At 71.5% G+C, this 85,460-nt stretch carries 52 protein-coding genes and 2 pseudogenes (1 of these 54 running past the window's edge); 36 read left to right on the forward strand and 18 right to left on the reverse strand.

All coding sequences use genetic code 11. The features are described from left to right. The 3 genes from ACGFRF_RS25480 to ACGFRF_RS25490 all read right to left on the reverse strand — a co-directional run. Positions 1-156: the 5' portion of a LysR family transcriptional regulator gene (locus ACGFRF_RS25480; RefSeq protein WP_393743593.1), read on the reverse strand. Its footprint begins 750 nt before the window's first position; only the first 156 of its 906 coding nucleotides appear in the window; its start codon is at positions 154-156; the stop codon falls past the left edge of the window. A gap of 109 nt (positions 157-265) precedes the next feature. Continuing rightward, positions 266-646, reverse strand: coding sequence for a nuclear transport factor 2 family protein (locus ACGFRF_RS25485; RefSeq protein WP_393743595.1), 381 nt, complete (start codon positions 644-646; stop codon positions 266-268). Between the two features lie 247 nt (positions 647-893). After that, the gene (locus ACGFRF_RS25490) at positions 894-1,430 is read right to left on the reverse strand and encodes a prephenate dehydratase domain-containing protein (protein WP_393743597.1); all 537 of its coding nucleotides are present in this window, start codon (positions 1,428-1,430) and stop codon (positions 894-896) included. A gap of 798 nt (positions 1,431-2,228) precedes the next feature. Here ACGFRF_RS25490 and ACGFRF_RS25495 point away from each other — a divergent pair. The 11 genes from ACGFRF_RS25495 to ACGFRF_RS25545 all read left to right on the forward strand — a co-directional run bounded on the left by ACGFRF_RS25495 (position 2,229) and on the right by ACGFRF_RS25545 (position 22,145). Then, positions 2,229-3,542 carry an NAD(P)/FAD-dependent oxidoreductase gene (locus tag ACGFRF_RS25495; protein ID WP_393743599.1) on the forward strand — a complete coding sequence of 438 codons (1,314 nt, stop codon included), beginning with the start codon at positions 2,229-2,231 and terminating at the stop codon, positions 3,540-3,542. A gap of 62 nt (positions 3,543-3,604) precedes the next feature. Next, complete coding sequence (locus tag ACGFRF_RS25500) at positions 3,605-10,873, forward strand: amino acid adenylation domain-containing protein (RefSeq protein WP_393743601.1); 7,269 nt, start codon at positions 3,605-3,607, stop codon at positions 10,871-10,873. Between the two features lie 58 nt (positions 10,874-10,931). Then, positions 10,932-12,032 (forward strand): amidinotransferase, encoded by a 1,101-nt coding sequence (locus tag ACGFRF_RS25505; RefSeq protein WP_393743603.1) that lies wholly within the window; start codon positions 10,932-10,934, stop codon positions 12,030-12,032. Then, positions 12,032-13,867: a fatty acid desaturase family protein gene (locus ACGFRF_RS25510; protein ID WP_393743605.1), complete on the forward strand. Its 1,836-nt coding sequence runs from the start codon at positions 12,032-12,034 to the stop codon at positions 13,865-13,867. The genes ACGFRF_RS25505 and ACGFRF_RS25510 overlap by 1 nt, the downstream gene beginning before the upstream one ends. A 74-nt stretch (positions 13,868-13,941) precedes the next feature. Next, a complete protein-coding gene (locus tag ACGFRF_RS25515; RefSeq protein ID WP_393743607.1) occupies positions 13,942-15,126 on the forward strand; it encodes an FAD-dependent monooxygenase in 1,185 nt (394 codons plus the stop codon). Positions 15,127-15,223: 97 nt separating this feature from the next. After that, a complete protein-coding gene (locus ACGFRF_RS25520) occupies positions 15,224-16,489 on the forward strand; it encodes a beta-ketoacyl-[acyl-carrier-protein] synthase family protein (protein ID WP_393743609.1) in 1,266 nt (421 codons plus the stop codon). Between the two features lie 31 nt (positions 16,490-16,520). Next, positions 16,521-17,642 (forward strand): thiamine pyrophosphate-dependent enzyme, encoded by a 1,122-nt coding sequence (locus tag ACGFRF_RS25525; RefSeq protein ID WP_393743611.1) that lies wholly within the window; start codon positions 16,521-16,523, stop codon positions 17,640-17,642. Beyond that, positions 17,639-18,658 (forward strand): alpha-ketoacid dehydrogenase subunit beta, encoded by a 1,020-nt coding sequence (locus ACGFRF_RS25530; protein ID WP_393743613.1) that lies wholly within the window; start codon positions 17,639-17,641, stop codon positions 18,656-18,658. The genes ACGFRF_RS25525 and ACGFRF_RS25530 overlap by 4 nt, the downstream gene beginning before the upstream one ends. After that, the gene (locus ACGFRF_RS25535; protein ID WP_393743615.1) at positions 18,655-19,914 is read left to right on the forward strand and encodes a dihydrolipoamide acetyltransferase family protein; all 1,260 of its coding nucleotides are present in this window, start codon (positions 18,655-18,657) and stop codon (positions 19,912-19,914) included. The genes ACGFRF_RS25530 and ACGFRF_RS25535 overlap by 4 nt, the downstream gene beginning before the upstream one ends. A 230-nt stretch (positions 19,915-20,144) precedes the next feature. Next, on the forward strand, positions 20,145-21,608 hold the full coding sequence (locus ACGFRF_RS25540) for a catalase (RefSeq protein WP_393743617.1): 1,464 nt from the start codon (positions 20,145-20,147) through the stop codon (positions 21,606-21,608). A gap of 150 nt (positions 21,609-21,758) precedes the next feature. Further along, a complete protein-coding gene (locus tag ACGFRF_RS25545) occupies positions 21,759-22,145 on the forward strand; it encodes an ankyrin repeat domain-containing protein (RefSeq protein ID WP_393743619.1) in 387 nt (128 codons plus the stop codon). A 244-nt stretch (positions 22,146-22,389) separates the two neighbouring features. Here the strand turns inward: ACGFRF_RS25545 and ACGFRF_RS25550 are convergent, their stop codons facing one another. Beyond that, positions 22,390-23,361: a quinone oxidoreductase family protein gene (locus ACGFRF_RS25550; protein ID WP_393743620.1), complete on the reverse strand. Its 972-nt coding sequence runs from the start codon at positions 23,359-23,361 to the stop codon at positions 22,390-22,392. Between the two features lie 286 nt (positions 23,362-23,647). On the opposite strand from ACGFRF_RS25550, the gene ACGFRF_RS25555 reads away from it, so the two are divergent. From ACGFRF_RS25555 to budA, 12 genes are all read left to right on the forward strand, one after another. After that, positions 23,648-24,265 (forward strand): TetR/AcrR family transcriptional regulator, encoded by a 618-nt coding sequence (locus tag ACGFRF_RS25555; RefSeq protein ID WP_393743621.1) that lies wholly within the window; start codon positions 23,648-23,650, stop codon positions 24,263-24,265. Between the two features lie 236 nt (positions 24,266-24,501). Beyond that, a complete protein-coding gene (locus ACGFRF_RS25560; protein ID WP_393743622.1) occupies positions 24,502-24,861 on the forward strand; it encodes a hypothetical protein in 360 nt (119 codons plus the stop codon). Between the two features lie 309 nt (positions 24,862-25,170). After that, on the forward strand, positions 25,171-25,629 hold the full coding sequence (locus ACGFRF_RS25565; protein ID WP_393743624.1) for a MarR family winged helix-turn-helix transcriptional regulator: 459 nt from the start codon (positions 25,171-25,173) through the stop codon (positions 25,627-25,629). Positions 25,630-25,685: 56 nt separating this feature from the next. Next, positions 25,686-27,413, forward strand: a complete 1,728-nt coding sequence (locus ACGFRF_RS25570) for an MFS transporter (RefSeq protein ID WP_393743626.1) — start codon at positions 25,686-25,688, stop codon at positions 27,411-27,413. Between the two features lie 457 nt (positions 27,414-27,870). Next, a complete protein-coding gene (locus ACGFRF_RS25575; protein WP_393743628.1) occupies positions 27,871-30,132 on the forward strand; it encodes an ATP-binding protein in 2,262 nt (753 codons plus the stop codon). 677 nt (positions 30,133-30,809) lie between these two features. After that, positions 30,810-32,528 carry a dolichyl-phosphate-mannose--protein mannosyltransferase gene (locus ACGFRF_RS25580; protein ID WP_393743630.1) on the forward strand — a complete coding sequence of 573 codons (1,719 nt, stop codon included), beginning with the start codon at positions 30,810-30,812 and terminating at the stop codon, positions 32,526-32,528. A 236-nt stretch (positions 32,529-32,764) separates the two neighbouring features. Beyond that, complete coding sequence (tatA, locus tag ACGFRF_RS25585) at positions 32,765-33,010, forward strand: Sec-independent protein translocase subunit TatA (RefSeq protein WP_393743632.1); 246 nt, start codon at positions 32,765-32,767, stop codon at positions 33,008-33,010. 281 nt (positions 33,011-33,291) lie between these two features. Beyond that, positions 33,292-35,025 (forward strand): ubiquinone-dependent pyruvate dehydrogenase, encoded by a 1,734-nt coding sequence (gene poxB / locus ACGFRF_RS25590; RefSeq protein WP_393743634.1) that lies wholly within the window; start codon positions 33,292-33,294, stop codon positions 35,023-35,025. Between the two features lie 123 nt (positions 35,026-35,148). Beyond that, a complete protein-coding gene (locus tag ACGFRF_RS25595) occupies positions 35,149-35,703 on the forward strand; it encodes a MarR family winged helix-turn-helix transcriptional regulator (RefSeq protein WP_393743636.1) in 555 nt (184 codons plus the stop codon). A gap of 83 nt (positions 35,704-35,786) precedes the next feature. Next, positions 35,787-37,664, forward strand: a complete 1,878-nt coding sequence (locus tag ACGFRF_RS25600; RefSeq protein WP_393743638.1) for an MFS transporter — start codon at positions 35,787-35,789, stop codon at positions 37,662-37,664. Between the two features lie 566 nt (positions 37,665-38,230). Further along, positions 38,231-39,949 (forward strand): acetolactate synthase AlsS, encoded by a 1,719-nt coding sequence (gene alsS, locus ACGFRF_RS25605; RefSeq protein ID WP_393743640.1) that lies wholly within the window; start codon positions 38,231-38,233, stop codon positions 39,947-39,949. A 14-nt stretch (positions 39,950-39,963) separates the two neighbouring features. Beyond that, positions 39,964-40,752, forward strand: coding sequence for an acetolactate decarboxylase (gene budA, locus ACGFRF_RS25610; protein WP_393743642.1), 789 nt, complete (start codon positions 39,964-39,966; stop codon positions 40,750-40,752). Positions 40,753-40,788: 36 nt separating this feature from the next. Here the strand turns inward: budA and ACGFRF_RS25615 are convergent, their stop codons facing one another. Beyond that, on the reverse strand, positions 40,789-40,983 hold the full coding sequence (locus tag ACGFRF_RS25615; RefSeq protein ID WP_393743644.1) for a hypothetical protein: 195 nt from the start codon (positions 40,981-40,983) through the stop codon (positions 40,789-40,791). A 363-nt stretch (positions 40,984-41,346) separates the two neighbouring features. On the opposite strand from ACGFRF_RS25615, the gene ACGFRF_RS25620 reads away from it, so the two are divergent. Together ACGFRF_RS25620 and ACGFRF_RS25625 are read left to right on the forward strand one after the other, a co-directional pair. After that, positions 41,347-41,805, forward strand: coding sequence for a cupin domain-containing protein (locus ACGFRF_RS25620; RefSeq protein WP_393743646.1), 459 nt, complete (start codon positions 41,347-41,349; stop codon positions 41,803-41,805). Between the two features lie 148 nt (positions 41,806-41,953). Further along, a complete protein-coding gene (locus ACGFRF_RS25625) occupies positions 41,954-42,520 on the forward strand; it encodes a TetR/AcrR family transcriptional regulator (protein ID WP_393743648.1) in 567 nt (188 codons plus the stop codon). A gap of 352 nt (positions 42,521-42,872) precedes the next feature. Here the strand turns inward: ACGFRF_RS25625 and ACGFRF_RS25630 are convergent, their stop codons facing one another. Then, positions 42,873-45,383 (reverse strand): FtsX-like permease family protein, encoded by a 2,511-nt coding sequence (locus ACGFRF_RS25630; RefSeq protein ID WP_393743650.1) that lies wholly within the window; start codon positions 45,381-45,383, stop codon positions 42,873-42,875. A 180-nt stretch (positions 45,384-45,563) separates the two neighbouring features. Here ACGFRF_RS25630 and ACGFRF_RS25635 point away from each other — a divergent pair, with 180 nt between their 5' ends. Both ACGFRF_RS25635 and ACGFRF_RS25640 read left to right on the forward strand, forming a co-directional pair. Next, entirely contained in the window at positions 45,564-46,865 is a 1,302-nt protein-coding gene (locus tag ACGFRF_RS25635) for a histidine kinase (protein ID WP_393743652.1), read from the forward strand. After that, a complete protein-coding gene (locus ACGFRF_RS25640; protein ID WP_393743654.1) occupies positions 46,862-47,590 on the forward strand; it encodes a response regulator in 729 nt (242 codons plus the stop codon). The genes ACGFRF_RS25635 and ACGFRF_RS25640 overlap by 4 nt, the downstream gene beginning before the upstream one ends. Before the next feature lie 42 nt (positions 47,591-47,632). Here ACGFRF_RS25640 and ACGFRF_RS25645 read toward each other — a convergent pair whose 3' ends face one another. Both ACGFRF_RS25645 and ACGFRF_RS25650 read right to left on the reverse strand, forming a co-directional pair. Further along, positions 47,633-48,115: a hypothetical protein gene (locus tag ACGFRF_RS25645; protein ID WP_393743656.1), complete on the reverse strand. Its 483-nt coding sequence runs from the start codon at positions 48,113-48,115 to the stop codon at positions 47,633-47,635. Between the two features lie 223 nt (positions 48,116-48,338). Continuing rightward, positions 48,339-49,829: a pyridoxal phosphate-dependent decarboxylase family protein gene (locus ACGFRF_RS25650; RefSeq protein WP_393743658.1), complete on the reverse strand. Its 1,491-nt coding sequence runs from the start codon at positions 49,827-49,829 to the stop codon at positions 48,339-48,341. A 100-nt stretch (positions 49,830-49,929) separates the two neighbouring features. On the opposite strand from ACGFRF_RS25650, the gene ACGFRF_RS25655 reads away from it, so the two are divergent. Together ACGFRF_RS25655 and ACGFRF_RS25660 are read left to right on the forward strand one after the other, a co-directional pair. Next, on the forward strand, positions 49,930-50,487 hold the full coding sequence (locus ACGFRF_RS25655) for an Lrp/AsnC family transcriptional regulator (protein ID WP_393743660.1): 558 nt from the start codon (positions 49,930-49,932) through the stop codon (positions 50,485-50,487). 61 nt (positions 50,488-50,548) lie between these two features. Beyond that, positions 50,549-50,914: a response regulator gene (locus ACGFRF_RS25660; RefSeq protein ID WP_393743662.1), complete on the forward strand. Its 366-nt coding sequence runs from the start codon at positions 50,549-50,551 to the stop codon at positions 50,912-50,914. A gap of 184 nt (positions 50,915-51,098) precedes the next feature. On the opposite strand, the gene ACGFRF_RS25665 is transcribed toward ACGFRF_RS25660, so the two are convergent. Then, positions 51,099-51,758 carry a response regulator gene (locus ACGFRF_RS25665; RefSeq protein WP_393743664.1) on the reverse strand — a complete coding sequence of 220 codons (660 nt, stop codon included), beginning with the start codon at positions 51,756-51,758 and terminating at the stop codon, positions 51,099-51,101. Positions 51,759-52,043: 285 nt separating this feature from the next. Beyond that, the gene (locus ACGFRF_RS25670) at positions 52,044-55,064 is read right to left on the reverse strand and encodes a LuxR C-terminal-related transcriptional regulator (RefSeq protein WP_393743666.1); all 3,021 of its coding nucleotides are present in this window, start codon (positions 55,062-55,064) and stop codon (positions 52,044-52,046) included. A 646-nt stretch (positions 55,065-55,710) separates the two neighbouring features. Here ACGFRF_RS25670 and ACGFRF_RS25675 point away from each other — a divergent pair. The 5 genes from ACGFRF_RS25675 to ACGFRF_RS25695 all read left to right on the forward strand — a co-directional run bounded on the left by ACGFRF_RS25675 (position 55,711) and on the right by ACGFRF_RS25695 (position 59,415). Beyond that, positions 55,711-56,325, forward strand: a complete 615-nt coding sequence (locus tag ACGFRF_RS25675) for a hypothetical protein (RefSeq protein ID WP_393743668.1) — start codon at positions 55,711-55,713, stop codon at positions 56,323-56,325. A gap of 116 nt (positions 56,326-56,441) precedes the next feature. After that, complete coding sequence (locus tag ACGFRF_RS25680; protein WP_393743670.1) at positions 56,442-56,846, forward strand: SsgA family sporulation/cell division regulator; 405 nt, start codon at positions 56,442-56,444, stop codon at positions 56,844-56,846. 87 nt (positions 56,847-56,933) lie between these two features. Continuing rightward, a complete protein-coding gene (locus tag ACGFRF_RS25685) occupies positions 56,934-57,212 on the forward strand; it encodes a WhiB family transcriptional regulator (RefSeq protein ID WP_393743672.1) in 279 nt (92 codons plus the stop codon). A gap of 459 nt (positions 57,213-57,671) precedes the next feature. Then, on the forward strand, positions 57,672-58,118 hold the full coding sequence (locus ACGFRF_RS25690; RefSeq protein ID WP_393743674.1) for an acyl-CoA thioesterase: 447 nt from the start codon (positions 57,672-57,674) through the stop codon (positions 58,116-58,118). Positions 58,119-58,395: 277 nt separating this feature from the next. Next, positions 58,396-59,415: a M28 family peptidase gene (locus ACGFRF_RS25695; RefSeq protein ID WP_393743676.1), complete on the forward strand. Its 1,020-nt coding sequence runs from the start codon at positions 58,396-58,398 to the stop codon at positions 59,413-59,415. A 235-nt stretch (positions 59,416-59,650) separates the two neighbouring features. Here the strand turns inward: ACGFRF_RS25695 and ACGFRF_RS25700 are convergent, their stop codons facing one another. The 5 genes and pseudogenes from ACGFRF_RS25700 to mqnP all read right to left on the reverse strand — a co-directional run bounded on the left by ACGFRF_RS25700 (position 59,651) and on the right by mqnP (position 67,708). Then, the gene (locus tag ACGFRF_RS25700) at positions 59,651-60,073 is read right to left on the reverse strand and encodes a BBE domain-containing protein (protein ID WP_393743678.1); all 423 of its coding nucleotides are present in this window, start codon (positions 60,071-60,073) and stop codon (positions 59,651-59,653) included. Between the two features lie 499 nt (positions 60,074-60,572). After that, positions 60,573-61,229: pseudogene (locus ACGFRF_RS25705) on the reverse strand (FAD-binding oxidoreductase); the annotation flags it as partial. A 104-nt stretch (positions 61,230-61,333) separates the two neighbouring features. Then, positions 61,334-65,386 (reverse strand): ricin-type beta-trefoil lectin domain protein, encoded by a 4,053-nt coding sequence (locus ACGFRF_RS25710; protein WP_393743680.1) that lies wholly within the window; start codon positions 65,384-65,386, stop codon positions 61,334-61,336. 319 nt (positions 65,387-65,705) lie between these two features. Next, entirely contained in the window at positions 65,706-66,332 is a 627-nt protein-coding gene (locus ACGFRF_RS25715) for a DUF1345 domain-containing protein (RefSeq protein WP_393743682.1), read from the reverse strand. 467 nt (positions 66,333-66,799) lie between these two features. Next, positions 66,800-67,708 (reverse strand): menaquinone biosynthesis prenyltransferase MqnP, encoded by a 909-nt coding sequence (mqnP, locus tag ACGFRF_RS25720; protein WP_393743684.1) that lies wholly within the window; start codon positions 67,706-67,708, stop codon positions 66,800-66,802. Positions 67,709-68,109: 401 nt separating this feature from the next. Between mqnP and ACGFRF_RS25725 the strand changes: the two genes are divergently transcribed. Beyond that, on the forward strand, positions 68,110-69,519 hold the full coding sequence (locus ACGFRF_RS25725) for a DUF6461 domain-containing protein (protein ID WP_393743686.1): 1,410 nt from the start codon (positions 68,110-68,112) through the stop codon (positions 69,517-69,519). A 155-nt stretch (positions 69,520-69,674) separates the two neighbouring features. Then, positions 69,675-70,430, forward strand: a complete 756-nt coding sequence (locus ACGFRF_RS25730; protein WP_393743688.1) for a dienelactone hydrolase family protein — start codon at positions 69,675-69,677, stop codon at positions 70,428-70,430. 289 nt (positions 70,431-70,719) lie between these two features. Here the strand turns inward: ACGFRF_RS25730 and ACGFRF_RS25735 are convergent, their stop codons facing one another. The 3 genes and pseudogenes from ACGFRF_RS25735 to ACGFRF_RS25745 form a co-directional block, all read right to left on the reverse strand. Further along, positions 70,720-71,526 (reverse strand): mycofactocin-coupled SDR family oxidoreductase, encoded by an 807-nt coding sequence (locus ACGFRF_RS25735; protein ID WP_393743690.1) that lies wholly within the window; start codon positions 71,524-71,526, stop codon positions 70,720-70,722. Between the two features lie 882 nt (positions 71,527-72,408). Next, the gene (locus tag ACGFRF_RS25740) at positions 72,409-73,158 is read right to left on the reverse strand and encodes a type VII secretion system-associated protein (RefSeq protein WP_393743692.1); all 750 of its coding nucleotides are present in this window, start codon (positions 73,156-73,158) and stop codon (positions 72,409-72,411) included. A gap of 59 nt (positions 73,159-73,217) precedes the next feature. Continuing rightward, a pseudogene (locus ACGFRF_RS25745) lies at positions 73,218-85,460 on the reverse strand (hypothetical protein); the annotation flags it as partial.

An 85,460-nucleotide genomic window follows, 5' to 3' on the forward strand; every position in this document is an offset into this window, starting at 1 on the left:
CTTGCGGGTGAAGAGGGGCACGCCCGCCTCCCGCTCGAGCGCCCGGATCTGCTGTGTGACGGCGGGCTGGGTGTAGCCGAGGGACCGTGCGGCGGCGGTGAACGAACCGGTGGTGACCACCTCGTGGAAGGTGCGGAGGCGGCGGGAGTCCAACATGCGCCGATCATAAGCAGAAGTTTGTCAGCGGCGAGGAAGGTGTGTTCCGGCGGCACCCTCACACCCGGGGTTCGGGTGTGCGAAGCCGTCCGCGAGCCGGGCCGCTTGGTCAGGCCTGCAGAAGGGAGGCCGCGTAGCCGGGGTTGGTGTAGTCGCGCCAGGCCGCGATCCTGCCGTCGCGGAGTTCGTAGACGGCCATGTTCATCACCGGGGCGAGCTTTCCGCCGGGCAGCGAGAGCCCGTGGATCTGCTCGGCGATGACGACGTCGCCGTTGACCGCCTGGTGCACGGTCTCGAACTCGACCCGCTCGAAGTTGGCGAACACGCCCCTCCACAGAGCGACCACCGCGTCGCGTCCCTCGACCGGACTGTCGCCGTAGTTGTGGAAGACCACGTCATCGGCCAGGTACGGGCCGAGGGCGGCGGCGTCCTTGCTGTTGAAGGTGTTCACGAAGTCGCGGACGAGTGAGTCGTTGTCGGTGGCAGCCATGACATGACCTCCAGGGTCGAGGGTGGGTGGAAGAAGCCGCTGGGATCCGCCGATTCCGGCGAACTGTGCGTGATGACGGCGAGCCTAGGCCGGAATGTTTGGACCCGCAAGTCCAGAAAAAGGGACGTCACCCCCGACGGCCGAACCGGACACGGTGAGCCACCGAGGGCGCGAGACCGCCGTGCCTGTCGAGCGGTGACCTCACCTGTCGTGCAACTGCCGACCGGCGGTAAGGGTGCGGGCCTCGCTACCGGCGGGCTCCCCTGCGCTCCGGCACCTCGCTCGCGCGGGGGACATGAATGGAGTAACCCATGTCGACCGGGCCGAAGTCCTCCAGGATCACGAGCCCGTGGGCCTCCGCGGAGGGCCGAGTGGTGATGCACGCGTCGCTCTCTCCCCGGGCGCAGGCCTCGGCCGCGGCCGCGGTGCTGCTCGCCATCTCCACGCGGACATCCAGGCCGTCCAGCAGCCTGGCCGGTGCCGCGTGGGTGAGAACGGTCCTGATGCGTCCCCGCGCTGGCGCGCCCAGAACCAGGGCATGCGTCGGCAGCATGAAGCACTCACGCATGGTCAGCTGACGCAGGTTCTGGTAAACGATCACGTGCAGCTCCGGATAGGCGACGCATCCCAGCAGCACACTGTGCGCCGGCCGGTCGAGCACTGCCGCGGCCGCGTCCTCGAACGTGGCGTGCAGGACGACCTCTCCCCGTCCCGGGTGATGCGAATCGAGCCAGTGTCGCGCCGCGGCCTCGCAGTTGGTGCCGCTCGGGCCCAAGGTGTGCACTACCACGACGTCCGTCGTCGCCGGGTCCCGTCCGAGTAAAACATGTGTGTCTGTCGCTGTCCCGGTTCCGGGCATGCTTCGTACCCCTGTCCTGAAAGTGACCGACGAGGGACCGCCCCGCCGACGGACGTATGTGAGCAGGCAGCAGATAAGTGGGAGTTGTCCGGCTGGCGGTAGGTATCTGTCAGCCGTTTCGTCACCGCTCCATGGCAAGAGCGGAAAAGCCCGCCATGTGCGGTGCCGGAGGTGCGGCGGAAAGCGCTGGGAAGAGTTTCCTCCGACGACGGGCCCGCGCGTCAAGAGAGCTGATTCGGCCACATCCGGCGGCATCCGGTTTGCGCAACGCAAGTTTCTCCACAGACTCCCAGCACGCACATGTGAACTACGTCACACGAACTTTTCCAAGCGCTTCTTCGTACACCGGCCTTTCGGTGCGGCCGCGGGAGGTGATCGGCAAAGGTCACCATTGGAGCGCCGCACATAAACCCGACCAGGAGCTTTTCTCGGTAGATGAAGCAAGCCCCGAAAACGTGAACTGGGTCACACATGATGTCATTGCTCACCGAAGTCCTTCGACCTACTTTGTTGAACCGGTCCAGCCGGTGATCGACATCGATTCCGGACGGTCCCCGCTGCAAAGCCCTCGTGCGCATCCGCACCTGGCTCACTCATGCGGCCACTTACTTCACTAAGGCAGACGTGGGGATTCCTGTGATCGATTTACGCATCCAGACGTTCGACCGGCTCGTAGGGCTCACACCTCCGAAACATGTATTCCAACGACTTGACACGGCATGTGTGTTGGGCGGCAGCATCGCCGGTCTGCTGGCCGCTCGGGTGCTGGCCGGTCACGCCCGCAGGGTCCTGATCGTCGAACCGGACGAGGCCGGCGTGACGGGAAGGCCGCGCAACGGGGTGCCGCACGACCGTCAGCTGCACGGTTTCCTCCCGGGTGGCCAGGCTCTCGCGGAGCGGTGGCTGCCGGGACTCGCCCAGGAGGTCGTGGAACACGGCGGCCTCTGTGTCGATCCGGCACGTTTCCATGTACATGTCGATGGTGCGCCGCAGCGGCCCGCCGGCGGCGCCCCCATCCTCCAGTGCAGCCGCCCCCTCCTCGAAGCAGGCGTGCGCAGACGGGTCCTCGCCCTGCCCCAGGTCGAGTGGGTCCCCGCCCGCGCCACGGGCCTGGAATACCGCGGCGAGGAGGTGTGTGCCGTGCGCTGCGCGGCGGACGGCGGCGAGTACACGGTCGACACCGACTTCGTGGTGGACGCCATGGGGCGTGCCAGCAAGTTGTCCGACTGGGTGGCGGCCGCCGGCTTCGACCGGCCGGGACTTGAGCGCATGCCGATCGGCGTCCGCTACGCGACCGCCGTCTTCGAGCGCGTCCCCACCCCCGCGTTCCCGGACCCGGCCATCACGGTCGCCCAGTACCCGCTGCGGCCGGGACCGGCCGGCGTGGCGGCAGGACTGGTGCTCCCCATCGAGGAGGGGCAGTCGATGGTGGGGGTGGCCACCATGGGAGACCGGCCACCGATCACCTCGGTCGAGGAACTGCGGTCCGTCTGCGCCCACCTGCCCGCGCACTTCCAGGCAGCCGCCGGCGCTGCCGTCAGCCGTGACGTGGTGACGTTCCACCAAGCGGACAGCAGGCGACGCTCCTTCACCGGGCTCGGACGCTTCCCGGCCCGCCTGGTCGGCGTGGGCGACGCGGTGGCGTCCTTCAACGCGATCTACTCGCAGGGCATGTCGTCCGCGGCACTGCACGCCTCGTGCCTGTCCGAGTACCTGACCGGCGACCCCGACCTGAGCCGGTCCGCCGCCCGCTTCTTCGACCTCCAGGAGGTGGCGGTCGACGCCCTGTGGAGCGTGTCCGCAGGCGGAGACGCGGCGCGCGCCGACACCGCCGCCGAGGACGCCGAGGCGGAACCGGAGGCCCAGCGGCAACGGTGGGCCATGGCGCAGCTGATGCAGGCCTCCCGCACGGACGCGACCGTCGCCGAGGCGGTCGGTGCTGTCTCCGCGGTTCTCGCCCACCCGCTCACGCTGGCCGAACCCCGCCTCCTGGAGCGGGCGATCACCGTCAACCAGGCCGTGGCCGCCACGTCCTGACGTAGGAACTCCGCGCCCCGGCGTCGCCGGACGCCGTCGTCGAACTCGGTAATGGGGAGAACATGGCTCTTTCGCCGCGGCTGCCACTGACCACGTATCAGCGAGACGTGTGGGTGAGCGCCCTGCGCAACCCTGAGAGCGCACAGTTCAACGCTCTCGTCGACGTCACCATCACCGGCCCCGTCGACGTGCCGTTGCTGCGTGACTGCGTGGCCCGCTCGGTAGCGCGGCACGAGGCCCTGAACCTGAGGTTCGGTGACGACGGTGGCGTACCGCACCAGTGGGTGGAGCCGGGGCCGCCGCATGCCGGCGGGGTCGAGGTGGTCGACCTGCGCGCCGCGCGGGACCCGGCCGGCGAGGTGGCGGCGTGGAAGGCGCACGCCGCCCGGGTGCCGTTCGACCTGACCAGTGGTCTGCCACCCCGTCGGCTCGCCCTCGTGCGGGAGAGCGACAGGCTCCTGCACCTGCACATCGCCATCCATCACATCTGCACGGACGCCTGGAGCGAAACCCTCCTCTACCAGGAAATACTCGCCGACTACGACTCGGTGGTGCGGAGTGGACGGCATACCGAACCGCCGGGGACCGCCTACACCGACTTCCTGCCGGTCGAGGCGGAGTTCCGCGCCTCCCCGCAGTTCCGGCACACCGTCGCGGCGGTGGCCGCGACGGTCGAGGGCGCCGCACCCGCGCTCTTCCCGCGGCGGCCCTCCCGGCAGCCGCACGACACGCGTACCGCCGTGCACACGTTCCAGCTCGGACAGGACTTCGTGGACGCCGTGCGGGCGAAGGGCGTCACACCCACCGCGTACCTCGCGGCCGTGCTCGGCGTCCTGCTTTCACGGACCCACAGGTCGGACGACATCGTCCTGGGGCTCCCGCTGCTCAACCGCGCGGACACCACCGAGCTGCGCACCCACGGGCTGTTCTCCAGCGTTCTGCCCCTGCGCACCCGGCCCACCGCCGATCTGACCGTGCGGGATCTGGTCACCGAGGTCACCGCGCGGATCGGTGCCCTGCGTGACGCGGCCCGAGTGGGCCTGGGCGACGTCGTTCGGTCCCTCCCCCCGGAGCAGCGGTCCCGGCAGCTCTTCGACGTCACGTTCTCGTCGCTGCGGCTGCCCGCACAGGTACCCGTGGCGGAACTGGCCTACGAGATGCTGCCCGAGACACCCGTGCACGACCAGGACGCCCTGTCCGTGCTGGCCTACTCCGTCGTCGGACGCGAGGGCCTGAACGTCCACCTCCACCATGCGCTCGACGTGTTCGACGAGGACCTGCCGATACGGACGTTCGCGGCGGCCTACGAACACGCCCTGCGGGCCGGCCTCGCCGCCTTCGACCGTCCGGTCGGCGACCTCGCGCTCACCGACTGCCCGGCCGACTCCGTGCTCCTGGGCGAGGACCGCCCCTACGCCCGGGACGCCACGCTGCCCGAGCTGTTCGAACGCCAGGTCGCGCTGCACCCGCACCGCACGGCGCTGATCGACGCGGACGGCACGCGCACCAGTTACGAACAGCTCGCCCGGGCAGCCGATCGGATCGCCGCCGGTCTCCGGGAGCGCGGAGTGCGGTGCGGCGACCGGGTGGCGGTCGTGATGGAGCGCGGACGCGACCTGATGGCCGCCCTGTTCGGGGTGCTCAAGGCAGGCGCGGCCTATGTGCCGGTCGATCCCGGCTATCCGGCCGAGCGGATCGAGTTCATGGTGCGGGACAGCGCGGCGGCGGCCGTGATCACCGGTGCCCGACTCCCGGAGGCCACGGCCGGCCTGCCGCGGGCCGTGCCGGTGGCGGAACTCCTCACCGCCCGGGAACACCCGGCGGGGCACAGCGGCGCGCCCCTGCCGGAACGGCCGACGGGCCCCGCCTCCCCTCGGGACGGGGCAGGGCCGCGCGACCTGGCCTACGTCATCTACACATCCGGCTCCACCGGCACTCCCAAGGGCGTCATGGTCGAACACCACTCGGTGATCAACCGCCTGGCCTGGATGCAGACCCGCTACCCGATCGGCCCCGGGGACGTACTGCTCCAGAAGACCCCGGTCTCCTTCGACGTCTCGGTCTGGGAACTGTTCTGGTGGTCCATCGAGGGTGCCACGCTCGCCCTGCTCGCGCCCGGCGCCGAGAAGGATCCGCAGCAGGTCCTGACCGCGGTCTCGGAGAACGCGGTCACCGCCGTGCACTTCGTCCCGTCGATGTTCGGCTCCTTCCTCGACCTGCTGGAGTCGGACTTCCGGTCGCCCGGACTCATGGGCCGCGTCCGGCACGTGTTCTGCAGCGGCGAAGCCCTCCCGCCGGCTCAGGTGGAGCGTTTCAACCGTCACTTCGCCGCCGCCGACCGCCCGCCGCTGCTCACCAACCTCTACGGGCCCACCGAGGCGACGGTCGACGTCTGCGCGTACGACTGCCCGGACGGTCCCGTCCGCCGGGTGCCGATCGGCCGGCCGATCCACAACACCAGGCTCGCCGTCGTGGACGAGCGGCTGCGCCCTGTCCCCCCGGGCTTCCCCGGCGAACTCCTCATCGGCGGCGCCGGCGTCGCCCGGGGCTACCTGGACCGCCCGCGGCTCACGGCCGAGAAGTTCCTGCCCGACCCCGAGCACCCGGGCGAGCGGCTGTACCGCACCGGCGACCTGGCCCGGGTGCTCGCGGACGGAACTCTCGAGTACCTCGGCCGGCTGGACGGCCAGGTGAAGGTGCGCGGCAACCGTGTCGAACCCGGAGAGGTGGAGGACGCCCTGAGGAGGGTGCCGGGCGTGCGCGCCGCCGCCGTGATCGATCAGGAGCCACCGGGGCGGGGCAAAGTGCTGGTCGGCTACTACGTGGCGGCCGCGCCGATCCCCACCGCAACGCTGCGTGCCGCGCTGGGCGACGTCCTGCCCGAGTTCATGATCCCCGCCTTCTTCGAACGGGTGGACGTCATTCCGCTCACCCCCAACGGCAAGGCGGACCGCCGCGCGTTGCCCGCCCCCGGCCGCCCGACGGCGTCGGCGGCACGCCCGATGACCCCGGCCGAACGGACGCTCTCGCAGGTGTGGGCCGAGGTGCTGGGCGTCGAAGCCGTGGGCCCCGACGACGACTACTACGCCCTGGGCGGCGACTCGTTGCTGATGCTCCGCATCCGCGCGCTCGCAGGCCGTCGCGGCCTCCACTTCTCCCTGGACGACCTGATGAAGCACCGCACGGTGGGCGCCCTGGCCGCCCACGCCGGGAGCCGGCCGGTCCCCTCCGGCACCACGGTCGGGGACGAGCCGGTGCGGTCTCCCTTCGCCCTGGTGGCGGGCGTGGACCGGGCACGACTCAGCGACGCGGTCGACGCCTTCCCGGTCAGCCGGCTCCAGCTCGGGCTGATCTACCACAGCCGGCGCACCGAACGATCCGCCGTCTACAAGGACGTCTTCCGCTACACGCTGCGTATGCCGTGGCGGGAGGAGGTGTTCCGCGCGGCGTACGCGAGGCTGGTCGAGCGGCATCCCGTGCTGCGTTCCGGCTTCCGGCTCACCGGATACACCGAGCCGCTCCAGGTGGTGCGCGCGACGGCCGACGCACTGGACGTCGTGGACCTGCGGGGCCTGTCGGAAGAAGCCGCCGAGGCCGCCGTGAGCCGGCACGTCGAGGACCGGCGCCACCACGAGTACTCCTTCGAGGGGGACGCCCCCTGCCATCTGCTGCGGGCCCACGTACGGCCCGGGGGCGTGGTGCTGGTGCTCAGCTTCCACCACGCCCTCCTGGACGGCTCGAGCGTCGCCAACCTGGTCAGCGAACTGCTCCACGAATACGGCCGCTCGCTCGGCCTGCACTCCGTACCCCTGCCGGGTCAGGCCCCGCCGTCGCCGGCCCGCCACGCGTACGAGGAGCGCCGCGCCGTGCGCAGCGAGGAGTCGAAGGCGTTCTGGCAGACCGAGCTGAAAGGCCGTACGGCACCGTCCCTCAATGTCTTCGGACCGCACGAGCCGCGGCGGGACGGCGGGCGGCAGCCGGCCTCGCACCGGCTGACACTGTCCCGCGCGCTCGTCGAGGACCTGCGGCGACTGGCCCGTGAGCGGTCCATGCCCGTGAAGTCCCTGCTCCTCACCGCGCACTGCCTGACGCTCTCGTTGCTGGGCGGCAGCACCGACGTCACGACCGGACTGATCACGCACAGCCGTCCTGAGGAGACCGGGGCCGAGCGTATGGTCGGCCTGTTCCTCAACACGCTGCCCTTGCGGATGCAGACCGCGGCCACGTCCTGGTTCGGCCTGGTCCAGGAGGCGTTCCGCCGGGAACAGCGGATCCATCCCCACCGCCACTACCCCCTGAGCCTGATCCAGGAGGACCTGGGCGACGATCTGTTCGACACCGCCTTCAACTACGTCCGTTTCGAGCAGCTGTCGAAGACGCTCGAACTGCCCGGCATCGAGATGACCGACGTGCGGACCTTCGAGCAGACCAACTTCACCCTCCTGGTCAACGCCGTCACCGACCCGGTCGACGGATCGCTCTGGCTGCGGGTCGACAACGACGGCCAGAACGTCACCGATGATCAGGTGCGGGTCTACGGCGCGTACTGGACGCGCATCCTCGACCGGCTGGTGCACCGCCCCGACGAAGCCCCGGACCTGTCCTTCCTCACGGGCCGGGCCCGTCCCGTCACGCCCGGGGCGCCGCCGGCGACCGTCGTCGAACTCTTCGAGGCGCAAGCCGAGCGCACGCCCGGGGCCGTCGCGGTCACGATCGGCGAGGAGCACTGGACCTACGCGGACCTCGCCGCGGGCGCCGCGACCGTCGCGAGGAACGTGCGGGCGAGGGGCGTACGCCCCGGATCGGTCGTCGGGGTCGCCGCGGACCGTACCCCGCGGACCGTCGCGATCATGATCGGAGTCCTGCGGGCCGGAGCCGCGGTCATGCCCCTCGACACCGGCTACCCGCGCCGGCGCCTGGACCACATGGTGGAGCACGCCGAACCGGCGCTGATCATCGCCGCCGAGCGGTACGACAGCCTCTTCGACGGCCGATGGCCGCTCGTGCGGCCCGACGAGCTGACCGCAGGCGGCCCGGGGACCGCCCGCCGGGAGGACACCGATGAGCCCCTCCCGTGCGCGGACCCCGACGACCTGGCCGTCGTCCTGTACACGTCCGGCTCCACGGGGCGCCCCAAAGCCGTGGCCGTGCCCCACCGGACCCTCGGTACCGTCGTGTCCTGGCAGAACCGGGCACCCAGCGCCTGCACGGGAGTCACCCTCCAGTACGCGGCGCTCAGTTTCGACGTCTCGCTGCAGGAGATCTTCTCGACGCTCTGCGGCGGCGGCACCCTGTGCCTGGTGCCGGAGGAGGTACGCCGGGACATCCCCGCGCTGCTGCGCCTGATCGACCGGGAGGGCGTCGAACGGGTCTTCATGCCGTACGTCGCCCTCCAGCAACTCGCCGCCGCGGCGGTCGCGCTGGACATCACACCCAGCCGGCTGCGAGTGATCGTCTGTGGCGGCGAGCAACTGCGCGTGACCGACGAGATCAGGCAGCTGTGCCGGCGGCTGCCCGGCGCCGTACTGGAGAACCACTACGGCCCCACGGAGACCCACGTGGTGACCCGGCACACCCTGACCGGGCCTGCGGAGACCTACCCCGACCTGCCGCCGGTGGGCACTCCCGTCGAGGACGCCGACGTCCTCGTCCTCGACCCAGCCCTGCGTCCGCTGCCCTTGGGCGTGACGGGCGAGGTGTACATCGGCGGCCCCAGCGTCGCACTGGGCTACCTCGGACGCGAGGACCTCACCGGCGAGCGGTTCGTCCGGATCCCGGGACGTGCCGGGCGCTACTACCGCACGGGCGACCTCGCCTTCTGTCTGCCCGGCGGTGAGATCGTGTGCGTGGGACGGGCCGACACGCAGGTGAAGGTGCGCGGCTACCGGGTGGAGACCGCCGAGGTCGAGCTGGCGGTGCGCGAACTGGCCGCGGACCGCCACCCGGGCATCCGCGACGTCGCGGTGGTGGCCCGCAAGGGCCCGGGGGCCGAGACCGTCCTCGTGGCGTACCTGGTGGGCGACCCCGACTCCGTGGCGAGCGGTGCCCTCAGGAGCGCACTGCGCCGTACCCTCCCCGACTACATGATCCCGAGCCATGTCCAGTGGCTCGACGCCCTGCCGTCGACGCCGAGCGGCAAGCGGGACGACGCCGCGCTGCGCGCCCTGCCGCTCCAGGCCCCCGCCGCCCAGGACGCCACGCCGCCCCGAACGGAGCACGAGCGGGTCCTGGCGGAGATCCTCGCCGATCTGCTGCGGGTGCCGGAGATCGGCGTGCACGACAACTTCTTCGACCTGGGCGGCACATCGCTCACCGCCATGCGGCTGATGGTGACGGTCGAGGAACGGTTCCGGGTCAACGTGCCCCTGTCCGACCTGATCGCGGCGCCCACCGTGGCGGCGCTGGCGGACCGTCTCACCCACTCCTCCGCGGCGCCCGCACCGTTCGACGCCGTCGTGCCCATCAAGCCGTCGGGCAGCCGCGCCCCCCTCTTCCTCGTCCATCCCATGGGCGGGAACGTCCTGTGCTTCCTGCCCTTCGCCCGGCATCTGCCCGCCGAACAGCCGCTCTACGGACTCCAGTCCGCGGGCGCCGACCCGGGCACGGTGCCGCTGGGCAGCGTCGAGGAGATGGCCCGCAGCTACGTGGAAGCCATCAGGCGCGTCCAGCCCACGGGGCCGTACGCCATCGCCGGCTACTCCTTCGGCGGCTTCGTCGCCTTCGAGATGTCCCGGCAGTTGCGCGCGGCGGGGGCGGAGGTCAGCCGGACCCTCCTGTTCGACTCCGTCGCTCTGAACCCTGCCACCAGCGGACGACACGACGACGACGTCCTGCTGGGCTGGTTCTTCTGGGAACTCCTGTGGCCGGTGCGGGGCGGAACCTCGCCGCTGATGGACCTGCCGCCGGGTGCCACCACCACGGACGAGAAGTTCGACCACATCGCGGACCAGGCGGTACGGCTAGGAGTGCTGCCCTCCGACAGTTCGGGATCGCTGATCCGGCGCCTCTTCCGCGTCTACCGCGCCAACTGGTACGCGGCGGGCGCCTACCGGCCCGGCGACGTGACGCTCGACCTCACCCTGCTGCGTTCCGCGGAACCGCTGCCGGCCTTCCTGGAGTCCATGCACGGGCCCGCCGGCAGCCTGCACTACGAGCCCACCAACGGCTGGCACCGGATGACCGGCGGCCACGTGGAGGTGGTCCCAGTGGCCGGTGACCACCTCTCGATGATGGAAGAACCGCATGTCGCCCCCCTCGCCGCCACGGTCGCCGACCTGCTGGCCGCCCCCGGCACCCCCGGATCCGCGACGCGGCCTCCGCAGCAGGCCTGACCCTCTCCCTTCCCCCCCGCACCGTAGATCGGCGTGACCGCCAGAGAGTGAGTGCTCCGTGTTCACCAGTACGACGATGCCGCCCGCGCCGGACGTCACCCGCCCTGTCGTCAACTCCTTCACGGAATGGGATCCACTGGAAGAGGTGATCGTCGGCATCGTCGACGGAGCCGCCTTCCCCACCTGGCACGCGGCCCTCCCGCCCGTACTGCCCGAGAACCAGCACGAGACCTTCCGCCGTATGGCGGGCAAGCCCTTCCCCCCGGAACGGGTCGCCGCGGCCCGCGCCGAACTGGAGCAGTTCGCGCACATCCTGGAGGCCGAGGGCGTCACCGTGCGACGGCCCGAGCCGATACCCCAGCGACAGCCCTATCGGACGCTGCACTGGACGAGCACCGGAATGTACGCGGCGATGCCCCGCGACGCCCTGTTGGTGGTCGGGGACCAGATCATCGAATGCCCGATGGCCTGGCGGTCGCGCTACTACGAGTCGCTGGCCTACCGGCCGCTGCTCAAGGAGTACTTCCGCGGCGGCGCGCGCTGGGCCGCGGGCCCGAAGCCGGAACTGAGCGACGATCAGTTCGACCTGTGCTGGGAGGACTCCGGTGAGCAGCTCCCGCCCCGGCTCGTCGTCACGGAGTTCGAGCCGACCTTCGACGCCGCCGACTTCACCCGGCTGGGCCGGGACATCATCGCGCAGAAGAGTCACGTCACCAACGAGTTCGGCATCGAGTGGCTGCGCAGGCACCTGGGCGACGAATACCGCATCCACGTGCTGGAGTTCGCCGACACCCATCCGATGCACATCGACGCGACGCTCGTCCCGCTGGCACCGGGCAAACTGCTCATCCACCCCGACCGGGTTCCCGAGGTGCCGCGGCTGTTCAAGGGCTGGGACGTGATGCGGGCACCGCGCCCGGTGATCCCGGACAACCACCCCCTGTACATGACCAGCAAGTGGCTCAACATGAACATCCTCATGCTCGACGAGCAGCGCGTCGTCGTGGAGCGGCAGGACGAACCGATGATCGACGCGATGAAGCGATTCGGACTCACACCGATCCCGTGCGACTTCCGCAACTTCAACAGCTTCGGTGGCTCCTTCCACTGCGCCACGCTCGATGTCCGCCGTCAGGGAAGTCTGGAGTCCTACCTGTGATGCGCGACAAGATATGGGCGAAGTCCCCGTGGGACGCGCTGCTTCTCCTGTACAGCCTGCTGCAATCGGCCCTCACGGTGTGGCTGGCGATCTCGTGGGACACCACGCCGTTACCGTGGCGGGTCGCCGGCGGCGCGGCCGTCGCCGTCATGATCAGCTACAACATCATCGTCGTCTCGCACCTGTTCACCCATGTGCCGTGGTTCACCTCCGCCAGGCTCAACGCGGCCGTTTCGGTGCTGAACTCGGTCAACATCGGGCAGTCGGTGCAGGCGTACCACCTGACCCATGTGCGCAACCACCACCGGTTCAACAACGACGCCCCGGACGGGACCGGCACGACCCGGGACACCTCGTCGACCTACCGCGACGGCAAGGACGGAGAGCACCAGGCCCTGATCCCCTACGCGCTCGGCGGGGCCCTGCAGTCGCTGGGCAGCCGCGGCCGGGAAGCACTCGCGGTACGGCGGCTGTGGAAGGTCGGGCCCACCGAGACGGCGCTGCGGTCCCTGGTCTCCCGTCGGCCGCTGCGCGCCGTCCGCGAACTGCGGCAGGTACAGGCCGACCGCGCGGCACACGTGCTCTCCCTCGTGCTGTTCGCCGCCCTGTCATGGCAGTGGACCCTCATGTGCTACGTGCCGGCGTTCTTCTGCGCGCTCGCCATGGTGAACACGCAGAACTACTACCGCCACTACGGTGCCAACCCCTACGTCCGCGCGGCGGATTCGGTCAGCCACTACGGCCGGCTGTACAACCTGCTGACCTTCAACGACGGGTTCCACCAGGAGCACCTCTCAGCCCCGCCACCCACTGGTCGAAACTGCCCAGGGTCAAGGAGCGCAACATGTCACGGCTCAGCGCACAGCCGCGGATCGTCAGCCCGGTCCCGGCCATGCTCGGCTTCCTGCACCGAGGCAGGCCGCTGCTGCACCAAGGGGCGCAGGCCGGTGAGCGGAAGGGCGGGAGCCGTGCTGCCTGACCTGACCCCCGTGGTGGAGGGCCGCCGACTGCCCGCCGACCGGTTCCGCGTGCACGAGACCTCTCGCCTGGTGGACCGGGAAGCCGTCCTGGGCGTGCTCCGCGGTGAGCTGGCCGTGCATCGCGTGCGTGACTACCTGTCGGCGCAGGAGTGCCGGAGCATCCGGGAGAACTTCGCCGCCTCGCAGCAGGTCCGCCCGCGCCACGGTGAGGGCGAGGACGGTGTCGAGGCGTACATCGTCGGCGCGTCGCACATCGACAAGACCACCGACACCTATCTGGCCGACGCCGCGCGTTCCGCCGGCGCCGTCGCCGGCCTGTACGCGGGTACCGTCGACCCCTTCGCCCGGTTCCGGGCGCAGCTCACCGGCCTCGCGGGCATCGGCACCGTACGGGCCGCCGCCCACGCAGGACGGCCGGCCGGCGACTCGAAGGCCGTGCGGTGGAACAACACGGGTGAGTACCTGCTGCTGCCGCACGAGGACCTCGCCCAACTCGGCGACCCGCTCCAGCACGGCTTCGAGATCCAGGGTGTCCGACGGGTCATGGCCGTCAACGTCTACCCCGCGGTTCCCGCCGGAACCGGCCAGCTCCGGGTGTGGAACGTGGAACCCGACGAGGCCAGCCGCGACCGGCTGGGCCTCTCGCACAGCGGCTACCCCTACCCGCTTTCCGCGCTGGAGGGTCACGAGAGCCTGACCGTCGACGTCACCGACGGCGACCTCGTCCTCCTCGACGGCAACCTGGTGCACGCCGTGCTCGGCGGCGCGCACCCGGCCGGGCATGACCGACGCCGACTGCTGCTGACCTGCTTCACCGGACTCGGTGACAGCGGTGACTTCCTCTGGTGGACCTGAACGGCCCACCCCTGCCGTGCCCCGCGCGATCGCCGCGGGGCACGGCGCACCAACGAGCAGATGGGACAGCAACCATGCGCGTGGTCATCCTCGGAGCCGGCATCGCCGGCCTGTCCACCGCCGCCGCACTGCGCCGGGTCGGCATCGAGTCGGAGATCTGGGAACGGGCGAGCGAACTGCGGCCGGCCGGAACGGGCATCGGGATCGCGAACAACGCCACCACGGCACTGAGACACCTCGACATCGACTTCGGCCTCGGCAGCACCCGCGGCGCCCAGGTGCGGCAGATGCGGATCCTGAGCCCCCGCGGCCGGACGCTGCTGGAGACGCCCGTCGCCGCGATCCAGCGGGAGGTCGGCACCCCGGCGGTCACCGTGCACCGGGCTGACCTCCAGGAGGGTCTGCTCGAAGCGGTCGGGGACACACCGATCCGCCTGGGCGCCCGGGCGACCGGCTACCGGGCCGCGGGTGACGGCACCGGGGTGCAGGTCGACTTCGCCGACGGCCGCGTCGCCACGGGCGATCTGCTGATCGCGGCGGACGGCATCAACTCCGTGGTCCGCAGCCGCCTGCACGGTGGTGCGGGCCGCATCCGGTACGGGGGCTTCGTCGCGTGGCTGGCCACCGTCGACTACCGCGACCCGCTGATCACCCCCGGGTGGAACGCCCAGTTCTGGGGGCGTGGCCGCCGTTTCGGTCTGCACGACATCGGTCAGGGGCGGGTCTACTGGTGGGGCACGATGACCATGGACGAGGCCCGCGCCAACGCCTGGGACGGTGACAAGGACGAGATCGCCCGGGCGTTCCGGGGATGGGCACCGGTGATCCCCGAACTGATCGACATCACACCGTTCGAGCGGATCATCTCGGTTCCCGCGCGGGACCGGCCGTTCGACGAACGCTGGGGCGAGGGCCCGGTCACCCTGATCGGCGACGCCGCGCACCCCATGCTCACCAGCCTCAGCCAGGGCGGCAGCACCGCCATCGAGGAGGCCGTGGTGCTCGCCAGGGTCCTGGAGCACGCCACCGACCCCGTGCGCGGCCTGCGCGCGTGGGAGGTCATGCGCAGGGAGCGGACCCGGATGATGGTCGACGTCTCCTACCGGATGCGCACCTTCGAGCAGATGGACAACGGGTTCCAGGTGATGCTGCGCTCCCTGATGCTCAGATTCGGGTCGAACCGCCGGGTGGAAGACCTGTTCCGCGAGGCGATGATCATGCCGCCACTCCCCGCCTCCCCGGGCGAACGGACGGTCTGATGGCCCTCAGCACACGCCGCCCCCTCCCTGACGGGACGGCGGCCGACACCGCCGCACCGCCTCCCGCATCGCCACTGAAAGGCCGGGTGAACCCGCTGTGAACACCACCTCCGCCGCACCGGACGGACGCGTTCGCGTACTGGTCACGGGCATGGGCGTGGTCGCCCCCAACGGCATCGGTCAGCGGGAGTTCTGGGAGTCCCAGATCACCTCCCGCAGCGGCATACGGGAGGTGACCCGTTTCGACCCGGTCGGCCAGCGGGTGCGTATCGCAGGAGAGGTGGACCTGCCCGACGACCTGGCCCTCGGCCGAGCGGAGGGGGAACGGACCGACCGCTGCACCCAACTGGCCTCGGCCGCCGCGCTGCTCGCCCTGCGCGACGCCGGCCTGGAAGGCGCGGACCTGTCGGCAGCCGGCATCGTCTCGGGCACGGGTTGGGGATGCGTGCAGTCCCTGGAGGCCAGCCACCGCAATCTGCTGGAGGGCGGCCCCGAGGCCGTTCAGGCACGGTTCACACCGATGGCGATGAACAACAACACGCCCGCCTTCATCGCCATCCGCCACGGGTTCGGCGGACCCTGCACGGTGGCGACCAGCGCGTGCTGTTCCGGCGCGGACGCGCTGATCACCGCACACCAGATGATCACCTCGGGCGAGGCCGACCTGGTCGTCGCCGGGGGCGCCGAAGCACCAGTGACCCCCCATCTGCTGGCCGGGTTCGACCGGCTCGGCATCCTCTCCCGCGCCAACGACACCCCCCAGCAGGCGTGCCGGCCGTTCAGCGCCGAACGCACCGGCACCGTCCTGAGCGAGGGCGCCGCCTTCCTCGTCCTGGAATCGGCACCGCACGCCACCGCACGAGGCGCGCGGGCCCTGGCGGTCTTCGCCGGGTTCGGACGGTCCAGCGACGCTCACCACATGCTCCGTCTGCACCCGCGGGCCGCGGGTGCGGAACGGGCCCTCGTCCGGGCGCTGCGCTCCGCGGGGCTGCGCCCCGACGACGTCGACTACGTCAACGCCCACGCCACCGGGACCCCCGGCAACGATCAGCACGAGGCCCTCGCCCTCAGCAAGGTCTTCCAGGACCGTGGGACCCGGCCCGCCGTCGTCGGCACCAAGTCCCTGACCGGCCACGCCCTCGGCGCCGCCGGCGCACTGGAGGCCGTCGCTGCCGTCCAGTCCGTGGTCCACCACGTGATCCCGCCCACCGTCGGCACCGCCCCGATCGATCCCGGAATCGACGTGGACGTGGTCACGGGCGAGCCCCGGGAGAGCAAGGTGCGCGCCGCGCTGAGCAACTCCTTCGCCTTCGGCGGCCACAACGCCGTCCTCGCCTTCACCCAGCCCGGACACACGTCATGAACGGACGGACCGAGCGGAGGTCGGAACAAGCATGACGCCGAAGACCCTGACAGAGCCCCGCACCGGCCCCGTCGTCACCTCCCAGGCGGCGCCGGTCCGTCTCATCGACGCGGCGGGCAGACCGGTGGCCGCCCCCGACGACTACCCCGAGCCCACTCACGAACGTCTGCTGTCGGCCTACGCGCACATGGTCGCCGGACGGCGCCTCGACGCGCAGGCGACCGCCCTGGCCAAACAGGGACGTCTGGGCGTGTACCCCTCCAGTCTCGGACAGGAAGCGTGCCAGGTCGGCGCCGCGCTCGTCCTGCGGGAATCCGACTGGCTCTTCCCCACCTACCGCGACACGGTCGCCGTCATCTCACGCGGCGTCGATCCGGTGGAGGCCCTCACCCTGATGCGCGGCAGCCGTCACTGCGGCTACGACCCGGTCCGCCATCGGACGGCCCCCCAGTGCACCCCGTTGGCGACACACGCCCCGCACGCCGTGGGACTGGCCCACGGCATGCGCCTCCAGGGACGTGCGGACGTCGTCGCCCTGGTGCTCCTGGGCGACGGCGCGACCTGCGAGGGGGACTTCCACGAGGCGCTGAACCTCGCAGCGGTCCTGTCCGCCCCGGTGGTGTTCCTCATCCAGAACAACCGGTACGCCATCTCGACCGGCGCCGACCGGCTGAGCGCCACGAGCAGCCTCTCCGGCAAGGGCGTCGCCCACGGGGTCCCCTCCGTGGAGGTCGACGGCAACGATGTCGCAGCCGTGCTCTCCGTCCTCGACCGCGCGGTCGGCGCGGCCCGGGCGGGCCACGGGCCGTGCCTGGTGGAGGCACACACCTACCGAATGGCGCCGCACACCAACGCCGATGACCCGAGCCGTTACCGGGACAGCGCCGAGGAGGAACAGTGGCGGGAACAGGACCCGATCGCACGCCTCGACCGCTTCCTGCGCTCCCGCGCCGTGCTCACCGACGACCTCGCGCGGGAGCACCGGGACCGGGCCGACGAGCGGGCCGCGGACCTGCGGTCCCGGATCGCCGCGGAACTCCCCGTGGACCCGATGTCCGTGTTCGACCACGTCTACCGGCACCCTCCAGCGCCACTACAGGAGCAACGCGCGGCCCTGCGGGCCGAACTGGACGAGGGAGAGCCCCGCACATGACGAGCACCACCATGGCGCAGGCGCTGAACAGCGCCCTGCGCGACGCCCTGCGGCAGGACCGCCGTACCGTCGTCTTCGGAGAGGACGTGGGGCGACTGGGCGGCGTGTTCCGCGTGACCGACGGCCTCGCCCGTGACTTCGGCGACTCACGCTGCTTCGACACCCCGCCGGCCGAGGCCGGCATCGTGGGGCTGGCCGTGGGACTGGCGATGGCCGGGATGCGCCCGATCGCGGAGATCCAGTTCGACGCCTTCGCCTACCCGGCGTTCGAGCAGGTCGTCTCCCACGTCGCCAAGATGTGCTACCGCACCCAGGGTCGGGTGCCCATGCCCCTGGTCCTGCGCGTTCCCTACGCCGGCGGCATCGGCGGGGTGGAACACCACAGCGATTCCAGCGAGGCGTACTACGCGCACACCGCCGGCCTGAAGGTGGTCACCCCGTCCACCGCCGCCGACGCCTACGGTCTGCTCCGAGCGGCCATCGAGGACCCCGACCCGGTCGTCTTCCTCGAACCGAAGCGGCTCTACTGGGACCAGGCCGACATCGGATCACCTGCCGCCGTCACGCCCCTCGGCCGCGCCGCGGTCCTCCGCCCCGGCCGGGACGTCACCCTGGTGTCCTACGGCGCCACCGTGCCGGCGGCCCTGCGGGCGGCCGAGGAGGCGTCGGCCCAGGGGCTCGACGTGGAGGTCATCGACCTCCGGAGCATCGCCCCCCTCGACGACGCCACTGTCGTGGCCTCGGTCCGCCGCACGGGCCGTTGCGTCGTGGTCCACGAGGCCCAGGGCTTCTGCGGAGTCGGGGCGGAGATCGCCGCGCGGATCCAGGAGCGCTGCTTCCACGCCCTGCACGCCCCCGTGCTCAGGGTCACCGGGTTCGACGTCCCCTATCCTCCACCGCTCCTGGAGAGCTTCTACCTGCCGGACGCGGAACGCATCCTGCGCACGATGAGCCGCCTCCAGTTCGACGATCGTCCTGACCCCGCGTACGGGGCCGAGGCAGGGGTGTCCCGATGACCGAAGCTCTCGCGTCCGACGTCATGACCTTCTGCCTGCCGGACCTCGGCGAGGGGCTCACCACGGCGGAAGTGGTCGAGTGGAAGGTCGCCGTCGGTGACAGCGTCTGCGTCGACCAGAGCGTCGTGGAAGTGGAGACCGCCAAAGCGGTGGTCGACGTCCCCGTCCCCTTCGCCGGGGTCGTGCACCGGCTGCACGGTGCGCCGGGTGACTCCGTCACCGTCGGGGCCCCGCTGATCAGCGTTCACCCGGGTCCTTCCGCCGGCGACGGCCCGGAGGAACGCGGCACCGCGGGATCGGGATCGGGCAGCGTCCTGGTCGGTTACGGCACCGACCACGGCCCACGGACCCGGTCGGCGGTGAGCCCCGCCCGGCCCGGCACGGCACCGGATCGGCAGCCCCTGGTCATCTCACCGGTGGTGCGGCACCTGGCGGCCCGGCACGACGTGGACGTCGCCGCCCTGGTGCCGAGCGGCGCCGGTGGTGTCGTACTGCGCCGGGACGTCGAGGCGGCGATCCGGCGGGCCGCCTCACCGCAGGTCACGCGGGCCGCCACGGCGCCGCAGGTCACGCGTATTGCGCTGCGCGGCATACACAGGTCGATGGCGGACGCCGTCGCGCGCAGCCGACGGGAGATACCCGACGTCACGGTCTGGGTCGAGGCCGACGCCACCGCCCTCTTCGCGGCACGTGACCGGCTGCGCACGGCGCCGGGCGGCGCCGACGTGAGCGTCCTCGCCCTCTTCGCACGCATCTGCACGGCCGGGCTGCTCCGCTTCCCCGCCCTCAATTCCCGGTTCGACGCGGCGCGGAACGAAGTGCTGCGACCCGCCCATGTGAACCTCGGTTTCGCGGCACACACCGAACACGGTCTCCTCGTTCCCGTCGTCCACCACGCCGACCGCGCCCCGCTGCCTCAGCTGGCCGCCACCATGAGGCGGCTGACCGACGCCGCCCGGACCGGCCGCCTGACACCGGCAGACGCCACCGGCGGCACCTTCACCCTCAACAACTACGGGGTGTTCGGCGTCGACGGGGCGACTCCCGTGATCAACCATCCGGAAGCAGCCATGCTGGGCATCGGCCGCTGCGCGGACCGACCGCACGTGGTGGACGGACAGGTGACGGTGCGCATGACGACGCAGCTCTCCCTCACCTTCGATCACCGGGTCTGCGACGGCGGCACCGCCGCGGCCTTCCTGCGGTTCGTCGCGGACCACACGGAGGATCCGCTGCTCCTGCTGAACTGTCTGTGAGCGGTCGCCGCACGGCCCTGGTGCGCGACGGCGGTCGACGGGCCGCCGGCACGGCGAACACCGTCCCGAGCGGCCGGTTGGGAAGCACGTATGCCAGTAGGTCCACTTGACGTAGATATGTTGCAACATAGGATGTGTGTTGGTCCAAGCTGCAGGGCGGCTCGCGGGCTCGTCCGGCCTGGCGCCAGGCGTTGAACACATGTGAGGGACCACTCAACGAGGAGCGAGCTTTGCCCGAGAACAACCAGAGGCCGTTGACCACGGCTGCCGGTGCACCGGTTCCCGACAACCAGAACTCCCTGACGTCCGGTCCGCGTGGCCCGATGCTCCTGCAGGACGTGTGGTTCCTGGAGAAGCTCGCTCACTTCGACCGCGAGGTGATTCCGGAGCGCCGTATGCACGCCAAGGGCTCGGGCGCCTTCGGGACCTTCACGGTGACCCACGACATCACGCGGTACACGAGCGCGAAGATCTTCTCCGAAGTCGGCAAGAAGACCGCGCTGTTCGCCCGCTTCTCCACGGTCGCGGGCGAGCGCGGCGCGGCCGACGCCGAGCGTGACATCCGCGGCTTCGCCCTGAAGTTCTACACGGACGAAGGCAATTGGGACCTGGTCGGCAACAACACCCCGGTGTTCTTCTTCCGCGACCCGCTGAAGTTCCCCGACCTCAACCACGCGGTGAAGCGCGACCCGCGCACCAACCTGCGCGACCCCGAGAACAACTGGGACTTCTGGACCAACCTCCCCGAATCCCTGCACCAGGTCACCATCGTGATGTCCGACCGGGGCATCCCCGCCTCCTACCGGCACATGCACGGCTTCGGCTCGCACACCTACAGCCTGGTCAATGCCGAGGGCGAACGGTTCTGGGTCAAGTTCCACCACCGTACCCAGCAGGGCATCAAGAACCTCACCGACGCGGAGGCCGAGGCCCTCATCGGCAAGGACCGCGAGTCGCACCAGCGTGACCTCTTCGAGGCGATCGAGGCCGGCGACTTCCCGAAGTGGAAGCTGTTCATCCAGGTCATGCCGGAGGCCGACGCGGAGAGCTACCGCTTCCACCCCTTCGACCTCACCAAGGTCTGGTCGAAGAAGGACTACCCGCTGATCGAGGTCGGCGAGTGGGAACTCGACCGCAACCCCGACAACTACTTCGCGGACGTCGAGCAGGCCGCCTTCAGCCCGGCGAACGTGGTTCCGGGCATCGGCTTCTCCCCCGACAGGATGCTGCAGGGCCGCCTCTTCTCCTACGGTGACGCCCAGCGCTACCGCCTCGGTGTGAACCACCACCAGATCCCCGTCAACGCCCCGAAGAACCCGGTGAACTCCTACCACCGCGACGGCGGCATGCGCGTCGACGGCAACCAGGGAGCCACCCCCGGCATCGAGCCCAACTCCTACGGACGCTGGCAGGAACAGCCCGCCTACCGCGAGCCGAGCCAGGCCGTGGGCGCCGTCGCCGACCGGTTCGACTTCCGTGCCGACGACGACAACTACTTCGAGCAGCCCGGCAATCTGTTCCGCCTGATGAGCCCCGAGCAGCGGCAGGCCCTCTTCGAGAACACGGCCCGTGCGATCGACGGCGCCTCCCGGCGGACCGTCGAACGGCACATCGCCAACTGCACCCAGGCCGACCCGGCCTACGGCGAAGGCGTCCGCAAGGCCGTCGAGGCCCTGGCCGCCGGCGACCTCTGACCCCTTCGCCCCCCCACGGCACACGCGAGACGCCCCCACCTGGCCCGGCGCGGGCACGGAACACGCCCACGCCGGGCCGGGACCCGCACACCGCGGACCGCCGCACGGACACGAGGAACAGCCGTGCCCGCACGATCCGGAGAAGGACACATGACCAGCGGTGGACTGACTCCTGAGCAGACGCGCCGCGTCATGGCCATCGCCATGGACCTGGCCCGGGAGGGCAGCACCGGACCCCTGGTGGACTTCGTGGAGCACGGGCTCCCGGTGGACACCGTGGACGCGGCCGGCAACACCCTTCTGATGCTCGCCGCCTACCACGGCCACGCCGACACCGTACGGGCCCTGATCGCGCTCGGTGCCGACCCGGACCTGCGCAACGCCCGTGACCAGTCGCCCATCGCCGGTGCCCTGTTCAAGGGCGCCGACGACGTCGTGCTGGTACTGCGGCAGGCCGGCGCGGACCTGAACTCCGGCACGCCGACCGCGCGGTCGGCCGCCGCCCTGTTCGGTCGCACCCACCTGCTGGCCGACTGATCCGCGAACGCGCCGGCCGCGGCGGCAGCCGTGCGGCGCGAGACCACGGAGGGCCGGCCTTCCGTCGGTCCTCCGTGCCGCACAGCGCGGCGGGGTCACGGCACGTGTCAGCCCGGAACGACGTCCCGGGCGCCGTCGTCCAGCGGCAACCGGTACGGCTTCGTCCGGCTCTCCCCAGGTGTGACCGGTAGGGGGCTGCGCACAGGGCGGCGGCCGGCAGGGGGCTGGGCCGAGGGCGGCCGGGTCACCGGCTGGGGTCGAGCAGCAGCTTGCCGGAGGTACGCCGCGACTCGATGTCCGTGTGTGCCTGAGCGGCCGCGCCCAGCGGGTAGCGCTCACTGATGTCGATCCGCAGCTTCCCCTCGCGGATCTTGCCGAAGAGATCTCCGGTGTGCCGGAGCAGCAGCTCCCGGTTGTGGATGTGGTCCGCGTACACCGCGTAGGTGATCCTGACGCTCCTGGGCAGGTCGAGCATGCGCACGGTGGGGATGTCGCCGATCAGCGGGCCGTAGTAGACCAGCGTGCCGACCCTCCGCAGGACCTCGAGCGAGGGCCGGAACGTGGTGGCACCCCCGCCGTCGAAGACCGCGTGCACGCCCTCGCCGTCCGTCAGGTTCTTGACCCGGTCCACGAAGTCGCCGCCGGAGGAGACGAGGACCTCGTCCGCACCCGCTGCCTTCGCGGCCGGCACCTTCTCCTCACGGGAGACCAGGCCGATCACCCGTACGCCGCGCAGTTTGAGCAGCTGGGTGACGATGCGACCCACACCTCCGGCGGCGGAGTGCACGAGGGCGGTCTCGCCCTCGGCCAGGGGCGCGGACTCCGTGACGAAGTGGTGTGCGGTGAGTCCCTGCATCATCGTCGCGGCGGCGATGTCGCTCGGGATGTCGTCCGGGACAGGGACGACCATGTCGGCGGGGACCGCGATCTTCTCGGCGTAGCTGCCGTAGACCGAGACCCAGGCCACCCGGTCGCCGATCGCGAAACCGCTGACGCCCTCGCCGACGGCGGTGACCCGGCCGGCGCCCTCGACACCAGGGACGAAGGGCAGGTCGCCGGGTACCGAGAATCCGGCACGGGTGCCGGTGTCCATGAAGTTGATACCGGCGAAGTCGATGTCCACCACCAGCTCACCCGGCTTGGGCTGGGGGTCGGGCCATTCCTTCAGCTGGAGCACTTCCGGCCCGCCCAGCTGTTCCACCGCCACAGCACGCATGGTGCACACCTCTTTCTGTCGGTACGGTCGCCGGTCGGCCGGCGAGTGCTTCGGAGGGTCCCTCGGATCGGAAGGGACTCTGTGTCTCGGGTTTGTCGGCGAAGAGGCTCGTGCCGCGTCTTCGGCGCAGCGGCCCGACTGCGTGACGACTGTGAGCGTAGGGCGCATTTTTTGGACCGGCAAGTCCAAGAAGTTCGGCGCCCCAGGGGCCGTAGAGACGGCTGAAGGGGCCGATGCGCAGGCCTTGGCCGGACCAGGTGCTCCATGAGACAGGTAGCCTGCAGGCATGGCACGGAATGGGGAGAGCCGGCTCACTGCGAAGGGCCGTGCTACCCGGCAGCGCATCATCGAGGGCGCGTCGGCACACCTGCGCAGCGAAGCCCCCGGGACCGTGACGCTGGACGACATCAGGGCGATCACGGGAACCAGCAAAGGACAGTTGTTCCACTACTTTCCCGGCGGCAAGGAGGAGATCCTGCTCGCCGTCGCCCAGTTCGAGGCTGATCGCGTCATCACCGACCAGCAGCCGCACATCGACCTCCTCGGTTCCTGGGAGGCCTGGTCTGGCTGGCGGGACGCCCTGGTGGCACGCTACCGGGCGCAGGGGGCGCACTGTCCGCTCGCCCACCTCATGGACCAGGTGGGCAGCACACCGGGCGCCGCCGAAGTGGCCGCGTCACTGCTCACCCGCTGGCAGCGGCTCATCCGCCAGGGGATCATCACGATGCAGGCCGACGGGCTCGTCGACCCGGCACTCGACGCGGACCGGGCCGCTGCAGCGTTCATCGCCGGGATCCAGGGCGGTGTCCAGATACTCAGGTCGACCGGCGACAGCGCACACCTCGAAGCAGTGCTGGACATCCTGATCGACCACCTCAGGGGTCGAGTTTCCGACAGGACGTGAGGCCTCCGGGCCGCTTCACGCCTGGTAGACCTGCACACCGGCGCCGATTCCCGGCCGGCCGGGTCTGGTGGGGCGGCACGTGCTCCCTTCGGCATACGTCATGTGAAGGTGTGGCTAGTTCCGCTCTCCCCAACGCATGGTTGAACGTGCAAGATTCTGCTGTCCCTGCATTTGAACCCAACGAGTGGTGGCGACGCCTTCTGAAACGTCGCCGCGACACAGGAAAGGTGGGTGGCATGTTCAGCCCCAGGGCGAGACTCCGCAGCGCAGCGGCTGCCGCGGCCATGGCCGCGGCCCTGATCGGCCTCAACACCGGAGCGGCGCACGCGACCGACTGGCCCCCTCTGAAGGAAGGCGCGTACCTCTACTCGGGTCCCACCGGAACGGGCACGGAGACCACCGTCGACCTGAACGACATCGGCACATGTCACACGTTGTCGGAGCCGGCCGCTTCGGTCACGATCGTTTCCGGCTCCGCGGCCCTCCTGCTCTACTCCGGGCCCGACTGCACCGCCCGGTGGCCCTATGGCACCGGCTCGCTGGCTCAGTGGGACCTTCCCTGGGAGATGCTGAGCTACCGGGTGGTCAGCCTGTAACGCACTCTCCCGTGGTCGCTGTGCCGCGGCTCCCCGCCCCGTCGGTGTGACCCACCAGGGCGGTGGCCGCCTGGCGGACACTGCGCCGGAGGCCACACGAGCTGCTGCCGCAGATTCGCCCGCACCTCGTCGAGCCTCGTCTCGGTGGGCCCCGCTCTGCTCCGCGCAGAGCGGGGCCTTCTCGTGTCAGCCGGCAGCAGGGGGACCGCCATCCGGCCCCGGGGCGCCACCTCGGCCGACATGTGCCGAGAACCCGCCACGTCCCGGCGCCCACTTGTTTCACAGTACACGTAACTGCATAATGCGGTTATGGATAAGCCGGACACGGAGACTGGTGAGCCTGTCGAGGGCCTGACCATCGCCTTGGAGCACATGCTCCGCCACATCCGCAAGAGTGCGACCGCCGGCGGTCTGAGCGCCGCGTCGTCGCTGGTCCTGAGCCGCCTGACCCGCGAGGGAGCCTGCCGGCTGACCGAACTGGCGCGGGCCGAGGGTGTGTCCCAGCCCAACATGACCCAGCTGGTCACCCGCATGGAAAAGGCGGGCCTGGTACGGCGCACCGCCGACGCGCGTGACGGCCGAGGTGTGCTGGTGGAGGTCACCGACACGGGCATCGAGGTGTTCCACCGACGGCGGGCGGAGCGCGCACACGCGCTGGACCTGCTCATCCACGAGCTCACGGAGCAGGAACAACAGGCGGTCCGCATCGCGCTCCCCGCCCTGTCCCGCGCCATCGAGGCTCGCACCGCCCGCGAGACCCGCTCCTGACGCGGCGCGTGCCCGTCCCCACGTTCCCGTACCTGTTTGCCGAGGTGGAGAGATACATGAGCGCACCACATTCCGAGGCGGCCAGTTCGTTCAGGCAGCCGAAGGCCGTCTGGGCCGTGGCCTTCGCCTGTGTGATCTCGTTCATGGGCATCGGCCTGGTCGACCCGATCCTGCCCGCCCTGGCCGAGAGCCTGCACGCGACGCCCAGTCAGGTCTCCCTGCTGTTCAGCAGCTACCTGATCGTGACGGCCGTCGCCATGCTGGTCGTGGGCTGGGTGTCCAGCCGCATCGGGGCCAAGCGCACCCTGCTGACCGGACTCGGCGTCATCGTCGTCTTCGCCGCCCTGGCCGGGGCCTCCGGCTCCATCAACGGCATCGTCGGCTTCCGGGCCGGCTGGGGACTGGGCAACGCCCTGTTCATCGCCACGTCGCTGGCCGTCATCGTCGCCTCCGCGAGTGGCGGCTTCGGCGGCGCGATCATCCTCTACGAGACCGCGCTCGGCCTCGGCATCGCCGTCGGCCCCCTGCTCGGCGGTGAGTTGGGCGCCATCAGCTGGCGTGGCCCGTTCTTCGGCGTGGCCGTCCTCATGGCCCTCGCGTTCGTCGCCACGCTCGCCTTCGTCCCGTCCCTGCCCAAACCGGCCCGCCCCTCCTCACCGCTCGCACCGCTCAAGGCGCTGCGCCACCGCGGTCTGCTGACCATGGGCATCATGGCGCTGCTGTACAACTGGGGCTTCTTCACCATGCTGGGCTACGCCCCGTACCCGATGGAGCTGAGCGCCCACCAGCTCGGGCTGGTCTTCACCGGCTGGGGACTGCTGGTCGCCGCCTTCAGCGTGTTCTTCGCCCCGCGCCTGCAAGCCCGTTACGGCACGGCTCTCGTGCTGTACGCCAACCTGCTCGGCCTGAGCATCGCGATGGCCGTCATCGCCGCCGGCGTCGACACGCCCGCCGTGGTGATCGTGGCCGTCATCGTCAGCGGCGCCTTCATCGGCATCAACAACACCCTCACCACCCAGGCGGTCATGCTCGTCTCTCCCGTCGAGCGCCCCGTCGCCTCCTCCGCCTACGGCTTCCTGCGCTTCATCGGCGGCGGCCTGGCCCCCTACGCCGCCGGAAAGCTCGCCGACGCCACCGACCTGAGCGTCCCCTTCTACGTCGGCGCCGCCACCTTCCTGCTCGCGATACCCGTCCTGGCCAGCGGCCACCGGCTGCTGCGCGAGGCGGAGGCGGACACCGGTGACGGCGAGCCGGTGGCGCCCTCGCTCACCCCGGTCGGCACTCCGGCCGCAAGCGACGCCCCGCCGGTCATCGTCGCCGTCGGCGCCCACGACCAGGCCCCGGCCGTCGTCGACGCCGCCGCCCGCCTCGCCCGGGACACGGGCAGCCCGCTCGAGGTCGTCCACGTCCAGCTGACGGCGGTGGTCGAGGAGCAGGCCGCCGACACCGAGACCCACGAGCAGGCCCGCGCGGCCGTCACCGCCCACCTGGACCGCCTCGCCGCCCGGGGCGTCACGGCCACCGGACAGATCCTGACCAGCGTCGGCGACCGCGCCGCCGCCGGGCGCGTCCTGGCCCGGCACGCCGCCGACGTCCACGCGCGGACCGTCGCTGTCGGCCGCTCGCCCCGCGGTCCCCTCGCCCAGTTCGCCGACGGCAGCTTCACCACCGCCCTCAGCCACAGCGCCCCCTGCACGGTGGTCCTCGTCGACCCCCACTCCGAGACCGCACCCCGGCACCTGACCGAGGCCGCACTGGCCGAACTGCGCAACAGCGCCTCCTGAAGCACACGGACGACGAACCGGCCGCCGGGGACCAGCCAGGCACCCCGCCGCCCCCGGCACAGGCCCCGGCCGCCGCGCGCGCCGTGCTGGGCCCGCGGCAGTGGTCCCAGCACGCTCGCCCCCGCGTACGGGACGGAACGGGTTTCCCGCACGCGGCTTCGCATGGCCGGTGACTGCGGCGCGCGCCTGCCCGTTGTCCGCGAACGAGCCGACACCTCCGCCTTCTCACTACGTATGCAGCTCACCGGTACCCCTGGCCCGTCGTTCTCTCGTGAAAGCGGACACCGGGCGGGCACGGAGCCGGTGTGGGCGACCGGGCGCGTCCGGCCGGGCGGTTCACGGCCCACCCGTCGAGACGGCCTTGTCGCCGACCCATCCGGCCCTGCTACTTTTGCGGTCGTCCGAGGCGCCGGCACCGACCCGCGGCCGGAGCGCAAGGCCACAGCCTGGGGTGAGAATGGACAACAAGGCTACGTTCGGTCGGTTGTTGCGTGAGGCCCGGCAGCGTTCGCTGCTCACGTTGGAGAGTCTCGCCGAGGCGTCCGGTGTGAGTGTGCGGGCCATCAGCGACATGGAGCGGGGGAAGAGCCTGCCGCGGCAGGCGACGCTGGGCGAGTTGATGGACGCCCTGGAGCTGGACGAGGCCGATCGGCGTCGGCTGGTGCGCGCGTCCGCGCGCCGCACCCAGCAGGTGCCGCGGCAACTGCCACCCGATCTGGCCGTGTTCTGCGGTCGGGAGGATGCGCTGGCGAGGGTCGGCGATGTCATGTCGCCGGTTCCCGGGCTGGACGGGCATGCGGTCGTCTCGGCGATCGTCGGTATGGCGGGCATCGGCAAGACGACACTCGCGGTCCACTGGGCACACCAGGTGGCCGACCGTTTCCCGGACGGTCAGCTGTATGTGAACCTGCGCGGATTCGAGGACTCCGAGCAGCCCCTGGACCCCGGAGAGGCTCTGGGCGGGTTTCTCAGAGCGCTGGGTGTGCCCAGCGGTGATCTGCCGCGTGGCACCGCCGAACGCAGCGTGCTCTTCCGGGAACAGACGGCGTCCCGGCGACTGATCGTCGTACTCGACAACGCGCACGACGAGGAGCAGATCAGGCCCCTTCTGCCGCATACCGCGGGCTGTCTGACGATCATCACCTCGCGCAACCGGCTGGCCGGACTGGCGGCGGGTGAGGGGGCCTCACTGATCAGCCTGGACGTGTGGACGAGGCAGGAGGCGCTCGCTGCGCTGGCCGCGCGGATCGGCGAGGAGCGGTGCCGGGCCGAGTCGGCGGCCGCCGCCGGCCTGGCGGAGCTGTGCGGGTACCTGCCGCTGGCGGTCGCCGTGGTGGGCGCGCAGCTGAGTGCGACACCCGAGATGCCCCTGCGGCTTGCCGCGCGCGAACTGGAAGAAGCCCGGCTGGACGCTCTGTCGACCGGCGACCGTCGGGCCGATGTCCGGGCCGTCTTCTCCTGGTCGTACCGGGCCCTCGACGCCGAGACGGCACGGGTGTTCCGGCACCTGGCCCTGCACCCCGGGCCGGCGGCATCGCTCGAGGCCGCGGCCTCGCTCGTCGGCACACGACCGGCGCGGGTCCGGCGGCATCTGCGCGCACTCACCTCCGCCAGCCTGCTCTCCCGTGACGCCGACGGCCGCTACGTCCTGCACGACCTGGTCCGCGCGTACGGCATCGAACTCGTCGAGAAGGAGCGCGACGACCGCTTGGCCGCCGAGATCCGCCTCATGGACTATCTGCGGCACAACGCGTACACGGCCGGACAGTATGTGTCCAGGTACAAGGCCGACCCGCCCGGTCCCGCGGCCGAGGGTGTCGTACACGTCCCGGTCGACAGCCGTGAGGAAGCGCTCGACTGGTACCGGCAGGAGGAGTCGACCACGACCGCCGTCCTGCGCGTCGTCCAGGACCCCCGGCTGCTGCGGCACTGTGTCGACCTCGTGCTGGAATGGGTGGGCTACAACACGGTCGTGGGCCGCTGGACGGAGGAGATCACGGCCGAACGCATCGCACTGGACGCGGCCGGCGCGCTCGACGATCCGATTGCCATGGTGAGAGCCGGCGCGAACCTGGCACGTGCCTTGATCGAGACGGGCAACCACGACGAAGCTAACGAGCCGATCAAGGTGATGTTCACACACATGCACCGGCTGTCCGACCCACACCGCGCCCGTGCCGAGTTGAACCTCGCCTGGCTGCGGGAGCAGCAGCGACGCTTCAGTGAGGCTCTTGAGCATGGGCGCAACGCCCTGATGATCTACCGCGGCCTCCGACAACCCGACAAGATCGGACGTGCGCTCGGCTTCGTGGGCTGGTCCCTTGCCGCACTCGGCGAGTACCGGGAGTCCATCGCCACGTGTGAGGAGGCACTGCCCATACTGCAGGAGGCCGGGGAGCGCCGTCTCGAGGCGGACCTATGGAGCACCATCGGATACGCCTGGCATGGACTGGGCGATCTCGATGCCGCCGTCGCCGCCTACGAGAAGTCGCTGCGGCTCTTCGATGAAGTGTTCGACGATTACGGCGCTGCCGAGGTGTGGGACCATCTCGCGTCCGCCCAGCTGGAACGGGGGGACGCGGAGCAGGCACGGGCAAGCTGGACCCGGGCAGCCGAGCTGTTCAGTGCTCTCCGTGTCGCCCGCGCCGCCCAGATGCGAGCCAAGGCACAGGCCGTGGCACAGCCGGAGACGAGAACGGCCCACCGCGCCGAGAGGTGACCACCGACCGACAGCGATCACGGGCTGCGGCACGTGTCGGAGCGCAGGACGTGCGGCCGTGGCCGGGGGCGCCGGTCCCGCCCGTGAACGCGACGGCGCCGCGAGACGCGAGGCGATCCTCGCCGCCGTGGTCAGGTGCCGGTAGAAGCCGGCGTTGTCGACGAGGATGTCGACGGGGCCGTCGGCGGTGGCCGCCCGGGCGACCTCGGCGGCGGCGCCTCGTCGTCGGCCAGGTCGCCCAGGACCGTGGTGGCGGTCCCGCCGGTCCCGCCGGTCTCGCGGATCTCCCGCGCGACCTTCTCCCTACGGTCCTTGTCCCGGGCCGTGCACCACGATCGCCGCGCCCTCCGCGGCGAGCAGCTTCGCGGTGGCCTCACCGAGCCTCGAGGGTCGCTGGAGTGGAGGTTGGTCGCCGCCGCCGAAGAAGGGGAGGATGCTTCCGGGGCAGGGGCACTCGACGCGCCGGCCACCAGCACCGGCTCCACCGACGCCCCGCGGGGCATCGGACAGTTCACTCGCACACCCCCGACGTTCAGCCACGACTCGGACATAGGGCACCAGTCGGAGTCCGGCCAGGCGCGACGTGGCCACTTCACACCACCGAACCATGGAACCCGCTCGACCCGAGCAGCATCATCAGTGGCACAGCGACACGGAAAGGAAAAAGGTCGAGAGCAGTGCAGCAAAGCAACGCGACCCGTTCCCTCGACGGCGCCCGTCCGACGACGGAGCCCGGAGACTGGCAGGAACGGCTTCGCCGATTCGGATACGTAGCACGCTCGGGGGCTGACACCCGCGAGCGTCTCGTTCCGCCCTTTCCGCGGCCGCCGGTCCGTCTGTGGGAGTTCACACGTGTCGATCCGGCACGGGTGTACCGCGTCGCGAAGGTGATGGACTGGCTGGGGCCGGTACTCGTCGCCGTCCTGGCGGGGGCGATCCGCTTCTGGCACCTCGGCCGGCCGCGGGACCTCGTCTTCGACGAGACCTACTATGCCAAGGACGCCTGGTCCCTGCTGCACCTCGGCTACGAGGGCACCTGGCCGGACCGCAAGATCTCCGACCCGCAGATCCTCGCGCACCCCCAGGTGATCCCGCTCTCCGACACCGGGGCCTTCGTCGCGCACCCGCCGACGGGCAAGTGGGTGATCGCCCTCGGTGAGTGGATGTTCGGCCTGGACCCGTTCGGCTGGCGCTTCATGACGGCGGCCCTGGGCACCGTGTCGGTGCTCATGCTGTGCCGGATAGGACGCCGCCTGTTCCGTTCGACCCTGCTGGGCTGTCTGGCCGGCGCGCTGATGGCGATGGACGGTCTGCACGTGGTGATGAGCCGCAGCGCGCTGCTGGACCTCGTCGTCATGTTCTTCGTCCTGGCGGCGTTCGGATGCCTGCTGATCGACCGCGACCACGCACGAGCCCGGCTCGCGGCCGCCTTACCGGTCGGCGCGGACGGTCGTGCGCGCCCGGACGCGCGCACCGGTGACCGTGCCGGGACAGGGGCCCGTCCCTGGCGGCTCGCCGCCGGCCTCGCCCTGGGACTGGCGGCTTCCACCAAATGGAACGGACTGTACGTCCTGGCCTTCTTCGTGATCCTGACGGTGCTGTGGGACGTCGGCGCCCGCCGCGTCGCCGGGGCCCTCCGCCCGTACCGGGCGGTGCTGCGCAAGGACCTCGGCTGGTCGGTCCTGTCCCTGGTCCCGGTCGCTGTCGTGACCTATCTGGTGACCTGGACCGGCTGGTTCCTGTCCGACGACGGCTACGGACGCCACTGGGCCGACGGCCGCGGCGGCACCTGGTCATGGATCCCCGCTCCGCTGCGCAGCTGGTGGCACTACGAGTACGGGGTCTACCAGTTCAACGTGGGACTGCACTCTCCCCACACGTACGAGTCCAACCCCTGGAGCTGGCTGGTCCTGGGCCGCCCCGTGCTGTTCCACTACCAGTCGCCGAAATCCGGACAGGACGGCTGCCACACGGCGGCCGACTGCTCACAGACGGTCCTCGCCCTCGGCACCCCACTCCTGTGGTGGTCGGCCTGCTGCGCCCTCGTGTACCTGCTCTACCGATGGGCGCTGCGCCGCGACTGGCGGGCCGGCGCCATCCTGTGCGCGGTGGGTGCCGGTTATCTGCCGTGGTTCCTCTACCAGGACCGCACGATCTTCTCCTTCTACGCGGTCGTCCTCGTGCCGTACCTGTGCCTGGCCGTGACGATGATGGTGGGGGCCTTGCTGGGTCCGCCGGGCGCGGACGACAGGCGCCGCATCGTGGGCGCGGTGGCCGCGGGCGTGCTTGTCCTGCTCATCGCCTGGAACTTCATCTACTTCTTCCCGATCTACACCGGGCAGACGATCCCGTACGCCGACTGGCACTCCAGGATGTGGCTCGACACCTGGATCTGACGGCGGCGGCACGGGTGTGAGACGCCGCACGGTCCAGTGCGCCGTCGAGCACTTACCGGCCCTCGACCCCACACCTGCTACCTTGTCGGCATTGCGTGAAAGACACATATGTGTTCCGCTTTGTACCTGGCCGTCCGGAGGTCCGGCCGTGGTGACCGTGCCGAGGCCGGCCTCCGCGAAACGGCCGGTCCGGACGACATCACTGGCCTGACGGCCTGACCCAAGGAGACTGCGCAATGCTTCGCAACGGACTGGAACCCTGGCACCTGCTCATCGTGGCGGCCGTTCTCATCCTGCTGTTCGGGTCGAAGAAACTCCCCGACGCCGCCCGCGGTCTGGGCCGCTCGATGCGCATCCTCAAGAGCGAGGCCCGGGCGATGCGCGAGGAGGACACCGCGGACGGGATCCCCGCCGCCGCTCCGCCCGCCGACCGCACTCCCGCCGCGGACACCGCCACGGCAGAGCCCGCCACCGAGCGCTGACCGTCGCCCGGTCGACCGTGACCACCGGTGCGCACCTGGCCGGTGACCGCATGGTGTGGCGCACGGGCCGCCAGGGGACGGAGCCGGACAGTCGTCCGACCCAGAGACGGAAGCCGCCCTGGCGCCGGTGACGCAGTCATTCGACGGATGTGTGAGCAATGTCGGTTCCCGGACACTGATCGGGCGCTGCACGCCGCGCCGCGCCGCGAGCAAGCGGGCATCGGCCCCCACGGCTTCCCCGCCGCCGCGGACGCGCTCCCGACCGACGAAAGGCGACCCGTATGCCCACCTTCGCTGACCACGTCATCGCCTCCCTGAAGGCCTCCGGCGTGCGGCGCCTGTACGGCCTGCCCGGCGACTCCCTCAACGGTCTGACGGACGCCATACGCCGGGACGGCGACGTCGACTGGGTGCACGTGCGGCATGAGGAGAGCGCCGCCTTCGCGGCGGCGGCCGAGGCCGGGTTGACCGGCGATCTGACCGTCTGCGTCGGCAGCTGCGGCCCGGGCAACCTGCACCTGATCAACGGGCTCTACGACGCCCAGCGCAGCCGGGTGCCGGTTCTCGCGATCGCCGCCCAGATCCCGGGCAGCGAGATCGGCTCCGGCTACTTCCAGGAGACACGTCCGCAGGAGCTGTTCGCCGAGTGCAGTGTCTACGCGGAGGTGGTCAGCAGCCCGGAGTCCGGACCGCGCATCCTGGAGATGGCGATGCGGGCGGCCGTCGAACGCAGGGGCGTGGCCGTCGTCGTCGTACCCGGCGAGATCTTCCTCGCGAAGACCGGACGTGACCTGGCCCCCGCGGTGGTGCGGCCGGCCAGGACCGTCGTCCGCCCGGACGACGCCGACCTGCGCGAGGCGGCCGCGCTGCTGAACGAGGCCCAGCGGGTGACGATCCTGGCGGGCGCGGGCGCCGCCGGCGCCCACGACGACCTGGTCCGGCTCGCCGAGACGCTCAAGGCGCCCGTCGTGCACGCTCTGCGCGGTAAGGAGCACGTCGAGTACGACAACCCCTACGACGTCGGGATGACCGGCCTGCTCGGCTTCGCCTCCGGTTACAAGGCCATCGAGGAGGCCGACACCCTGCTGATGCTGGGCACCGATTTCCCCTACCGGCAGTTCTATCCGCAGGGCGCGAAGGTCATCCAGCTCGACATCCGCGGCGAGCAGATCGGCCGGCGCACCCATGTCGACCTGCCCCTGGTCGGCAGCGTGCGCGACACCCTGCCCGCGCTGCTGCCGCTGCTGACCGTCAAGAGCGGGCGCAGGCACCTCGACGAGGCCCTCGCCCACTACGCCCGCACGCGCAAGTCGCTGGACGCACTCGCCGTCAACGACCGCGAACGCACCCCGATCCACCCGCAGTTCGTGGCACGCACCCTGGACCGCCTCGCGGACCGGGACGCGGTCTTCACCGTCGACGTCGGCTCCCCGGTGGTGTGGGCTGCCCGCTATCTGACCTTCAACGGGCACCGGCGGCTGCTCGGTTCGTTCAACCACGGGACGATGGCGTGTGCCCTGCCGCACGCCGTGGGCGCGCAGGCGGCGTATCCGGGCCGTCAGGTGGTCTCGCTGTCGGGTGACGGCGGGCTCACCATGCTCCTCGGGGAGCTGTTCACCCTGCGGCAGAACCGCCTGCCTGCCAAGATCGTCGTCTTCAACAACGGCTCGCTGAACTTCGTCGAGCTGGAGATGAAGGCGTCGGGCATCGTCAACTACGCGACCGAGCTGGACAACCCGCAGCTCGCCGAGGTCGCCGCCGCGGTCGGGCTGTGGGCCCGCCGGGTGGAGCGGCCCGGTGATCTGGAGGACGCGCTCAAGGGCGCCTTCGCCCATGACGGACCCGCCCTGGTCGAGGTCATGACGGCCCGCCAGGAGCTGTCCGTGCCGCCGGCGGTCACGGTCGAGCAGGCCAAGGGGTTCACTCTCTACGCGATCCGCACCATTCTGTCCGGCCGGGGTGAGGAACTGCTCGACCTGGTCACCACGAACGTCGCCCGGCGGATCCTGCACTGAGCGGTCCCGCATCCGGAAATACGTGTCTCAGAAGACATGTGTGCCAGGGCACACCTCTGACGCTTGCCCCGGGCACCCGGGAAACACCATAGTTGCCTTAAGCAATAATGTTGGGAGGCACGTGTGGCCGACAATGCTCAGTACGAGGAGCTGATGCGCCAGCTGAGCGCCATCGGATCCGTACGGCGGGAGCTGGGCCGGATCCTTCCGGCCGGCTGCTCCAACGTCGCGGCCACGGTGCTGGCGCTGCTCGGCCGCGACGGCGACATGCGCATCGGCAGGCTCGCGGAACTGCTGGCCGTCGACATGTCGGTCACCAGCCGCCACGTCGCGCACGTGGCCGCCCGGGGCTGGCTCGACCGCTGCCCCGATCCCACGGACCGGCGCTCGCGCATCCTGCGCCTGACCCCCGAGGGCCGCGCCATGCTCGCCGAACTGTCCGAACACACCGCCCAGTTGCTCGCTCGGCGGCTGAGCAACTGGAGCGACGAGGACGTTCGCCGGCTGACGTCTCTCATGGCCCGGCTCCGGGCGAGCCTCGAGGGCCCGTGGACCGAAGCGGACCCCTGCGCCGGACGGCCCGAGGACGAGCGCCCACCCCGTACCCCCGAGGGCGACCAGTCATCCCGTACCGCCGAGGACGACCGGCCATCCCGTACACCCGCTGTCACCACGTAAGGACGACAAACCCCATGACAACCACCCCGAAAGCCGGTGTACGGGCCCACGCCCGTCCAGGAGGAGGTTCGCCCGACACGCCTATGACCCACGCGCAGATCATGCGCGCGCTGTCGGGACTGCTGCTCGGCCTGTTCGCCGCCATCCTGTCCTCCACCGTCGTCACCAACGCGCTGCCGAGGATCATCGGTGACCTCGGCGGCGGCCAGAGCGCCTACACCTGGGTCGTCACCGCCTCCCTGCTGGCGGTGACCGCGTCGACCCCGCTGTGGGGCAAACTCGCGGACCAGTTCAGCAAGAAGCTCCTGGTCCAGTCGGCGCTGGTGGTCTATTCCATCGGTTCCCTGGTGGCCGGTCTCGCCCCGAACCCCGCGACGCTGATCACCGCCCGCGTCATCCAGGGCCTGGGCGGCGGCGGTCTGTCCGCGCTGGCACAGGTCGTCCTGGCCGCGATGATCTCCCCGCGCGAACGCGGCCGGTACTCCGGCTACCTGGGCGCCACCTTCGCCGTCGCCACCGTCGGGGGCCCGCTGCTCGGCGGTGTCATCACCGACACCAGTTGGCTCGGCTGGCGCTGGTGCCTGTTCGTCGGCATCCCCTTCGCGCTCGTCGCGCTGGTGGTCCTCCAGCGGACGCTGAACCTGCCGGTCGCCAAGCGTGAGGTCAAGGTCGACTGGGCCGGCGCCTTCTTCGTCACCGCGGCCGTCTGCACCCTGCTGGTCTGGGTCACCTTCGCCGACGACAAGTACGCCTGGCTGTCCTGGCAGACGTACACCCTGGTCGGCGCGTCGATCGTACTGGCGCTGATCTTCCTGTTCGTCGAGACCCGGGCGAGCGAGCCGATCATCCCCCTGCGGCTGTTCCGCAACCCCACCATCGCCCTCGCCTCCCTCGCCTCCCTCTTCGTCGGCATCGCGCTGTTCGCGGGCACCGTCTTCTTCAGCCAGTACTTCCAGCTGGCGCGCGGTGACTCCCCGACCAAGTCGGGTGTGATGACGATCCCGTTCATCGCGGGCCTGTTCGTCTCCTCCACGGTCTCCGGCCGGGTGATCACCCGCACCGGCAAGTGGAAGGGCTGGCTGCTGACGGGCGGTGTGCTGCTGACGGCGGGCCTGGCCCTGCTGGGCATGCTCCGTTACGACACGTCCTACCTGTTCATCGCGCTGTGCATGGCGCTGATGGGCCTCGGCGTCGGCATGACGCTCCAGAACCTCGTGCTGTGCACCCAGAACCAGGTCGCCCCGACCGACCTCGGTGCCGCGTCCTCCACGGTGACCTTCTTCCGGTCCCTCGGCGGCGCGGTGGGCGTCTCCGTGCTCGGCTCGGTCCTCACCACCCGGATCGGCCACTACGCGCGCGCAACCATCACCCAGCTCAGCCCGCCGGACCGGGCCGTGGCCGCGAAGGCCTCCGGCGGCGGCCAACTGCCCGACCTCGCCCTCCTGCCCACCCCGGTCCGCACCTGGCTGGAAGGCGCCTACGGGCACGGCATCGGCGACATCTTCATGTACGTCGCCCCGATCGCCCTGATCGCCTTCCTGGTGACCCTGTTCATCAAGGAGGTCCCGCTGCGCGCCTCCAGCGGTCTGGCCCAGGCGGCACAGGCGGTCCAAGCGGCGGAGACCGCCGAGGCCGTCGCCGGGATGCCCGTACCGGCGGAGGCCGTCGACGCGGACGCGCAGCAGCCCCCCGCGTCCGGGGGCATCCCGGTGCACGGCCGAATCCGCGTCGCCGAGAGCGAGCCGGTCCCGCGGGCCGCGGTCACACTGACCTCACCCGAGGGCCAACAGCTGAGCCGGTCGGAGGTACAGGCCGACGGCTCCTACACGCTGGACGCCCCCGGCTCCGGGCGGTACGTCCTGATCACCTCCGCCGACGGCTACCAGCCGCAGGAGTCCACGATCGTCGTCGACGACGAGTCGGTCGTCCACGACGTCCTGCTGACGGCACCCACGGGCTGACGGTACGACACGGCCGTGCCGCCCCCGTCAGGGACCGGCACGGCCACCGCCGTACCGCGGCGGCCGGGGCGCCCGGCCGGGAGTACCGACGGCTACGACGCCCAGCCCGCGCCGATCCGCGCCGCTCGCGCCCCGAGCGCCGCGGTAAGGTCCCGCCCGTGACCGAGCGGCGGCCCGCACCGACGCCGGTGAACAGCGAGGCGACCGCCTCCCGCTACGCCGGCGCCATCACGGTGCTGGGAGGGGCCGACACGGTCCGCGGACGCCGCGGAGCACCTGACGGGACATCAACCGCAGGCGGCCGGGCATGAGATACGCGGACGCACGCCGCGATAAGGACGACGTCAGACACGTATCTCCGCGCCCGCGTCGGCCGGTTGGAGACAGCCGGGGCGCACCGGGTGACGCCGCCGGGCGTTCCGCATCCCACCGGCGGTCCGGCACTCGCCGCGACAGCCGCGGGAGTTGGGGTGATGCTTGAGGCGGGCCGAAGCCCGAACCGGCCCGCCCACCCCACGCGGCCGTGGCACCGTCCCGCGGGCCGCCCGAGCAACGAGGTGAAGCCCGTGAGCGCACCCGTCCGTCCTCCGTCGGCCACCCCACGCGGCACCGGCGTTCCCGTCGAGCCGGCCAGGTCCGCGCAGCGGGTCGTGGAGTGCCTGCAGGCGAACGACGTGCCGTACGTCTTCGGTGTTCCCGGCGCGAAGATCGACGCGGTCTACGACGCGCTGGCCGACGCCGGACCGGAACTCATCGTCTGCCGGCACGAGCAGAACGCGGTCTTCATGGCCGCGGCCGTCGGCCGGCTCACCGGGGTGCCGGGGGTGGTCCTGGTCACCTCCGGTCCTGGCACCAGCAACCTGGCCACCGGCCTGCTGACCGCCACCACCGAGCAGGACCCGGTCGTCGCCCTGTGCGGCGCGGTCTCCCGGCCGGACCGGCTCAAGCGCACGCACCAGTCGATGGACGCCGCCGCGCTGCTCGGGGCCGTCACCAAGTCCGCCGGTGAGGTCAGCCATCCCGACAACGTCCCCGAGGCCGTCGCCAACGCCTTCCGCGCCGCGGTGACCGAACCGCGCGGCGCCGCGGCCGTGATCCTCCCCGCCGACGTCGCGGCGGAGACCACGCCCGCGGCCATCCGCAAGACGCTGCCCGTTCCGCCCGCGGGGCCCGCCCCCGCCGCGCAGACACGCGAGGCCGCCCGCATCCTGCGCGACGCCCGAAACCCCGTCGTCCTGGTCGGCGCGCGCGGTGCCGACCCGGCGGCCTGCGCGGCGATCCGCTCCCTCGTCGCCGAGGGCGGCCTGCCGGTGATCGAGACCTTCCAGGCGGCCGGTGTGATCTCCCGTGACCTGGAGAGCCACTACCTCGGCCGCGTCGGGCTGTTCCGCAACCAGCCCGCCGACGTCGTCGCGGCCGCCGCTGACGTCATCCTCGCCATCGGCTTCGACCCGGTGGAGTACGACCCCGGACTGTGGAACACCGACCCGGAACGCACTCTCGTCCACGTCGACGCCGTGCCGGCCGAGATCGACAACCACTACCAGCCCGCGCTCGAACTGCGCGGCGACATCGCCGCCACCCTCGCCGAACTGGCCCGCCACGCCGGGCCGGTCCGGCTGAGCCCCGAGGCCGACGCCGCCGTGGCGGCGCAGCGCGCCCGGCTGACCGCCATCGACGACGAGGCTTGTGCCCGGCCCGTGTCGGACCGAGGGCTCGACCCCGCGGCCGTCTGCCTGGCGCTGCGCGACCACCTCGACGACCAGGCCACGATCGCCTGCGACATCGGCTCGGTGTACATCCACATGGCCCGCCACTTCCGCGTCTACGAACCGCGGCGGCTGCTGTTCTCCAACGGCCAGCAGACCCTCGGCGTGGCACTGCCCTGGGCCGTCGCCGCCGCTCTGGTCCGCCCCGGGACACAGATCGTCTCCGTCTCCGGGGACGGCGGGTTCCTGTTCTCCGCGCAGGAGCTGGAGACCGCGACCCGCCTGGGCCTGACCTTCGTCCACATCATCTTCCGCGACAACACGTATGACATGGTCGGCTTCCAGCAGGTCCTCAAGTACGGGCGCAGCAGCGGAGTCACCCTCGGCGACTACGACGCCGTCGCCTACGCGGAGGCGTTCGGCGCCCGGGGCGTCCGCGTGCGGAGCATGGAGGAGTTCGGCGACGCCCTGCGCGGGGCCCTCGCGGCCGACGGACCCACGATCATCGACGTGCCGGTCGACTACTCGCGCAACACCGAACTGGGCGAACACCTGATCCCCGGCGCGTTCGAGTGAGGAGAGAACAGGACATGACCGCGACCGAAGCCGCAGCCGACCGGCTGCACCGGTTCGTCTCCGCGCTACGGCACCTGCCACCCTTCCGCGGCGCGCCACCGACCCTCTACCAGACCTCGACGATGGCCGCCCTGCTCGCCGGGGTCTACGACGGTGACGTCACCGTCGCCCGCCTGCTGCGCCACGGCGACTTCGGCCTCGGCACCTTCGACGGGCTCGACGGCGAGATGCTCGTCCTCGACGGAACCTGCTACCGCCTGCGCGCCGACGGCTCGGTCGAGGAGGCCGACGGGGAGGAGCTGACGCCCTTCGCCGCGGTGACCCGCTTCCGGCCCGAACGGAGTGCCAGGCTGGCGGGGCCGCTGACCCGGGCCGAGACGGAAGAGGCCGTGGGCGGACTGCTGACCAGCCCCAACATGGTGCACGCGGTACGCATCGACGGACGCTTCACCGAGCTGCGCACACGGACCGTGGCCCGGCAGCACCGGCCGTACCCGCCCCTCGCCGAGGCGACGGCCGGTCAGGTGGAGAACATCTTCTCCGAGGTGCCCGGCACGCTCGCCGGCTTCTTCACCCCGTACTACGAGCAGGGTGTGTCCGTCGCCGGGTACCACCTGCACTTCATCGACCAGAGCCGGACCCGTGGCGGCCACAGCCTGGACTTCACGCTCGCCGACGGACGCGTCACCGTCGAGGCGATACCGGAACTGCGGCTGCGGCTGCCCGCCACCCCGGAGTTCCTGCGGGCCCCCACCCCCTCGACCCCCGTGGACGAGCAGATCCGCCGCATCGAGAACGGCTGACCGACGCGGTCGTCCCGCGGGAGTCCCCGGACACCCTCAGCGGGTGTCCGGGGCGCGGCGGCCGGGGACGTCGACGGAGTCGTTGCCGGCTCTCAGCACGTTGTTGTACGTCCGTCTGAGGAGTTTCGCCGACTGGCACATGCCGCCTCTGCCCGCGCAGTACCGGCAGGTGCGCACATGGTCCTCGTACGCCGCCCGTGCTTGCTCGGACGGTGTCTGGGCTGACTGCATGGTTCTTCCTCGGAATGTGCTGTGCGGTCCGCCGGCGCGCGGCGTGCCGGGCATCGGGGTGGCCGCCCCCGCCCTCTTCCCAGGAGCGAAGGCGGCCACTCCCTCTTCTCCTGGAGCGGGCGCCAGCCGACAGGCGCCACGTTCGCGGAGAGTCTCCCCAGTATCCGAACGGTCGGGACGCGGCCGGAGTTCACGTCCCGTGGAAGAACGTTTCGACGGATCCCGTCGGGACACCCACGGCACACGTGTCCGAGGTGGCCGACATTCACCCTTGTGCGGGTGCGGAAACGTGTGATTGCCTCGCAGAAAGAACGGTCGTTCTGCCCATGCGGCTCCGACCGCACCCGACGAGGAGGACACACGATGATCGACCGACGCCTTCTGCTTCGTACGAGCGGTGTCGCGGCGGCCGGCGCGCTCGGCGCAGCCGCCCTGTCGCCCGCGGCGGCGGCGGAGACCACCGGGCACTCTCCCGCCCACCACCCGGTGGACCCCGATCCCACCGCGGGCGTCACACGCACCCTGCTCCAGGAGCACCCCTCACCCGCCGAGGGCTGGGAGGCCGTGCAGACGCTCGTGCAGATCCCGCGCCACAAGGAATCGGGCCGGCACAGCCACCCCGGCATCGAGGTCGGCTACATCATCCGCGGCGACGTCCTGATGGAGTTCGACGACAGGCCGCCCCTCAGGCTGCGCACGGGGGACCCGTTCTTCATCCCCAACGGCGCCATCCACAACGCCCGGAACGTCGGCACGGTGACGACGATGATGCTCTCCACGTATGTCGTGGACGAGACCAAGCCCCTCGTGACGACCTACTGAAGACCGGTCGGGCGCACCGCGTGGACCGGGTGCGCCCCGGGCCTCGGTGACGGGGGCGCACCCACCCACCCCCGCCCGCCCGGCGGAGGACCACCCCCGGTCCCGGCCCTTCCCCGGGGTCCCCTCCGGCTTTCCGTACCCTGCTGTCATGACGTCGGGCCCCACCCACCACACGCACCCGCGAGACCGGCTGCTGGGCACAGCGGCCCGGCTGTTCTACGAGAACGGCATACACACCGTCGGCGTGGAACAGCTGGTCACCGAGGCCAAGGTCACCCGGGCCACCTTCTACCGCCACTTCGCCGGCAAGGAGGGCCTGGTCCTGTCCTACCTGCGGCAGCGGGACGCGCGCGTGCGCCAGGAGGTGGCCGCCATCCTCTCCGCCCACCAGGGACGCGAGGCCCTCCTCGCCCTCATGGCGATGACCGGTGACAGCGTGCGGCGGCCGGGGTTCAGGGGCTGCGGTTTCCTCAACGCCGCCGCCGAACACCCCGACCCCGGGCACCCGGTGCGCCGCTGCGTCGCGGAGCACCGCCGGTGGTTCCTGGGCGTCCTGCGGGACGCGGCCGAGGAGGCGGGCCACCCGGACCCCGAGGGCCTGGCACGGACGCTGGTCGTCCTGCGGGACGGGGCGATGGCCGGCGGATACCTCGACGACAGCGGGAACGTCGCCGAGACGCTGCGGAAGACGACGGAGAGCCTGCTGGACGCCTGACCGGCGCGGGCGCGCCTGGCCTGCCGGACGCCTGGCCTGCCGGACGCCTGGCCTCCCGGTCACTTGCCCCGGCGGGCGCTGACCTCCTGGACGACGCCTGAACGAGCGGGCGCTTGTCTCGTGGTGGGGTGTTTGGTCGGGCGGGCGCTTGTCATGGTGGCGTGTTTGACCGGGCGGCTGCCTCTCGCGGTGGGGTTTGTCCGGGCGGGCGCCTCTCGCGGTGGGGTGTTCGACCGGGCGGGCGCTTGATCCGCAGGACGCCTGTCGCACGCGCCATCGACGGCTGTCGTACGCGCCATCGTTGCGGCACACCTTTCCCAGGTCACCCGAGGTGGCACCCGAACCGGACCGCTCACCCGACCTCGCCGCCCACCGCCCGCGTCACCGGTACCGCCGCCGCCCGCACACCCGGTCCGAGCGCGGCGAGCACACCGACGGCGCCGGCGCCCGCGAACAGCGCCAGCAGGGCTGCCCACGGCACCGAGATCACCGCTCCGTGCTGTCCGGCCACGGCCGCCACCCCCGCCGCGCCGCCCGCGAGGATGCCCAGCCCGGCGCCCAGCGCCGACACCACCACCGCCTCCACCCGCAGCATGGACCGCACGCCCGCGCGGTCGAGACCGACCGCGCGCAGCAGGCCGATCTCCCGCACCCGCTCGAAGACCGCCATGCCCATGGTGTTCGCCACGCCCAGCGCCGCGACGGCGACCGTGACGCTGAGCATCGCGTACAGCACCGACAACAGCGGGCCGAAGCCGCTCTCCGCGTCCCGTGCCGCGTCCGCCCGGTCCTCGACGAGCAGCACCGGATTGCGCAGGGCCCGGCGGATCTCCTCTTTCAGGGCGGACGTGTGCCCGGGCTCGGCACGCACCAGCACCGAGGTCACCCCACTGCCGGCCACCGCGTTCTCGGGCAGCAGGGCCGGGCCGAGGGCCTCCGGGCCGTCGTAGATCGCGACGATCCTGCGGTCCAGCGCCGGGCCGTCCGCCGCGCCCTCGTCCGACAGACGCCTGCCGTCGATCCGGTCGCCCAGCCGCCACCCGTGCTCCTCGGCGAGGTCCCGCGTGACCGCGATGCCGTCGGCCCGGTCGGCCAGCTCGTCCAGGTCGCCCGCGTGCACCGTGAGGTCGGCGAGGCGGCCTCGGCCCACGGCCCGCGGATCCACCACCGTGGTCCACAGGTCGGAGCCGTCGCGGAGGCGGATGCCGGCCTCGCGGACGGCGCTGACCGCCGCCACGTGCGGCAGCCGCGCCACCCGCGCCGCCGTGTGCGGGCCGATCGTGGCGAAGTCGACCGCGGTGATCCGCAGGTCCGTCGGCATGGCGGCCTCCGCCTGCCGCCCCGCCGTGGCGCTCAGCGAGGACAGTGCCACGGTGACCGCGCTGACGAGCGCCACGCACACGGTGAGCGCCCCGGCGGTCGCGGCCGTACGCCGTGGATCGCGGCGCGCGTTGGCCAGCGCCAGGGTGCCGCGTACCCCGGTCAGCCGCCGCACCGGCGCGCGCAGCGCCCGCGTGACGGCGCGCGCCAGCTGCGGCGTGAGCAGGATCAGCCCGGCCAGCAGCACCGGCGTGGCGAGGGACAGGACACCGAGGTCGCCCTCGCCGGCGGCCATCAGCAGCGCACCGGCCACGGTGACGGCGAGGCCGGTCCTGTTCCGGCGCCGCAGCGCGACGGCCGGGGTCGGCAGATGCGTGCGCAGTGCCGCCACCGGGGCGACGGCGGAGGCCCGCAGGGCGGGTACGTACGCGGCGGCGGCCGTGAATCCCACGCCGACGCACAGGGCCGTCAGCAGCGGAAGGGGGGACAACGGCGCCGGCACAGCGGTGCCCCCGGGGGCGACTGCCGCTCCGAACAGGGTGTCGAGCAGCGTGGCCACGCCCACTCCGAGCGCGTACCCGGCCACGGCCGCCACGGCACCGACGACGGCCGCCTCGGCGAGCACCGTGCCCAGCACCCGGCGGCGGCTCGCCCCCACCGCGCGCAGCAGGGCGTGCTCACGCGCCCGCACCGCGCTCAGCATGGTGAAGGTGTTGCTCACCAGGAAGGCGGAGACGAACAGGGCGATGCCGGCGAAGAGCAGCAGGAGCGTGCCGAGCTTCTCCTGGTCGGGCGCCGCCGCGGCCTCCCTGTCGAGTTCGGCGCGGGTCGCCGCGCCGAGGCCCCGCGGCAGGATCCGCGACGCCCGCTGCGCGAGGGCCTGCGCCGAGGTGCCGGGCGCGGCCGTGAGCGTCACCGACTCGTACCGGCCGGGCGCCGGCGCGAACAGGGTGCGCGCGGTGGCACCGTCGAACGCGGTGACCGTGCCGCCGACGGGAGCGGTGGCGGGGTCGTACACGGTGAAGACACCGGTGAGCCGGACCGAGCGGACCTCGCCGGCGACGACGACCCGCACCCGGTCACCGACCCGGTGTCCGGCCCGCTCGGCCGACCACCGGTCCACGGCGATCTCCCCGGGACCCTGCGGGCCGCGCCCACGCGTCATCGGGTAGCGGGGATCGGCGCCGTGCGCGTCCGGCACGAAGTTCACGCCGACGTCGGCGGACGGCGGTCCCACCAGGGTGCCGTCGCGCGCCACGAGGAAGGCCCGGCCGCGCAGGGTGCCCCGGGCCGCCGCCACCCCGGGCAGCGCGGCGAGCCTGCGCCGCAGCGCCTCGTCGGGCGCCAGGCCGCTTCCGGTGGGGCGCACCTCCACGGACACGTCGGGACGCGAGGCCCGCTGGAGTTGCTCGGCCCCCCGTGCCAGGGACTCGGTGTACAGCAGGGAGCCGCTGACGCAGGCGACCCCGATCAGCACGGCCAGGGCGGGCAGCAGGAAGCGTCGCCGGTCACGGAGCACGGAGCGCACGACGGTACGGAGCATGAGGCCTTCCAGGGCTGCGGTCGGGGTGGCGATACGGGGAGTTGGCGAACGGTCCGATCCTGACCGGGGCCGGGGCGGGCGCGGATCAGCCAGAGGTGCGGAGAATCCGGGCGCGGGCCCGGCGCCCCTCGGCCGAACGGACGAGGCGCGGCGGTGGGGGAGCCCCGTACCCTCCCCGGCATGAACCAGCTTTTCGACGTTCCGTCAGGAGGCAGGCGGATCGCGGTGGCCTGCGTGGCGGTGCTGCTCATCGCCACGGTGGCGACCGAGGGCGCGGACACCGGCTCCGTGCCGCTGGCCGCGGCCTGGACGGTCTCCGGCGGCCTGCTGCTGGCCGCCGTCGCCGTGCGCCGGGAGCGCTTCGACACGGTGGCCGCCGCGGGCGTCCTGGCGTCCTGCGTGGTGACCCTGGTGAACACGCGGGTGGCCGCCAGGCCCGACACCACTTTCGGGCTCGTCGAGACCTGTGGGCTGCTGCTGGTCGTCGTCCGTGCGGCGCGCCTGCGTCCGCCGCTGCGCGCCGCGGCACTGACCGGTGGAGCGCTGGTCGCGCTGACCGTGATCCTTCTGCGGCTCCCGCCGTCGGAGTACGAACCGCTGGTGCCGTTCGTGGTTCCGGCGCTCTGGTTCGGCACCGCCCTGGCGACGGTGCTGGGTCTGTACCTCCGGCTGCTCGACCGGTACCGGGCGCAGGAGCACGCGGCCGGGCTCCAGGCGCAACGCCTCGACTACGCGCGGGAACTGCACGACTTCGTCGGCCACCACGTGACCGCGATCATCGCCCAGACCAAGGCCGTGCGGTACGCGACGGCGGCCGGCCGTCCCCCGTCGCCGGAGGAACTGGACGGCATGCTGGCGGCCGTGGAGGAGGCCGGATCGCAGGCCATGCAGTCGATGCGCGGCATGGTGGCGGTCCTGCGCGACCCGGGCGGCCCGGCGTCCGCGGCGGGGCCGGGCGGGGAACTGGCGGACCTGCGCACCCTCACCGAGGGCTTCTCCGCGACCGGCCCGGCCACCAGGCTCACCCTCGATCCCCGCCTCCTCGCCGGCGCTCTGCCGCCGGGGGTGGCCGCCACCGTGCACCAGATCGTCCGCGAGTCGCTGACGAACGTGCGCAAGCACGCGCGCCGGGCCGGGGCGGTCACCGTCGACGTACGGCTGGACGGCGACACCGCCCGTCCGGCCGTTCTCGTGTCGGTGACCGACGACGGACCGGACGCCGCCGGGAGCGGCGCCGAACCCACCGCCGGGAGTGGCGGCGAACCCTCCGCCGGGGGCGTCGACCGGCCCGCGCGCTCCGGCTACGGCCTGGTCGGGCTGGCGGAACGCGCCGCCATGCTCGGCGGTACCGTCACCGCGGGGGCGCGGGCGGGCGTGGGCTGGCTCGTCGAGGCACGCATCCCGCTGCCGGGCCCGCTGCCCCGCCTCGGGGAGGACCGGCGTCACGGTGACGACCGTACGACTGCCACCCTGGAGCCATGACGATCAGCATCCTCATCGCCGACGACCAGCAGATGATCCGCTCGGCCTACGGCATGATCCTCGGCGCCCAGCCCGACATGGAGATCGTCGCCTCGGTGGCCGACGGCGCCACCGCCGTGCGGGAGGCCCGGCGGCTGCGTCCCGACGTGTGCCTGCTGGACATCAGGATGCCGGGACTCGACGGCCTGGAGGCGACCCGGCTGCTGGCGGGCCCGGACGCGGCCGACCCGCTGAAGGTGCTCATCGCCACCACCTTCGACCTGGACGACTACGTGTACCGGGCGCTGCGCAACGGCGCCTGCGGCTTCCTCCTCAAGGACGGCTCCCCGGCGCTGCTCGTCGAGGCCGTGCGGGCCGTGGCCGCCGACAACGCCCTGATCTCCCCGGCGGTCACGGTCCGACTGCTCAAGCACATGACCGACGCCGCGTCCGAGGCCGCCTCCGGGAAGACGGCGGACCGGCGGCGCGGCTCGTCCCGCACCCGCCGGACAGCGCTCGAACTCCCGCTCACCGCCCGTGAGCTGGACGTCGTACGACTCGTCGCGCGCGGCCGTACCAACGAGGAGCTGGCGGCCGAGCTGCACGTCTCCCTCTCCACCGTCAAGACGCACCTCGGCAGCGTCCAGCGCAAGCTCGCCGCCCGCAACCGGGTGGAGATCGCCGCCTGGGCCTGGGAGAACGGGGTGTGCACCGGCCAGGGCACGCGGGGCCCGGCCTCCGACTGACGCCTACGGATGCGCTACGGCACCGAGGCCCGGCTCCCGGGCTCACGCGCCTGCCGGTGCTCGCGGTGTGCTCGGCGGTGTCCCCGCCGTCGCGGGCCCGGTGCCGCACGGGTCGGTGATCGGGGGTACGGCGCTCAGGACGCTGCGTCCGCCGGAGTCCTGCACCGGCCAGGCGTCGCAGATTGCGCCACCGTCCGTCGTGCGCCCCCGCAGGACCAGGAACCGCAGGTCGTCGTGCGTCTCCAGGGCCACCCCCAGCCTGGTGGCCGGGACGGCGAACAGCTCGGCGAAGTACCGGCTCGCGTAGCCGGAGCCGACGGAGTCGGGCCTGAACAGCCGCTGGAAGGACGCCGGATCCTGCTCGCGTACGTCCTTCGCCGCGTCGGCACGCAGGGCGGCGGCGCCGGGCGCGCCGGGGGCGGCGTGACCGCTCGGCATCAGCAGGGCGCCGCACACGACGGCCAGCCACACGCCGATCGCGCCCAGCACGATCCAGGTCCAGGGAATCCTCGGCAGACGCGGCATGTCACTGCTCCAGGGCGGGTCCTACCTGGTCCGGGCGGCTCCCGGAGCGGTGTCACCGGGCACCCATCCCTCACGGATGCCCGGTGACACCTGCCGCGGTCCCGTGCGTCCCCTGGGGGACCGCGGCGGTCCCGGGAGGTTGCGACATATGTTTCTCCTCCCGTCCGGTCGCCGCGATGGAGCAGACCCCACGCTTTTCCACGGGGCACCGTAGGGGTTCCCCCTACCGCCTCGAGGCGTGGTCGCCTCCGCGGACAGGGTCTACGGAGGGGAGAGCCGTTCCCAGTTCGTCCGCCACCTCCAGGACCGTCTTGACGGCGTCGGAGGTGGTCCGGAAGTTCACGAAGCAGGCGCGCAGGCAGGTGCGGCCGTCGACGACGGCCGGTGCGAGGAAGACCCGGCCGTCGGCCTGCAGGGCACGGGCGAGACGTTCGTTGTGGGTGTCGAGTTCGGCGTCGCTCATCCCGGGAACGAGGTGCCGGAAGCAGACGGTCGACAGCATCGGTTCGTGCAGCAGCTCGAACGAGGCGTGCGCCCGCACCTCGTCGGCGAGCAGCGCGGCGTTGGCGAGCGTCTGCTCGATCCAGGAACGGAACCGGTCGGCGCCGTGCACCCGCAGGGACAGCCACACGCGCAGGGAGCGGAAGGGGCGCGAGTACTCGAAGGTGTGGTCGACCGGGTTGCCGGTGTCCTCCTGGTGGAGCATGTAGCGCTCCTCGTGGCCGAACGCCGCCCGCAGCGGACCGCGCCGCCGCAGCATGACCACGCTGCAGCTTTTCTGCACGCCGAGCCATTTGTGCGCGTCGACGGTGACGGAGTCCGCCCGGTCGAGCCCGGTGAACAGGTGCGCGGCCGTCCTGGTGGCGGCGGCCGGCAGGCCGTAGGCGCCGTCGACGTGCAGCCACACGCCCTCGCTCTCGCACACGTCGGCGATCGCGGCGAGCGGGTCGACCGCCCCGGTCAGCGTGGTGCCGGCGGTCGCGACGACAGCGACCGGGGTGCAACCCTCGGCCCGGTCGCGCAGCAGGGCCGCGCGCAGCAGGTCCGGCCGCATCCGGCGCCGTCCGTCGGTCGGTATCCGGCGCAGCGCCCGGCGCCCCAGCCCCGCCGCCTCCACGGCCCGTACGACGGAGTGGTGCGCCTCGTCCGAGCAGTAGACGGTGGCCCGCCGGCCGGCCACCCCCTGCTCGCGGGCGCCCGGCAGCGCCTGCTCCCGCGCCGCGAGCAGCGCGGTGAAGTTGGAGGTCTGGCCGCCGCTGGTGAAGTGCCCCTCCGCCATCGGGTAGCCGACGAACTCGGCCACCCAGCGCACGGCCTGCTCGTCGAGCAGGTCCGCGGCCCCGGCGGCGGTCGCCAGGTTCGCGTCGTAGGCGGCGGACAGCGCCGAGGCCAGCACACCCGTCTCCAGACCGGTGGAGCCGACGTAGGCGAGGAACAGCGGTCGCGACGGCGACACACTGGCCTCCAGGACGTGCACCGCGTCGTCCAGCGCGGCACGTGTCTCGCCCGGCAGCTCCGGCAGCGCGCCGCCGAGCCTGCCGACCAGTTCCGCGTCCACGGGGGGTTCGCTCGGCCGTGGACGGTCGAACGACTCCCACGCCGTCGCCAGGTAGCGGCACAGGTCGTCGAGGATCTCGGCCCGCTCGGCCGGCGCCGCGATCGAGCCGTAGGGCGGCACGGACAGAGGAAGTGGAAGTTCAAGGGATCGAGCCATGTCAGCAGCGTGCGAAACACGTGTGTGTCCATGCAACAGAGCAACCTGCCACTGAGCAGTATGATACGTGTATAAAGCATCGAATATCAGAATGGTCACCATGGATGCTCTCGACGCCCGTATCCTGCTCGCTGTCGACGACGACCCCGACGCCACCAGCCTCGCCCTGGCCAAGCGGCTGGGTATCGCCCGCAACACACTCCACGCCCGGCTCCAGCGGCTGCGGGCGAACGGCGTCGTCCGCGAGTTCTCGCGGCGCGTCGATCCCGCCGCCCTCGGCCACGGCCTCGTCGCCTTCGTCTCCGTCGCGCTGAGCCAGACCACCGGGCGCCGGGCCACCGCCGCGCTCGCGGCCTTCCCCGAAGTGGTCGAGATGCACTCCACCACGGGCGAGGCCGACCTGCTGCTGAAGATCGTCGCCCGCGACACCGCGGACCTGCACCGCCTCTCCGGGGAACTCCTCGAGGTGCCCGGCGTCGTGCGCACCAGCACGGTGGTCTCGCTGCGCGAGGAACTGCCGCCGCGCACCCGCGCGCTGATCGAGCGGGCCGCCGAGCGGGGAGGAGGGCCGGGGAGGCCGAGGCGGAACCCGCCCGACGCCGCCCGTCCGGTGCGGGAGACCACGAGGGCGCGTGCGGAGATCCCCATGCATGAGTGATACACAAACCGTAGGGCTCCCCCTATGGTCCCGCCGTCGGGCCATTGGGCATGCTGAGGCTATGTGCATCAACATCGTCGTCGTCGACGACGACCCCGGATTCCGCCGCATCGCCACGACGCTGCTGACGGCACGGGGCCTGCGTGTGGTGGCGGAGTCCGGGGACGGCGCCTCGGCCTTGGCCGTGGTGCGGGCACACCGCCCCGACGGGCTGCTGCTCGACCTGCACCTGCCCGACCTGGACGGACTGAGCGTGGCCCGTCGGCTGACCGAGGAGGACAACCCGCCGCGGATCGTGCTGACCTCCACCGACAAGTCGTTCTGGTCGCCGGAGGAACTGCAGAGAGCGGGAATCGAGTCCTTCGTCGCCAAGGACAAACTGTTCGACGCCGACCTGCGGGGCTTGTTCGCCCCCTCGGCGTCCTGACCGGCCCCACCTGCGGGGCCGGCTCGCCCCCTCGGCGTCCTGAGGCGCGGCCTGCGGGCTTGTTCGCCCCCTTGGCGCTCTGACGGCCCCACCTGCATGGCCCGGGGCAGTAGTGAATGCAGTGATCCCGGCAGCCGGCGGACCCGGCAGCGAGCCCCAGCCGGCAGTGAGCCCCGGCAGCCCGTTACTGTCCGAGGTAGCGCAGCACCGCCAGCACCCGCCGGTGCTGCCCGGAAGCCGTCTGGCTGAGCCCCAGCTTCATGAAGATGCCGGTCACGTGCCGTTCCACGGCGGCGACGCTCACGAAGAGCCTCTCGGAGATCCCGGTGTTGGAATGGCCCTCGGCCATCAGGGCCAGGACCTCCCGCTCCTTCGGCGTCAGCGCCGCCAGCGGGTCCTCCGGACGCTTGCGCCCCAGCAGGGCCGATATCACGTCTGGATCGAGGGCCGAGTCGCGAGCCACGACGCGCTCGACGGCATCCGTGAGGATCTGGGGACTGGCCACCTTCTCCTTCAGCAGGTAGCCCACCCCGCTCGGATCGTCCCCGACCAGATCGAGCGCGTAGGAGGCGTCGAGGAACTGGGAGAGGACGATCACGGCGGTCTCCGGTCGCGACGCGCGGATCTTCCGCACGGCGCCCAGGCCGTCGGCCTCCAGGTTCGGCGGCATCCGGATGTCGGTGATCACCACATCGGGCCGGTGCTCCTCGGCGGCGCGGACGAGGTCCACCGCGTTGTCGACGGACGCGACCACGTCGATGCCCGACTTGCGCAGGATGGTCGCGATGCCCTCGCGCACGATGGGCTGGTCTTCTCCCAGCACCGCCCGCAGTGGTTGGCTCATGGCGGAATCTTAACCTGTGCCGAGTCGCGCATACATGACAAGAATGTGATGTAGGGCGGTACGCACACTTGTGTCTTGTTTGCCATGCATCCGATCGCGCCCGGCGGCGCCCCAGACGCGCGTGCCGCTCCAGACGCGCCGGCCGCCCCGGGCCGGTCCGGCCGCACATGTGTCACCCCGGAGGCGCAGCGCCCCGCCGAACCACCGGGGGCAGTGCTCCGGTCCGAACAACCGGGGGCACTGTTCCCCCGGCCCGAACCGAAGGGCGGCACAGCGCCCCGTCGCTCAGACGGCGGTGCCCATCGAGTCGACCTCCCGCGCGTACATACGGGCCAGCTGGACCCGGGAGCGGACGCCGAGCTTCTCGAAGGCGTGCCGCAGGTGCGTGTTCACCGTGTGCGGGGAGAGGAACAACCGCTCCGCGGCCTCGCGATTGGTGGCACCGTGGGCGATCAGCCGCACCACGCCGAGTTCCGACCTGGTCAGCCCGCGCCAGTCCGGCTGCGGGGCGGCGGGGGCGGCGGCGCCCGCCGTGCCGAGGGACCGGACGCCGAGCTTGCGGAGCCTGCCGTGCACCCGCCGCCCGTCGCGCTCGGCCCCGCACGCGGTGTACAGCCGGTGCGCCTCCTCGAAGCGGGACAGGGCGGTGGCGGTGTCGGCCACCGCGGCGTACTCCCCGGCGTGCTCCAGGGCGCGGGCCCGCAGCAGCGGGCGGGCGGCCCCATGGCGCTCCGCCGCCTCGGCGAGCAGGTCGGCGTCCTTCGCGAACAGGCCCCGCGCGTGCGCGGCGGCGCCCGCGAACAGCGGCAGGCCGGGGTTGAGCCGGGCCCGTTCCTCGGCGAACTCCACCGCCGCGGCGGCCACATCACGCTGCCCGGAGGCGAGCGCGGCCTCCACCAGCAGCACCACGTCCCCGGCGTCGAGGCAGGTCGCGTGGAGGAAGCCGCGGCGCAGGTGGGCGGCGGCCGCGCCGAGCAGATGACGGGTCGGGGCCTCGTCCCGGTACAGGGCGGTCAGGACCGCGATCCAGGCCCCGGCCCTGCGCGACTGGCGGTCGTCGCTCCTCAGGTAGGCCTCCGCCAGGGCCGAGCACATCTCCAGTTCGGCGTCGTCCCCGGTGTGGAAGGCGGTCCGGGCCCGGGCGCACACCACAGCCGCCTCGCTCGCGGCGGACGTCCCCGGAGCGTGCGGCCCGGTCGCGGCCACCGCCAGTTCCCGCGCCGCCTCCCGCACGCGGCCGCCGTCCAGCAGCAGCCGGGCCCGCGCGGTGCGCCACAGGGGCAGGTACGCCCGCCGGCCCCGCTGCTCCGCGTCCGCCAGGCCGCCCTCCACCAGATCCGCGGCGGCCGTGCCGTCACCGGCCAGGTTCAGCAGCGCCGCCCTCCAGATCGTGGACAGCACCACTTCGGGCAGGGCGGCCCCGTGCACCGGGTCCAGCTCGGTGGCCTTCGCCTGCACCGACTCGCTGTGGCTGAGCGCCTCGGTCCAGTGCTGCCGGTGGCAGGCGCTCATCGAGCGGAGAGTGCGCTGCGTCAGGTCGTTCAACGGGTGCGTGCCCCGAGTGCGCGTCAGGGACCCGGCCAGGGCTCCGCCCGCCTCCTCGGCCTCGCCCGCCAGCAGACGGTGGAGCAGGGTCGTCGACAGCAGCTGGTCCTTCACCGGCTGCGGGACGCCGTGGTGGTGCAGGGCCCGGCGCAGATGTGCCTCGGCCTGGGGCACCGGGAACCGGCCGCCCATCCGGGTCAGCTCCAGGCACACCCGCGCGTGGGTGGCCGCGTCCGGTGGCACCTGCACGACCTCGCGGGCCAGGGCGCGGGCCTCGTCGGCCTCACCGGTCTCCCACAGCAGCGGGATCAGCCGCGCGGCCAGCCGCAGCCGCCGGGGTCCGGCGGCCGGGCTCAGGTCCATGGCGCGGCGCAGGTGCGCCGCGGCCGTCGCGGGCGAGTGGGGCGCCAGCTCCCGGGCAGCGGCCTCCAGGACGCGGATCGCGTGCTCGTCGCCCGGCTCGGCGAGTTCGGCGATCTCGGTCGCGAGCGCCGCCGGGGGCGTGCCCTCCGCGAGCCGCAGGTCGACCGAGCGCCGGCGCACGGACAGCTGTACGGGCGGGGGCAGGGTGGCGACGACGGCGTCGCGCACCGTGGGGTGCGCGAAGGCGAGGCGTTGCTGTTCGGCCCGCATCAGCCCCGTCGCCAGCACCTCGCGCAGGGGCCGCAGCAGGACGGACTCGCTGTGGCCGAGCACCCGGGACAGGTGCCGGACACTGAGGCTGTCGCCCAGCGCGGAGGCGATCAGTACCAGTTCCCTCGCGTTCTGCGTCAACTGGTCGAGCCTCCGAGCGGCGACGGCCCCGGCCACCGGGTCCGTTCCGGCACGGGCACGGGCCCCGTCGGCGCTCTCCGCGGCGGCGGCCCCGGCCACCAGGTCGGTTCCGGCACGGACACCGCCGGCGGTCCCGGTCCGCGAGGTGAGGAGGGCGCACAGCTGCCGGACGGCGCCGGGCAGGCCGCCGCACAGAGGCAGGTAGGGGTCCGCCTCCGCGGCCCGCGGCCCCAGCAGGTCCCGGACCAGCAGCCGTACGGCGTCCGGGTCCAGGGCCGCGATGTCGAGGGGGGCCGCCCGTTCGGTGAGCAGATCGCGGCGCAGCGACTCCACGGCCGGCACGTCCAGGTGGGACCGTGCGGCGAGCACCCACAGCAGCGGCAGCCCGGCGAGCCGCGCGGTGAGCGTGCGCACCGCGAGCAGGGTCTGGTCGTCGCAGTGCTGCAGGTCGTCGAGGACGACGACGAGCGGCTGGTGGCGGGCGAGGTCCCGCAGACCCCCCTCCACCCGCCGCATCACCTGGTACGGCGACCCGGACTCGAGGTAAGGCGACCCGGCTTCGTGATGCGGCGTGCCGGGTGCGTGATGCGGACTGCCGGAGCCGTCCTGCGGAGTACCGGACCCGGGGTACGGCATCCCGGACCCGCGCAGCGGACTGTCCGGCTCGCCGCTCCAGGCGGCCGGCACCGCGTCGAGGGCCTCCAGCAGGGGAGCCAGCGGCGGCATACCGCCCCCGGCGACGCCGCTGCCGGTCAGGGCCAGGGCCCCGGCCAGGGCCGCCTCCTCGGCGGCGAAGGCCAGCAGGCGGGACTTTCCGGCACCGGCGGGCCCCTCGATCCACAGCACCCCGCCCTCGTCGCGGTGCACGAGCCGCAGCACCCGCTGAAGGAGCTGCTCCCGCTGCGCCCCGTGCCCGCGCGGTGCCGGCGAGGGCAGGGGGACGGCGGCGCCGTCCGTCGTCGGCGGGATGTCAATCGCCTGGATCAAGGCAGCCTCCACTGGTCCGTGTGCCGCGCGCCGCTCGCGGTACCCCGCTCGGTGCGGCACTGGCCGCGAGCCCGGCCGAGCCGCAAGCGACCGGCCGCGTTCGCGCCTCGTCTTGGACCCGCACACGTGATGTGTCCTCGGTCGTGACACAGGATCTGTCGCCGTCGCGCCCGGTGGCTGTCAAGGGCACCTGAGAGGTGAAGGGGGGCGCACTCCACGGGCGATGTGGGGAGAACCCGACGTCTGCACGGGTGCCGCCCCGGGATCCGGCCCGCGCGGCTCGGTCGGCGCGTGTGTCCCGTCGCACGTCACACGGCCGATGCCCGCCGCGCCGTGGGGTGGGCCCTACACAGGAGTGGGGGAGCCCCTAGGAAGGGCGAGGGAACACACGACAGACCGGGATGCCGCCCGCTCAGAGACTAGCGCTTGGATCCGGGGGTTCCCGGCCACGTCCGATCAGCCACCACGGGGGTTCGGAGGGCCGGGGCGAAGGAGCGCTGATCCAAGGAAAAGCGATGTGACGGACAACCGCCACCGCTGGACACGTTTCGCGCCGACTCACCCACCGGAACCGGCACGTTTCACCGACAGAACAACAAGGCCCGCGGTCCACCGGACACCTGCGGCTGACGAACGGGAACTGGGCATGGCACAGCTGGACATCCCTCGGGACGAGATCCGTCACCCCCTGGGCGGCCCCGGCGTCCGGATGGTCGCCGGCCCGGGCGGTGCCCTCACCCGGGGGGCGATGCTGGCCGGTGCGCTGGTCTCGGCCACCGTCGGCGGCACCCTGATCGTCGCCCACGTCCGTACGGTGACGGCGGCCGGGGCACTCTTCGGGGTGCACATGGCCGTTCAGGGGGTCCTGCAACTGCTGGCGGTCCACGAGTCGAAGGCGTCGGCGGCGGTCCGCGGGATGTTGTCCGCCGGAGGCCTCGCCGCCCTGCTGCTCGGCGCGGTCCTCTTCCACGGCTGGGCCGACACCGTGTTCCTGCTCGGGCTGTGGAGCGGTTGCGGTTGGCTGCTGCGCGGACTCACCATGGCCGTCTCCGCCACCTCGTCCTCGGTGAGCCACGTCTTCGTCTACGACGACGTACTGAACGCGGTGATCGTCTCGGCGGGTCTGTTCATGACCGCCTTCCCCTTCTCGTCCTCGGGGCAGCTGGCCGACGTCGGCGGCTCCGTACTGATGGCCACCGGTGCGGTCGAGGCGTTCACCGCCGCACGGCGGCACCCCCGCACCCTGCGCGCGATCGACTGAGTCGGGTCCCCGGGCCGGGCCGGCGCAGCCGGCCGGCAGCCGCTCGGCGGACCCCCACGAGCACGACAACCCACGTTTCCAGGCCGGTCGACCGGCCGCGCCCCAAGGAGGCGATCATGAAGAACAGCCAGCTCTCTCTGGAGATCACACACTGGGTGACCTCGGAACTCACCCTCACGCTGGACTGCGAGATCTCCTACGACACCCATGACCCGCTGGCCGTCACCCTGGTCCTCGACACTGACGGCCCGCGGCCGGTGCGCTGGGTCTTCTCCCGCGATCTGCTGGCCGACGGCATGACCGCGCGTGTGGGCGAGGGCGATGTGGTGCTCTGGCCGGTGTGTGACCTCGACGGCGAGGCGTCCTCCTTCTGCATGCGGGTGGGCGACGTCCACACGGCACTCTTCGAGATCCCCGCCGAACCGGTCACGGAGTGGCTCGCCGGAACCTACGCCATGGTCCCGCGCGGGGCCGAGCTGGACGGCGTGGACTGGGACGAGCTGGTCCAGCTGGCGGAGTGACGCGTCGGCCGTCGGCACGGCACGCGTGAGCAGTTGCCCGGACGTGTTCCACGAGGGACCGTCACACCCCTGATCGGAAGGACGACGATGGGAAGCAACCCGCGGCCCCTCCTCAGTGACTGGCAGTGGCAGCAACGCGCCGCCTGCCGCGGAATGAGCAGCTCCACCTTCTTCTCCCCGCCGGGGGAGCGGGGCCGGGCGCGCCGCGACCGCGAGGAGCGGGCCCGCCGCATCTGCGGTCGGTGCGAGGTCGCCGACATCTGCGCGGCCACGGCCCTCAAGCACGGGGAGGCCTACGGGATCTGGGGCGGGATGTCGGACGTGGACCGTCGGCAGTTCGACGCGGGTACCGCGGACGCGGTCTAGATGCCGCCGGCCATGGCGGCGTCGCATGGGCGGGAGTACTGCCCGGGGGATCGCGCTGCTGGAGCACCCGTGCCGCTCGAGCAGCAGGGCCAGGGCTGACACATCGCTCGCCTGCGCGGCCCGGGTCGGAGCGGCGGCCTCCATGTCCTGGCGTTCTCCCGCAACCCGCCCATACCTTCTCCGCACACCGAGACACCTGACTCCCTTCGACTCTGACGCTCCCAAGGACACGTGTGTCCGCGTGTCCGCGGTCCCCCGGCACTCAGTACCCGTGGGTGGCTTGGCAGCCGCCACGCGGGCGCCCTGCTCGGTGTCCCTCTCGACGGACGCGACCCGCTGATCCGCGGGCAGGTCCGCCACGCCCAGCGCATCTGAACCATTGCCCCTGATCGACTCGTGTCAAGAGAAGGTTCGGCATCGGTCGGTGACCGTGGCGTACGGAAAGGCTGGTCCTGTGACATGTCCGAGGAACTGACGAGGTCCTTCGAGGTCCGCTGGGACGACGTCGACCTGAACGGTCATCTGCGGAACACGAGATACCTGGAGTACGCCGCCACGGCACGGCTCGGCTTCCTGATCGACTCCGGATGGGGGCCGAAGGAGCTGACGAAGGCAGGGATCGCGGCCGTCTCGCTCGGCGAGGAGGTCCGCTATATGCGCGAGATCTTCCCGCTCGAAAGGGTCGTCGTCAGCTCGCGTGTCGTCGGTCTGAGCGAGGGTGGAGCACGGTGGCGGTTCGAACACCGCTTCGCTCGGGAGAGCGGGGAGGAGGCGGCCGTCGTTCGCACCCTGGGGGCGTGGATCGACATCCGTGCCCGCAGGATCGCCCCGCCGCCGTCCGGCCTGCTGGCTGCGGTGTCGTCCGCGCGGGCGGACGACTGCGAAGTGATCACGTCGACTTCATGAGCGGGTTGCGGGGGCGGGCCGGGGGTGAAGCGGCCGCCCTCACATCAGGGAAGAACGTGGGGACGGCCGCTCCTTTCCTGCGGCCGGGCCAGCCGGCGAACACACCGACCGCAGGAGTCCTTCTCTGGGTCAACGGGCCGGTGACCGGCGCGGGTTCACGGTTCGGGCGAAGAAGATCCGCCCGGAGCGTCTTCCTGCCGTCCCGCTGCCCCGCTGCCGGGCGCCCGGCAGTAGGCTGGTGCGCCGTCCTTGATCCCCGCGGTGACCGGAGTACCGGGTGACGAACGACCTGAGGGCGGTGCCCGGCCGAGGCCCCCGCCCGGATGCCGGCAGGCTGCGGCGGCACGTGGAGTTCCTCGCCGCGGGGCCGCGCAGCCGGCGGCGGACGCCGGACATGATGGAACGTGCCGAGGCGTACGTGCACGACGAACTGACCGCGCTGGGCTGGCTGGTGCGGCGACAGCCGTTCGACGTGCGCTGGCAGGTCGGCGCGACCGACCGGCACGGACACCGGGCCCTCGCCCTCAAACCCCGGCTCCATCCGCGGCTGCGCGGCGCGAACCTGATCGCCGAGCTGCCCGGCCGCGGTGCCGGGCCGGCCGTGGTGATCGGCGCGCACCTGGACAGCGTCAGCGGCAGTCCGGGCGCGGACGACAACGCCTCCGGTGTGGCGGTGGTCCTGGAGACGGCACGTCTGCTGGCCGCCTCGCCCGTCGCCCCGCGCGTCGTCCTGGCCGTGTTCGACATGGAGGAGCTAGGTCTCATCGGCGCCCGCCAGGCCGCCCGGGAGCTGGTCCACGACGGCGGTGTGCGCGGGATGATCTGTCTGGAGTCGGTCGGCTACTTCGCCGACGACCCGGGGACGCAGCGTCTGCCCGCCGGCTTCGGACGGATCTTCCCCGAAGCGTCCGCCGCGACCCGTGACGAAGGCTATCGGGGCGACTTCACCCTGGTGGTGCACCGCCGTTCCTCGGCCGCCGCGGCCGAGGCGTGGAAGCGGGCCGCCGCGGCGGCCTCCCCGTCCGTCCGTGGCCTGCTGCTGCGCGACCCGCGTCCCGACGGGCTGCTCGGGCTGCTGATCGGACTCGCCGTGCCTCCGGCCAACCACCTGGGGCGCAGCGATCACGCGCCGTTCTGGAACCGGGGTGTTCCCGCGCTCATGCTCACGGACACCGCGAACTTCCGGAATCCGCACTATCACCAGCCCACGGACGTACCGGAGACGCTCGACTACGGCCGCCTCACCGCCGTCACCGAGGCCACCGCGGTGACGGCCGTCTCGTGGGCGTCACAGTGACGGTGGGGGCGATCCGGCGGTGCCCCGGCATCTGCTGATGCCGGCAACCCCGCCGAAGGACGCCCCGCCCGATACGCCACGAGACCTGCGGTTCGGCGCGGCATCGAGGGCAGACCGGGCGTCCGCGCGGACCCGTCCCGGGCCGGCTGCGGAGCCGTCTGCACCAGTCCCTCCGTTTCTCGTGCTCGGCGCGAGAGTGCCGTTCGGGAGGTGATCCCGGGAGGCGGCCCGTCGGCTACCCCGGCAGCACGTTGTGATTGATCCGGAACACATTGCTTGGATCCAGCCGCTTCTTCACCGCGGCCAGCCGTGCGTAACGCTCGTCGCCGTACAGCCGCCGCATCTCCGTCTCGGTCGAGGCGGCCAGGGGCGAGAGGAAGTTGAGCACGGTTCGCTGGTCGGCCCAGGGGGACATGCCCTCGGCGAAGGCGGCCAAGGCGTCCGTCACCGGCTGCGCCTCGGCCCTCGGCGCGACCCCGAGGGCGAAAGCCATGAAGGGCAGTCCGCGCGAGGGCACCGCGTTGGGCGCGGGCGGCTCCCGGTCCAGGGCGCCGCCCAGGGCAGGGATCTCCACGCTGGCGAGCGGACAACCGGAACCGGGGCCGGTGAGCGTGGTGAGGGCTGCCGCGGTGGCCGCGGAGAACTCCCGCAGACCCATGCTTGTCTCCGAGACGGGCGCCGGCCGCACCGGGTCCCGGTGGATCTCGCCCACCTGGTCGAAGGGGCGCTCGTCGACGGTGTCCAGGAGACGGACGGCCGCCCGGCGCAGCGGGGCGACCAGACGCTCGCCCCGGGCGGCCGGACCCAGGTGGCCGATCCGGACGTGCAGGACGAACGCCCCCCCGCAGGACGCCGGGCAGGGCCGGATCGTCCGGCAGCCGCTGCACGGCCGCCGACGAGGTCGTGTCCTCGTCCACCGTCTCCAGCCACGCCCGCCACACGGCGAGCACGTCGGCTGCGTCCTCGCCGCGGAACCACAGACCGCCGCCGTAGAACCGGGTCACCGGGAAGACCGCGAACTCCATGGCGACCACGATGCCGAAGTTGCCCTTGCAGCCGAGCAGTGCCCAGTAGAGCTCCGGATCGCTGTCCGGCGTCACCCGCAGCAGGTCACCGTCGGCCGTGACGACGTCCAGGCGGCGCACCTGGTCGGCGCCGTACCCGTGCCTGCGGCTCAGCAGCGGGCCGATGCCCCCGCCCAGGGTGTAGCCGACGACGCCCACGTCGGGTGCCGAGCCGCTGAGCGGCGCGAGGCCGTGCTCGACCGTCTTCGCGACGACCTGACGCCACCGGGCGCCCGCGCCGACGGTCACCGTGCGGGCCGTCGGGTCGACACGTATCCCGGCCATGCGGGCGGTGGTGACCAGCAGCCAGTCGCCGCTGTCCGGCAGGACCGGCTGGTGGCCACCGTTGCGTACCGCCACCGGCATGCCGTGTGCCCCCGCGAACCGCACGGCGGCCACCACGTCCGCGGGACGGGCGGCCCCGACGACGATGGTGGGCCGCACCGCGCGCAGCACGTTGTGGCCGGCGCACTCCGTCTCGTAGGCGGGGTCTTCGGCCGTCAGGACCGGGCCGAGGACGGCTTCGCGCAGTGCGGTGAGGTGGGAGCGCCGGCCCGGTCGGCCGGTCGCGCTGTGCGTCGTACTCATGCTCCGTACACGCGACCGGCGCGAAGGCCGGTTCATCGGTTCAGGTGTGAGGGTGGTGAGTCTCAGCGGACCCGTGCCGTCGGCGCATACGTCCACGCTTCGTGCGACGGTGAATTCCTCCGACCGCTGCAGTCGGCCGAGGAGTACAGCGTCACCACCCATATGTGGGTGACCGAATGACCGCTTCCGGACCGGCTCCCCCCAGGCGTACGGGCGCCCGCCCCCCGGACGGGAGCGGGCGCCCTCATGGCCGTACCGGCAGACCGTCAGGCCCGCTCGGCCGAGGTGGAAACGGCGGTTGCCGAAGTCGCCGCCGGCAGGCTCCACTTCTGCTGCTCGGAGCCGCCGCAGGTCCAGATCTGCAGCTTGGTTCCGTTGGCGGAGCTCGCGCCGGTGGCGTCCAGGCAGCGGCCGGACAGCGTGTTGACCAGGCTGCCGTTGGCGCCCGCCGTCCACTTCTGCCCGCTGCTCCCGTTGCACACCTGGAGCGTCACCGCTGTACCGCTGGCGGTGGCGTTGTTCGCGACACCGGCGCAGCTGCCGAGGATCTGCACACTGCCGTCGCCGGCCACCGACCAGTCCTGGGAGACACCCGTGCCGCAGGTGTTCAGCTGGAGCGCGGTGGCGGCGGCGTTGGTGGAACCCGACCCGGCGAGGTCGACGCACTTGCCGCCGATGCCGGTGATGTGCCCGGTGGGCACACCGGCGGGCAGCTGCCAGCGCTGGTTGTCGGAGACAGCGCAGGACCAGATCTGCAAGGGGGTACCGTTCGTGGAGCTGGGGCCGGTGGCGTCGAGACAGGAGCCCGACCTCTTCGCGACCAGGCCGCGGTTGGCGGCCCACGTCCACTGCTGATCCTGCGAGGACGCGTCGCAGGCCGCCAGCACCACCCGGGTGCCGTTGGCGGTCGCGCCGTCCTTCACGGCCATGCACATCCCGAGCACGCTCACCGTGCCGTCGATGTTGACCGTCCACTTCTGCGAGGCACCCGTGCCGCAGGTGTTGAGCTGTACCTGGGTGCCCGCGGCGCTGGTGGAACCGGACCCGGCCAGGTCGGCGCATTTGCCGCCGTACCCGGAGATGCGGCCGCTCGGACCGCCGACGGGCAGCTGCCACACCTTGGCCGGGGTCACCGGACCGCACGTCCACAGCCACAGCACCGCGCCCACCGCCGAGGAGGTGTCCTTGACGTCCAGGCACTTGCCGGACAGGCCGTTGACCAGACCGCCGTCGGCACCCGCGTGCCACTGCTGCGCGGCGGAGCCGTCACAGATCTCCAGCACCACCTGGGTGCCGTTGTCGGCCGTGCCGCCGCCCTCGGGCGTCATGCACCGCGAGTCGAACAGCCTGAGGGTGCCGTCGGCGGCGACCTTCCACTGCTGCGAGTCGGCCGGCCCACAGGTGTTCAGGACCAGCTGGGTGCCCGGCGTCTGACGACCGCCGTCACTGTCGGCGCACATGCCCTCGATGCCGGTGAGGTGCCCCTGCGGCCCGGCCGGAGTGGTCGGCAGGCCGAACTTCTGCCCGGTGGTGGTGGTCGCGCAGGCCGCGGTGACCACGGGCGTGCCGACGGTGGTCGAGGAGCCCTTGACCTCGGCGCACAGCCCGGACGCCCGGTTGACCAGGCTGCGGTCCGCGGCGGCCGTCCACTGCTGTGCGGTGGAGCCGTCGCAGGCCGCCAGCACCAGCGTGGTACCGGGGGCACCGCTCTTCGCGGCGGGCATCACACACTTGCCCTGCACCCACAGCGAGCCGTCCCTGCCCGCGATCCACACCTGCGAGGCGTCGCCGTCACAGGCGCCGGTCTGCACCGCCGTACCGTTGGCGAGTCCGGAGGCGTGGTCGAGGCACGTCCCGCCGACGGCGGTGAGCGGTCCGACCGGACCGGCCGGAGCGGGGGACGCGGAGAAGTCCAGCCCGATCTGCGTCCTGCCCAGACGCCTGGGCAGTTCGGCGGGTTCGCCGCCGATCTTCTCGAACGGCAACGAGGTGACCGGCGCCGACTGGCGCTCGATCAGATACGCGTGCCCGGCTTTGGCGGGCAGGGTGAACCGCGCGGCGGTGGAGAACGCCACGACCGTCGACCCGTCCGCCGCGTCCACGACACCGGCCGACTCGCCGGGCCACGGGTTGCGGGTGACGAAGGAGGCGGTCGAGCCGGCCTCCAGGGCCACGGTGACCGGGACACCGCCCCGGACCTGCACATCCACCTTGGCGTCGCCGTGCACCGACACCGTGCCGTCGACATCCCAGTCGGAGGGGACCGCCGGGGCGATCCGCAGCACGTCGTCGTAGTCCTGCACCAGCGCCTCGTTGACCGCGGCGGCGATCACCCCGTCGGTCTCGCTGTACGGCTCCCGGCCGGTCTGCACGTTGTTGTTGCTGGTCAGACCGGACGGGTAGAGCTGATTGGTGACGTTGAACAGCAGGCCCGCCTTGACGGCGCCGGCGTCGCCGAGGCGGGCCGCCTGGAGCGCGTCGAAGCTCCAGTTGGCGTCATCGGGCCAGCGGCGGTGGTCGTAGGTGCGCTGCGCGAGGTCGTGCAGCGCACCGGTGTCACCGATCAGACCGTAGGGCCACACCGCCTCCAGGTCCAGGTTCTCGGAGTTGTGCGTCTCGGCGGCCGGCTCGGCCGACAGCGCGATGACGTCCTCGCCGGAGGAGTCCGCCGAGGGGGTGAGCACCTGGGTGTGGGTGGCGGCGTCCGTACGCGGCAGCGGCGGCAACTTCGCCTGTGCGGCCGTCAGCTGGGTCTGGAAGTCGGTGTCGGTACCGAGCGCCTTGGCCGCCGAGACGACCACCGGGAACAGCGCCTGCATGGCCGCGACGTCCGTGACCGGGTCGCTGACGTCCCACTGGGTCTCGTGCGCGTTGGCCCTGGTGTGCAGCAGACCGTCGCTCCCGGTCGTGGCGTACGACAGCAGGAACTGCGCGCTGGACTTCATCAGCGGGTAGCTCTCCCGCAGGAACGCCAGGTCGCCGCTGGTGCGGTACTGCTGCCACAGCGCCAGCGACACCTCCGCGCCGGTGGAGACGGTCTGCGCGTTGTACGACGTCTCACCCGCCTCGCAGGCGGCGTTGCCCGTGCCGGCGTCGAACCAGCCGTTGCCGTTGAACCGCATCGTCTCGGGGACGCAGGCGCCGGTGTGCCCCGGCATGTGGTCCTTCGTCCAGGCCTCGATGTTCGCCAGGTTCGACGTGTAGAGGTCGTAGAACGGTGTGTTGAGGTCGGAGACGCCCGAGGTCAGGTTGGCGGCGGCCTGCATGCGCAGGTTCCACCACCAGTAGTCGCGCGGAGCCCAGTCGTGCTCGTCGCGGGTGAAGGAGAACAGGTCCGCGACACCGGCCTGGGTGCCGGGCAGCGGGCCCCGGTTGCTGGCGGCCGACTGGTAGAGGAAGACCGTCCGCAGGTTCTCGACGTAGGAGCCCGTCCCGTCGGCCGACTCGATCTTCATCGTGGCGGCACGGTCCCAGAAGTCGTGCCACCAGGCGGTGTGCGCGGTCTTCAGGTCGGCGGAGGAGACGGTGGCGTCGCTGCCCAGGTACGACGTCGCCGTCGCGCCCGCGTCGCCGCCGGCCCAGTGCGGGGCGGCGATCACGACCCGGAACGAGCCGTCGGCCGCCGGGTTGAACGCGACCTGCACGGTGTCCCCGTCGGTCACCGACGAGGTGACGTTCCGTCCGCCGGCCGTGAGGCCGAGCAGCGTGCCGTACGTGTCCCCGGTGCCGCCGGTCCCGTCGTCCTTCCACGTCTCGGCGAGGGTGGCGACCGCGCCGGCGGCGGTGGTGGACGGCGAGCGCCCGTCCCACAGGTCGCCGCGCACCGTCTGGGCGCTGTCCGGGTCGGCGCCGGTGACGTCCACGACGAGCTCGTCGCGGTCGGCCCGCGTGTAGATGGTCGCCGTCATGCCGCCGCCGGACTCGGTGAGCACACCGTCGTACAGGTTCAGGCGGGCGGAGAAGTCGTCGGCCTCGGTGAGGGTCTTCAGACCCGGGATGGTCACCCGGCCGGGGGACTTGCGGTCGGGGAAGGCGTCGCCGCGGTTGAGCTGGGCCGTGAGGCCGTCCGCGGCCCACACCGCCGCGCCCAGTGTGCCGTTGCCGAGTGGCATGGACTGGGCGGGGTCGGTGTTGGCCTGCCCGAGCACGATGTCGGAGCGGTGGACCACGGCGGCGCGGTCCACCTGAAAGGCGTTGTTCTGCCAGGCCGTCGTGGGAGCGGCCTGCGCCGCCGCCGTCCCCTGCGACGTCGCCGTCGCTGCGACGGCCGGTGGGCTGAGGAGTCCGAGGGCCAGGGCGGTCACGGCACCGGCGGCCATGAGCGTGCTCCGGCCGGGTCTGTGCCGGCGCATCGGGTCCTTCGCATCGGGTGAAGGCCGCCCGTCGGCGGAAGTTCTGGTTCTCACACCGCGATGACGTGGGCGGGACGACACCGAGTTCATGCGCCGGTGGGGTGACGGCCGATATGCCGCGTCCGGTCCAGTCCCCGTGCGGTACGCCGCCACTCCCTGGTCACGGACGCCGGCGCGCAAGTTGGCCGAAAACGGCACTGCGACCGGTGGGCGGTCACACGTGCCGGGCGAGCAACCGTGCTGATCCATGACGGCGTTGGCTGCTGGTCAGCGAGGTGACGCGGGGTCAGCCGGTGATGACACCCACCGCGATGCCGAGCGTCGCCGTGTTGTAGATGAACGCGAGGATGCTGTGCGACAGGATCTTGGACCGGATCCTGGAGGTCTGGGTCTCCACGTCCGATACGGAGAACGTGGTGCCCAACGTGAAGGAGAAATACGCGAAGTCGACGAAGTTCGGGCGCTTGGCGTTCGGGAAGACGAGCACCTCCTCCGGCAGCGCGCGGTAGTACTCCTGGGCGTAGCGCTCGGCGTACCCGAACTGGAGGATCGCCCAGGCCAGGAGGACAGCCGGGACGCCCACCACCTTGGACAGGAACTCCGCGTCCCCGTTCCCCTTGTTGACGACGATCAACACACCGGCGCTGATCCCGATGACGGCGGTGAGTACGGTGAAGACGTAGCCCGTACGGCGGCCCTGGATATTCCTGAGCCACTCGGCGTCTTCACCGTCGATGTGGCTCTTCCGGGCCCTGAGGCGGAACACCCGGGTGGACAGGTAGACCACGGCCAGGACGTCCCACAGCCCTATGTAGAGCATGGTGTGCTTCTCGAAGACGGCGATGGCGGCACCGAGCAGGATCAGCACGGCCTCGATGGTCCGTGACATGAGAAGCGCAGCTTTGTTGAACATGATTCCTCTTCAGGGATTCCGCGGGTCACGTGCGGGAGGAGACTCATCCGGAGACGTGCCGGAGGGAAGACACCCTAGCCGACGCCAAGTCACATACGTGTCTTGACACATGGGCCCCCTGACGTCCGATGCGGCGGCCCTGCCTGCCGAACGAACACCAGATGACGAGCGGCAGTTGCTTCCCCACCAGTCATGAACACGTGTCTCCCGACGAGTGGGTCCTCGTCGGGAGTCGGGAGTCGGGAGTCGGACGGAGCACGGTTCCGGGCACAGCGGCGCTTGCCCACGGACGCCGGCGGCAACAGCTCTCTTCGAGAACACCGCCGCGCGATCGACGGCGCGTCGCAGCGGATCGTCGAACGGCATCGCCCACTGCACCCAGGCCGACCCGGCCTACGGCGAAGGCGTCCGCAAGAGGGGAGGACGCTCCACAGGCCGCACGGGTCCCTTTCCGGGAGCATTCCGGCTCAGCGGAGGGAGAGACCCCGCACCAGCAGGTCGAGCAGTGCGCACACGAACAGGGCGATGCCGATGAAGCCGTTCACCTGGAAGAAGGCGCGCTTGAGGCGCGACAGGTCGTGCGGGCGGACCAGGGTGTGCTCATAGCCGAAAGCCCCGGCCACGATGAGCAGACCCAGCCACAGAAGCGGGCCCGCGTGGGTGGCGAGGGCGTACCAGACGAACAGGGCCGTCGTGATGGTGTGGCAGGCCCGCGCCCCCCAGATGGCGGCCGGGACGCCGAATCGCGCCGGCACCGACTTCACACCGATCGCGCGGTCGGTGTCGACGTCCTGGCAGGCGTAGATCAGGTCGAAGCCGCCGATCCATATGCCCACCGCGCCGCCGAGGATCACCGCGTCCCAGTTCCAGGTACCGGTCACGGCCAGCCAGGCTCCGACCGGCCCCATCGTCTGGGCCAGTGCGAGGAAGGCCTGCGGGAAGTTCGTGAAGCGCTTGGCGTAGGGGTAGACCACCATGGGCACCACGGCTACGGGTGCCAGCGCCAGGCACAGGGGGTTCAACAGGGCCGCGGCAGCGAGGAAGACCACGACGGCGATCAGCGCACCGGTCCGCGCGTTCCGCACGGACACGGCGCCGGCCACCAGCTCACGCCCGGCGGTGCGCGGGTTGCGGGCGTCGATCTCACGGTCGATGATCCGGTTCGCGGCCATCGCGAAGGTGCGCAGGGCCACCATCGCCACGGTCACCAGCAGCAGGTTCACCCACTGGACGGCGCGGTCCCGCTCGTACATGGCGGTGAGGGCGGCGATGTAGGCGAAGGGCAGCGCGAACACCGAGTGCTCGATCATCACCAGGCGCAAGAACGCCCGGGTGTTCCCCGGACCCGGGGCTGCCACGGAAGCAGCGGTACTCACCTGCTCATACTCCTTGCTCCACCGCAGGTCGCAAGGTGGCGACAGGTGTGAGGATCGCATTGGTATGTCTGAGGCCGCTCATACTAGCCATGTGTGGCCCATGCACACATCCACGCCGGCATGACCCACCACCGGCCGGAACGTCAGGCATTACCGGGCTCGACTCGGCTGCGCGTGCCATGGGTCCTGAGCGGAACCCGGAGGCGAGGAAGTGCGGGCCGGCGGACCGTCCCGGAGCCGATCCGAGAGGTGTGAACCTTTCGAAGTCCCGAACCCGTTGTCGGATCGTAAGGCTCCGCCGCGCGATCGAGGTGCGGCGGGCCGGCGGCCGTTCCTTCCCCCGGCGGGACGGCCGCCTTCCGCTGCGCGCGCCGCCGCGCTGTCGATCCCTGGAGGCCGCGGTGAGCACCGCTGACACGACCGTGCTGAGGGCGGGCCGACCGCTCATCCTCGCGTCCCTGGTGTCGCCCGGCGGCGCCTACGCCCTGGAGCATCGGCGCGACGGCAGGGCCGTCCTGCGTGACCGCGTCCAGGGGCGCGACCTGTGGCACGTCGGCATTCCGGGCACGGCGCCGGGGCAGCTCACCCTGCTCCACGACGGGCGTCTGGTGCTGGAGGCCTGGCCCAGAGTGCCCGTCTGGATCTCGGGGGACCCCGACCCCAGAGCGGTCACCGCCATGGTCACCGACCAGGGGCGCCTCGTCCTCACCGACCCGGACGGCGGTCTGCGCTGGAGCCGGGATCCGCTGAGCGAGGCCGAACTGGCCACCCACCGCCCCGCGACCGGCGACCGGCTGCTGCCCGGTCAGGTGCTGTCCGAGCCGCTCGTCTCCCCGAACGGGCAGTACCGGCTCAGCCACTCCCCGGGCGGCGAGACCGTCCTCGCTACATCCGGTGACCGGGGGGACCGCCAGGTCTGGTCGCGTCACGTGCAAGCACCCGGCGAGCTGACCCTGGGCACCGACGGCATCCTGCGCGCCGGCACCAACTCCATGGTCCTGCTGCGCTGGACCGGCCGCTACCGGCTGGATCCGACAGCCGTCCGGATCTCCGCGGTGGTGGTGCGCGACCAGGGAGACGTCGTGCTGCTCGACGAGAACGGCGACGAGTTCTACGACAGCAGGACGGCCCAGGAAGAGGCCCGGCTCGCCAAGCTCCGCCGTTCGGAGGACCGCAGGCGGGCCAGGGAGGCCGCCAGGCCCGTGCGTCCGCCCGGCACCGGCCTGCCCCGGGACTGGTTCGACCTGCTGGACCTGTCCGAGGGACCGTACACCCTCACGCTGGTGGAGCACACCGACGAAGGGGAGGCCTTGCAACGCCTGGGCGCCTCCGCCGAGGCGATCAGGACCACGACGTACCGGGACCTCCTGGAGGCGGCTTTCCGGGATCCGGACAGCGACTGCGCGAGCGCGCTCGCGGTGCGCACGGGTGACCATGCCGTGGTCGTCGAGCCGTGCGGCTACCAAGCCGTGGAACGCGGGAAGGACCTGTCCCGCGGGACCAGCGCGATCGTCTACTACCGGGACTACGACGGCTGGCAGTCCCTCGCCTGGTACCGGGACGGGAAACTGCTCGCCGGGTACGGGGAGGACGACTCCTCCCGGCTGGAGCGCGGCAAGGCGGCCCCCAGGGGAGCGGAGCGGAGCGCCTTCGTCCCGTTCATGGAGCAGATCGGCATGGGCCGGTACCGGGAGGACGAGGAGAGCGCCTTCCTGCCGCCGGCCGTCGAGGTGGCCTTGCTGGCGGCGGGGGTACGGCTGAGCGGCGAGGACTTCGCCGGCGCGCATGCCGGAGCCGTGTTCGGCATCTAGCGCCCGGCCGCGACTCCCGTCCGGGCAGAGACACACGTATCAATTGGTCATGGCGAACGGGAATCGCGGGACGAACATGTGTGTCGACATGTGAAGCGGGGTGGTGTGCCGTGATGCCGCCGCCCGTCCCGGCCACACTGAAAGGCAGCCCCGCCATGAGCGCCCTGAGCAGCACCTCCGTGGACATCGCCACCGCCGACGGTATCGCCGACGCGTATCTCGTCCACCCGGACGACGGGAAGGCACATCCGGGGGTGCTCATGTACCAGGACGCGTTCGGGCTGCGCCCGCATCTGAAGGCGATGGCCGACCGGCTGGCGGCGTCCGGCTACACGGTGCTCGTCCCGAACGTCTTCTACCGGCACGGTCCCGCCCCGGTCGTGGAGCTGCCCGAGTTCATCGACATGGAGGCCCGCCCGGACATCGTGGAGAAGATCGTCCCGGTCATGGAGTCGCTCACGCCGGAACTGAGCGAGCGCGACGCAGGGGCCTACCTGGCGTGGCTCGCGGACGCGCCGCAGGTCGCGGACGGGCCGGTGGGCATCACCGGATACTGCATGGGCGCCCGGCTCGCGCTGTACACGGCGGGCACCCATCCGGACCGGGTCGCGGCGGCGGCGGGCTTCCACGGCGGCTGGCTGGCGAGCGAGGCGCCCGACAGCCCGCACCTGCTCGCCGGCCGGGTCACGGCCGAGCTGTACTTCGCGCACGCCGACGACGACCCGTCGATGCCCGAGGAGCAGGTCCGCCGCCTGGAGCAGGCGCTCACCGAGGCGGGCGTCAAGCACCGGTGCGAGGTCTACGAGGGCGCGCACCACGGCTACACCCAGTCCGACACCGCCGCCTACAACCCCGCAGCGGCCGAGCGGCACTGGACCGAACTCCTCACCCTGTTCGCCCGCGCCCTCTGAGAGCACGGCGCGTCACGGTTGCGATGTCGGTCCCTTCGGCCCCTTCGCCGGTGCGCGGTTCCCCCGGATGACGGCGGATCCCGGTCGTACCACGGCGAGCGGTGGGTCCCCGAACACCAGAGACAGCCATCCGAACGGGCGCCAAGCAGACGCGTGGAGTCCGACGGGAGGGCCGCCACCGTCGCCGGGCCTTCCTTCGCGCCGGGCCGGACGAGGAGGTCGGCCCGGTGGACGCCGTGACACAGAAGCCGGCGCCGCCGCCCTGGACACCGGGGAGCACGTCGCGCGGTCAGTGACTGATCAGGCCGGCGTTCACGGGCATGGCCGTACCGGTGACGTACCGCGATTCGTCGGACGCCAGGTACAGCACCGCGTTGCTGACGTCCGCGGGCTCGACGGTGTCGGCCTCGAATCCGCGGTGGAACGCGCACTCCGCGTGGGTGTCCCCCTGGGCGTCCGCCACCGCGGGCAGGGTCTGCGGCATGCCCGTTCCCGATACGCCGATCGGGCGGACCGCGTTGACACGGATGCGCTCCTCGATCAGTTCGGCCGACAGTGAGCGCACCAGTCCGAAGACACCGTGCTGAGAGGTCGTGTACGCCTCCGCGCAGGGCAGGCCCTCGACGCTGGCGACCGAGCCGGTGACCACGACCGAACCGCCGCCGCGGGCCTGCAGATGGGGAATCGTGGCGACCATCGTGTTCCAGGTACCTGTGAGGTTCACACCCAGCACGGCCTCCCACTGCTGCCCGTCCGTGTCGTTCCACCGCCCGAACGCCGCCACACCCGCGTTGGCCACCACGATGTCCAGGCCCCCGAGTTCGGCGACCCCGGCTTCCACCGCCTCCGTGAGGGCCTGCCGTTCGCGGACGTCCACCTTGGCCGTCACGACCCGGCGGCCCGCCTCGGCCACCAGGTCCCCGGTGGTGCGCAGTTCGTCGAGGGTGGCCATCGGATAGCTGATGCCGGCGACCGGTGCGCAGATGTCCAGCGCGATGATGTCGGCGCCCTCCTCGGCGAGGCGCACGGCGTGGCTGCGGCCCAGCCCGCGTGCCGCGCCCGTCACCAGTGCGATCTTGTTCTCCACACGTCCCATACCGTCTCCTCGAAGAAGAAGTGTGTCCGCCGTCGGAGGGGCGGAAGCCGTCAGCCGAGCCGGTGCACGACCGGCGGGCCGGCCCGGCCGGCTTGGGGACCCGGGGTTTCGGCCCGCCCACTGGGGACACGGAATCCGGGGGCGCTGGGGATCACATGTCCGTCGCGGGGCCCGGCAGGCGGCGACAGACTGTCGTCCCGGTTGATCGGTCCGGAGGCCGCCGCGTGCGCCTGGGCCCGCTCCTCCGGCAGGCGTTCCGCCTGGCGATCTCCCAGGTCCGCTCGGACCAGGGCGTGGGCTTCGGGGCGCCCGGGTACAGACGGACGACGGTCCGGCTGCCGTGCGCGTGCGTCGTCCTGCCGTCGGCCGAGCACACCGGCAGCCGACCGTGGCGGACGTGGCGCCCATCCGCGTCATCCACAGGTGCACGGCGTACTCGCCGATCCCCGACACAGCGAGGCCGCAGGTGATCCCGGGGACAGACCTCGATGGTGCAGCCGTTCGGTCGACGACCGGGTGGTCGTGCAGGTTGCGGCTCACTCCGGGCAGCTCGCGGAAGACCTCCACTCCGGCCTCGCGCGGTTCCTGGGCCGGCGCGCGGCAGGAACTGGGTGGAGCCGATGCCACCGGCCGTCAGGGCCACCTCACGCGCGGCCCGCGCGGTGAACGCCCGACCACGCCACCCGGGCCACCGAGGCGTCGAGCCTGCCGAACCCCTGCCTTCAGCACGACTCCAGAGGCGCCTGAAACCCGCCCAGCTCGCGCGGGGTGAGCAGACGTGCAGCTGGCGCACCGGGTTCTCGGGCGGCTCCCGCCGGCCTCCGTCTCCTCGGCCGGGTCAGACGGCCGGCGGCGTTCGACCGCCGCCGCCGGCCGGTGGGGTCAGGGACCGACGGAGGCCTGAAGCGGCTCCTTGGCCTCCGCGGACTGTGTGGGCACGGGCCCGAAGGGCGGTTCGAGGTCCGGCGACAGGTCTTCCGGACGCTCGGCTTCGGCCGACGACCGGGCCACCGTCTCCCGCAACACCTCGGTCCGCACGCGCATGGCGACCGGGCCGGCGGGGTTGAGGTAGAACTCGTGACCGGCCGGAAGCTCGTCCAGCAATTCGACTACGGGGGCGGTACGCGCGCTCAGCCGCCCGACGCCCAGCAACTGGTCCACGGCCGTGTAGACGGGGACCACTGCGGCGCCGTCCTGGGAAAGGGCGGTGACGAAGGATCCGTCCAGCGTGGTGAGGACGGCGACCTCCTCGGCCTCGGCGAGGGCCTCCAGAACTGCTTCGACAGTTCCGAGTCCGGTCGCCGCCGCCTGCATCGCCTCGTCCACCGGATCCGTCGGATCGGCCCAGCCGAGGGCCAGGGGGGAGGGCCGGTAATCGTCATTCGGGCGCCAGGCGACGATCAGCCCCTTGGAATCGATCTGCCACTCACCGACGATTGCCCAGGACGGCACATCATCCTCGTCCGCCCAGAAGGGATCGACCTCCGTGAGCCACTGGCCACGCGCGAAACGGGCGGCGCTGATGATCTCCGGTGGCGGGATGGGCAGGGCGATGGAGTCGGAGTCGTCATGTGTGTCGTCGGTGGGTGCCGGATCCATGTTCCGCCCGGTAAGTGCGTGCTGCTCCGTCATGCGCAGTTCCTGTCACAGAGACAAAAGCTAGTGGCGATCGACTTGGTGCGGGATTGGCCCTATCTGTTCGGCAGTGCTCCTCCAAAGGCCGTGTACATGGCCATCATCTCCGGGTCCACATGTTGTCCCTTGATCAGGCGCAGGAATACTTCCGCAACGAATTCCAGCGGGTTTTGCCCGGCGTATCCGGGCATCGCGGCACTGGTGGTGGCGCTGGCGGCGAGCCGTTGCGTCCTGGCGTCGATCCAATTCGCAGCACCCACTTCTTCGTAGAGAGCGAGGTTTCGGGTGAAGTGTAGAGCGTGCCCGATCTCATGTATGAGGGCGTCCTCGCTCACGTTGCTCTTGGCGAGGATCACGATCGCCGACGGGGGTAGGAAGAAGGCCACCCGGCCGTCATGGAGAAGCGACTGTACGCCCTCGGTGTCGATCTTGCGTTCCTCCACCACCTTGTTCTGGTTGATGACGTAGTGCGTGTTGTTGTAGCGCGAGACGTGCACTTCCAGTTCAGGCACGTCAAACCTGGCGAGGGTCCTCTGAACTGCCGCCGTGTATGTTGCCACCGCATGTCTCTTGAATTCGTTGCTGGGATCCGAGTGCAACGTGAACCGGGTGTTCCCGACCTTGTGCCTGGTGGCCTCCGGCCTCCGCAACGCGGCGTCCTGGCGGCTGTTCTGGTGCCTCGCCTGATACGCGAAGAACGATTTCAGCGCCGGATGGTAGTTCGCCAGGTTGTCCTGCTCAGAACGCGACAAGGGGGCTGAGTGCTGTGTGACGGACCCCTTCCCCAAGGCGTCCGTCAGAAGTTGGTAGTGCTCCCTCCTGGTGTTTTCTCGGCTGCGGAAATACTCCAGAACGACAGTGCCTTCCCTGCCGGTCGGGTGATTCCTGTAGCGCGGCGCTTCACTCCATTGCTTGGCGCTCTCGGGCTTCATGACCAAGTATTTGTGCAGCTCGGGTGCCATGGCTGGCCCGAGGTTCTGTGCCACCTGGTGCGACGCCGCACTCGAAGGCTGCGGGTTCTGCCGCTGCGGCGCGTCCGCGCGCCGCGGTGCCCTGTGCGGCCCGGCCGTCTGGTGAGGCACCGGGTGACCGGGAGGCTGCGCGTACATCGCCCCTTGGGGGTGGACGTGTGTCGGGGCGTACGCCTGCGGACCGCCCTGCGGCGGCGCGCTCGGGGGCATGGCCTGGAACTGGTGAGGAACGCTGTATCCGGTGCCGGCCAGGGGCCTCGACGAGTGGCCGGCCTGTGGAGCACCGAAATGGCCGACGGCGGGTTGCTGCGCGTACACCGCGCCCTGGGGGTGGACAAGTGTGGGGGCGTACACCCGCGGACCGCCCTGCGGCGGCGCGCCCAGGGGCATGGGCTGGGACTGGTGGGGAACGCTGTATCCGGTGCCGGCCGGGGGCCTCGACGAGCTACGGCCACGCGGCGGTTGTTCCGTGCGGTGTCCGGAGGCCGAGGGCGGTCTTCCGGGCATGCCGCTTACCCATGACGGCTGCTGGCCGGTCGGTTGAGCGTGCACCGGGTGTCGCGAGTGGGGGTGTGGCTGGGGGGTGCCGTGCCAGGTCGGGTTCACGTTCATTCCCTGGAACTGGCCGGCGAGACTGTCGACGCTGACCCGGCTCGAGGAACGTCTGTGCCCGGTGACGGGAGCGCCGGTCGGGTGCGCCTGGACAGTGCCGTGCGGGCTTGTCCAGTGCTGATCGTGACCTGTGCCGGGTCGCGTCGTCGAAGAGGAACGCTGCCGCGGCGGCGCCTGGCCACCCCAGGTCGGCTGATGGCCGGCGTTCTGCGGGTGGATCGTCCCTTCGGGATGAGGGAGGCTGTCTCTGCGCGTGCTGTCACGGGAAACCGAACGCTTGAATGTGTCTGCGATGCGTCCGAAGACACTCCGGCTCCTCGAGCGGCCCCGCCCCGCATCGCTCGCCACCGATACGAAGCTGCGATGACTTTCGCGGGTGTCCGAGCGCTCCAGGCTGTAGCCGATGTCGAGCTGGCCCGACGAGCTGTTCCTGCTCTGATGCCGATATACCGGTTCCGAGGGCATACGGTTCTGTGTCAGCTGAGCCAGATGCTCTTGCAAGTTTTTCACAGCACCGGTGGCCTTGCTGCTGCCCCGCCCTGCGAGCGTGTGCAAGTAAGCATCGATACTGCGATTGACCGCGTCCACGGATCCGCCATTGAAGACCCAGGCTTCCGTAGCGTCATAAACGCTGGCGAAGTGCCTTTTCCCCCGTGCTTCTGCCGGAGTGGACCGGAGCCATCTCGTGACGTAAGCGTCAGGTGCCGCCGGCGCATGGTGCGTGCCGGTCATTCCGGGGTGCGTTCCGTAGCCCGGCCGTGCCGGACCCGCCCCATGACCCTGGACAACCGGCACACCCGCGGATATGTCCGCTGTTTTCGGTTTCAGCAGCGGCATACCGCCGCCGAGCCCCGGCCCCTCGTACCGCTGCACCTGCGGCAGCGGCTCGCCGTTCGTCACCTCGAACCAGTGCGCCTCCGCCTCGGACAAGGCGTGACCGGCCCACACGTACTCGTCGTAAGCCTGCGCCAGGCGCACGTCGTCGTCGACGCCGCCCACGCCTTGCCCGATGTGTTCCCGTATTCCCTCCAGCACCGACTCGGCACGTGCCAGATCGAGCCGGGCGGACGTGAGCGCCGCGCCCGCGTCGATCACCGCGTCCTCGTCCCGGGCGCGGTCCACGTCGTCGCCCTCCCAGACGTGGGCACGCTCCTTGCCCTTGTCCACCGGCGCTCCGACGGCATCGTCGGCGTGCGTTCCGTCGGCGTGTGTTCCGTCGGCCGTCGGGGCAGGTGCGGTGACCGTCACATGCGGAGCGACGACCGTGTGCTCGGTGATCTGGGAGGCCGGAACCGAAAGGCCGACGGGCACCACTCCGGTGGCCTCGGTGGAGGAGTCCCCGTGGTGGAAGGCGAAGGTGAACTTCACATGGCCGTCGAAGTGTTCGAGCGGGACAGGGATCTTCGCGTTGTCGAAGACACGGCCTCCGCTGGCCTGGTCGGCCCGGCTGCGGTACCGGAAACCCCCGCCGAAGGTCAGACCCGCCCCCAGCTTGCTGTGCAGGGCACCCGAGCGCGCCCCCAGCTGGCTCACCAGCAGGAACTGCCGAGAATGCAGTCCGCGCCGGCTGAACAGGGAGAACTTCTCGCTGGCCAGCGCCACTTCGGCCTTCGCCTCCGGACGCGTGTGCGTGAGGTCGACCACCTCGGCCCTGACCGACACCCAGGCCTCACGGCCGTTCACCCTGAACGACTCGCCCCGCAGCTCACCGCCACGGGTCAGGTGCGGCAGCGCGGCCATCAGCCGGTCCTTGCCGAACTCCGCCATGACCAACGTGCTCCGCCGGCTGCCCACCTGGGTGACGTCGGACCACGCTCTTCCGAACACGTTGCGCCCCTCGGTGTCCAGCAGGTCCCGCAGCGACCCGACGTCCGGCAGATCGCGGACGAGCTGGCCGTCCGACATGCCGTGGGTCCACAGCGATCGTGGCGGCTGCGGCACCACCGAGGTACTCGCGGACGCGTCCCTCGCCGGGCGCGGGGGCACGGAACCGGGCCGCGGCGCCTCGAAGCGGGCCTGCTCGGCCCCCGAGACCTTGACGGCGTCGGCGCTCTGCACCAGCGCCTGGAAGCCGATCTCGGCCTCCCCGACCTTGCGCACGCGCACGCCGAACGTCCGCTTGGTCATGGAGGGAGAGCCGTTCGGCCCCGCCTCGGCAAGCTTGGCGGCGGCCGATGCCCGGATGCGCTCGGTCTGCGCATTGAGCGCGTCATGGAACTCGGTCCGTGCCTGGTCCCGCCGCGCCCGCACAGCCTCGGACTGCAGCAGAGCGCGCTCCAGCTCGCGTCGCGGACCGTCCGGGCCCTGGGGCCGCTCGTCGTCCCCGGGCCGCTGGCCGTCCCCGGGCCGCTGGCCGTCCCCGTTCCGCACGGCCGGGTCCGGACCGTGGGCATGGCCGTCGGACATCCGGTCGAGCAGTTCAGCGACCCGGAGTTCCTGCGCCTCGAGCTGCCCCTCCAGATGCACGAAACGATCGCGCAGCTGACCGATGTGGAGCTGTTCCCGCGCCGTGCCCTCCGGTACCCGCGTGTCGACACCGGGTCCGAACAACCGCCACCGGTCCCGGAACGCGACATGCAGCCGTGCTACACCGTCGAAGACGCTGCCGGGCACCTTGGTCTTGGTGCCGGCGGCGGAGCGGACGCCGGTCGACGTGTCCGCGATGTCCTCGACCTGGGAGGTGTGCGTCAGCGTCCCCCCGGCGAACACCTCCGCCGGGGAGCCGCCCAGCGGATCGGAGGTCCCGACCACCGTGAGGTTGGTGGCGTCGGCGGTGACCTGGGGGCCGGAGCCGTGCGGATCCGTCCGACCGCTGCTGGTGACGCCGAGCGTGGCCGAGTTGAACTCGGTCGCCTTGGTGTTCGCGGTGTGGGTCATCTCCTTCACGCTCGCGGTGATGGCCAGTTCACGGCCGTTCACCCGGACGACCCACGGCTGCCCGGCCATCATGGACCTCAGCCGCCGCTGGAACTCGGAGCCGTGCAGACGCTCCGCGAGCTTCAGCCGGGCCGCCTCCCACTTCTTGCCGGAGCCGAACACCTTCGGTCCGGTCGCGTCCAGCTGGCGCAACACGTCCTGCACCAGTTCGGCGGCGTGCGCGTCGGGCGCCCCGGCCCTGTCGGCCCCCACCGGGCGTACGTCGAGCACGACATCGTCGGCGCCGAGGCGCAAGGTCCGCGCGATCCGGTCGGGCACGCGGAAGTGCTGCTCCGGTCCGGGCGCTTCACCGGTCGTGGGATCCACCGGCAGATCCCGCACGGGGAACGCGAACTGACCGCTGTTGACGACGGTGAACGTCCGCCGGCCGCCGTCGGCTCCCGGGAGCACGTGGGGGAGGCGGACCTCCACGGTGTACGTCACGTCGCCCTCGAAGAGGGCGGCCGGTTCGACGGTCTTGTCCTTGGAGACCACGCCGCCGCGGTGATCCACGCTGCTGCCGGACAGCACGTCACGGTGTCGCTGGTGGCCGACGGAGAACGAGACGTGCGGCGCCTTGAAGCCGGCCCGCTGCCACAGGCTCCGGCGGGCGTTGCCGTCCTTCTGGGCGGCCGACGCTGCGGCGGACTCGGTGCCGTGCTCGAACTCGAAGTCCTTCACCACCCGCAGGTACCGGGTCATCTCGGCCCTGGCCGAGGTGATGTGTATGTCGGCTCTCACCGGACCGCCCTCGAAGACGCCGCCCCAGGTCTCGCCGGCGGTCAGCCCGGCAGTCCTGGGCTGAAGCGCGTCCGAGTCGAAGAAGTGGCCGATCTCGGCCTCCACCTGGTCCCAGTGCTCACCGAACGTGCCGGAGAGGTTCTCCTTCATCGCCGCGACGACCCGGTCCCCGGGCAGCTCCAGAACGACGTCCCCGTTGCCGATACGACCGTTGACCGCCCGTTCCGGCGGTTGGAAGGCGAGGTGCGCTTCCGGCGTGGACCCGGCGGACGAGGGTGCCTCGTGGGCGGTCCCGGAACCGGCCGGCGCCGGGCGGACCGGCACGGTGTCGCCGGCGGCCACCGGGTGCACGGGGTTCCCGGGCACGGCCGTGGCCGAGTCCGCCGTCCGCTCGTGTACGGCCGGCCCGCCGTCGGCGGAGGCGTCCGGCCGGGTGAACACCTGCGTGCCGGCGCCGTCCCGCGCGACCTCGAAGCGCTGGGCATGGGCCTGCGGGAACGCCACGACGAAACGCACCTGCGTCTGGCCCCGGTGCGCCCCTGACACGTCCGGCCGGCTGACAGCGGCGTCGACGCTCACCGTGGCGATGTACGCCACCATCGGCTCCGGGTACTTGGCACTGGCCACACTGCTGTAGCCGTCGGACATCCCGGCACCGGTCCGGTACCGGTGCGCGATGCCCGCGCCCGGGGCGTGCACACTCAGGAGCACATCGTTGCCGAGGTCCGGTTCCACGCCCCCCTGCGCCCACTCGCCGTGCGTGACGGCCGACCCCGTACGGGTGCTCAGTTCGTCCGTCACGTCGTTCAGCAGGTTCACCTCGGCCGCGTCGAGAACCCGCAGGTACTCCAACGACTCCAGCCGCCCGTTCAGGCTGAGCTGGGCATCGGACCGCAGCGGCGCCGGCAGCGGGATGCTGTGGGCGGTGGTGCCGCGAGTGATCCGGGGGAGGTTCGTGGCGAGCTGTTCCCGGGTGGCCAGGTCATGAGCGGCCGGACGTACGACACGCCAGTGGGAAGCGAAGAAGTCACGGCCGATCCCGTCCAGGAGATCACCGAGCTTGGGCAGGTGGGCGGCGTCCGGCGACCCCTCCTCCCCGGCCAGGACGTCGAGGACGACCGTGTGGGCCGGAAGCCCGGTCCAGACCTGGGGCGACGGCTGCCAGGCGGTGTCCCCGGGCTCCAGCGGCGTCCCGGTCATACGGCGGGGCTGCTGCGGCTGCTCGGCGGCCGAGAAGACGGTCGGCTCCGAGACCCCACGCGCGTCGCCGGCGTCCACCAGAACCTGGAAACCGATCCGGGCCCGGGCACCGCGCGACGGAGCGGACCCGGACGTCCCCGGGTGCGGCGCGGTGCCGGGAGAGTCCGACGCGGTCGTTCCCGAAGACGCGCCGAGCGGGTCGGCACGATGGACGAAGGTGAGGGCGGCCGTACCGTCGAAGACGGCACCGGGCACCTTCATCTTGATCGCGGTGCCCGTTCTGACCGAGTGCTGATCGACCACGGTGCCGTCACGGTCGAACTCGCCCTGCACGGTACCGGTGACCGTCGTCGGACCCGCGTGCAGATCACCGCTCTGCGCGTTCATCGCCGCGCGGAAGGACTGTTCGGAGACCTCCGCGTCGGAGAAGACCCGGGTGACGTCCGAACCGGTGTTGAACTCCGTCCTGTCGGTGTTCCGCACATGCTTCATCGACGTGACCTCGGCGGAGACCAGCAGACTCCCCCGGTCCCCGCCCAGGTCGATCTCCAGTGCCTCGCCCGCCGTCAGGCCCTTCAGCTCGTACTGCAGGACGTCCAGGGAGTCGAGGCGGTCCCCGACCGTCCTCCGGATCCCGCTCCATTCGGAGCCGAAGACGCGCCGCCCGTACGACTCCAGTGAGGTGGGTTCGTCCGGGGAACCGAACAGGTGCTCGTGCAGAGTTCCGGTGACGCGTTCGCCGTTCGCGTCCACGAGGAACACGTCACGGACGGTGTCCATGCCACCGAGCGCCAGCGTCTGCTCGACCCGCAACGGAGCCGTGTAGTGCCGGGCGTCGGGCGTCTCGGACAGCGGGCGGGTGTCCCCCTCGGCGGTGGCCACGGGCACCGTTGCCGACACCTGGACCCGACTGGTGCGCGCACCGTCGCCGGCATCCCACGTGATGCCCTTGCCGAGGGAGCCGCGGACCGCCGAGAAGTCGAACTCCAACCGGACCCCGGCATCGATGCGCAACGCCGGCTCCGGCGTCTTCGTACGGCTGAACAACCGGCCGCTGGACAACGTGCGGTGCGAACGGGAATGGGACCAGTTCGCGGACAGGCTTCCCGTCAGTTCGGTGCGCTCGGCCGCTTTGCCCTTCACCAGCAGGCCGCCGGTGACGGTCGAACGCTTGTCGCGCTGGAAGCCGTCGCGGATGAGCGATTCGCTGCCGTCCTCGAACTCGAGGCTGTCGAAGACACCGACCGTCTCGGCCCGCGTGACCTCGGCCCGGACCGGGACCTCACCGCTGAAGCCGGCCACGTCCAGGGTGAGGGTGCGCACTTCACCACGGGTCATCGCCGACAGCGACGGCCAAATGGTGCGGCGCAGCTGGTCTCCCCAGTCCGCCGACAGCGCTTCACGCTCGGCCGGGTCCAGCACGGCGTCGAGACGTGCCACCACGTCCTCCAGGACAGCGGTGGCGGCGTCCTGGGACGGCAGGACACGGTCCGCGCCGCCGATCTGACCGACGACCGTCATCCTGGCGGGAGGCGGGGGCAGCGACCCGGCGACCGGAGCCGGGGAGAGATGGTCTCCCGCGGAGGTCGCTCGGGCCTCCGCCGCCCCGGCCTCCGGCACGCGGTCGTGGGGCGGGGCCGGCTCCGCGGCGGCCCCGGCCGGATGAGCGCCGGGCGTCACGGCTGACGCGTCCGGGACTTCGGTCTGCCGGGGCGACTGCGAGTCGCGGACACCGTGGCCCTCGCCCTGGGCGGGCGCCGCCGTGGACACCTCCTGCCCGTCGTGGACGTCGGCCCGGTCCGGCGCAAGCCCACCGGAGCGGGACGAGTCCCAGGGCACGCCGCTTGCGTGTACGGGGCCGCTCGGCCGGGGCTGGGCACTGCCGTCCGCCGCCGTTCCGGTGTGGGGGACATCGGAGTCGATGCCGTGGGCGGCGGGTGACGTGAGCATGGAGAAGACCGAGTCGACGACGCTCGGGCGAGTCGTCTCGACGGGGGACGAGGCCTCATCGGTGCGCGCGGACGGCTCTTCACCACGGACCCCGACACCGGGGCCGTCGAGGTCCTGGGTCACGTCCGGGTGCTCGGCGGCCTGTGGCCGGACCGGCTGCCCGTCGGCTTCGGTGGTCACCCCGTCCGGTTCGCCGGGGGCCGGCTCCTGCTCGTTGAGCGCGGTGAAGTCGCGGAAGCCTTGCCAGAGGTTGTTCTCGGCTGTGGTCGCGCTGAGAGGGTTGTATCCGGTGTCGGGCGGGGTGGGGCTGTCGTAGAGGCGGTGCAGGAGGGGGGCGAGGCCGGGCTCGTTCCGGGTGACCCATTCGACGCCGTTGTTGCGGGGCAGGCCGGTGTGGGGATCGTTCCCGTGATTCGCGCCGAGGTAGGCGTTCGCGGTCTGGGCGAAGTACTCCTCGACGTCGCGGGACGCGTAGTTGTCGTTCCCGTCGGCGTCACGGAGGGGGCCGTCTGCCCATTCGGCGTCGGGGCCCGTGTCCTTCTTGGCGGTGAAAGCCGTGCCGACGAGGTCACGGTCGGTGTCGGTCAGCCCGAAGTGGTAGATCAGATGGTGCAGTTCGTGGCTGACGGAGGAGTAGCCGTCGCTCTGGTGCGGCTGGTCGTCGCTGACGGGGGTGTGCTCACCGAGGAGGTTCTCCTCGGCGACCAGGACGAGGCGGTGGTCCGTGAGGGTGGCACCGCGCACCGTGTCCAGGGGACGGCCGTCGGGGGCGTGCGGGCTGTCGGGCAGGCCGGCGGTCTCGGCGGCGGTGCTGGTGCGGGGGATGATCCTGACGCGGACGCCGCTGGCGGCGACGCGGGCGGCGGTGTCGGGGTCGGCCAGGACGGTGGAGAGCTGGCGGGTGAGTTCCAGGCGCGCAGCGACCGGGCGTTCGACTCCGGCGGGTACGTCGATGAGGGACTGGGCGATGCGGACGGCTTCGGTGTCGGGCAGTGCCTGGTAGAAGTCCACGCCCAGTCCTGGCGGATCCGTCTCCACGGCCGGCCGGACCGCCCCGGCCGGCGGCTCGGCACTGAAGCCGCCGCCGAATTGGTCGCCTGAGCTGGTTCCGGCTTTGCGGAAGTGTTCGGCCCAGTCGGTGGCGGATCCGACGGTTTTCTGGAGTTGGACGCGGGTGGCGACGGGGACGTCGACGGCGATTTTGGTGCCGATGGTGGGGTTTTCGGCGTGTTGTTTCTTCCAGTAGGCGAGTTCTTGTTCGGCGATGAAGCGGTGTGCTTGTTCGGCGCGGGGGTCGTTGGCGGGGATTTTGTAGAGGTCGGTGAGTTCGGGGCGTTGGAAGACGGTGTGGATGTCGCGTGCGCCGTTCTCGCCGGCGGCGAGGCGGATGGCTTCGATGGATCGGGCGATGCCGGAGCCGACGGTTTCTTGTCCGTCGAGGCCGGAGTCTTTGAGGACTTTGTCGATGTGGGTGATGGCGAGTTGGCGGGAGTTGGTGGTGGGGCGGGGGTCCTGGTTGAGGCGCAGGACGCTGAAGCTGGAGCGGATCATGTCCCGCCAGGTGCCGCCCGTGTCCTCGGGGCGGGTTCCGCCGGGCATGCGGGTGTCGTGACGGTAAGGGGCGTCGGTCAGCAGGCGCAGGCCCAGCGCCATCGCACCGGGGAGGTCGCCGGGGTGCTGCAGGAGGTGACCGGCGACGATGAGCCCGTCCTGTTCCAGCCGTGTCAGCTCTGCCGGGTCCGTCGTCTCGTCCAGGCGGGTGGTGAGGCCGGGTTCGGGGGTGTGACCGAGCAGTTGGAACGCGGTGGCGAGTGCGCGTTCGGGTGGTCCGAGCACGGTGTGTTCGGAGTCTTCCTCGCCCGCGGGTGACTTCTCCCAGCGCCGCCAATGGCCGGCGAAGCCTTCCAGACGCCTGTCCCGCTCGGCACCGGAAACGGTGTCACGCCCAGCCGTGTGATCCGAACCCGAACCCGAACCCCTGCCGGTGCCGGTGCCGGTGTCGTGGACAGATGTGTCGGTGTGGTGGCCGTATGAGTTGAGGGCGTCGGTGAGGGTCTGGAGGTGTTCTTCGGTGAGGAGTTCGCGGGTGGCGGGGTCGTTGAGGAGGTGTTGCAGGCCGGATATGGCGGAGTTGCTGGTGTCGGCGTTGAATTGGAAGCTGCCGCCGAATGGGTCGCTTGTGCTGGTTCCGGCTTTGCGGAAGTGTTCGGCCCAGTCGGTGGCGGATCCGACGGTTTTCTGGAGTTGGACGCGGGTGGCGACGGGGACGTCGACGGCGATTTTGGTGCCGATGGTGGGGTTTTCGGCGTGTTGTTTTTTCCAGTAGGCGAGTTCTTGTTCGGCGATGAAGCGGTGTGCTTGTTCGGCGCGGGGGTCGTTGGCGGGGATTTTGTAGAGGTCGGTGAGTTCGGGGCGTTGGAAGACGGTGTGGATGTCGCGGGCGCCGTTCTCGCCGGCGGCGAGGCGGATGGCTTCGATGGATCGGGCGATGCCGGAGCCGACGGTTTCCTGTCCGTCGAGGCCGGAGTCTTTGAGGACTTTGTCGATGTGGGTGATGGCGAGTTGGCGGGAGTTGGTGGTGGGGCGGGGGTCCTGGTTGAGGCGCAGGACGCTGAAGCTGGAGCGGATCATGTCCCGCCAGGTGCCACCCGCGTCCTCGGGGCGGGTTCCGCCGGGCATGCGGGTGTCGTGACGGTAAGGGGCGTCGGTCAGCAGGCGCAGGCCCAGCGCCATCGCACCGGGGAGGTCGCCGGGGTGCTGCAGGAGGTGACCGGCGACGATGGCGGCGTCCTGGTCCAGCCGGGACAGGCCGGTGAGGTCCGGTCCGGCTTCGTCCAGGCGGGTGGTGAGCCCGGGTTCGGGGGTGTGACCGAGCAGCCGGATCGCGGTCAGCAGTGCGTCGTGGACGGGGACACCGGCTTGCAGTTCCTGCGGTCCGTCGTCACGCACCGGTGACTTCTCCCACCGCCGCCAATGGCTGGTGAAGTCTTCCAGACGCCTGTTCCGCTCGGCACCGGAAACGGTGTCGCGCACAGCCGGGCCCGCGTCGGTGTCGGTGTTGCGGACAGCTGTGCCGGTGTTGAGGGCGTTGGTGAGGGTTTGGAGGTGTTCCTCGCTGAGCTGGGCGGTGATGTCGGGGTCGTTGAGGAGGTGCTGCAGGCCGGATATGGCGGAGTCGCTGGTGTCGGCGATGAACGTGACGTGCTCGTTCGGGCCGCTCCAGTGGCCGCTGGCGTCGGCAGGGGCTTTGGGGGTGGTGAGGGCTTCGGGGGTGGGGTGGGGCAGGCCGAGGGTGTCGCGGTAGGCGGTGGCGTGGGCTTTGGCGAGTTCGGCGCCGGTGGTGGGCTCGTTCTGGTGGGCGGCGAGGATGTTCGCGACGTCGGTGAGGACGGAGTAGGCGGCCGGGTGGGTGTCGGCGAGACCCCCGGCCAGGTGCGGCGGCATGTCGATGACCGAGCCGGTGATACTCGAGGCCTGGGTGATGATCCGCTGGTAGGCGGTGTCACCGAGGTCTGCCCGCAGCTGGTCGTGGATGGCTTGGGTTTCGTGTGGTGGTCGCAGAGCGGTGGGGTCAGGCGTGATTTCCGTGTCTGTGGTGTCTGTGGTGTCTGCGGCGCTGGCTGTATCTGTGGTGTGTTCGGTGTTGGTGCTGGTGCTGGTGCTGGTGTTGGTGCTTGTGGTGTGTGTGGTGGTGTGTGTGGTGCTGGTGGTGAGGACGGTGTGTTCGTAGTCGGTGTTGTCGCTTTCGTCGGTGATCCAGTCGATGTTCTGCCAGCGGTTGATTTCCCGGGGGTCGAGGATGGCGGCTTCTTCGTGGGGGGTGGTGGTGCCGAGGTTGTAGGACTGGATGTGGTGGGCGAGTGCGATGGCGAGGGTGGTGGGGCCGGTGAGGAAGGCGCCGTTTCCTTC

The sequence above is a fragment of the Streptomyces sp. NPDC048521 genome (genome assembly GCF_043199855.1).
Taxonomy (GTDB): Bacteria; Actinomycetota; Actinomycetes; order Streptomycetales; family Streptomycetaceae; genus Streptomyces.

Coding starts and splice junctions, on each gene's coding strand:
- ACGFRF_RS25485 (WP_393743595.1), bottom strand. CDS start 646: ATGGCTGCCACCGACAACGACTCACTCGTCCGCGACTTCGTGAACACC.
- ACGFRF_RS25500 (WP_393743601.1), top strand. CDS start 3,605: ATGGCTCTTTCGCCGCGGCTGCCACTGACCACGTATCAGCGAGACGTG.
- ACGFRF_RS25510 (WP_393743605.1), top strand. CDS start 12,032: ATGCGCGACAAGATATGGGCGAAGTCCCCGTGGGACGCGCTGCTTCTC.
- ACGFRF_RS25515 (WP_393743607.1), top strand. CDS start 13,942: ATGCGCGTGGTCATCCTCGGAGCCGGCATCGCCGGCCTGTCCACCGCC.
- ACGFRF_RS25525 (WP_393743611.1), top strand. CDS start 16,521: ATGACGCCGAAGACCCTGACAGAGCCCCGCACCGGCCCCGTCGTCACC.
- ACGFRF_RS25530 (WP_393743613.1), top strand. CDS start 17,639: ATGACGAGCACCACCATGGCGCAGGCGCTGAACAGCGCCCTGCGCGAC.
- ACGFRF_RS25535 (WP_393743615.1), top strand. CDS start 18,655: ATGACCGAAGCTCTCGCGTCCGACGTCATGACCTTCTGCCTGCCGGAC.
- ACGFRF_RS25545 (WP_393743619.1), top strand. CDS start 21,759: ATGACCAGCGGTGGACTGACTCCTGAGCAGACGCGCCGCGTCATGGCC.
- ACGFRF_RS25550 (WP_393743620.1), bottom strand. CDS start 23,361: ATGCGTGCTGTGGCGGTGGAACAGCTGGGCGGGCCGGAAGTGCTCCAG.
- ACGFRF_RS25555 (WP_393743621.1), top strand. CDS start 23,648: ATGGCACGGAATGGGGAGAGCCGGCTCACTGCGAAGGGCCGTGCTACC.
- ACGFRF_RS25560 (WP_393743622.1), top strand. CDS start 24,502: ATGTTCAGCCCCAGGGCGAGACTCCGCAGCGCAGCGGCTGCCGCGGCC.
- ACGFRF_RS25565 (WP_393743624.1), top strand. CDS start 25,171: ATGGATAAGCCGGACACGGAGACTGGTGAGCCTGTCGAGGGCCTGACC.
- ACGFRF_RS25570 (WP_393743626.1), top strand. CDS start 25,686: ATGAGCGCACCACATTCCGAGGCGGCCAGTTCGTTCAGGCAGCCGAAG.
- ACGFRF_RS25575 (WP_393743628.1), top strand. CDS start 27,871: ATGGACAACAAGGCTACGTTCGGTCGGTTGTTGCGTGAGGCCCGGCAG.
- tatA (WP_393743632.1), top strand. CDS start 32,765: ATGCTTCGCAACGGACTGGAACCCTGGCACCTGCTCATCGTGGCGGCC.
- poxB (WP_393743634.1), top strand. CDS start 33,292: ATGCCCACCTTCGCTGACCACGTCATCGCCTCCCTGAAGGCCTCCGGC.
- ACGFRF_RS25600 (WP_393743638.1), top strand. CDS start 35,787: ATGACCCACGCGCAGATCATGCGCGCGCTGTCGGGACTGCTGCTCGGC.
- budA (WP_393743642.1), top strand. CDS start 39,964: ATGACCGCGACCGAAGCCGCAGCCGACCGGCTGCACCGGTTCGTCTCC.
- ACGFRF_RS25615 (WP_393743644.1), bottom strand. CDS start 40,983: ATGCAGTCAGCCCAGACACCGTCCGAGCAAGCACGGGCGGCGTACGAG.
- ACGFRF_RS25620 (WP_393743646.1), top strand. CDS start 41,347: ATGATCGACCGACGCCTTCTGCTTCGTACGAGCGGTGTCGCGGCGGCC.
- ACGFRF_RS25625 (WP_393743648.1), top strand. CDS start 41,954: ATGACGTCGGGCCCCACCCACCACACGCACCCGCGAGACCGGCTGCTG.
- ACGFRF_RS25630 (WP_393743650.1), bottom strand. CDS start 45,383: ATGCTCCGTACCGTCGTGCGCTCCGTGCTCCGTGACCGGCGACGCTTC.
- ACGFRF_RS25635 (WP_393743652.1), top strand. CDS start 45,564: ATGAACCAGCTTTTCGACGTTCCGTCAGGAGGCAGGCGGATCGCGGTG.
- ACGFRF_RS25640 (WP_393743654.1), top strand. CDS start 46,862: ATGACGATCAGCATCCTCATCGCCGACGACCAGCAGATGATCCGCTCG.
- ACGFRF_RS25645 (WP_393743656.1), bottom strand. CDS start 48,115: ATGCCGCGTCTGCCGAGGATTCCCTGGACCTGGATCGTGCTGGGCGCG.
- ACGFRF_RS25650 (WP_393743658.1), bottom strand. CDS start 49,829: ATGGCTCGATCCCTTGAACTTCCACTTCCTCTGTCCGTGCCGCCCTAC.
- ACGFRF_RS25655 (WP_393743660.1), top strand. CDS start 49,930: ATGGATGCTCTCGACGCCCGTATCCTGCTCGCTGTCGACGACGACCCC.
- ACGFRF_RS25660 (WP_393743662.1), top strand. CDS start 50,549: ATGTGCATCAACATCGTCGTCGTCGACGACGACCCCGGATTCCGCCGC.
- ACGFRF_RS25665 (WP_393743664.1), bottom strand. CDS start 51,758: ATGAGCCAACCACTGCGGGCGGTGCTGGGAGAAGACCAGCCCATCGTG.
- ACGFRF_RS25675 (WP_393743668.1), top strand. CDS start 55,711: ATGGCACAGCTGGACATCCCTCGGGACGAGATCCGTCACCCCCTGGGC.
- ACGFRF_RS25680 (WP_393743670.1), top strand. CDS start 56,442: ATGAAGAACAGCCAGCTCTCTCTGGAGATCACACACTGGGTGACCTCG.
- ACGFRF_RS25685 (WP_393743672.1), top strand. CDS start 56,934: ATGGGAAGCAACCCGCGGCCCCTCCTCAGTGACTGGCAGTGGCAGCAA.
- ACGFRF_RS25690 (WP_393743674.1), top strand. CDS start 57,672: ATGTCCGAGGAACTGACGAGGTCCTTCGAGGTCCGCTGGGACGACGTC.
- ACGFRF_RS25700 (WP_393743678.1), bottom strand. CDS start 60,073: ATGGGTCTGCGGGAGTTCTCCGCGGCCACCGCGGCAGCCCTCACCACG.
- ACGFRF_RS25710 (WP_393743680.1), bottom strand. CDS start 65,386: ATGGCCGCCGGTGCCGTGACCGCCCTGGCCCTCGGACTCCTCAGCCCA.
- ACGFRF_RS25715 (WP_393743682.1), bottom strand. CDS start 66,332: ATGTTCAACAAAGCTGCGCTTCTCATGTCACGGACCATCGAGGCCGTG.
- ACGFRF_RS25730 (WP_393743688.1), top strand. CDS start 69,675: ATGAGCGCCCTGAGCAGCACCTCCGTGGACATCGCCACCGCCGACGGT.
- ACGFRF_RS25735 (WP_393743690.1), bottom strand. CDS start 71,526: ATGGGACGTGTGGAGAACAAGATCGCACTGGTGACGGGCGCGGCACGC.
- ACGFRF_RS25740 (WP_393743692.1), bottom strand. CDS start 73,158: ATGACGGAGCAGCACGCACTTACCGGGCGGAACATGGATCCGGCACCC.